Origin of the sequence: Caballeronia sp. ATUFL_F2_KS9A, from assembly GCF_023630765.1 — a bacterium.
In the GTDB taxonomy this organism is placed as follows: domain Bacteria; phylum Pseudomonadota; class Gammaproteobacteria; order Burkholderiales; family Burkholderiaceae; genus Caballeronia; species Caballeronia zhejiangensis.
Genome location: NZ_JALQEK010000048.1, coordinates 1 through 112,343 on the forward strand (window position 1 = coordinate 1; position 112,343 = coordinate 112,343).

Here is a 112,343-nt window from a genome sequence, read left to right on the forward strand (position 1 = left end):
GCGCCGGCTATCAAACAGAATGCCGAAGAGCGGCGCGTCATTACTTACGAAATCACGCCCGCCAACCCGACGCCGAAAACCCAGCCGAAGCTCACGCAGGCCACCGTCGATTCGGTCACCCTGCATGGCATCGATGAATTGCTGAAGCTCTCGGGCCAGCGCGACACGATCCTGAAATGGCTCGATGCCTTCGACGCCAACCGCAGCGCGATGCTCAAGCAGGCATTCGGCGATGCGGCCACGGCCGGCACTCTGATCTTCATGGCCGCTCAGGTCGTAGCGGAAATCAAGCGGCGCAAGGCGCGCGGCATTCCCTCGCATACCGCGCACGCCGCGCCCGGCACGATGGAAAAGCCGCACACCAAGCCTGGCGAACATCGCGAGACCACGCAGAAAGGCGCAAAGCCCAGCGACCTGCCCGCGAAGGACGGCTGTGGGTGTCCGGCAACGGCGAGCAAGAAGCCGGTCAACTATGCGATGGGCGACGAGAACCTCGAACAGACCGACTTCGCGCTCGACGGCGTGACGCCGATCGTCTGGACGCGGCGCTATCGGTCGAGCCTTTGCGCTTACGATGCGAGTCCGCTCGGGGCGCGCTGGACGAGTCCCTATCACCTGTCGATCGACGAGCACGACAGCGGCGCGCTGACCTTCTTCGATCCGGACGCGCGCGCGGTGCCGCTGCCCGCCGTCCCGCTCGGCGATTCGATCGAGGTGCCGAGCGAGCAGCTCACCATCAGCCGAGTCGATGCGCGCACTCTGCAACTCGCCTATCCCGATGGCTCGCGCGAGGTCTACGAGCAAAGCCGCACGGTGAAGACTTCGCGCTACCGGCTCGTTGCCCGCACGGGCCGCGACGGTCTCGGGCTGACGTTGAGCTACAACGACAAGGACGAACTGACCGGCATCACCGACGGCGCGGAGAACACGATTCGTATCGAGACCGTGAACGGGCGTGTGGCGGCAATCTATCGGATCGGCTTGCACGGCAGCCGCGACGAGGCGATCGCGCAGTACACGCACAGTCCAGAAGGCGATCTGATCGAGCACCGCGACGTACTTCATCACGCGCGCACGTATGTCTATCAGCATCACCTCCTTACGCGCTACACGGACTTCAACGGCAACCCGGCCAATCTCGAATGGGACGCGTTGGGCCGAAGCGCGGCAACGTCCGCGCAATCGCGCTGCGTGCGGACGTGGATCGCCAAGGACACAATCCTCGACCGTGAAATGAACGTTCACGCGCTGGCCCCGAAAGAGGACACGCGCTTCGAATATCACCGCGAGCACTGGTACACCAAAGTCACGGACGGCGAAGGCAACGCCACGATCCATCGATACGACCAGCACAACCGCATCATTCTGGTCGAGCATCCGGACGGAACCAGCGACGCGTTCAACTGGAACGAGAACAATCAACTCGTCAGCACGAAGAACGCGCTCGGTCAGGTGCAACGTTTCGAATACGACGAGCAAGGACGTGTAGCAGAGCTGCGGCGTAGCGGATGGACATAGCGGAGCGACGCTTTACGAGAGCGCTCCGAAAGCCTTCCACGTTCCGGCGTGCCTGCTGCGGTGCAGGTCCACCCGGCGACGGCTGTTCCGGCCGGGTTGCTATTGGTCATGGTGTCACCGATGACCCACGTTCCGGAGGTCGGCGGAGCCGTGCCTCGCAATACGCGCTGCCCGGGCAGCAGGTTCCCGCTGTCGAAGGACTGAAATGGCGCTACCGCTGTCGTACTGTCGATAGCGCAATTCCAAACGGCATAGCGGGCACACTGAAATCGTTGCCCGCGACATCAGCGAGTGCCACGGCCCCCGCTTGAAGATTGATAAGCCCAATCGGATATTGCGTGTCGCCTGGGTAGGTCCGCACGTTCCCCTTAATCGATAGCTTGCTGATGGTCACAGTTGCGCTCGTCGAGGAAGCGCCAACCGTGACCGCGCGCTCGTCGCTCGCGCCCGAGCTGTTGACGTTCAGAATGGCGTTACCGTCAACAACGATCGCTTGAACGGTGCATGCTGCCGCTGGCGCACACGCGACACAACCCGCAACTTCGCACTCTGCGATGGAAAGCAAGGTTGAGCGGGTCGGCTTCGCCTTCATCGGTTCGCGAGGAGATGCTCGATGTGCCCGTCGAAGCGTGCCGGGTCCGGGCCGCTGCGCGAGCCGCGCATCGCCGCCCAATCCAGAATCTGACGGACCGTACCATTTCCGTGGTAATGGTTAATTTTGCAAAGAAAGTAGGCGCCGCCCCGCACAGGGGCAGTGCCAATAGACCGACGCGAATACGGGATCCGGCGAAAACCAAAACCAAAACCAAAAAATCAAAACGAGTGATGAATCCCCGCCAGCACGATGACCTGATTCGCCGTACTCGACACCCCAGCGGTAAAGAAAGCCGCCTTCACCCCCCCAGTAGCATGCTCATAAAGCGCATTGACATAAAGCTGCGTCGACTTCGACAACATATAGATATCGCCGATTTCGAACTGCGTCCATCGTCCGCCCGCGAACGTCGTCGTCGCCGCGCCGCCCGCGATCCAGTTCCACGCGACCGGTTTAAAGGTCAACCCCGCATCGTATGACTGAAACGTATCGGACTGCCCGTTCGATTGCAGCTTCACGCGCGTATAAAGCGCATGCACGACGAACTTGCCGATCTCATACGACGCACCCGCGCCCATCTCCTCCTGCTTGTCCGCCATGTAAGTCGCCGCCGGCTGACCCTGAAACGTCGTCAGACCGGTCGTCGCGATCGCGGGCGTGCGATTGTGCTCGTTCGAATACGTGGCCGCCGCCTTGAACGGACCGTTCGCATACGTAATGCCGAAGCCGTAGTTGCGGCCCGTCGAGAAGTTCGTCGTGTTGCCGAGGCCCATCATCGCGCCCGCAGAGAAGCCATAGAAGTTCGCCGAGCGGAATTTCACCGAGTTGTCGTAGGGCACCACGCCCGTATCCGCCAATTGATCGATGTTGCCCGGATGAAACGCGTACCAGCTCGCCGCGAGATACGCGGTCGATAGCGGTCCGAGCATGTCGAAGCTGAACGGCGTCTGATGACCGAGCGTCAGCGTGCCGACGTTTTCCTGCTCGAGCCCGAGATACGCCTGCCTATTCCAAAGCGTGCCCGCCTTCGCGAAGTTGCCCGTGTTCGTGTAGAAGCCGTTCTCGAGTTGCGCGACGGTCTTGAGCCCGCCCCCCAAATCCTCGACCACGCGAAAGCCCCAGCGATCCGGCTGCATGTTGCCCTGCTCCTCCATCCACTTCGGATGGCCGCCGACGTTGTTGATATACGCGATGCCGGCATCGAGACTGCCATAGAGCGTGACCGTGCTTTGCGCGGCCGCACCGGTCGCGACCCCGGCCCCGATGAGCCCCGCTGCGATGATGTGCTTCACCCTTCGTTCTCCTGATCGTGTGGTTCGAGCGCGGGCCTCGCCCGCTTTCCTGTTCCTGCTGATCGCAGTTGTTGCCCTTCCCCAGCAAGACGTCCGCCACTCGCTTGCGTTCCATATATGGATCACCGTCCTGCCTATGGAAAGTATAGTGAGCTTTCCCGCGCCAAAAAAATAAATTTGTGATGAAGCCGGGTAGACCCTGAGACGACGCGGACACGGCGCATCTGCCGGGCAAAAGGGCTTACGGATCAATGACAAACGGGCGTTCTTACTTCATCCGCGAGCTTTGAACCGCGTCGACTTAAGTGTTTTCACCTAGATATCTACTTTTATATTTTTTCCGAGCCAGTCGACTCCTATAATCACCATACACGAACTGTTGTTCCTTTAGTGGAACACAGACGAACCAGAGGAAAGGGTGAAAGATGTCTGAACAATGGCGCTGCGCCGGGCATGCCGGCGATCTGTCGGAAGACGCACCAATCGAATTCAAGCTCGATGACGGCGCGGAAATCGGAATCTACAAAGTGGGCGACGCGCTATATGCGCTCGAGAACGTCTGCCCGCACGCATATGCGTTGCTGACGCAAGGCTTCGTCGATGGCGACACCGTCGAATGTCCGCTGCACGAAGCGGTGTTTCACATCCCCACGGGCAAATGCCTGAAAGAGCCCGGCGGCCGCGACCTGAAGACGTATTCGGTGCGCCTCGCCGGCGAGGAAATTCAGATCAAGGTGGCGTGACATGGAAAAAGTCGTGAACTTCAACCCGCATCTCAAGCCGTGGCTCGCGCCGCAGCCGAACAACGTCGCCGGCAAGGGCGTGATCGAAAAGCCGGGCGAGACTGAAAACTTCATCTGGCAGACGCGCAAGGCCGAGCCGACGCAATACGAAAACGACTTCGGCGATGCGCTCGAACGCGTCTTCGAAGCGGGCGCGCTGGAACTGGAACAGGTGGTCGCGGGCTTGAACAAGGACGGTTTCCGCACGCCGGAAGGCACCGCATGGACCGCCGACCGCCTCGCCGCCGAACTGCGCACGCTCGCCGAATAAAGAAGGAGCTTCTTCCCATGACGTCCCCTCAGCAAACAACCGCCGCCGATCCCGTTCAGGCCTATCTCGATCGCGGCTTGCGCAATTACTGGTATCCCGTGGCGCCGAGCTGGCAAGTGGCGAATGCGCCCATCGGCTTGACGCGACTCGGCGATCAGATCGTGCTCTGGCGCGACAACGAAGGCAAAGTGCATGCGCTCGAAGATCGCTGTCCGCATCGCGGTGCGCGTCTGTCGCTCGGCTGGAATCTCGGCGGCAGCGTCGCGTGCTGGTATCACGGCATCGAAGTCGATGGCAGCGGCACTGTGCAGAAAGTGCCCGCCGTGTCCGCGTGCCCGCTCGAAGGCCAGAAGTGCGTGAAGTCGTACCCCGTCGAAGAACGCGCGGGCGCGATCTTCCTCTGGTTCGGCGACGACGCCAACAAGGAACCCGCGCCGCTCGTGCTGCCCGAAGAACTCGTCGCCGAGGAATACGCGAGCTTCCTGTGCATGTCGCACTGGAAGTGCAATTACCAGTACGCGATCGACAACGTGATGGACCCGATGCACGGCGCGTATCTCCACGCGACATCGCATTCGATGGCCGAGGGCGACAAGCAGGCCGACATGCGCGTGCGCAAGACCGAAACTGGCTTGATGTTCGAGAAGGTCAATCAGCGCGACGTGAACTTCGACTGGGTGGAGCTCGGCGAAACCGGCTGCCTGTGGATGCGCCTCGCGATTCCGTACAAGAAGAAGTTCGGGCCCGGCGGCAACTTCGGGATCATCGGTTTTGCTACGCCCGTCGACAACGACAACTGCCAGGTCTACTTCTGGCGCACGCGCAAGGTCTCCGGATGGCAGCGCGATGCGTGGCGCTTCCTGTATCGCAATCGTCTCGAAGGACTGCACTGGGCCGTGCTCGAACAAGACCGCTATGTGCTCGAAAGCCTGGCGCCGAACGCACGCGATCACGAATTCCTCTATCAGCACGATGTCGGCATGACGCGCGTGCGTCGCATGTTGAAGCAGCGCGCGCAGCAACATCTCGCCGCGCTCGAAGCATTGCCGAAGAACACGGAGCACGCTCATGCGTGATGCGTCGAAAGCGCTCGACGGCCGTCGCGTGATCGTGACCGGCGGCGCTCGCGGACTCGGCGCGGCCTTCGTGCGCGCGCTCGTCGGGCAAGGCGCGCACGTCGCGTTCGGCGATGTGCTTAGCGAAGAAGGGGAAGCACTTGCGCGCGAACTGCGTGACGTGCACTTCTTCCCGCTCGATCTGAACGAACCGCGAAGCATCGCCGAATTCGTCGAACAAGGCACGAATGCGTTGGGCGGTCTCGATGCGCTCATCAACAACGCCGCGATCACCAACTCGGGCGGCAAGTCCGCCAGCGAGCTCACACCGCAAACATGGGATGCGGTGATGAACGTGAACGTGCGCGGCACTTGGCTGATGAGCGTCGCGTGCCTGCCGCATCTGAAGGATTCGGGACGCGGCGCGATCGTGAACATCGCATCCGATACGGCGCTGTGGGGCGCGCCGAAGCTGCTCGCATACGTCGCGAGCAAGGGCGCGGTGATCGCGATGACGCGCTCGCTCGCCCGCGAGTTCGGCGCGGACAACGTGACCGTCAACGCGATCGCGCCCGGCCTCACCGAAGTGGAAGCCACCGCATATGTGCCCGCCGAGCGTCACGAGTATTACCTCAAAGGCCGCGCATTGACGCGCGCGCAAGTCCCCGACGACGTGAACGGCCCCGTGCTGTTCCTGCTCTCGGATGCGGCGCGCTTCGTAACGGGCCAGTTGCTGCCGGTGAACGGCGGCTTCGTGATGAATTGATTCGCTCTATTTGATTGGAACCTGGAGAAAGCAATGGCCGATGCAGACATCGAACGCAAGTCGTGGGATCAGCCCGCCGAAGCGAGCTTCGCACAATGGATGGACACGCGCGTCGCGCGCCTCGAAACGCGCCGTTACGACTGGGACGCGCTCAAGTTCCAGGCCGACTACGACCCGAAGTATCGTCGCGCGCAGATGCGTTATGTCGGCACGGGCGGCACGGGTGTATCGAAGGACATGAACACGATTCCCGCAGGCAGCTTCACGTTTTCGACGATGGTCATTCCCGCCGGCAACATCGGGCCGAGTCATATTCATATCGACGTCGAAGAGATTTTTTTCGTGCTGCGCGGAAAGATGAAAGTCGTCTGCGAGAAGGACGGACAAACGTGGGAAGCCGTGCTCGGCGAGCGCGATCTCATTTCCGTGCCGCCGGGCGTGTATCGCACCGAGATCAACATCGGCGAGGAAGACGCGCTGATGTGCGTGATGCTCGGCGCGCCGAAACCCATCACGCCGACGTATCCGCCGGATTCGCCGCTGGCGAAGTTGAAGCGCTGAGGCTCGCATGAACATCCAGACGCTCGCGTGCTTTCCCGACACGCATATCGAAACCGCGCACGGCATCACGGGTTATCGCGAGGCAGGTGCGATGCATCGGCGCGCGCTGCCCGTCGTGCTGCTGCATGGGATCGGGTCGGGCGCGGCGTCGTGGGTCCGGCAGCTCGACGCGCTCGGTGCGAAGCGGCGTGTCATCGCATGGGACGCGCCGGGGTATGGCGAATCTAGTTGCATACGTAACGATTCGCCGCTTGCGCTCGATTACGGGCAAGCGTTGCGCGCGTGGCTCGATGCGCTCGATATCGATCGATGCGTGATCGTCGGCCATTCGCTCGGCGCGATCATCGCGGGATCATTCGCCGTGCATACGCCACAGCGCGTCGCGGGCCTGCTGCTGATATCGCCGGCTGCGGGTTATGGCGCTGCATCGAAGGAAGTGCGCGAATCGAAACGCGATGCACGTTTGAAGATGCTGATCGAACTCGGCCCGCAAGGACTCGCACGCGAGCGCAGCGCCAACATGCTTTCGCACTACGCCGACGATGAAGCGCGCGAATGTGTCCGCTGGAACATGGCGCGCATCGTCCCCGCAGGCTATGCGCAAGCGACGCATCTGCTTGCCAACGCCGATCTCGCAGCGGATATCGCGCGCTTTCACGGACGCATCGCGGTCGCCGTCGGCGCGGACGATGCGATCACGCCGCCCGACGCATGCGAGCGCATCGCGCAGGCCGCGCGGGTCAATCTGCAAGTGATGCCGCGTGCGGGCCATGCAGGCTACGTCGAATCACCCGCTGCATACACCGCATTGATCGATGCGTTTTGCGAAAGCATCGAATGCCACACGAAAGACGGAGTACCGCAATGACATCCCCTGCCACGGAAGAAGCCGACAAGGGCGAACCGACTTACATCGTGCCGGGACTCGAACGCGGATTGAAGATCCTCACCGAGTTCTCGCCGCGCGAACCGGTGCTTGGCGCGCCCGAATTGTCGCGACGCCTCGGCATTCCGCGCACGACGGTTTTCCGCCTGTTGCAGACGCTCGAATCGCTCGGCTTTCTGGAGCGCGCGGACAAGGACCGCAACTATCGGCTGGGCGTCGCCGTGCTGCGTCTCGGCTTCGAATATCTGAGCTCGCTTGAACTCACCGATCTCGGCCTGCCGATCATCGAAGCATTGCGCGACGCGACCGGTCTCACGAGCCACATTCTCATTCGCGATGGGCGCGATGTCGTGTTCGTCGCGAAAGCGCAGAGTCACGCGCCTATCTTCAGTTCGGTGAAGGTGAACGTCGGCACGCGCCTTCCCGCCCATGCGACGACGCACGGCCACGTTCTGATGGGCGATCTTTCGCTCGATGAACTTCGCGCGCTCTACCCGGAAGCGCATCTCGAACGCTTCACGACGTCCACGCCCGAAACGGTCGAAGAGCTCTTCGAGCGCGTGAAGGAAGACGCCGAACGCGGCTACGCGACAAGCCAGTCGTCGTTCGAGCGCGGCATATCGGTCGTCACCGCGCCCGTTCGCAACGACACGGGACGCATCGTCGCCGTCATCACGACGACGATTCCGCGTCCCGAGATCGACGCAGCGTTGCTCGACAGCGGTCTCGTCGACAAGGTTCGCGAAGCCGCCGATGCGCTCTCGATGCGTCTCAACTATCGCCCGGGCGCGCGTGCGTCCGCGTCGAACCGCTACATGAAATCTCTGGGGTTGCAATGATTCGAATCGATCTCTCGGACCAGGTCGCTGTCGTCACCGGCGGTTCGTCGGGCATCGGTCTCGCGACGGCGAAGTTGTTCTTGCAAGCGGGCGCATCGGTGGCCATTTGCGGGCGCGACAGCGAACGTCTGCAAGGCGCGCAGGCAACGCTCGCCGATGAATTCCCGCAAGCGCAACTGTTCGCCGCGCGTTGCGACGTGCTTGACGCGGACCAAGTGAACGCATTCGCATCGCAGGTAATGCAACGCTTCGGCCGCGTCGACATGCTCGTGAATAACGCGGGTCAGGGCCGCGTCTCCACATTCGCCGATACCACCGACGACGCCTGGCGCGACGAACTGGAACTGAAGTACTTCAGCATCATTCGTCCGACGCGCGCCTTCTTGCCGATGCTGAAAGATGCGCCTTCGTCCGCGATCGTCTGCGTGAACTCGCTGCTCGCGCTGCAACCAGAGCCGCATATGGTCGCGACTTCATCGGCGCGCGCGGGCGTGTTGAGTCTCGTGAAATCGCTTGCGACGGAACTCGCGCCGCAACGCATCCGCGTGAATTCGATTCTCATCGGCATCGTCGAATCGGGGCAATGGAAGCGTCGCTATCAGAACTATTTGGACGAGAACGCCGATAACCCCACGCGCCAAAGCTGGGAAGAATGGACCGGCGAGCTCGCGCGCAAGAAAAACATTCCGCTCGCCCGCTTCGGCTTGCCCGAAGAAGCGGCGCAGGCGCTCTTCTATCTCGCAACAACGCTGTCGTCGTACACGACCGGCAGCCATATCGATGTTTCCGGAGGCTTTGCTCGTCATGTCTGAAAAAACCACGGTCGGCGAACTGATCGCCGCGTTCCTCGAACAATGCGGCGTCCGCACGGCGTTCGGCGTGATCTCGATTCACAACATGCCGATCCTCGATGCGATCGGGCGTCGCGGCAACATCCGCTATGTCGGCGCGCGCGGCGAAGCGGGCGCCCTGAACATGGCCGACGGACTCGCGCGCGTATCCGGCGAACTCGGCGTCGCGTTCACGTCGACGGGCACGGCTGCCGGCAACGCAGCGGGCGCGATGGTCGAAGCGCTGACGGCGGGCACGGCGTTGCTGCATATCACCGGGCAGATCGAAACCGAGTATCTCGATCAGGATCTCGCGTATATCCACGAAGCGCCCGATCAGTTGTCGATGCTGCAATCCATCTCCAAGGCGGCGTTTCGCGTACGCACCGTGGACACCGCGTTGCCGACGATTCGCGAAGCCGTGCGCGTCGCGCTCACTGCGCCTGCGGGCCCGGTGAGCGTCGAGATTCCCATCGACATTCAGGCCGCTGAAATCGAATGGCCCGCCGATCTCGCCGCGCCGCACGTCGGCATGCTCACGCACGACAGTCTGCGCGTGAAGCAGCTCGCCGATGCGCTCACGAACGCGAAGCGTCCGTTGCTATGGCTCGGCGGCGGCACGCGTCATGCGCGCGGCGCGGTCGAGCGCCTCGTGAAGCTCGGCTTCGGCGTGGTGACGAGCGTGCAAGGTCGCGGCGTGCTGCCGGAAGATCATCCGGCGACGCTCGGCGCATTCAACGTGCATCCGTCCGTCGAAGCGTTCTACAAGACCTGCGATGCGCTCGTCGTCGTCGGCTCGCGTCTGCGCGGCAACGAAACGCTGAAGTACAAGCTCGCGCTGCCGCAGCCGCTTTATCGCATCGACGCCGATGCGCTCGCCGATAACCGCGGCTATCGCAACGAACTCTTCGTGCATGGCGATGCATCGCGCGTGCTCGATGAACTCGCGACGCTGCTCGAAGGCCGCATCCGCATCGATGCCGCGTTCGCGAGCGATCTCGCGGCAGCGCGCGAAACGGCCGTCGCGGAAGTGTCGAAGGGACTTGGACCGTACAAGCGTCTCGTCGATTCGCTGCAACGCGCGGTGGGCCGCGATTACAACTGGGTCCGCGACGTGACGATTTCGAACAGCACGTGGGGCAATCGCCTGCTGAAGATTTTCAATCCGCGCGCGGGCGTGCATGCGCTCGGTGGCGGCATCGGGCAAGGCATGCAGATGGCGATCGGCGCCGCGCTTTCGGGCGCGGCGAAGAAGACGGTCGCGCTCGTCGGCGATGGCGGTCTGATGGTCAATGTCGGCGAGCTCGCAACCGCCGTGCAGGAAAAGGCCAACGTCATGATCGTGCTGATGAACGATCAATGCTACGGCGTGATCCGCAACATTCAGGACGCGAACTACGGCGGACGCCGCATGTTCGTCGATCTGCATCAGCCGGATTTCGCGCAGTTCTGCGCGAGTCTCGGCCTTGCGCATCGCCGCATCACGTCGCTCGATCAGGCCGATGACATCGTGCGCGAAGGGCTCGCGATCGATGGCCCGGTGCTGGTCGAAGTGGACATGCTGTCGGTCGGCTCGTTCGCGACCGCGTTCGCCGGGCCGCCCGTCAAGAAGGAAGAGCCGAAGGAGCCGGAATATGCGTGATCCCCTCCATGCACGGCAAGCGATCGACATCGCGATGATCGGCTTCGGCGCGATCGGTTCGGCGGTGTATCGCGCGCTCGACAACGATCCGCTCGTTCGCATCTCGCATGTGATCGTGCCGGAACGCGATCGCGACAACGTGCGCGCCGTGCTCGGCGATAACGTCGATGTCGTGTCGCACGTCGATGCGCTCGCCAGTCATCCGGAATTCGCGCTCGAATGCGCGGGACATGCGGCGCTCGTCGATCATGTCGTGCCGTTGCTGAAGTCGGGCACGGATTGCGCGGTCGCATCGATCGGCGCGCTGTCGGAAGCCGGCTTGCTCGATGCCCTCGCCAATGCCGCCAATGAAGGCGCGGCCACGATCACGCTGCTCTCGGGTGCGATCGGCGGCGTCGATGCGCTCGCCGCCGCGAAGGAAGGCGGCCTGGACGACGTGCAGTACACCGGCCGCAAGCCGCCGCTCGGCTGGCTCGGCACGCCTGCTGAAACGCTCTGCGATCTGAAGTCGCTGACTGAAGAAAAGGTCATCTTCGAAGGCACTGCACGCGATGCGGCGCGTCTCTATCCGAAGAACGCGAACGTCGCGGCGACCATCGCGTTGGCGGGACTCGGGCTCGATGGCACACGCGTGCGTCTCATCGCCGATCCGGCTGTCGAGCGCAACGTGCATCGCATCGTCGCACGCGGCGCGTTCGGCGAGATGTCGCTGGAAATGTGCGGCAAGCCGTTGCCGTCGAATCCGAAGACATCGGCGTTGACTGCATTCAGCGCAATCCGTGCGTTGCGCAATCGCGCCGCGCGTTGCGTCATCTAAGGAGCTTCAGAAAGATGAATCATCCCGACACTTCGCTCGTAGCGTCCGGCGATATCTATATCGGCGGCGAGTGGCGCAAAGGGCGCGGCAATCAGTACGCGAGCATCTATCCCGCCGATCAATCCGTCAACGCGGAGATCAGCACCGCCGATGCCGACGACGCGCGCGAAGCCGTCGAGATCGCGGATCGCGCTTACAGGCAGGCCGATTGGGCCGGACTGAAGCCGCATCAGCGTGCTGCGGTTCTGCATCGCATCGCGAATCTGATCGAAGCGCGTCATGAAGCGCTCGCGCAATTGCAGCGCCGCGACAACGGCAAGCCGATCAGCGAAACGCGCGCCCTGGTCACGAGCGCGGCCAACACGTTCCGCTACTTCGCAGCGTGCCTCGAAACGCTCGAAGAAGAACTCACGCCTTCGCGCGGCGATTATCTGACGATGAGCGTGCACGAACCGCTCGGCGTCATCGCGGCAATCACGCCGTGGAATTCGCCGATCGCATCCGATGCGCAAAAGCTCGCGCCTGCGCTCGCGGCCGGCAACGCGGTCGTGCTGAAGCCCGCTGAAGTGACGCCGCTGGCATCGCTTGCGCTCGCGCGCATCTGCGAGGAAGCGGGCGTGCCGAAAGGCGTCGTGAGCGTGTTGCCCGGCAAGGGCTCGGTCATCGGCGATGCGCTCGTGCGTCATCCGCTCGTCAAGAAGGTCGCGTTCACGGGCGGCACCGAAGTCGGTCGCGGTATTGCGCGTCTTGCTGCGGAAAAGCTGATGCCGGTATCGCTCGAACTGGGCGGCAAGTCGCCGACCATCGTCTATGCCGATGCCGATCTCGATCACGCAGTGAACGGCGTGCTGTACGGCATCTTCAGTTCATCGGGCGAATCGTGCATCGCGGGATCGCGGCTCTTCGTCGAACGCAAGGTGTACGGCGAGTTCATGTCGCGTCTCGTCGATCGCGCACGCAGGCTGCGCGTCGGCGATCCCACGCGCGAAATCACGCAGATGGGTCCGCTCATCACATCGCAGCATCGCGAGAGCATCGAACGCTATGTCGCGCTCGGTCTCGAAGAAGGCGGCACGCTGTTATGCGGCGGCGAACGTCCGACGGGCGATGGCCGCGAGAAAGGCTTCTTCTATCTGCCGACGATCATCGAAGGTCTCGCGAACGATGCGCGCATGTGTCAGGAAGAAATCTTCGGCCCGGTGCTTGCCGCCCTGCCCTTCGACGACGAAGCCGCGTTGTTGCAACAAGCGAACGACAGCGTGTTCGGTCTCGCCGCCGGCATCTGGACGCGCGACTACAAGCGCGCATGGAACCTCGCGCGCGCGTTGAGCGCGGGCACGGTCTGGATCAACACGTACAAGCAGTTTTCGATTTCGACGCCTTTCGGCGGATGGAAAGACAGCGGCATGGGACGCGAGAAAGGCCGTCTCGGCCTGCGCGAATACATGCAGCAAAAGAGCCTGTACTGGGGCTTGAACGATGCCCCGCTGCCGTGGGCGAACTGAAGGAGTTGCCATGACGATCCTTGGCATTGAACGCATCACCTACGGCGTGACCGATCTCGACACCTGCCGGCGCTTTTTCGCGGACTGGGGATTGAAGGAAGTCGCGCACGATGAAGCGCGCGCGCGTTTCGAAACGCTCAACGGCTGCGAAGTGCTGCTTGCATTGGCCGACGATCCCGCGCTGCCGCCCGCATTCGAAGGCGGTCCGACGTTGCGCGAAGTGACGTGGTCCGTCGCGACGCGCGCCGAACTCGACGCATTGCGCGGACGCTTCGCGGGCCAGCCCGGTCACATCGAAACCGACGATGCGGTCGGTTGCATCGATCCGAACGGCATGGCGATTCGTGTGGAAGTGACGAAGAAGCGCGACATCGACGTGAAGGGCTCACTGTCGAACGTGTGGGGCAACGCGCAGCGCATCGATACGCCGAGCCCCGTCTATGAGCGCGCGGAACCCGTCGAAGTGGGACACGTCGTGTTCTTCACGAACTGCGTCGCGGAGCAGGAAAAGTTCTATCACGAGCTGCTCGGCTTCGAGACATCGGACCGCTATCCGGGACGCGGCGCGTTCATGCGTTGCGCGCCGCATGGCGGTCATCACGATTTGTTTCTCTTGCAACTACCCGATGGAAAACGCGGCCTGAATCACGTCGCGTTCACGGTGCGCGACATCCACGAAGTCTTCGGCGGCGGCCTGCATATCAGCCGCTGCGGATGGACCACGCAACTCGGACCGGGACGTCATCCGGTTTCGTCGGCGTACTTCTGGTACTTCAAGAATCCGGCGGGCGGTCTCATCGAGTATTACGCCGATGAAGACGTGCTCACGCCCGAATGGCAGCCGCGCGAGTTCGAGCCGGGTCCGACCGTGTTTGCGGAATGGGCCGTCGATGGAGGTCTCGACGGCAACACGCGCCGCCAGAAAGAGGCGAAGGCGCCCGAAGGCAAGTTCATGACGGAGCGGAAAAATGGCTGATCTTCAGACAGTCGTCGTGATCGGCGGCGGACAGGCGGCGGGCTGGATCGTGAAGACGTTGCGCAAGGAGGGCTTCGATGGCCGCCTCGTGATGATCGCCGACGAGATTCATCTTCCTTATGAGCGCCCGCCGTTGTCGAAGGCCGTGCTCGCGGGCGAAGCGGATATCGAAACCGTGCGTCTCGTCGATCACGATGCATTCGCCGCGTTGAACGTCGAAGCGTGGCAGCCGGAACGCGCGACGTCGATCGATCGCGACGCGCGCATCGTGCGTACCGCGAGTGGACGCGAAGTGCAGTACGACCGGCTTGTCATCGCAACGGGCGGTGCGGCGCGCCGTCTGCCGGCATCGCTCGTGAAGACTTCGCATCTTGCCTATCTGCGCACACTCGACGATGCGGTGCATATCGGCAAGCGTCTGCGCGAGAGTCATGCGAAGCGCCTGCTCGTGATCGGCGGCGGATGGATCGGCCTTGAAGTCGCGGCGACCGCGAAGAAGCTCGGCGTCGATGTGACCGTGATCGAAGGTGCGCCGCGTCTGTGCGGACGTTCGGTGCCCGCGAGCGTGTCGGACTTTCTGCTGAAGTTGCATCGCGATAACGGTGTCGATGTGCGTTTGAATGCATCGGTCGTATCGCTCGAAGACTGCGAAGGCGGCGTGCGCGCTTCGATGGCCGATGGCACGTTCATCGACGCCGGCTTTGCCGTCGCGGGCATCGGTCTCGCGCCGCACACGGCGCTCGCGGAAAGCGCGGGCATCGAAGTGAACGACGGCATCGTCGTCGATGAATTCGGCGCGACCCACGATGCACATGTGTTCGCTTGCGGCGATGTCGCCAATCATCCGAATGCGTGGCTGAAGCGCCGCGTGCGTCTCGAATCGTGGGCGAACGCGCAGAACCAGGCGATCGCGACGGCCCGCGCCGTGCTCGGCGTTCGCACGCCGTATGCGGAGATTCCGTGGTTCTGGTCGGATCAGTACGACGTGAACCTGCAGATTCTCGGCGACATTCCGCCGGGCGCGACGCCTGTCGTGCGCGGCGATCTGGACGCGCGTCGTGCATCGCTCTTCTTCTTCGAAGGCGATGTATTGCGCGGCGTCATCGCGATCAACGCGACGCGCGATCTGAAGGTCGCGAAGAAATGGATGAGCCAGGGACGCGCGGTCGATATCGCGTCGCTCGCGGATACGGCGAAGGCACTCGCATAACACATTGACGGGAGCAGGCATGAGGAGCATGAGCAACACGGCCGTTGAGCACGGCGGCACGGCCACGACAGTCGCGGACGCGAGCGCGGCCGCTCACGCGGTCACGAAGGGATCGATCATCGCGCGCATCGAACGGCTGCCCGCCAATGCGATGCAGGTGCGCGCGCGGATTCTGATCGGCGCGGCGACGTTCTTCGATGGCTTCGATGTCATCGTCATCGCGGCGACCTTGCCGCTGCTCATCCAGCGTTGGGGGCTTACGCCGGGACAGGTCGGCTTTCTGATCGCGTCGGGATCGATCGGACAATTGATCGGCGCATTCCTGTTTCCTTCGCTTGCGGAACGCTTCGGGCGCGTGCGTTCGATCGCGTGGAGCTCGGGGATCATCGGACTGACGAGCATTGCATGCGGCTTCGCGCCTTCGTTCGCCGTGTTCGTCGCGTTGCGCATCGTGCAGGGCCTCGGGCTCGGCGGCGAGTTGCCGGTGGCGGCGACGTACATCAACGAGATCACGCGCGCGCATGGACGCGGGCGCTTCGTGCTGCTGTATGAGATCGTGTTTCCGATCGGCCTGCTTGCATCGAATGCGCTCGGCGCGTGGATCGTGCCGCGATTCGGATGGGAAGCGATGTATTTCATCGGCGGCATTCCGCTCGTGCTGTTCTTCATGTTGCGCGCGCTGGTGCCGGAATCGCCGCGCTGGCTCGGTGAACGCGGCCGCATGAAGGAAGCGGGCGATGCGCTTTCCGCATTCGAAGCGACCGTCAAGCGGCCGTTGCCGCCGCTCGGCAATCTCGCCGAATTCGAAGCGATGGCGAATCGGCATCCGAAGCGGCGCCGTCTCGATCTGATCGGGCCGGCGTATCTGAAGCGCACGATCGCCGTCGCGCTGCTGTGGATGACGTGCGGCGTGCTGCAGTACGGTCTCTCGACGTGGTTGCCGACGATCTACAAGACGGTTTATCACGCGCCGCTGCAGCTTGCGCTGAATCTTGCGGTGGCGGCGTCGGTGCTGGGCGTGATCGGCTCGCTGACGTGCGCGCTGATCGTCGACAGGGTCGGGCGCAAGCCGGTCATCAACTGGTCGTTCGTGTTGTGCGCGGTGTCGCTGGTATGCGCGGGCGTGTTCGTCGCGCAGTCTGTGTATGTGGTTGCGACGTTCTGCGCGCTCGCGCTCGGCTTCATGGCTTGCGGGTTTATCACCGCTTATGTTTATACGCCGGAGTTATATCCGACGAGTATCCGCGCTTTCGGTTGTGGTCTCGGTGGCGCATGGCTCAAGATCGCGGCGATCTTCGCGCCGGCGCTCGTCGGCAAGACGCTGATGGGCGGGAACATGGACATCGCGTTCTATGCGCTCGCGGTCGTGCCGGTCGTCGCGGCGGCGGCGGTGCATTTCATGGGGATCGAGACGAAGGGGAAGGTGCTGGAGCAGTTGGAGGTTTGAGAGGATGGTTGCCCCGCTTTGCGCGGGGCTTTCTCTTTCCTGTTGAGCGGAGGCCAGAGGGGGCCTCGCTCGTTCGGAGGGTTTTCTGAGTTTTTTAGGTGGAACGTCCGGGGCGATCATGCTGCCGATTTAATCGCGGTTAGCGTCGCAAAGTATGCCTCGTCCGGCGTTTGATCCGTCAGGCTCGAGTGGGGGGCCGCTTTCGGTTGCACAGTTCGATGTATTCGCCGATGGGGCGCTTCGGACCACGCACTCGCGCGTTCCAGATCGGCGTGAACTAACGCGCCGCGTGCATCAGTTCGCCCCCGGTAACGGGACGCCAACCTTCTGCGCGGCAGCCAGCGCACCAGGTGGCAAGGGCGGCGGCGGCTGCCCGGTTGCCTTCTCGGCGAGCGTCTTCGTCACGAAGATGCGCGAGGGCAGTGTGAAGTGACGCAGCGCCAGCACGTCAAGCGGACCCGCGCCCGCTTCGGCGCGCAACTGCACCGAGAGCGAGGACCCCGCGCCCTGGTCCGGCGTCCACGACAGCAGATAGCGCGCATTATCCTGCTGCGAAACTCTCGCGCGCTCGAGCAGCCGGATGAATGCGAAGCGACCCTGCGAGTACAAACGCTTCCTCACGGTGGCGCTTGCATGCAGCATTCCACGCTTGAACATCCAGACGCCGCCCTTCATACATGCTGAATCGGCGCAACACGATGAACGCGGCAATACCCGCCGGGTACCCCCTGCGCGCGATCTCACGCAAGGCGTGAGCGCGGATCGGCAAAGCGTGACCGTGCTGGCCGCGCTCGCGCTGCCAGACGCCAACGGCAACAACTGCCGCATGGATGAGGCGGCGCTCACGCGTCCGCGCCGCGCCTACCGCGAGTTCGTCAAGGTCGTCGACACAAACGGCACCGACGAAAGCGAAATCGCCGCGGAACGTCATGCCGTGCGTCTGCTGTTCGATTTCGAGCCGCACGCCGATGACACCGTTTGCGCCATCGCACGCCTCGTCCGTTCCACGAGCGGCCAGTTCCAGCTCGACCGGCGCTACGTGCCGCCTTGCCTGTCGCTGGGCGCGCATGAGCTTCACGTCGAGCGCATCGGCCGGATCGCCGACATCCTGCTGGCGAAGAGCCTCGCCCTCGGCGCGCGGCGCAGCGAGCGCATCGAACAGGTCGCGGAATACGGCGTCGCCGACGTGCAGTTGTTCTGGCTTCTGCATTGCATCCATGCCGCGTGGCCGCAACTCCGATTCCTCGCTTCGAATCCGAACTTGCCGCCCGAGCGCTTGTACACGGTCCTCGCCGAGCTCGCCAGCGCGTTGATGACGTTCTCCACGAGCTCGCAGCTCACGGACATTCCTGCGTACGATCACGTCCGCGCCGACGAAGTCTTTGCGGACATCGAATCGATGATCCGGAACTTGCTGGATGCGATCATCCCGTCGCGTGTCGTGCCGATCGATCTCGCGCACGAGAACGCGACGACGTGGACCGGCCAGATTCTCGACACCCGTATCGCCGATGGCGCCGCCGACTGGTATCTGTCGGTCAATTCGACGCTGCCCGCGTTCGAACTCGTCGAACGCATTCCGCGGCTGTGCAAGATCGGCGCGCCGGACGAGGTCGATCACATCGTCAATTCGGCTCTGGCAGGTATCGCGTTGAAGGCCGTTCAGCGCGTGCCGGCGGCAATTCCCGTGCGCCTCGATAACCAGTACTTCGCGCTCGATGCCGCGAGTCCCGCGCACGCGCGCATGCTGGCCGCGCGTGCATGCCAGATCTATCTGCCGACATCCGTCCCGGATGTCTCGCTCGAACTCTACGCGGTGCTGCGCTCATGAACATGCTGTCCACGTCTTCCGCACACTCGAGCCTCGTCGAGCCGGCTCCGGGCGTCGCGCCGTCGGTCATGACCGGTATCCGCGATCTGCTGCGCGACACCGCGCTCTTCGTCGCGAATCTGTCGACAGGCGGCTCCTCTGCCGAGTTCGCATCGTTGCGTGCGCACTGCAAGTCGATGACCGACGAATTCAGCGCGGCGCTCCATCTCCGAGGCTATCCGGACGAAGTACGCGAGGACGCGGTGAAGGCCCAATGCGCCTTGCTCGACGAAACGGCGCTGCATCATCTCTCCGATGAAGAGAAGCCGCTGTGGTCCGCACAGCCTTTGCAGGTCGAGAGGTTCAAGCAGCACGACGGCGGCGAACGCGTCTTCGAGCGGCTGGAGTTCCGCATGCGCGAACACTCGCCGCAAGTCGATCTGCTCGAGTGTTACGCGGCGATTCTCGGACTGGGCTTTCGCGGCCGATATTCGGGCAATGGCGAGAATCAGCGTCTGGCACTCATCGATGAGTTGAGCGCGCTGATCGCGCGCCTTCGTCCCGAAAGCGAGCGCTCGCTCGTCATCGACCAGCCGGGCCGGCGCTTCGGCAACTGGCTTCGGCGCATCTCGCCGTGGGCCGTCGCCGGAATCGGCTGCGCCGTCGCGCTCGTTACGTGGTTCATCTGGCACGTCACCCTCGACATGCAGCTCGCCGCGCTGATTCCCAACGCAGTCAAGCCGTGAGCGCCATGCAGAGACTGGGTTATCCGGCGCGCACCATCGTCGTCTTCGCGGCGCTGCTCGCGCTCGCCGTGCAGTGGTTCGTGCAGCCGTTCGGCAAGGAATGGATCTGGCTTTCGACGGCAGGCATTGTGATCGTCGCGGCGGCCCTCGTCGGCTGGCGCACGCGACGCCTGTCACGCGCGCGCCGCAGCAGCATGCATGTCCTGAACGCGCTGGGTGCGGCGACCGTCGATATTCCGCTGAACCTGCGCACGCGCATGCCGCTCGTGCTCGTCATGGGCGATGCGCTCGCCTCGCTTTTCGATCACGGCTCGGGCACGCCGCGTCTCGTGCTTATCGGCGATGGCGCGATCTGGCTGCGCGTGGATCGTCCGCAGGATCTGCCCGGCATCGCACTCGCGATGCGCCAGTGGCGCGACGGCCAGGCGCCCGACGGCGTCGTGCTGAGCATTGCGCCCGCGCTCCACGCCGACGCCGATGTGCTCTCGCAAAGCCTGCGCGTGGCGCGCCAGGCGCTCGCCGATGCCTCGCGCATCGTGAGCGTGCGCTTGCCGGGTTATGTCGCGGTGTATCAGCGCCTGACACGTATCGCGTGCAGCGACGCAAACGCGGCACGCCGATGGCACTGTGTGTCGTCGGGGACGCCGCTCGTCGACGCCCGGCGCTTCGAAGCGCTGATCCGCAATGCGGAAGACGATGCCTGCCGCCATGCGGGCGATCGTTACGCGTCCGCCCATGCGGCCGCACTGGCATCCATCGTCGGCTGGACGCAGCGCATGGTGTTCGGCACGCTGACCGATCCGCGCCAGCCGGCCACGCCCTGGGCGCTCTACGGCGCAGGCTGGATCGACTGCGGGCCCGCCAGCGACGCACATAAACCGTGGGAGCAGGACGTGCAGATGCAAACGCACATCGCGCCCGCGAGCGTCGAAGCAAGCCCGGCTCCGTGGCCGTTGCCGCAATCGCTGATCGAAGCAATGCCCCGCCGCATCGTGACGTCCCCGCGCGTGGCCGCCTTCGCACATGCCATCGGCATCGTGGCACTGGCGGCAGGCGCCGCGATCCTCGGCGCGGGCCGCAACAATGCGGCGCTGCTCGAGCGCCTGCAGGCGGACATGGACCGCTACGCAGCCGTCACGCCGGAGCACGACGCCGCGCGCCGCGACGCGTTGAAGGCGCTCGTCGCCGATCGCGATGAACTGGATCGCTACGCGCGCACGGGCGTGCCGCTCAGACTGTCCTTCGGGCTCTATCGCGGCGCGCAATTGCTGCCGACGTTGAATACCGCCATCGCCAGCTATCAGCCGCCTGCGCCGCCGCCCGCCGTGGTGACGCTCGACAGCATGTCGCTCTTCGACAGCGGCAAGGCGCAACTTAAACCGGGATCGACGCGCGTGCTCGTCGAAGCCGTCGAAATGATCAAGGCGCATCCGGGCAAGCGGATCCTCGTGGCGGGCCATACGGACAACGTGGGCAATGCCGCGAGCAATCTGAAGCTGTCGAACGCGCGCGCCGCGGCTCTGCGCGACTGGCTGATCGAAGCGTCCGGCATACCGGCTACGCAGTTTGCGGTTCAGGGCTACGGCGACACACGCCCCATCGTCGCGAACGACACGCCACAAGGGCGCGCGAAGAACCGTCGCGTGGAAATCACTCTCGTACCGGACACCGCGAACGTCGCGAACTGACATCGTTAATCGAATTCCCGGAGTTCTCTCTTCGGGATCTTGTCGCTCAGGAGTTGTTTTTCTGAGCATTGCTTGGCAGTACCAAAGAGGAGTAGTAAATGGCAATTCCCGCATACATGTGGCTGAAGGATGACGGCGGCGCCGACATCAAGGGTTCCGTCACCGTGCAAGGCCGCGAAGGCAGCGTCGAGATCGTCGAGTTCGGTCATGGCGTGCATATCCCGACCGATGGCAACACCGGCAAGCTCACCGGCACGCGCGTGCACGCGCCGATCACGCTGACCAAGGAAACCGATTCGTCCACGCCGTATCTGTACAAGGCGGTGACGAGCGGCCAGACGCTGAAGTCGGTCGAGATCAAGTGGTACAAGATCGACGACGCGGGCAAGGAGAAGGAATACTTCAACACCAAGCTCGACAACGTCAAGGTCGTCGCGGTCCGTCCGAAGATGCTCGACATCAAGAACCCGGCTTTCGAGAAGCACAACCATCTCGAAGAAGTCGAACTGCGTTACGAGCAGATCACCTGGTCGTTCAAGGACGGCAACATCATCCACAAGGACACGTGGAACGAGCGCGCGTAAGCGCGTGACCCAGCGGCTCATGACAACGTGAGCCGTCGAAGCCAGCCTGCTTGCGGGCTGGCTTTTCTTCTGCAATTCATCCCCACCATACGCCCTCTTTCATTCACCTCGGCACCGACTTCATATGACAATGCGCGACTCCACTCATCTGCTTCGCCGGCTCAACCAGCACTGCGCCCGCACGCTTGAAGCGGCCGCGAGCCTGTGCCAGACGCGCCTTTCCGACGAAATCACCGTCGAGCATTGGCTGCTGAAGCTCATCGAGGCGGACGAAGGCGACATTCCCGCGATCCTGCGTCACTATGAAATCGATGTCGATGCGATCTGGAACGCACTGCTCGCCGCAATCGACCGCCTGCCGCGCAATCTGCGGGGCATGCCGTCGCTTTCCATCCAGCTCGCGAGCGTGCTTCAGGACGCGTGGCATCTCGCATCGCGCGAGGATATCGACGGTACGATCCGCTCGGCGCATCTGCTGCGCGCGCTCATCGGCGCACCGCATGTCATGCGGACGCAGGACGCGTGGCCGCTTTTTTCGCTTTCCGATGCGCAGATCGAACGGCTCGTGCCGCGTCTCGGACGCGCGTCGTGCGAGAACGCGCCCGCGCAGGAAGACGAAGGCGACGCAAGCGCACCAGTTGCAGATGCTCAAGCGCCCGTCAAGCAGGCGGCCCCGCGCTCGACCGAAGGCCAGGCGCTCGAGCGCTTCGCCATCGACCTGACGGAGAAGGCGCGTCGCGGCGAAATCGATCCGGTGTTCGGCCGCGATCGCGAGATCCAGCAGATGATCGACGTGCTCGTGCGGCGGCGCAAGAACAACCCGATCCTCGTGGGCGAGCCGGGCGTCGGCAAGACGGCGCTAGTCGAAGGGCTCACGCTGCGCATCGCCGAAGGCAGTGTGCCGTCTCTCTTGCGCGACGTGCGCATTCTCACGCTCGACCTCGGGCTGCTGCAAGCCGGTGCGGGCGTGAAAGGCGAATTCGAGCAGCGCCTGAAAAACGTGATCGATGAAGTCAAGGCATCGGCGACGCCGATCGTGCTGTTCATCGACGAAGCCCACACGCTGATCGGCGCGGGCAACTCGGCCGGCGGCTCGGACGCTGCGAACTTGCTGAAGCCTGCACTCGCGCGCGGCGAGTTGCGCACCATCGCCGCGACGACGTGGTCCGAATACAAGGAATACTTCGAGCGGGATGCGGCGCTCGAGCGGCGCTTCCAGATGGTCAAGGTGGAAGAGCCGGACGACGATGCCGCCTGTCTCATGTTGCGTGGCCTCGCGACGCGCTACGCACGGCATCACAACGTGCATATCCGCGACGAAGCGCTCGTTGCGGCAGTCAGACTGTCGCGCCGCTACATCCCCGCGCGCCAGTTGCCGGACAAGGCCGTCGATCTCATCGATACCGCCGCGGCGCGCGTGCGTATGGGTCTCGACGCGCCGCCCGCCGAACTGCAGCGCGCGCGCGCGGTCGTGGCCGCGCTGGAACTCGAAGGCGCGAGCATCGATGCCGACGAACGGGCGGGCATCGACGATACAGCCGCGCATCGCGACGCGCTCCACGCCTCACTGGCGCAAGCGAATCAGGAACTCGCGGACGTTCAGGCGCGCTACGACCGCGAACTGTCGCTGGTGCGCGCGCTGCTGGAACAACGCGGCGACGGCAAGACGAAGCCGGATGCAGATGCGTTCGCCGCAGCGAAGCACGCCCTCACGGATGCGCAAGGCAAGTCGCCGCTGATCTTCGCCGATGTCGACGCACAGGCCATCGCGCGCGTGGTCGCCGAATGGACGGGCGTGCCGGTCGGCAATCTCGTCGAAGACGAGCTGCTCAATCTGCTCACGCTCGAAGATCAACTGGCGAAGCGCGTGGTCGCGCAAGACGACGCGCTCGGCATGCTCGCGCAAAGCCTGCGCACCGCGAAGGCGGGGCTCAGGAGCGAACATGCGCCGCTCGGCGTGTTCCTGCTGACCGGACCCTCGGGCGTCGGCAAGACGGAGACGGCGCTCGCGCTCGCCGATGTGCTGTTCGGCGGCGAGGCCGCGCTCACCACGATCAACATGTCGGAGTATCAGGAAGCGCACACGGTGTCGCAGTTGAAGGGCTCGCCGCCGGGTTACGTCGGCTATGGCCGCGGCGGCGTTCTGACCGAAGCGGTGCGTCAGCGCCCATATAGCGTCGTGCTGTTGGATGAAGTCGAGAAGGCGCATCGCGACGTGCTCGACATGTTCTATCAGGTGTTCGATCGTGGCTCGATGCGTGACGGCGAAGGTCGGGAAATCGACTTCCGCAACTGCGTGATTCTGATGACGTCCAACCTCGGCTCCGAACAGATTCACGATGCGACCACGGACACGCCCGGCATCGCGCACGCCGCGTTGCTCGACGCCATCCATGATCCGCTCGTGAAGCATTTCCAGCCGGCGCTGCTCGCGCGTTTCCAGACGCTCGTGTTCCGCCCGCTCGACGTAAGCGCGCTCGGCGATATCGTGCGCCTCAAGATCGCGAAGATCGCCGATCGCCTGAAGCGTCAGCACGATGTGACGCTCGCCTGCGAGGAATCGCTGATCGCATCGCTGGCTCAAATGTGCCTGTCGCGCGATTCGGGCGCCCGCAATATCGACGCTTTCCTCGACCAGCGCATTCTGCCGACTGTCTCGCGCGAACTCCTGACGCGCATGGCGAGCGGCGCCGCACCCGCGGAGATTCGTCTCGCCTATTCAGAGGAAGGCAATCTGACGATCGAGTTCATCGATCGCGACTCGTCCGTGCCCGCAACCGCCTGAAGCGAGAAAAGATGCCAGGCCCGTCCCTATATGAAATGCTGCTCGGTCAGATCGACGGCGAACCGCTCAGCGATTTCGATGACCGCACGCTCGAAGTCCTGAGCGTGCAGCAGAACGTGCGACGCATCCTGAACACGCGCGCCGGTGCCCTCAAGCATCTGCCGGACTACGGGCTGCCCGATCTGACCAACATCTACAAGGCGCTGCCGGCTTCTTCACAGGCGCTGAAGGAGCAGATGGAAGTCGCGCTGCTGAAGTACGAGCCGCGCATCCGCGCGATCGACGTCGCGATGGTCGATACGTCCGAGCCGGGCCTGCAAGTGAGCTTCGAAATGACCTGTCATCTGAAGCGCGCGGGCCTCGTGCGCTTCGGAACGTACTTCGTGCCGCCCGGCGTTTTCCGGCTGGAGCGGCGCGTGCGCGAGGGCAGGATTTGAATCAGCTTGCGCGCGGGCTGATTCGCGCGCTACACCGAAGCCCCCCGCTCGCCGACCAACTCGCGAAGATCGTGCGCGATCCGGCCGATGACCGGCTCCCAGTCATGCAGCTTCTTCTGTCGATACAGACGCACGGCGGGATACCATTCGGTTCGCTCGCCCTGCAGTCCCCAGCGCCACTCCGGCGCGGACGGCAAGATTCCCCATGTCGGCTTGCCGAGCGCGCCAGCGAGATGCAACGGCGAAGAGTCCACCGATATCACGAGATCGAGATGATCGATGAAGCCGGCGGTATCTGCAAAGTCCGTCCACTGAGACGACACGTCGTGCGCGCGAATGCCCGACTGCCTCGTCAAACTGGCGTTCGCCTGGTTCTTCTGCAGCACGAACCATTCGATACCCTCGATCTCCGACAGCGGCTTCAATGCGCGCGCAGGCACGAAGCGGTCGATGCCGCTGAAGTTGTGCGGCCCGCTATACCAGCACAGTCCCACCTTCAGCTTGCCCGCATACGGCTGCATGAAGCTGTCCCAGCGAGCGCGGGCATCAGCTGGCGCCTCGATGTATCCGCGTCGACTGTCGGAGATGGCCGCTGCTGTCTCGTGCACGTATGCGGGCAGCAAGTAGTCGAAGACCCAGTAATCGTAATTCGCCAGTTCGTCCGGCCGCCAGCCAGATGCAACGCTTTGCGCGCCGTCGAGATCGCGAAACAGCCGGTGCAGTTCCGGCCGGCAAACGAAGTGAACCGACGCGCCCGCCGCTGTCAGCCGGCTCGCGTAACGCGCGAGCATCAGATTGTCGCCGACGCCCGCATGGTAGGCGACCAAGATACGCTTGCCTTGCAGCGATTGACCCCGCCACCATTTTGACAGATACGGGGCAATATCCGGATCAAGCGCAAGAACATACTCATCGCTCGACACCCCTTCGAGCTTGCGCCATCCCTCGCGCTCGCGTCCGAGCAGAATGAGCACGTCCCCAAGCGGACCGAAGGCATCCACTCGGTGCGGTGCAATCTCTTCGGCTCGGCTAAATGCATCCAGCGCTTCGAGATAACGGCTCTGCATGTACAGCGCTTTCCCCAACATCAGCCAGATGTCGACGTCGTCGGGAGTCTGCGCGAGCAGCGCGCCCGCACGTTCGATGACCCCGGCATAATCGGAGAGGAATCGTCCGCGAAGATGCAGCGCGCTCTTGTCGTCGGCCCGGATAAGCGCCTGCTTCGCATGGAACCGCATCAGTTCCGGTCGACCAGCGAACAGGTAAATCTGCGCGAGGGCGGAATGTGCGTCGCAGTTGTCGGGATCGAATTCGAGCGCCTCGACAAAGCACTCGATCGCGCTTTCCCGATCCCCGCATTCGTTCAGATAGATGATGCCGCGCTGTACGCGGACGATCGCGTTGTCGGGGTTCCGCGCGATCCATCGCGTACACATTTCCAGCGCGAGAAGCGGCTCACCTAATCGGATGAGGCCATTGGTGGCCTCGATCGCGTAATGAGCCTCGTGAGGTTCGATATCGAACGTCCCGTGCCACAAGGCGATTGCCTGGTCGCGTTTGCCACGCTCGATTGCAGCCTGAGCAGCGCTGGCGAGCGCCGTCGCTCGCTCCCTGATGTCATGCTCCACCATCGCTCTTCCGTCGTTCAATAAGGATGCCGGAGCGTAACAGAGCCGAGCGTCTCAACCGTAACAATGCGACGCGCGAACGCCGCTACTCATGCCACTGCCCCGCCCCTCCCGCGAACGCCGGCACGCCCATTTCCTCGCGACTGCGCGCCGCACGCGCTTCATCGGCTTCGACGGTCTTGCTCGTATCGATGAAAAGCGCCGCGACCGCACCGACCGCGAGCAATCCCGCTGAAATCGTGAACGGCACGTTATAGCTTCCTGTCTGCTGGATCAGATAACCGAACGCGACCGGCGACACCATTCCCGCGATGCCGAAGCCCGTGTTCATCATGCCGCCCGCCGTGCCCGCATACTTGCCCGCGATATCGAGCGGCAACGTCCACAGCACCGGATTCGTGATCTCGAGGAAGAAGAACGATGCCGTCAGGAACCACACCGCCATGATCGGGCTCGGCGCATTGACCATCGGCAGAAGGAAGGCGAGCGACCCGCCCATGCCCACGACGAGAATGCTGCAGCGCGCGAGCCGCAGTTTTCCCGTGATCCGGTAGATGCGGTCCGACAGCACGCCGCCGAGCGTATCGCCGATCACACCGGCAAGCAGCGGCAAAGCGGTGAACAGCGCGAGATGCTTCAGATCGAAGCCGCGCGATTCCTTCAGATACGAAGGCAGCCACGTCAGATACACCCACAGCAGCCAGCCATAGCAAAAGTCGACGAAGGTCACGAGCCACATGCGATGAATCAGCATGCGCCACGGCGTCGGCTGCTTTCTCGCGCGCGCGCATTCTCCCGCGCGATAGCCGATCTCAGCGGTTTCCTCGGGCGTCACGCGGCGGTTTTCATCGGGTGAATTGGTGAAGACGAAGAGATACAGCACCGTCCACGCAAGGCTCGCGATGCCCAGCAGAATGAATGCCTCGCGCCAGCCGCTCGCTGCGACCACGGCAAGCACGAGCGGCGGCGTCACCGCGCCGCCGAGCCGCGCGAAACTATGCGTGATGCCTTGTGCAAAGCCGCGTTCGCGCACCGGCATCCAGAATGTGAAGGCGCGCGTGGCGGTCGGAAACGCGCCGCCCTCGCCGATGCCCAACGCAAGGCGCAACAGCACGAGCATGCCGATGCTGCCCGCGAAGCCCGTCGCGAGCGTCGCCGCGCCCCATATCAACGAGAGCACGGTCAATACGAGCTTCGGGCCGAATCGATCGGCAAGCCATCCGCCGACGATCTGCATCACCGCATACGGATACGCGAACGCGGAGAACACGAGCCCGAGCTGCACGGACGTGAGGCCCATCTCCTGCCGGATCAACGGTCCTGCCACGGCGATGTTCACCCGATCGATGTACGAGATGAAGTACATCAGACACATCACGCCGAGAATGATATGGCGCGTCTTCACGCGCTGACGTTGCTTGTTCACAGTGTCTCCTTCCTTTGGTCCATCTGATGTGGAATATCGAGCCGTGTCAGCTATACGAGCTTCAGGCGCTGCACCTTGCCCGAAGGTCCGCGCGGCAATGCATCGGTGAAGCGGAATTCACGCGGCGTCTTGTAACGGCCGAGTTCGCGCAGACAGTGCGCGCGCAAGTCGGCCACATCGAGCGATGCCGCGCCGCCGTTCGGCACGATGTACGCGACGATGTCCTGGCCATACGCCGCATCGGGCACGCCGACGGCCGCTGCTTCGAGCACGCCGGGATGACGCAGCAGCGCTTCGTCGATCTCGCGCGGCGCGATGTTCTCGCCGCCCTTGATGATCAGTTCCTTCGCGCGTCCATTGATGTAGAAGAAGCCCGCCTCGTCGCGATAACCGAGATCGCCGCTGCGCAGCCATCCGTCTTCCGTGAACGCGTTGCGCGTTTCTTCCGGACGCTTGTAGTAGCCGCTCATCAATTGCTCGCCGCGCAGCACGAGCTCGCCGGTTTCGTTGGGCGCGCACTCACGTCCATCGATGTCGACGATCTTCGCTTCGCCGCCGGAAGGCAAGCCGATGCTGCCGATTCGCCTTAACGTTTCGTCATACGGATTACTGAATATCGGCGCGGCGGTCTCCGTCATGCCCATCGTTTCGATGACGCCGATGCGAAAGCGCTTCTCGAACGCCCGATGATGATCGGCCGGTAACGCTGCCGACGCGCTGCGGCAAAATTTCAGCGCCGACAGATCGCAGCCCTCAGCGCCCTCGCCGTTCAGCAGATAAGCGACGATGGTCGGCACCACGTTGATCCATGTGCATCCGAACTGCGATGCCTCGTTCCAGAACGTGCGCGCCGAGAAACGCGGCGTCATCACCGCCGATCCGCCGTGCCACAGTGGCGACAGCAGCGCGACGACGAGACCGTTGATGTGATAGAGCGGCAACGATACGAGCACGCGATCATCATCGGATAGCCGATGTTCCTCGCTGATGTTGCGCATGTTGGCAAGCAGGCTGCGATGACTCAGCAGCACGCCTTTGGGCGCGCCCGTCGTGCCCGACGTGTACATGAGCAGCGCCGTATCGCCGGGATTCATCGCGCCCGCATCGCTCGCGACGATATGCGCGCCGGGCGTTTCGTCGCGCACGAGTCCGATCGTGCGTGACGGAAGCGTCGGGATATCGGGTAAAGCCTTCGCATCGGGCGACGTACGCACCACAGCGACGTCACGGTCCATGCCTTCGCGACGCAACACGTCGATCGCTTCGACGATGGTTTCGTGCGTGTCATCGGCGACGAAGATCGCGCGCGTCTCCGAATGCTCGACGATATAGCGCACCTGCGAAGGCTGACACAACAGATTCAGCGGATTCGCCACCAGGCCGCTATACATCGCCGCCAGCAGCAGCCGCGCGGTCTGAATGCCGTTGCCCATGAAGACGGACACGACATCGCCCGCACGCAGGCCCGCAGCATGAAAACGCTCTTCCAGCGCGAGACATGCTTCGCGCAACGCGCCGAAGGTCAGCATGTCGTCCCCGACCGCGGAGAGCAGGAAGGGTTTGTCCGGCGCGCGTCCGGCGCGAGCGTCGATCAATGCGCGCAACGTGAATGCAACGACCGGCGCACGATCGGAAGGAACGATTCGATCCGCTAGCGCGCTCATCGCCCGATCCTCCTGAAGTAAACGCCGAGCAACGCGTCGACTTCCGGCACGCGCTCCGCAATCCGATACGCGATGCGCGTCACGTTCAGGTATTGCCGATAGCCGAGATTCGCCGAGAAGTTGTTGCCGCCCCAGGTGCCGCATCCCATCGACAGCGAGAACGGCAGGCCGTTGTCGAAGTTGCCGCCGGTCGCGAGGCAGTGCGCCTGATCGACGATCACGCGCGCCACCGGCAATTCAGTGCCGAGCCGGACGGCGAGGGCATCGTTCGCGCCGTGCACGCCGACCGAATGTCCCGCGCCCATGTATTCGTAGATGCCGCGCACGATGCCGATTGCGGCGTCGATGTCGCGCGCGCGATAGACCGTCAGCACGGGCGAGAGCTTTTCGCCGGAGAACGGATACTCGGCACCGTAGCCGCTCTCCTCGACCATCAAGAACTTCGGCTCGCGCGCCGCGATATCGTCGAGGCCCGCTTCGCGCGCAATGGCCGTCGCCGAGCGCGCGGTGCAGCGCGCCGAGAGCTTGCCGTCGTGCCACATCGTCGCCTGCAACCGCGCCTTCTGCGCAGCGTCGAGCAGCACGCCGCCCTGCTTCGTCAACGCATCGAGCATGCGTGCATGGATCGCGTCTTCGATCACGACGCTGTTCTCCGATGAACAACTCGTCGCGTTGTCGAACGTCTTGGACACCGCGATCTTGCGCGCTGCATCATCGGGAATCGCGCTCGCCGTGACGATCGATGCGACGTTGCCCGCGCCCACGCCGAACGCGGGCGTGCCGCTCGTATAGGCCATGCGGACGTTCGCCTGCGAGCCCGTCGCGACGACGAGATCCGCGAGCTTCATCAACGCCGCGGTCGCGGCCTTGCCGATCGGATGCGGCAACATCTGCACGAGATCGCGATCGAGACCGGCCTTCGCGAACTCCGCATGAATGAACTCGATGAGCAACGCGCACGACGAATAGCCCTTCGGTGAGGGCGCGACGATGACCGCGTTGCCGCACTTGAGCGCGTTGATGATCTTGTTGGCGGGCGTCGCGGCCGGATTCGTCGATGGCGTGATCGCCGCCACGACGCCGACCGCGCGCGCAATTTCGACGATGCCGTGTTCCTCGTCGCGCGCGATCACGCCCGTCGTCGCGACGCCGTGAAGATCGCGCAGCAGGCCGAGCGTCTTGCGATGGTTCTTGCGGAATTTGTCGTCGGCGTTGCCGAGGCCCGTATCGCGCACGGCCAGGTCCGCGAGTTGCCGGTTGCGCTGCGGCTCCATGATGGCCCACGCAGCGGCCGATGCAGCTAAGTCGAGCGTCTCCTGGCCCGCTTGTTCGAAGCGTCGTTGCGCGGCGCGCGCTCGCGTCACGAGCGCGGCAACGATGCGCTCCACATCGGGTTCTGGTTGATTCGGCGCATCGTCGTGAGGACGTGCGAGCGTCGCGCCGCTTGCCATGTGATTCATGCGATAAACCTCGGCTGTTGGAAGATTGAAGGTGCTTTCCAATCTAGTCAGCCGCGTCCGTCGCGCGGTCCCGTTTTCTGGACTAACGCGTGCAGCGATAGCGCGAGCATCGGAAATTCAGCTTTTCGGGACTTTTTAGAGTCCCGAAAACCGGTGTTTTCGACGCACAATGAAATAAAACCGAAAAGTATGCGAACGGAGACAAGCGTGACTTCGAATCAATCGAATGCCGCCGCCGTGCGCGCGTTTCGCGTGCTCGAAACGCTCGCCGAGGCGAATCGCCCGCTTTCCATGACCGAGCTCGTCGATGCATTGGGTCTGCCCAAACAGACCGTGCATCGCATCCTGGTGCAGTTGATGGACGCATGGCTCGTCACGCGCGGCGCAAGCGACAAGCTTTATGAATGCTCGGCGCGCGTGCGTACGCTCGCCATCAACGTGCTGATGCACGCGGGTCCCGCTGCGGCGCGTCATGCGCTATTGGAACAGCTCGTCATGCGCGTCGGCGAAACATGCAATCTGACGATGCTCGCGGGCAACGACGTCGTCTATGTGGATCGCGTCGAAACGGGATGGCCGCTGCGCATGCATCTGCAGCCAGGTTCGCATGTGCCGTTGCATTGCTCCGCAAGCGGCAAGCTGCTGCTGAGCTTTTTGCCGAAGGATCGGCGCGAACGCATGATCGAACGCTTGCCGTTGCGTTCGTATTCGGAGCGCACGATCACCGATCGCGACGCACTGCGCAAGGAGCTCGCATTGACACGCCGCCGCATGCTCGCCATCAACAATCAGGAGCATTTGCAGGGACTCGTTGCGATCGCGGTGCCGGTGATGCTCGATCGCAATCGCGCGTGTGCGGCGATTGCGATTCAGGCGCCGGTGGGGCGCGTGGCGCTCGATCAGTTGCTTGCGTTCGAACCCGATCTGCGCCGTGCTGCGGAAGAAACCGCGAAGACGTTCAAGGATTGAAGGCCGGTTTTCGATTCGGCAAACCGGCCTTTGCTTCACTGCTTATCGTTCGCTGGTCTGGAGATGCCGCGTCGAATGATGTTCGTCTTCGACCTCGACTTCCTTGCGGCCGCGCTTGAACACGACATACGCGACGATCAGAATGCCGAGACTCGCGACGCCCAGCCACAGCGGCTTGCGTTGATCGGGAATGAAGGCCATCGCGACGAGAATCGCCATCATCCCGAAGATCGCGAGCCACGTGAGATAGGGAAATCCCCACATGCGTACGCGCAGGTCGCTTACTTCGAAGCTCGTCATACGGCCGCGCAAGCGCAGTTGCGAAAACGCGATCAGCAGATACACGAAGATCGCCACCGTGCCATACGAATTCACGAGGAACGCGAACACCGTATCCGGCGATACATACGACATCACCACCGACACATACCCGAACACCGTGCCGAGCAGAATGGCGCGCGTCGGCACGCCGCGCTTGTTGACCTTCGCGAGTCCGAGCGGCGCATCGCCGTGACGCGTCAACGCGAACAGCATGCGCGATGCCGCATAGAGGCCCGAGTTCAGCGCGGACAGCACGGCGGTGAGGACGATCGCGTTCATCACGTTGGCTGCGGCGGGCATGCCCATTACTTCGAGCGCGCTGACATAAGGCGTCGCCATCTGATGCGAATTCCACGGCACCAGCGCGACGACGAGCGCCACCGATCCGACATAGAACACGAGCACTCGCGTGATGACGGAATTAGTTGCCTTCGCAACTGCCTTCGCAGGCTCCTTCGCTTCGGCCGCCGCGATCGTGACGATTTCCGCTCCGAAGTAGAAGCCGGTCGCCGCGACCGCGCCTGTCATCACGGGCCCGATGCCCTTCGGCATGAAGCCGCCATGGCCGAGGAACGTCGCGGCGACATCGGTCGTGTGCATCGATGCGGGCCAGAAGCCGCAGACGTACAGGCCGCCGAGAAACAGGAACACGATGATCGCGCCGACCTTGATCGACGAAAACCAGAACTCGAATTCGCCATAACTGCCGACCGAAATGAGATTGGTCAGCGTGAGCACGACGAGCAACACGAGGCTGATCATCCATGCAGGCACATCCGGTATCCAGAACTGCACGAGCTTCGCGCCCGCGACTGCTTCGAGCGCGATCACGATGACCCAGAAGTACCAGTACATCCAGCCCGTCAGGAACCCGGCGAGACGGCCCGGCCCGCGCTGCGTCTTGAACGCGAGCCGCGCATATTCGTAGAACGAGCCGACGGCGGGCATCGCGCAGGCCATCTCGCCGAGCATACGCATGACGAGAACCACGAGGCCGCCCGTGATGAGAAACGAGAGAATCGCCGCGGGTCCGGCCTGCTGGATCACCACGCCGCTCCCGACGAATAGTCCGGCGCCTATGACGCCGCCCAATGCGATCATCGTCATGTGGCGCTGCTTGAGGCCACACTTGAGATCGCTCTGCTCCGTACTCGATTGCATGTCGTCTCCTGATTTGCTTGTACCGATTCGGCGCTCGCCCGCGGGTTCGTTGCCGGCGGGTCGAGACGTTCGTTCAATGACGCTTCAAAGCGCCGGACGATCCTTTCGATACGCGTTCTTCACCGCGATCCTGCCATCGCTGAACGTGAAGACGTCCACCATGCGCGCCTCGATGCGCGAGCCGTCCGCCTTCGTGCCGCGAAAGGTCGATTCCGATACGCCGCGATTGCCGCTCACGAAGTGCTCGCCGTCATTCCACGATGCATCGGGAAAGGTTTCCCACGCAAGCGTGAAGCCCTTGCGCACTTCGTCCCGGCCCTTGAACGTGCGGCCCAGCGCATCGGGTCCGGCCACGCCGTGAAAAACGCATTCGTCCGTCATGCAGTTCATCAGCGCGTCGATGTCGTGGCGGTTCCATGCATCGTTGAACGTCTGCAAGAGGCGAATGTAATCCTGATTCGTTTGTGTGCTCATGTGTCGATGTTTTCAGTGCGTTGCGAAAGAGACCAAAATGCGTTCAGCGCTTCTCGTCCTGCGTCAGATACTTGTGATACAGAAACCGTTGGCCGACGCGGCGGAACGGCGCGAAGCCTTTCCACTTCACCATGCCCATCACGTTCGGATATTCGAGCGCGGAGTCGTAGATCGGCAGATCGTCGCGGCTGTGCTGCCACTTTCCCGCGACGCGCTCGGCCATGCGCCGCCCCGCATGCGCGGAGAACGACACGCCGTTTCCGCCATAACCGACTGCATAAAAAATGCTCTGTTGCGGATCGGGTTGTGCGACGCGCGGCATCATGTCGTGACTCACATCGACCCAGCCCCACCAGGAGTAATCGATGCGAATGCCTTTGAGCGATGGAAACTTGCGATGCAAGCCCTCGATGAGCACGTCCATATGGCGAGGGTTTGCCGCATCGGCGCCGGTGATCGCGCTGCGGCTGCCGATCTGCACGCGGTTATCCGGCAACAGCCGATAGTAGAAGCGCAGCGTGCGCGTATCGGTAATGACCTGGCGCGAGAGGAAATTGGTCGATGCGAGTTCTTCCTGCGTAAGCGGCCGCGTAACGAGCGAGTTCGAGAGTATCGGCATGATCTTCGCGGATAGCGCGCGATGCATGTCGTTGCGCGTATAGCCGCCGGTCGCGAACGCGATCGCCTTCGCGCGAATCACGCCGCGCGGCGTGCGGACATGATGCACGCCGCGAATCGTCTCGACGTTGAGGACCGGCGTGCCCGGATGCACCTTCACGCCGAGCGAGCGCGCCATACGCATATAGCCGAACGCGAGCTTCAACGGATGCACGCCGATGCCATCGGGCTCCAGCAGCGCGCCGCAATTCTCGCGATCGTCGACATACGATTGGGCGACTTCCTTCGCGCTCAGCATGCGCGCGTCGTAGCCGAATACGTCGCGCATCACTTTGCATTCGTTCGCGAGAAAGTCCATCTTGCGCGCGCGATGCGCGATGTACAGATGCCCGCCCGGCTGCGGATCGCATGTGAACTCGCCGATCAATTGCTTGAAGGTGTCGAAACCTTCGCGGATCTCGGCATCGAGCCTGAGCGCCGTCTGCTTGCCCCAGCGTTCGATCCATTGCGAGCGATAGAGGCGTCCGCTCGCGTTCTGCCCTTGCCCGCCGTTGCGGCTCGTGCAGCCCCATGCCGTGCGATTCGCATCGACGATGGTCGCGCGGATGCCATGTTCGCGCGCCAGAAAGAGCGCCGTCGAAAGGCCGGTGAATCCCGCGCCGACGATCAACACGTCGACGTCGGCATCGCCGGGCAAGGGGCCGTCGTCTTCGGGCGGCTCGCCTGCGGTCGCGACCCAGTAGGTGGGCGCGTAATCCATCGGCTGACGGCCGATGGGCGAAACGAGCGGGTCGTAGAGCGGATCGTATGGGGCGCACGCGCCACGAAAGGCCGGCGCAACGTAGTCGAGAGTAGCCACCGATGACTCCTTGGAAAGTACCCTCATACTGCACCGAACTCGACGTACCGCTTAGAGCCACGCCGAAACCATCGTTAGTGCCAGGATGCCGCCGCCGCTGGCCCCTGCGATTGGTCGCGTCTGGCACTACGACGCGCGCTTTTTGTCTGCTCATACTGGGCCGAATCCCTTCTCTCTCGCACCGAATGTCTCGGGAGGCCAATGATCATGCGGAGTGACCCATGCCGAAGCGCTCTCAGGCATCGAAGGGCAAGCATTCATGCCTTCGAGTCATCTTCCCGCCGATCTGCGCAGCCTTGCCTTTCGCTCCGATGAGCGTTTCGATCGCCGCTTGCCCAAGGCCACGTGCGCGTCGATCGGCGATCGCCTCTTGCGCGCGAAGAGCATCGCGCGGCTCGTGATGGAACGTGTGCCGAGATTCACGTCGTCGGCAAGCGCTGGCAAGTCATGCCATGCCGCGATGTCGACGAAACCGCCATCGTCTTCATCGGCCTGTTCGAAACCGACGACATACATCGCGCGTTAAGTCGTGCCTCTGCGCCGCGCACCGAGCCATGCGGCGAGCTTCGCGAATAGCGTCATGTCCGGCGCAACGCTCAGATCCACTGCGAAGTGATGCCGATAGTACGTGCTCAAATCGAGGCCGACGCCAAGGCCGAGCACTTCCACAGCGCGCGATGCTTCGTGCTTCTCGACGACCTCTCTCAAGTGCTGATCGAGATAGTTCGGATCGTTGGCTTGCGCGGTCGCGCTGTCCATCGGGCTTCCATCGGAGATGACAACGAGGATGCGGCGCGCTTCGTCACGCGCGATGAGCCGCGAGCATGCCCAATCCACCGCTTCGCCGTCGATACCTTCGCGGAACAGATCGGCCTTGAATAGCGCCGCGATATCGCGTCGCCCGGCACGCCAGCCTGCATCCCCTTCCTTGAAAATCATGTTGCAGGCTTCGTTGAGCCGGCCCGGATACTTCGGCCGGCCCTTCGCGAGCCAGTCGAGCTTCGCGCCCCCGCCATTCCATGCGCCGGTCGTGAAGCCGAGCACTTCCGTCGTGACGCCCGCCATGCCAAGCGCTCGCACGAGCACGTCGATCATCACCGTGACCGGCTCGATGCTCGCCTTCATCGAGCCCGAGCAGTCGATGAGAAAGCCCACCGCACAGTCCGCGTGCGGACGTTCGCGCTCGCGTCTGAAGACACGCCGCTCATCCGGCGATGCCACCACTTGCGCGAGCCGCCGGCCGTCGATGCGCCCGTCTTCCTCGCCGAACGACCAGCCATCGCGACGCGGCACGGTGATCGATGCCTGCAGCATGCGCGCGAGACGCGGCACGTTGATATGCCGCGCGGCAATCAGAGCGTCCAGCCGCTCGCGATATTCGCGCAACAACGCGGCCCGGATCAGCATCGATGGGCGAACGGTCTTGTCGTAACGCGTGGTGAAGATGCGATACGCCTCGCCCGTCGCCTCGCGCGCGCTGCTGTCGCCACTCGCAGCGAGCGCCAGCCGTTCGAGTTCGCCATGTTCGTCGTCGGTATCGAACCAGGTGCCGAGCATGGTGCGCGCGGCATCTTCTTCTTCGTCGTCGGATGAATCGCTCTCGACGAACGTGTGCCGCACTTCCTGCACCATTTCGCCTATCGTTCGCGCGATTTCCAGCGCATGGACCGCATACGCGCGCTGGTCGTGACGATGGCGGCGCATGCCCGCAAGCGCATTGCCGAGCGATGGCGCGAGCGCCGCACGGGTCGCTTCGATGAGCCCTTCGGTTTCTTCGAGCACCGCGCGGCCCGAAAGACGCGACTGCGCCATTTGCGCGGCCGTGTAAATCAACAAGCCGATTTCGCTGTCGAGCAAGCCCGATTCGTAGCACGCGAGCGACCACGCATCGAAGCGATGCCGCACATTGCGCTTCACGCCTTCCATGCCGGAAGGCACGCGCGTTTCGCAGCGCAACTGTTCGAGCATGTCGAAGACCATGCGCGCGACGGGTTCACCGGGAGCGAGTTCGCGATGCAGCGCGGCATCCGAATGCGCGATGCGCAACGCGGACGCATCGGCCGCGCCGCGCGTCGAATCGGCGTCATCTTCCTCTCTGTGCTCGCCGCGCAAATGTGGCGCATGCAACGGCACCGGCCGCAGATGCCGATACAACTTGCCACCGCGGTAATGCAATGCGTCGTCGCCGGTCAGGGCTCGCACGGTGGCCGCGCACAGCGCATCGCGTCGCGCGCGTTCGCGCGAGTCGTTCATCGCGCCGACTCGTCGTGCCACTGCGATGGCGTATCGAGCTCCTCGCCGAACGCGCGCTGAAAATATTCCGCGACGATCGGCCGTTCCGCTTCATCGCATTTGTTCAGGAAAGTGAGACGCAGCGCGAGCTTCGTATCGCGGAAAACTTCGCGGTTTTCCGCCCAGCTAATGACGGTGCGCGGCGACATCAGCGTCGAAAGATCACCCGCCGCGAAGCCGCGCCGCGTGAGGCCCGCCATGCTCACCATCGAATCGACGAGCGCGCGGCCCGCGTCGTCATCGAGCTGCGGCACGCGCGCGAGCACGATGCGGGCCTCTTCCTCGCGCGACAGATAGTTGAGCGTCGCGACGACGTTCCAGCGATCGATCTGCGCGTGATTCAACATCTGCGTGCCGTGATACATGCCGTTCAGGTTTCCGAGGCCGATCGTGTTGGTCGTCGCGAACAGCCGAAAAAAACGATGCGGCTGGATCACGCGGTTCTGGTCGAGCAGCGTAAAACTGCCGTCGCGTTCCAGAATTCGTTGAATCACGAACATCACGTCGGGACGGCCGGCGTCGTATTCGTCGAACACGAGCGCAACCGGCCGTTGCAGCGCCCAAGGTACGATGCCTTCCTGAAACTCGGTGATCTGCACGTCGTCGCGCACGACGATCGCGTCCTTGCCGACGAGATCGAGTCGGCTCACGTGGCCATCGAGATTGACGCGCATGCAAGGCCAGTTGAGCCGTGCCGCCACCTGTTCGATGTGAGTCGACTTGCCGGTGCCGTGCAGCCCCTGCACCATCACGCGCCGGTTGAATGCGAAGCCGGCGAGAATCGCCAGCGTGACCTCGGGATTGAAGCGGTACGCCTCGTCGATTTCCGGAACGTGCGGATCGCGCGTGCTGAACGCAGGAACGTCCAGATCGGTGTCGATTCCGAAAAGCGAGCGCACGGACACCTTCCGATCCGGCTCGTCCATCCATGTGTCGCGCATCATGAGGCTTCGTCTCCCGTAGCAGAGACTCCAGCATAGCAACTATTCTTTTTCGGAACAATTCATTTCGTTTATTTTTATCCGAACGGCGTATGAGGCGGCGATCGGCACCTCATTTAAAATAATGTCGACAAATTGATATGGAAATCATGCCGATGGACAAGCCCGACACGCCCACGCTGCGCGCCTTCGCGCTGCTGGAATATCTGGTCCAGGCGGGCAACCCCGTGTCGCTGACGGACATGGCCGACGACATGGGTATGCCGAAGCCTTCGCTGCATCGCATGCTCGCGTCGCTCGAAGCGGGCGGACTCGTGATTCGCGAGCCCGGCGACCGAAACGCGTATGTCGTCGGCCCGCGTCTCGCGCAACTCGGTCTCAACGTGATGACGCACGCGGGCGCACGGCGTTTGCGTCATGCGATCCTCACCCGGCTCGTCTCCGATCTCGGCGAGACCTGCAATCTGACGATGCTGCATGAAAACGAAGTGCTGTATCTGGATCGCGTGGAAGCGCCGTGGCCGCTCAGGCTCGACCTCAAGCCCGGCTCGCATGTACCCGTCTGGTGCAGCGCGAGCGGCAAGCTGCTACTCGCGCTGCAACCGCGCGAGGAACGCAATGCGCTCGTGCGCGCGATGAAACTCGAGCGCTACACCGCAAACACGATCACCGACACGGAAATGCTGGAAGCGGAATTGGACCGCATCGCGAAGAAGGGCGTGGCGATCGACAACGAGGAGTTCGTGCAGGGCATCGTGTGCGCGGCCGCGCCCATCGCCGACGCGCACGGCACATGTATCGCGGCGATCGCCGTTCACGCGCCTGTGTCGCGCACGCCGCTCTCGCGCGCGCTGGAAATGGTGCCGCGTCTGAAGGAAGCCGCGGTGGAGTTGGGCAAGACATTCTGAAGGCCCGTTCCGGATCAGCCGTATAAAAAAACGCAACCGAGCGTTCTGAAAATCGTGGCGTCGCCGCCGCTTCCCGGCGTAAAGTAGTCGTAATCCGAAACCAACCGTTCCGTTTCCGATTCATGCGCGACGTCACACATCTCGATCCTTCCGAACACGCCGGCGATGAAGCACGGACGCTTCGCCCGCTTGCCGTGCTCGAACAACTGGCGGCCGCCGGCCACGCCTACACGCTGTCGCAACTGGCGGCGCGCGTACGCATTCCCAAGGCGACATTGCTCCGGCTGATCGATTCGCTCGAAGCGCAGGGCTATGTCACGCACATGCCCGACTCGCGCGGCACCGATCGCGGCATCGCGCTCGGGCCGCGCGCCGCCCAGCTTGCACTCGCCACGCTCGCCAACAATTCGTTCACGCGCGCATGCCGGTCGATCCTGCGCTCGCTCGTCGACGTGATCGGCGAAAGCTGCAATCTCACCGCGCTCGACGGCGATACCGTCCTTTACATCGAGCGCGTCGAAACGGCCGAGCCGCTGCGCTTGCACATGCAGGCCGGCATGCGCGTGCCGCTGCATTGCACGGCGAGCGGCAAGCTGTTTCTTTCGCAGATGCCGCTGGCCGAGCGCCGCCAGATTCTCGGACGCCTCACGCTCACCAAGAAGACGCATCGCACGCTGACTGACCGGTCGCTGCTCGAAGCCGAGCTCGACCGGCTCGCGGCGCGCGGGATCGGCATCGATAACGAGGAGTTCGTGCTCGGCATGGTCGCGGTCGCGGTGCCCATCACCGACCCCTCCACCGGGCGCGCGCTCGCGTGCCTCGCCGCGCATGCGCCGACCGCGCGCGCGAATCTGAACGATCTGCTGCAGGCGGTTCCGCAGTTGCGCGAAACCGCCGTGAAGCTCGCAACGCTCATCGATACGTCCGACGGACTGACGCTCATGACGCGTCAACGCCCCGCCGCACGCTGACTCCGCTTTTCGCCGAACTTCCCGCCGAACTTCCCGCCGAAGCCCGCCGCACGGGCATCGGCGGCGATTCGCCCTTCTTTTGAACGACTACATTCCGATTTTTTTAGAGACGAATCATTCCATTTATTCGAAAAACAGGTTGACCACGGAATCGGCCTGTCCTACGATGTCTTCACGATACGAATTCCGGAACCGAACGTTCCGTTTTATTTCACCCGGAGACATTCATGAGCGAGCACGACCAAGCACGTCCGTCCAAGACCACCCTCGCCGCCACCGGCGCGGCGCCCAGCGGTCCGCAGGCGATGACCCCGTCCGAAGCATTCGTCGAAACGCTCGCCGCCAATGGCGTGACCGAGATGTTCGGCATCATGGGTTCGGCATTCATGGACGCGATGGACATCTTCGCGCCCGCCGGCATCCGTCTCATTCCGGTCGTGCACGAGCAGGGCGCGGGTCATATGGCCGACGGCTATTCGCGCGTGTCCGGTCGTCACGGCGTCGTCATTGGTCAGAATGGTCCGGGCATCAGCAATGCGGTGACGGCCATCGCTGCGGCGTACTGGGCGCACAGCCCGGTCGTGATCGTCACGCCGGAAGCCGGCACGATGGGCATCGGCCTCGGCGGTTTCCAGGAAGCGAAGCAACTGCCGATGTTCCAGGAATTCACGAAGTATCAGGGCCACGTCACGCATCCGGCGCGGATGGCCGAATTCACCGCGCGCTGCTTCGATCGCGCGATGTCCGAAATGGGACCGACGCAGCTCAATATTCCGCGCGACTATTTTTACGGCCAGGTGAAGGTCGAGATTCCGAAGCCGCAGCGTCTCGATCGCGGCCCCGGTGGCGACCAGAGCCTGAACGAAGCGGCCGATCTGCTCGCGCAAGCGAAATTTCCCGTCATCATCTCGGGCGGCGGCGTGGTGATGTCCGATGCCATCGAAGAGTGCAAGGCGCTCGCCGAACGTCTGGGCGCGCCGGTCGTCAACAGCTATCTGCATAACGACTCGTTCCCGGCGAATCATCCGTTGTGGTGCGGCCCGCTCGGTTATCAAGGCTCGAAGGCGGCGATGAAGCTGCTCAGTCAGGCCGATGTCGTCATCGCGCTCGGTTCGCGCCTCGGACCGTTCGGCACGCTGCCGCAGCACGGTCTCGACTACTGGCCGAAGGAAGCGAAGGTCATCCAGATCGATGCGGATCACAAGATGCTCGGCCTCGTGAAGAAGATTTCCGTCGGCATTTGCGGCGATGCGAAGGCGACTGCCATCGCGCTCACGCAACGTCTCGCGGACCGCAAGCTCGATTGCGATGCGACGAAGGATGCCCGCGCGAAAACCATCGCTTCTGAAAAAGCCGCGTGGGAGAAGGAGCTCGACGAGTGGACGCACGAGCGCGATCCGTACAGCCTCGACATGATCGAAGAGCAGAAGGGCGAGAAGCCCTTCAGCGGCGGCCAATATCTGCATCCGCGTCAGGTGTTGCGCGAACTCGAAAAGGCGATGCCGGAAGACGTGATGGTCTCGACGGACATCGGCAACATCAACTCGGTTGCAAACAGCTATCTGCGCTTCAACAAACCGCGCAGCTTCTTCGCGGCGATGAGCTGGGGTAATTGCGGCTATGCGTTCCCGACGATCATCGGCGCGAAGGTCGCGGCGCCGCATCGTCCGGCCGTGTCGTATGCGGGCGATGGCGCCTGGGGCATGAGCCTGATGGAGACCATGACATGCGTGCGCCACAACATTCCGGTGACGGCCGTCGTCTTCCATAACCGTCAATGGGGCGCGGAGAAAAAGAATCAGGTGGACTTCTATAACCGCCGCTTCGTCGCGGGCGAGCTCGACAATCAAAGCTTCGCCGAGATCGCGAAGGCGATGGGCGCGGAAGGCATCGTCGTCGACAAGCTGGAGGATGTGGGCCCGGCGCTGAAGAAGGCCATCGATCTGCAGATGAATCATGGCAAGACGACCATCATCGAAATCATGTGCACGCGTGAGCTCGGCGATCCGTTCCGCCGCGATGCGCTCTCGAAGCCGGTACGCATGCTGGACAAGTACAAGGACTACGTCTAAGTCCTGCCTCACGCCGCTGCGCGCCCGCGCAGCGGCGCTTTCCGACCGACCATCGAGAGCCCGCCATGAAAGCCATGCATCGCATCATCGATCAGGCTCGCGACCTGCCGATGCGCGTCGTCCTCTCCGAAGCCGAAGACACGCGCGTCCTTCAGGCGGCGCAACGCGCGCACAGGGAAGGTATCGCGCGCATCGTGCTCGCGGGTGCGAAAGCGCGCGCGTATCAGGTCGCGGATGGCGCGGGCATCGATCTCGAAGGCATCGAGGTGATCGATCCTTCTCAATCATCGCTTGGCGAACGCTTTGCGGAAGAGCTTTTCGCGTTGCGCGAGAAAAAGGGCATGACGCCCGATCAGGCGCGCGCCGCCGTGCGCGATCCGCTGTGCTTCGCGAACCTCATGGTGCGTATGGGCGAGGCCGACGGCTCGGTGTCCGGCGCGGTCAACACGACGGCGGATGTCGTGCGTAACGCGATTCAGATCATCGGCGTTCGGCCTTCATTCAAGCTCGTTTCCAGCTTCTTTCTGATGATGCTCTGCGAGCCCTTTCATACGATGAAAGGCGGCCTCGTCTTTTCCGATTGCGCGCTCGTCGTCGAGCCGAATGCGGAGCAACTCGCCGAAATCGCGATGGCCGCGGCCGACAGCGCACGCAGTCTGCTGATGGAAGACCCGCGCGTCGCGATGCTGTCGTTTTCGACGAGCGGCAGCGCGCATCATGCGGCCGTCGACAAGGTCATCGAAGCGACGCGGCGCGTGAAGGAAGCGCGCCCCGGCCTCGCCATCGATGGCGACGTGCAGCTCGACGCCGCGATCGTCGCCGAAATCGCGATGCGCAAGGTGCATCACTCGCAGATCGAAGGACACGCCAACACGCTGATCTTCCCGAGTCTGGAAGCGGGCAACATCGGCTACAAGCTCGCGGAGCGCATCGGCGGTGCGAAGGCTATCGGCCCGTTGTTGCAAGGGCTGGCGAAGCCCGCCAACGATCTGTCGCGCGGCTGCAGCGCGGACGATATCTTTCACGTAATCGCCGCGACTTGCGTGCAGGCGCAGGCAGCGCGGCATCACCCGGCGTGAGCGCGCAACATGGACACGCGAGCCGATACGGAAGCCTTCGCTCACCCTGAATCGACGGATAGCGCGCCGCTCGCCGAAAGCGCCGCGCGCAACGAAACGCCTACGCTGCGCGCATTCAGCGTGCTCGAACATCTGGTCGCGGCGAAGGGCGCGCTGTCGCTCGCGGAGTTGGCGAACATCATCGAGCAACCGAAGGCATCGCTGCATCGCATGTTGCAATCGCTCGAAGCGGGCGGCTTCGTCGCGCGCGAGCCGGGCCAGAAGAACGCTTACGTGATCGGCCCGCGCCTCGAACGGCTCGGCGTCGACGTGATGATGCACAGCGGCGCGCGGCGCCAGCGTCATGCGATTCTGGAGCGTCTCGTCGCCGATCTCGGCGAAACGTGCAACCTGAGCACGCTGCACGACACGCAAGTGCTTTATCTCGACCGCTGCGAATCGCCGTGGGCGCTGCGACTGGAGCTCAAGCCCGGATCGCATGTTCCCGCGCATTGCAGCGCGAGCGGCAAGCTGCTTCTTTCGATGATGCCGCGCGACGAACGCAGCGCGCTCGTTCGCGCGATGCGGCTCGAACGCTTCACGCCCAACACGCTCGACGATCCGAACCTGCTCGAAGCGGAACTGGATCGCATCGCGAACAAGGGCATCGCCGTCGATAACGAAGAGTTCGTGTTGGGCATCGCCTGCGTCGCCGTGCCGGTTTTCGACTCGCGCGGCAAGTGCATCGCGGCCATCGCCGTGCATGGGCCGGTCTCGCGCATGGCGCTGTCCCGTGCGCTGACGTTCGTGCCGCGCCTGCAGGAAGCCGCCGCCGAGCTCACGGCCACTTCCTGACGCGCCGCAGCATCGTTACTTCGGATAGCGAATCAATAAATCGCGGCTCAGGGACAACCCCAATCCCCCTTCCGCTTCTGAATCGGAATTCGCACTTTCCGTTTCACTTTCGCGAGCTTCCGCGCTTTTCTCTTGGCTTCCTTGCCCGCTTCTTCCACATTGAACGAAACGCAAACGAAACGATTCGTTCCAAAAGAAGACCTCAGGAGACAGGTGTCATGCAGCAGGAAGTCGATTACGTCATCGTCGGTGCCGGCTCGGCAGGTTGCGTGCTCGCCAACCGTCTGAGCGCCGATCCGTCCAACACCGTGCTGCTGCTCGAAGCGGGCGGGCCCGATGCGAGCCCGTGGATTCATATCCCCGTCGGCTACTTCAAGACCATGCACGATCCCGAGCTCGACTGGTGCTATCGCACGGAACCGGACGATGCCGTCGCAGGACGCAGCATCGACTGGCCGCGCGGCAAGGTGCTGGGCGGCTGCAGTTCGCTCAACGGGCTGCTCTATGTGCGCGGTCAGCGCGAGGACTACGATCGCTGGGCCGAACTCGGCAACGCGGGATGGAGTTACAAGGACGTGCTGCCCTACTTCAGGAAATCGGAAGATCAGGAGCACGGCGCGAGCGAATATCACGGCGCGGGCGGGCCGTTGAAAGTATCGGATTTGCGCTTGCGCCGTCCGATCGCCGATCACTTCATCGCGGCGGCGCAGGAAATCGGCATCCCGTTCAACGAGGATTACAACGGCGCGACGCAAGAAGGCGTCGGCTATTTTCAGCAGACGGCCTACAAGGGCTTTCGTTGGAGCACCGCGAAGGGCTTTCTCAAGCCGGTGCGCGACCGGCGCAATCTTATCGTCGAGACGCGGGCGCAAACGCGCAGGGTGCTGTTCAACGGCAAGGAAGCGGTCGGCATCGAGTACATGCATGAAGGCGTCGTGAAGAAAGTACGCGCGCGTGTCGAAGTGATTCTCGCGGCTGGCGCGATCGGCTCGCCGCAGATTCTGCAGAACTCGGGCGTCGGGCCTTCGAGCGTGTTGAACGGCGCAGGCGTGCAAGTGAGGCACGAACTGCCGGGCGTGGGCCGGAATCTGCAGGATCATCTGCAAGTGCGGCTTGTGTTCAAGACGCGCGAGCGGACGTTGAACGACGAGGTCAACAATCCGCTGAAGAAAGCGCTCATCGGCTTGCAATACGTTATCTCGCGCACCGGGCCACTGACGCTCGCGGCGAGCCAGGTTGCGATCTTCACGCGTTCGTCGCCGGATGTCGCGCGTCCCGACATCCAGTTTCACATGCAACCACTTTCCGCCGACAAGCCCGGACAAGGCGCGCATCCGTTCTCGGCGTTCACGTCTTCGGTGTGTCAGTTGCGGCCGTACAGCCGCGGCAGCGTCGAGATTCGCTCGAACGATCCGCTGCAATATCCCGCGATTCATGCGAATTATCTTTCCGACGAACGCGATCATCCCGTCGTGATCGGCGGCATCAAGGTGGCGCGACGCATCGCGGCGGCGCCTTCGCTCGCGAAGCACATCGTGTCGGAGTTCATTCCTGGTTCGGAGTATCGAACCGATGCCGATCTGCTCGACGTCGCGCGCAAGTTCAGTCAGTCGATCTATCACCCGGCGGGCACCTGCAAGATGGGCAACGATGCATCCGCGGTCGTCGATGAGCGCCTGAAGGTGCGCGGCATCGGACGACTGCGTGTGGTCGATGCGTCGATCATGCCGGAGCTCGTATCGGGCAACACGAATGCGCCTGTCATCATGATCGCGGAGAAGGCGTCCGACATGATTCTCGAAGACCAGCGCTATCAGCACGTCACGCATGTGGAAGACGTAACCCAGGTCGTTGCGGAAAAGCCCATGGCCCATGCAGGCCAAAGAGACTGAGCACAAGTCTCGAACCCATCACGGAGACAAACCATGAACGCACTGCCCCGAACCGATGGCAAACAGATGAGAAAGGTCGTCGTCGCAAGTCTGATCGGCGCGACGATCGAGTGGTACGACTTCTTTCTATACGGCGTGGTCGCCGGCATCGTCTTCAACAAGCTCTATTTTCCAGGCAGCGATCCGCTCATCTCGACGATGCTCGCTTACGGCACCTTCGCCGTCGGCTTTCTCAGCCGGCCGCTGGGCGGCGTGATCTTCGGGCACTTCGGCGATCGCGTCGGCAGAAAGAGCATGCTCGTGATGACGCTGACGATCATGGGCGTCGCGACAGTGTTGATCGGCATGGTGCCGACGTATGCGCAGATCGGCATATGGGCGCCATCGCTGCTGCTGTTTCTGCGCGTGCTGCAAGGCATCGGTCTCGGCGGCGAATGGGGCGGCGCCGTGCTGATGGCGTTCGAATACGCACCCGAGAACAAGCGCGGCTTCTATGCGAGCATTCCGCAGATCGGCCTCGCGCTCGGCTTGTGTCTGTCGTCGGGCGTCGTCGCGGGGCTCTCGCTCATGCTGACCGACGCGCAGTTCCTCGCATGGGGCTGGCGTATCGCGTTCTTCCTGTCGTTCGCGCTTGTGCTCATCGGCATGTATATCCGCCTGAACGTGATGGAAACGCCGGAGTTCGCCCGCATCCAGAAGACGGGCAGCGAAGCGCGCATGCCGATCGTCGATGTCATCACGAAGTATCCCGGCAATACGCTTGCGGGCATGGGCGCACGCTTCATCGATGGCGTGTTCTTCAACGTGTTCGGCGTGTTTTCGATTTCTTATCTCACCGGCACGCTGCATCTGCAACGCACGGACGCGCTGCTCGGCGTAATGGTCGCCGCGTTCGTGATGATCTTCACGATTCCGTTCTTCGGACGGCTGTCGGATCGCGTTGGGCGTGCGCGCATTTACTTCTGGGGATCGCTTGCGACCGGGCTTTCCGCGTTCCTCGGCTTCTGGCTCATGAAGAATAGCGGCGGCAATACGATGCTCGCGTGGCTCGCGGTCGTGATTCCGCTCGGCGTGGTTTATGCATCGATCTATGGTCCGGAAGCCGCGCTCTTCTCCGAACTCTTCGACGCGAAAGTGCGCTACTCGGGCATCTCGTTCGTGTATCAGTTCTCGGGGATCTTCGCGAGCGGCATCAGCCCGATCATCGCGACGTGGCTCTTGCAACGCAACGGCGGCGATCCGTGGATGATCGCGGGATACTGCCTCGCAGCGGGCATCGTCAGTGCGATGTCGGCGGCGTGGGTCGGGTTGCGGCAGAGAAGGGAGATGGCGTTTTCGGTGCGGGGCGCGAGTTGACTTGCAGCTCAGAAGAAGAGACTCATCAAAAACTTCACCGGCCTGAACGACACCGGCTCGGCGTGCTCGTCGAGCGAGAGCCGGGCGAAATAGACGGCGTATGCGGACACTTCGCGCCAAATCGAATATGCGTCCATCGCCCTGACTTCACGCGGAAACGCATCCGGCAAGACCGTTGCGCCAAGGCTCTCGAACGCGAGCTGCGCTCGTGGAAGGTGGAAATAGCGAGCAAAGACCCGCACGATGACACTTCAAGGCGGTCTCGAGCCGCGCCGCGAGAATGGGCTTTGGCGTGCCGTCATCTTGGAGCGCATTTCGGAAGACCACGGCGACGTCGGCGCGTTCGAAAGGCACGGTGATACGTCGCAGGCAGATCAGCACCATGCGAATCATGGAGGCGCGCATCACGCGGGACTCCCCGCAACGCCAACCTGCCGCCTCAACCATTCGACATCGACGTGCTGCAGATAGCTTCTGATGTTTCCCCACACCGGATGAAATCCATAGCCGCCATGCAGCAACTCATCTTCGGCCTGTTGCCTGGTCCACCCTTGATACACCACGCGATACAGCGCCGATACCAGCCCCGTGCGATCCGCGCCATGCTGACAGTGAATGAGGATCGGACCATCCCGGTCGACATCGCGCAGCGCCTTGAGCGCGGCGATCATGTCCTCGTCCTTGATGTTCCATGTGTTGATACGGATGCGCTGCAGCGCGATGCCGCTGCCTTCGAGAACATCCTCATCGGAATGAAACGAACGGAAGCTGACGATCTTGCGGATACCCAGTGCGCGCAGTTGCACGATATCGGCCGCCGATATCTGCGCGCTCCGATAAAGCGAAGGCGTGATGCGATGAAGATTGTCGACGCCTGCGTACACGATCGGTTCGGCCCAGTTCAGCGGGCGTTCGACCGTCATGGATGCAGACGTGGCCGGAGCGGGCGCTGCCGCCATCTTCGACTGCAGGACGTATGCCGCAGCGATGAAGCCCGCGCCGTAAAACAAAATGCGGAAGACTTTATTCATGCGACGACCGCCCCGTGCCAGGCTCACGCGACAGATGAAACAACACGAGCGCTGCAATGCTCATGGTCCAGTAATCGGTTGGTGCGAACCCGATCCAGTGCTTGTGCCAGGGCACATGAAGCGCATCGAAGCGATCGATGCCGAACGCGGGATTGAGAACGAACCAGAGAAAGTCTTCGATCAGCCAGAACGTCATGACGCATGCGACGATGCGCGCCTCGATGCGCCATGACCATCGAGCGAAAAAGATCACGGGCAGATGAAAGAACAACGCGACGAATGGAAAGACCCACGCGTGATACCCCGTCATCGGTCTGCCGCCCCAGAAGATGTCGAGCAACCAGTGATGTTCGATGCGCCATGTCGGCAAGCTCGCGGCCCAACCTGCGTTGCCTTCGATCTGTATTTCGACGTTGGCGAACAAGAAGCCCAGCAGCGCGACCCAGCCGACGAGCGCGAGCGTGCGCCCGCCAGGCACGAGGGCACGTGCGTTCATGCCGCCACCTTTGTATCCGGATTGCCGAGCGCATCGCACACCGTATCCAGAACGAAACGTGCTGCATACGGACGCGAGAGCGGCGCGATTCGCTCGCGCATCGCATCGAGCCGGGCCGGATCGTCGAGCAGCGCGCGAACGCGATACTCCAGCGCCACTGCATCGACGGCTTTCAGCGCGACGCCGTGTTCGAGCAGGTAATCCGCATTGCGCTCTTCCTGCCCCGGGATCGGCGAGGTGACGATCATCGGCAGTTTCATTGCGAGGCACTCGGACGTGGTCAGCCCGCCAGGCTTCGTGATGACGAGATCGGAACACGCCATCAGGCGCTCGACGTTGGGCGTGAAGCCGGAAACGTGCAAACGTGCTGGATGGAACGCGCACAGTTTTCGCAACGCGGCGCGCATCGCTTCGTTGCGACCCGCCAAAGCGATCAACTGAAAATCGCCGTCCATGTTCAGCAGACGTTCGGCGAGTGCGTCGAGCGCGCCAAGACCTTCGCCGCCGGACATCATCAACAGAGTCATGCGCGCAGGGTCGAGGCCGCATTGCGCCGCGCACGCCGCGCGGTCGAGAGGCTCGCTGAAGGCGGGCATGACAGGTATCCCGCCGATGTGAACCGATGCCGATGAAACGCCGCGGTTCGTCATGCGCCAGGCGACTTCGTCGTTTGCGGCGAAATATCCCTGCATGCCCGGCACGACCCACATGCGATGAAGATCGAAGTCCGTGACTTGCACCCACACCGGCGTATGAACGTTGCCGAGACGACGTTCACGCGAAAGCAACTCGGCAGGCAGGAAATGCGTGCAAATGATCGCATCGGCGCGATGCCGCTCGATCTCCGTTATCAGCGCGCGGCAGTTGAGCCGCTCGACCGCGCGTCGAAGACGTTCGCCGAATGATCGTGGCGAAGCGCTGTCCGTCTTCTGATAGAGATAACTCCAGAGGGCCGGCTGGCGAGCGACCAGTTTGATGTAGAACTCTGCGTAAAGCGCCTTGAAACTTGCGGGAACGAAGTCCATGACATCGAGATGCACGGCTTCGACACTTGCGGGATGAGTCTTTGCATACGCGCACAGCGCCTCTGCTGCGCGAACGTGGCCGGCGCCCGCGCTCACGCTTAGAACAAGAACCTTGGGCATACTTATCGGAAAGCTCGATGGGGTGACTGTTCGATTCGGCTTGGAGATTACGCTAGCGCGCCGCCGATATCGTCAATAGAACCAACTTACGAAGTCGTCATCCGTGAGAAAACGCAGGCGATTCTATTCAATCGTCGCGCCGCATCCGCTATCCGGGATCATTTTTTACTTCAGCGTCATCGCGCGAACGGATTCGCGGCTAACAGCTCGTCTGCCTTCGGGCTATTTTTCAACTGGCGCGACAGGCAAGCCCCACGTAATATCGACACATCCAATAAACGTTCCACAAGGAGACATGCATGCCCATCCGTCCTACCGCGATGCTTTGGGCGCAGCTCTTCGAGCGCTCGCGGGTCTCGGGGATGAGCCTGCAAAACCAGATCCGCCAGATGATCGTCAATGCGATTCTGAGCGGTCATATCGCGCCCGATTCCGCCTTGCCTTCGAGCCGCGAACTCGCCGATCAGCTCAACGTGTCGCGCAACACCGTCGTGCTCGCGTATCAGCAACTCGTCGAGGAAGGCTATCTCGTCTCGCGCGAGCGCAGCGGCCATTTCGTGAATCCTGCGACCGACGAGTTGCAACGCGGCTTCACCGCAGCGGGCGTCGCGGAAACATCGAGCATCGAGACGCAGCAAGGTCATCCCGACTGGAGCGCGCGCATCCGGCACGCGCCGTCGCATCAACGCAATATCGTCAAGCCGTCGAACTGGCAGAGTTACGAATATCCCTTTATTTACGGGCAATTCGACACCGAACTCTTCCCGACGAGCGACTGGCGCGAGAGCTGCATGCACGGCTTGTCGGTGATGGAGATCCGCAACTGGGCGCCCGATCTCATCGAACGCGACGACGAAACGCTCGTCGAACAAATACGCACGCGCGTGCTGCCGCGTCGCGGTGTCTTCGCGATGCCCGAAGAGATCGTCGTCACGAACGGCTGCCAGCAGGCGCTCTATCTCATCGGCGCGTTGTTGTGCGGCACGCAGACGAAAGTCGGCATGGAGAACCCCGGCTATCCCGATGCGCGCAACATCTTCCAGCATCACAACGCGCAAATCGTGCCGCTCGAAGTGGACGGAGACGGCGCCGTCATCGACGATGAAAGCGTGATCGCGCCTTGCGATTACGTGTATGTCACGCCGAGCCATCAATGTCCGACGACCGTCACGATGCCCATCGAGCGGCGACGCAAGTTGCTCGACCTGTCGGTGAAGCATGATTTCATCGTCGTGGAGGATGACTACGAGAGCGAGAACACGTTCTCGGGCACGCCGCATCCCGCGTTGAAGAGCCTCGATACGGCAGAGCGCGTCGTCTATATCGGTTCGCTGTCGAAGACGCTCGCGCCAGGACTGCGGCTCGGTTATATCGTCGCGCCGCGCGAGCTGATACGCGAGCTGCGCGCGCTGCGCCGTCTGATGATTCGTCATCCGGCCGCGTACATCCAGCGCGCATTCGCGACCTTTCTCGCGCTCGGTCATCACGACACGCTATTGCGCAAGCTCGGGCGCGTCTACAAGGAACGCGCCGAAGTGCTGATGGATGCGCTCGCCACGCATCTGCCGGAATTGCGCGCATCGAACGTGACGGGCGGCGCTTCGTGCTGGGTCGAAGGTCCGCCGTGGCTCGACGCGACGCGTCTCGCGAAAGACGCGCAAGCGCTCGGCGTGCTCATCGAACCGGGCAGCGTGTTCTTCGCCGATCCCGCCGATGGTCAGCGATGCTTCCGCATGGGTTTTTCAGCGATACGCGCGGAGCTGATCGAGCCGGGCGTGCGGGCGCTCGCCCAAGTCGTGCAGCAGCGGCGCCCCTGAACGTGCGCGTCTATTTCCACGGCGCCATCGCGTGAAAGACGCCATCGCGACGCACGAGCGCATGAAACAGCGCCGCCGCGAGATGCACGACGATCAGCGCGAAGAAGCACAACGCGAGGAACCGATGCGCGTTCCAGAGCAGCGTGTGCAACGAATTGCTATGCGGCAAAAGTGACGGCAGGCGATAGCCGCCTATCACGACCGGATAATCCGCCGCCGACAACATGCCATAGCCGAGCAATGGCAGCGCGATCATCAACGCATAGAACGCATAGTGCGATAGATGCGCGGCGAGCTTCATCGGCTCGGGCATGTTCGCGGGCAGCGGCGGCGCACCGCGCGCGATTCGCACGGCGAGACGGATCAGCGCGAGCACGAGTATCGCGATGCCGAGCGGCTTGTGTATCGACACGAGCGTCAGATAGTCCGGCCTCACCGTCGACACCATGCCGACGCCGATGAACAGCATCGACAGAATGCAGATCGCCATGATCCAGTGCAGGGCGCGTTGCAGCGGCGAGAACCGCTCGTTGATCGCGTTCATTGCTGCGCTCCTTGCGAAGGCGTGTGCGGATAGGCCTTGTCCTCGGCGGTGCGTCGATTGAACGATACGGAATAGGCAGCCGAGCGCGCGGCAGGAAACGGATCGTCCGATACGCGCATGCCCGAGGGCAGCACGGTCGGATCGAAGTTGAGATCGCGGCAAGGACCGTCCGGCTCCGGCTCGATGGCTTTCACGACGAGCGTGCCCACTTCGACCGTATGCCGGTCTTCCGGCCACGCCTTGCTCGGGTCCGCGGTCGGATCGCCGGGATTCGCGACGGTGACGACCATCGCCCAGCGTTGCGGCGCGCCTTGCACGCGCTGCGTGATCTCGGCATCGAGAAAATTCGCGCCCTTCTGCTTCAATTCGTCCGGCGTCAGCGTCTCGGGCTTCGCGGCGGGAACGAAGGACCAGCGCACCGTCTGATCCTGTCCCTCCGCGTTCGTGAAGACGAAGCTGTTGAGGCTGTTGTAACGCTCGTCCGCATACGATGCCGTCCACGGCGCACTGCCGGCCCACGCGCCGAACGCAGCGATCTCCGGGTGCGCGGCGGCGAACTTCTGCATCGACTCGGGATCGCTCTTGTTCGCGAGCGCGCGTTGCAGGTCGAAAAAGGCCTGCGGTGTCGCAACGGTGAAGAACGGCGCATCGATCATCGCGGAGCGCCACTCGCTGCCGTCGGGCATCACGATGCGCAGGCTCAGGCCGCGCACGCGCGCCATCGCATCCGATGCTTTCGGGTCCGGCGTCGCGAGATTGAAGCGCCCCGTGACGGGATACGTACCCGGCATGAACATCCTGGCTTTGGAGATTGCCGCGCCCGAGCCGTTGGATTCGAAATCGCCGCTGAAGCAGATGCCCTTCGCATGATTGCGTCTGAAGCCCGGCACCGCGCCGCCCGGTGGCGCGAGGCTGCCCACGATCTTCGCCGGTGTGAGGCGATTCGGCGTGAGCCAGCCCGCCGTGTAGGCGAAGGCCGCGACCAGCACGGCGACGATGGCCGCGATGAGGATCAGCGCGGGAAGAGGCGAACGCGGGGAAGCGGATTTGTCAGGCATCGTAGTCTCTCGATCAACGATTCTGTTGCACGGTAATCTAGCAGCGTGACGGAAATCGTGCCAGCAACGCGCAAAATTCGCAGATACCCCCGCTTCGCATCGTCTCCTGGTTCGAAAAAGGAAGTTATGGCCTGCCGATAGCCGCTCGCGACAACTTCGCGTTCATCGCAAGTCGAGCCATTGCTTCAATGCGGGATGGCTTTTGATCGAGTCTTCGAGCAATCCGGTTCTCAATGTCCTGCCTTCGGTGTTCATGTGGAGGTCGGTGTTCAGAAACAGTTTGCGGTTGAAGAGAAGCTGGTTCCGGTCGTCGAGCACGGTTCCGAGCGGAGAAATGGCGCTGGCGAATTGCTTCGATGCCTCTTCGACCCGATCCGCGCGCGTCGTGCTCGTCTGCACATAGGGCGTATTGGCGAAGTAGACCGACACGCCCTTGTCGTGCATCGCATGGACGAATCGCTTCAGCACGAGAAAGCTATCCGGACAGATTTCCGTTTCCTGTTCCGCCGATTCCGGACGTCCCGTGTAATTCGAGCCATCGATCTGCTGCATGTTGCCCAGGCCGTCGAGGTGATACGCGGAATAGGCGAATGATGTCGGCGGCGGCGCATCGATGAATCTCGTCACGATTTCCTGATCGTGAAATGCGCGAAGCCTGTCTTCGATGGATTTCGGAAACCATGTCTCGCGAATTCGAGCCTGCGCGAGTTCGAAGATGAGTCCAGGACCCATCGATGTAATTGCGTCCAGCCGCCGGAATATCGACCACGTCCGCCAGCGGTCGTGATCCCAGGCGATGGCGTTTCGCGCTCTCCAGGTGGCATTCTCCTTGTTGGCATCGTCGCAATAGTATTCGCGCTCCAGTGCGAGAATCACGGTGTCGTCGTTCTCGGCGACGGACGTCACTTCGCCAAGGATTTCATCGAGCGCGAGTCCCGCGTGAAATCCGTAATTCAAAACCGGAATGCCGAGATCCTTGCTCAGTTGCGTCGTGTCCACGCTGAAAAGCACGTTCGATCCGGCCGCTACGATCAGCTTTCGCTGTCCCTTGTAATGCTGCGCGATGCTCCGCTTCACGACCGTCATTTCCCGTACCCAATACTCGCCGGCAATTGGCGCGGGCGCGAGCATCAATGCCGCCGAGAACCAGGCGATCGCGATAATGGCCAGCGACGTCGCGAAGATTTTCAAGTACGTCATGGTCAGAACTCGAAATAGAGAAACTCCGATGGACCCGCTGATCCAATAGCCAGAACCACGACGAAAAAGAGCAACGCCGAAAGACTTGCGGCCAATAACGTGGCGTCGACCCGGCGGGGCAATATCCGGTTCCGGACGCGCGTGAATGAAAGTTCAGCCGACCTGTAGCGCTCCAGCAAACGCTGCAGATTCGGGAATCCCCACACGAGAACGAAGCCGAACAGCAGCGTGACGAACACCATCGACGGAATGCCGACGGATGGCAGAAAGCCGTCGAAACGCAGCTTCGAACGGAGAACGGGAACGATATGCCGTTCCAAAGACGCGGGTAGCGAAACACCGTGAAAACCCGCCATGCCCGCGAGCATGTTCCAGGCGGTCTGAAAGTTCTCGGCCCTGAAGAAAACCCATCCCACGACGACGGCTGAAAAGGTCAGCGCTACGCCTGCGATTCGCGCGAACCGGCTCGAACCATCTATTCCCAGACGCGGAGACACGGCGCGCCAGCCGTGATTCACGATCAGATACGCGCCATGCAATCCGCCCCACGCGATGAACGTCCATCCGGCGCCGTGCCACAAGCCGCCCAATAGCATCGTTATCATCAGATTGACGTAGCGGCGCAGCGGGCCGCCGTGTTTGCTTCCGCCGAGCGGTATATACAGGTAATCCCGCAGAAACGCGGATAGCGTCATGTGCCAGCGCCGCCAGAAGTCGATGATGCTGGCCGCCTTATAGGGCGAATCGAAATTGATCGGAAGTTTGACGTTGAAGAGCAGTGAGATGCCCACGGCCATATCGCAATAGCCGGAAAAGTCGAAATACAACTGGAGCGTGTACGCGAGCGCGCCCGTCCAGGCTTCGAAGAAAGTCAGCGGCACGCCCGCACTCGCCGCGCTGAAAAGGGGCACGGCGCCTTTGGCTAGCGTGTCTGCAATCAGAACTTTCTTCGCGAGCCCCAGCACGAAAACCGTCAATCCGGCGGATATGTTCTCCGGATTCATCCGGAAGGTTTTCGGATTGCCGAACTGCGGCATCATCTGACTGTGATGCAGCACCGGTCCTGCGATCAGATGCGGGAAATACGTGACGAACAGTAAGTAGTTGACGAAGTTGTATTCGCGCGCGATGCCGCGATAGACATCGACGAGAAAGGCGATCTGCGTGAACGTAAAGAACGAGATTCCCAACGGCAGAATGATGTCGAGCGCCGCAAGATTCATCCCCAGCAGATGATTCGATGAATCGATGAGAAAGTTGGCGTATTTATAGTAGCCGAGCAGACCCAGATCGATTGTTATGGCGCCGATAAGAATCAGCTTCGGATGGCCGCTTTTCCTTTCGCTTTTCCTTTCGCTTTCCCTGCCGATCCACCACGCGGCGGCATAGTTGAACAGGATGGAACCGAGCAAGAGCACGACAAAGCGTGGCGTCCATATTGCATAAAACCAAAGCGACGCCAGCCCGAGCCAGAGCGCAGCGAGCCGATGGCTATAACGCCCGAGCAGAAACGCGCCGACGAAAACCACGGGAAGAAACGCGAAGATGAACGAATAGGAATTGAAAAGCATGCTCGAGACTCCGCGGCAAACGGCGTCCGGGCGTGCATCACCGCGGATGCGTCGTCGTTCGTTGTCGGTCGAACAGGATGCTAGATGCTGACTGGGACGGCGGGCGGCGCTTGGCCGATGTCACCATCGCTTTGGCTGACGGAAAGGGGCACGCCGAAGCCCGGCGCGCTCGCGTTCAATGAGGAATGCGTCGAACTAGCCCGCTTTCAGCACACGCAGGGCCACCGCGCCCGCCGCCTCGCCTTCGGCCACCTGCTTCGCCTCGCGCATCGACAGATAGCGCAAACAGCACACGCGCAGAAACGACGCGAAGTTGGTCGGCGCTTCGCCGCGCAGCGCGATCAGTTCGTCGTAGAGCTTGACGGCGAACTGGCTCGTCGTGAGATTTTCGCGCCCGGCGATTTCGTGCAGCACGTCCCAGAAGAGATTTTCGAGCCGGACGGTAGTGATCACACCATGAATGCGCAGCGAACGCGTGCGCGATTCATAAAGGATCGGATCGGCGTTGATGTACACCCGACACATGACGTTGATCTCCAGGAAACGGGCCGCCATGCTCGTCGCACGACGGCCGACCGAACAAACTACTCCGCTACGCGATCATCGGCAATCACGTCAAACCCTGCGCTGCTTCATCTGGCCGGCGATGTAGTCGGCCTGACGGATCGCCAGCGTGACGATGGTGAGCGTCGGGTTTTCCGCCGCGCCCGTCGTGAACTGGCTGCCATCGGAGATGAACAGGTTCGCCACTTCGTGCGTCTGGCCATGCGAATTGCAGACGCCGTCGGCGGCTTTCGCGCTCATGCGCGCGGTGCCGAGATTGTGCGTCGACGGATACGGCGGCACGAGATACGTCGCCTTCGCGCCCGCCGCTTCGTACACCGCGCTGCCCTGCTTGTACGCGTGCTGGCGCATCGCTTCGTCATTCGGATGATCGTCGAAGTGGACGTTCGGCACCGGCAACCCGTACTGATCCTTCACGTCGGTGTTGAGCGTGATGCGGTTCTGTTCGCGCGGCATGTCCTCGCCGACGATCCACATGCCCGCCGTGTACTGATACTGATCCATCGCCGCCGCGAAGTTCGGCCCCCACGAGCCGGGATCGAGAAACGCCGCATAGAAGGGCAGCCCGAGCGAAAGCGTCTCCATGTGATAGCCGCCCGCGAAGCCGCGCTTCGGATCGAACACGGATTCATCCTCGATGATGCCGGCCATCGTCGTGCCCTTGAACATCTCGACCTTGTCGTTGAACACGCCGTAGACCGAGCCTGTCGTGTGCCGCATGTAGTTGCGGCCGACCTGGCCCGAGCCGTTCGCGAGGCCATCGGGGAACTTGCTCGACTGCGAGTTGAGCAGGAGCCGCGGCGTCTCGATCGCATTGCCCGCCACCGCGACGACGCGCGCCCTCTGCCGTTGCAGCTTGCCGTCCTTGTCGTAATAGACGACGCCCGTCGCCTTGCCGCGCGCATCGTGCTCGATCTTCACGACATGCGATTGCGGGCGCAATTCCATGCGGCCCGTCGCCTGCGCGCGCGGCAGTTCGGTATAGAGCGTCGACCACTTCGCGCCCATGCGGCAGCCCTGAAAGCAGAAGCCGCGCTGAAAGCAGTGCGTGCGATCGTCGCGGACCGTGCTGTTGATCGCCATATGGCCGGTGTTGCACTCCTTGTAGCCGAGCTTCGCCGCGCCCGCCGACATCACTTTGAAGTTGTTGTTGCCCGGCAGGCCCGGATTGCCGTTCGTGCGCGTGACGCCCATCTTCTTCTCGGCGCGGTCGTAGTAGGGATCGAGCTCCGCGCGCGTCACCGGCCAGTCGAGCAGATTGGCGCCCTGCACGTCGCCGTAAGTCGTCTTGGCCTTGAACTCGTGCGGCTGAATGCGCAGGCTCGCGCCCGCCCAGTGGACCGTCGTGCCGCCCACGGTCTTGCAGATCCACGCGGGCAGGTTGGGGAAATCTTTCGCGACGCGCCAGTTGCCCGATGTCGTGCGATTGTCGAGCCATGAAAGCTGCTTGAACGCGCTCCACTCTTCCGTCGCGAAATCGCCTTGCGTGTGCATCGCGCCTGCTTCGAGCACGACCACGTCGACGCCCTTCTGCGCGAGTTCGTTGGCGAGCGTCCCGCCGCCCGCGCCCGATCCGATGATCACCACGACGTGATCGTCGTTGTGCCTGAACTGCACCTTGTTGTCCGTGTACATGTCTGTCTCCGTTTTCCATCGGATCGCTCGAATGGGTTAGCTGTCTTTCGGAATCGGACCGCTGTTCGCGAGAGGCGGATCGGGCAGCCATGACAGGTTGTTGAAACCCTGATAGAGATAGCCGCCATCGCCCTTCGATGCGCCATAGCCGAAGTGCTGATACGCCAGCGCGTTGCTGTACAGGGACACGACGGCCGTGCTGCGTACGGTGTTGAAGAACGGCGTGCCCGCGAGCGCGGCGACGTCCTGCGCCTTGTCGTTCGCGCCGCGCCTCGTCCAGTCGGAGCCGGCTTTGGCGTCGAGCTGCGCGACGCCGTCGGCGAGTTGCTGGCGCACGGCGGGATCGGCTTTCGCCTTGGCGTCGAGATCCTTGACGACGAGCGCGTAGACGGCGTCATCGAGTGTTGCGTGCGGATAGATCTGTCGCGTGACTTGCAGCAGCACTTCGCCCTGATGCGTGTCGAGCCCCTGCATTTCGAGCGCCCAGACGCGGCTCGGCGCGAGGCTCGCGAAGATCGAGGTCGCCGCGATGGTGCCGACCAGCACGCCGGTGCCGCGCAGAAATTCGCGTCGCGTCAGTGCGATGTTCGGTGGCGCGGCGATGTCGTCGTGGTCGTGATGCTCTTCACCGTCGTGCGCGCGCCGCTGCGCGACGATCGGGATGATCGTGTCTCGCATGTCTCTCTCCTTGTGGGGCACTGCAACAGCTTATTTATGTGTGTGGTCCCGCGTGATGCCGCTGACTATCTGACTATTCGTAATGTCCATGCCGTTCGAGAACTTCGATCTTGTAGCCGTCCGGATCCTGAATGAAGAAGTAACGCGCGATGAGCGAGCCGTCGTCGTTCTTGAATTCGCGCACGTCGTTGGGTGAAAGACCGAGGCCGATCAGACGCTCGCGCTCCGCCTTCGCATCCGGCACGCTCACGGCGACGTGGCCGTAGCCGTCGCCATGTGTGTATGGCTCGGCGCGTCCCTTGTTCCAGGTGAGTTCGAGCTCGGCGTTGGTTTCGTCGTTGCGCAGATAGGCGAGCGTGAAGTCCGGAAAGTCCAGCCGGTGCGCGACGCCGAGATCGAAAGCCTTCTCGTAGAAATCGAGCGAGCGTTGCAGGTCCTGCACGCGAATCATCGTGTGAATGAGCTTTGACATGAGCGCCTCCCCCTTTTTAGTGAAGTTTAGGAAGCCGCGCGCGCAAAGGGTAATGGCCGGTTAAATCGGGCGTAGGCGTTTGCCCGGGGCTTGCGCATTGGCTCGACGCCACATGATCGCAAACGAACATTTGATCGATGAAACGAAACTATTTGTCGCAATTGAGATAAATTTCGGTCGCCGAGAGTAGGATTGAACCGGCTTTTCGATGCCGAACGTTCGAATTCGATCATCGCGATAGCCGAACAGAAAGGGCACGGCGCGCCGCCGCTCATCGCCCGTCGAGAACAACGGAGACTCAATCTTGAAAACAGTCATCGGCTTGCGCTGGTGGATCATCGCGCTCGTCTGCGCGGGCACGATCGTCAACTATCTTTCGCGCAACGCGCTCGGCGTCATGGCCGCCGAGCTGAAAACGCTCATGAACATGAGCACGCAGCAGTATTCCTATGTCGTCGCCGCGTTTCAGGTCGGCTATACGATCATGCAGCCGGTGTGCGGACTCATCATCGATGTAATCGGGCTGCGGCTCGGCTTCGCGCTGTTCGCGTGCCTCTGGTCCGCGACCGGCATGGCGCACGCGCTCGCCGGCGGCTGGGTGTCGCTCGCGGCGCTGCGCGGACTCATGGGCCTCTCGGAAGCCGTCGCGATTCCGGCGGGGATGAAGGTCGTCGCAGAATGGTTTCCGAATCGCGAGAAGTCGGTCGCGGTCGGCTACTTCAACGCCGGCACGTCGCTCGGCTCGCTGTTCGCGCCGCCGCTCGTCGTCTTTCTTTCGCTGCGCTACGGATGGCAAAGCGCGTTCGTCGTGACCGGCGCGATGGGCTTCGTCTGGGCCGCGTTCTGGTACTGGCTGTATCGCGGGCCGCGCGAGCATCCGAAGATCGGCGAGCAGGAGAAGAACGCGATCATCGAAGGGCAAACGCCCGTGACGAACCGCCCGGGCGAGCAACGCCGCATCCGCGAAGTGCTCGGCACGCGCCGCTTCTGGGCCATCGCGCAGGCGCGCTTTTTCGCCGAACCCGCGTGGCAAACCTTCAGCTTCTGGATTCCGCTCTATCTCGCGACCGAGCGTCACATGGATCTCAAGCAGATCGCCATGTTCGCGTGGCTGCCGTTTCTCGCCGCCGATCTCGGCGGGCTGTTCGGCGGCTATCTTTCGCCGTTTCTGATGAAGCGTTTCCGCGTGCCGCTCATCGCGTCGCGCATCGCGGGCGTCGTGCTCGGCGCGTTCATGATGATCGGGCCCGCGTGCATCGGGCTCGTCGCGTCGCCGTATGAAGCCATCGCGCTGTTCTGCGTCGGCGGCTTCGCGCATCAGATGATCTCGGCGCTCGTCAACACGCTCGCCGCCGATGTCTTCGAGCCCGGCGAAGTCGGCACCGCCGCGGGCTTCGCGGGCATGGCGGCGTGGATCGGCGGACTGGGCTTTTCGCTCGTCGTCGGCGCGCTCGCGGATTCGGTGGGCTTCACGCCGCTCTTCGCCGCGCTCGGCGCGTTCGACCTGATCGGCGCGGCGCTGCTCGTCGTGCTGATGCGCGGCGTGACGAGCGACGCGAATCCGCCCGGCGCGGCGCATCGGGCCGCCTGAGATCGAATGAACGGGAGACACATCATGGCCAACTTGAAGAATCGTCCGCGTTTCGCGATTTCGGAGCGAACGGACAACCGCGTCGCGCTGAGTTCGACCGATGGCGCGCGCATCGAACTGTTCGTCCTCGCCGATGACATCATCCGCGTGCTGGTCTTGCCGCACGGCGAACTGCGCGGGCCGCGCACCTGGGCGATCGCGCCCGGACAGGACGACGTGCCGCTCGAAGGACGCGACCGCTACGATACGAGCGGCTTCGCGAGCGCACCGTTCACGATGTCGGACGATGAGCAACACGTCGTCATCGAGACAGCGATGATCCGCTTGACGATTGCGCTCGACGGCGGCTTCTGCTCGTGGCAAATCGTGCGCGACCGCCAGTGGCATCACGTCATGAACGATCGCAAGACGCAGGCGTACAACTTCGGCTGGTGGGACGAGCGCGTGTATCACTACATCGCGCGCAAGCCGGGCGAAATGTACGTGGGACTCGGCGAACGCGCGGGTTCGCTCGACCGCGCGAATCAAAGCTACGAGATGCGCAACGTCGATGCGATGGGCTACAACGCCCGCACGACCGATCCGCTCTACAAGCACATTCCGTTCTACGTGACGTGGCAGCCGGAGACATCGACGGGCTTCGGTCTCTTCTACGACACGCTCGCCGATTGCCGCTTCGACATGGGCCGCGAGCTCGACAACTATCACGGGCACTATCGGCACTTCATCGCGGAGCACGGCGATCTCGACTATTACTTCATCGCGTCGCCCGACACGCCGCTTCACGCCGTGCGCCGCTTTACATGGCTGACGGGTCGTCCCGCGTGGATGCCGAAGTGGGGCCTCGGCTACTCCGGCTCGACGATGAGCTACACCGACGCCCCCGACGCGCAAAAGCGCATGGCCGAATTCATCGACCGATGCCGCGAGCACGACATCCTGTGCGATTCGTTCCATCTTTCGTCGGGCTATACGTCGATTGGCGGCAAGCGCTACGTGTTCAACTGGAATCGCGACAAGTTTCCCGATATCGACGGTTTCGTGACGAGCTATCTGCGCGAAGGCGTGCGGCTGTGTCCGAACATCAAGCCGTGTCTGCTGCGGGATCACCCGCTGTTCGATTCCGTCGCCGATGCCGGTCTCCTGATCGAAACGCGCGACGGCGAACCGGCGTGGGTGCAGTTCTGGGACGAAGTCGGCGCGTATCTCGACTTCACGAATCCGCGGACCATCGACTGGTGGAAAGCGCGCGTGAAGGAAAGCCTGCTCGCGCACGGCATCGCCGCGACGTGGAACGACAACAACGAGTTCGAAATCTGGAGCGCGGATGCAATCGCGCGCGGCTTCGGCGAGCCGTTTCCGGCGCGCGAGGCCAAGGTCCTGCAGACGCAACTGATGATGCGCGCCTCGCGCGACGCGCAGCGCGAACATGCGCCCGGCGTGCGGCCGTTTCTCGTATCGCGCTCGGGCGGCGTCGGCATGCATCGATATGTGCAGACGTGGTCGGGCGACAACTACACGTCGTGGGACACGCTGCGCTTCAATCTCAAGATGAGCCTCGGTCTCGCGATGTCTGGCGTGTCGAACAGCGGGCATGACATCGGCGGCTTCGCGGGGCCCGCGCCCGATCCTGAACTGCTGTCGCGCTGGGTCGCGTTCGGCATCTTTCTGCCGCGCTTTTCCATCCACTCATGGAACGACGACGGCACCGTCAACGAGCCTTGGATGTATCCGCAAACTACCCATCTCATCGCCGGTCTCATCAAGCTGCGTTACCGGCTGATTCCGTACCTGTACCAACTGCTCTGGCGATCGCATCGCGCGTACGAACCGGTGCTCCGTCCGATGTTCGCCGAATTCCCCGACGATCCGCTCTGCCTCGAAGACGGCGACGACATGATGCTCGGCTCGTCGCTGCTCGTCGCGCCGGTCGTCGAGGCGGCGCAAAGCGAGCGACGCATCCATCTGCCGAAGGGCGCGCGCTGGTCGTCCTACTGGAGCGGCGAAGTCTTCGACGGCGGCCAAACGGTCACGCTGCCCGCGCCGCACGATCGCCCCGTCATGCTGATCCGCGAAGGCCATGTGATTCCGCTGAACATCGCGGAGCAGCACTTCGCGCGTCCCGCCGATGAACGCGCGTTCATCGCGTTGCCTTGCGCGGGCGTCGGCGTCGCGCGCGGCGATTGCATCGAAGACGACGGCGAAACCGAAGCGTGGCGCGACGGCGTGCACGGGCGCTGGCGCGTCGTCATCGAAAGCGATGCGCGAAGCCTGCGCATCGCGATAGAACGCCACGGCGCGATGCCGCGCGTGCAGAACGAAGTCCGCGTGAGCGTGCCCGCATCGGATACGCGCGTCGCGACCTGCGCGACGGGCGAGCTGGCCGGCGAGCGCATCGCGGACGGCTGGCGTCATATCACGCTGCGTCTTGCAGACTGAGCCTCAACACTTCACGGGAAAGTAATCAGCAATGAAGTCCTTGAATCGCGCACGGACGCGCGCAGGCGTCCTCACGTCCATTTCTCTCGCCGTCGCCCTGTTCAGCGGCACGGCGACGGCCCAAAGCAGCGTCACGCTCTACGGCGTCGTCGATAACGCGTTCGCGTATGTCAGCAACCAGCGCGGGCAGTCCAACGTCTACATGAGCCAGGGCAATCTGCAGGCGAGCAAGTTCGGGCTTCTCGGCGCGGAAGACCTCGGCGGCGGCACGAAGGCGATCTTCCGGCTCGAAAGCGGCTTCAATTCGCTGACGGGCGCGCAAGCCAGCGCAAACGCGATGTTCAATCGTCAAGCCTATGCGGGCTTGAGCCACAAGCGTTACGGCACGCTGACGCTCGGCCGCCAGTACACGCCTTACTTCAGCATGGTCGGCGCGCTCGGACCGACGGGCGTGCTGACCGGCGCGACCGGCGCGCATCCCGGCGACGTCGATGCCCTCGACACCACGCTGCGCTTCAACAACGCGGTCACGTATGCGTCGCCGGTGATCGCGGGTCTCGCGTTCAGCGTTCAATACGCGCTCGGCGGCGCGCCGGGCAGCATCGCGAGCGGCAGCAACTTCAGTGCCGCGCTTCGCTACGACTACAAGCCTTTCGCGATCGCGGCGGGCTACGTGAAGCTGAAAGACATCGCGACCAGCCCGGCGCTCGGGAGCTTCGCGATCAACTCGCCGGTGAACAACGGCTACGCGAGCGCACAAAGCGCGCAACTGATCGCGGCGGCGGCGCGCTACACGTACAACGATCTGATGCTCGGCCTCAACTATTCCAACGTGCACTATGCGCCGGGCTCGCGCTCGCTTTTCGCCGATGAAGCCGTGTCCAACAGCTACGGCGCCATCGCCACTTACCGGTTCACACCCGCGGTGAATGTCGCGGCGGGCTACAGCTACACGCGCGCGAGCAGGGCCAACGGCATCGGCGATGCGGCGCAGTATCACCAGATTTCGTTCGAGGAAACGTACAGCCTGTCGGCGCGCACTACGTTTTATGCGCTGCAGGCGTGTCAGCACGCGCGGGGTCAGTCGCTCATCGCGTCGGGCGGAACGGGCGGCGTGGCGATTGCGAATGCCGTGGCGGTCGTCGGCGATTCGCAGAACGCGTCGCCTTCGTCGGGACCGTCGCAGTTCGTCGCGATGGTCGGCATCCGGCACGCGTTCTGATCGACGCGCCGCTACGACAGCATCCAGGTTCGCGCGAACGCATCGAAACGCGCGATTTCCTCCGCTTGCCATTGCGCGCCGTGCCCGAGTTCTTCGGCCATGATTCTGGCGACTTCGGGCGCGGCATCGCGGGCGGCGGCGGCATCGAGAAACAACGCGCGATTGCGCCGCGCGAGCACATCCTCGACACAGCGCGCGAGTTCGGCCCGCGCCGCGAAGCGCGTCTGCGCCTCGGTCAGGCCGCTCGCCTTCACCAGAACGTTTTGCGCGCCCGGCAGACGATCGATGATTGCCCCATCGGAACCGTAGTAGCCGTGTTGCTCCGCCGTCGATCCATGCAGCGGCAACGACGCCGTTCGGCACGGCGCAGCGCTCAGCAGTTGCTTCGAGACGGCGAGATCGATCACCTGCTGCGCCATCAGACGGTACGTGGTCCACTTGCCGCCCGTCACGGTGATCATGCCGGTCGCGTTCATTTCGATGGTATGTTCGCGCGACAACGACGCGGTCGATGCCGCGCCGTCACACTTCACGAGCGGACGCAGCCCCGCCCATACGCTCAGGACATCGTCGCGCGTCGGCTTGACGGACAGATAATCGGCAGCCGTCGCGAGAATGAAATCGATGTCCTCGTCGCTCGCGCGCGGATCGAGCGGCAAGTCGTGACGCGGCGTGTCGGTCGTACCGACTATCGCGTGACCGTGCCACGGCACGATGAACAGCACGCGCCCGTCCTGCGTCTTGGGCACGAGGATCGCGCTATCGCTGCGCAGGAAGCGGCCGGGCAAGGTCAGATGCACGCCCTGGCTCGGCGCGACGATCGGGCGCGCGCCGGGCTCGGCCATCGCGCGGATCGAATCGACCCAGACGCCCGTCGCATTGACGACGCAGCGCGCGTTCACCGCGAACCGGTCGCCGCTTTCGACGTCCTCCACCTCCAGCCGATGACGCCCCGCCGCGCGATCGAACTGCACGCCGCGCACCGCCGCATTGTTCAGCGCGACGCCACCGAGATCGAAGAGCGTGCGCATCAGCGTAATGGCGAGACGCGCGTCGTCGAACTGGCCGTCGAAATAAAGCGTGCCGCCGCGCAGCGCGTGACCGTGCAGCGATTCGGCGAGCATCGGCGATTTCGCGCGGGTTTCGGCGAGATCCAGGCTGCGGCTCGCGCGCAGGTTGAGCGAGCCCGCGAGCCAGTCGTAGATCTTGAGGCCCGCGCCGTACGTCAGCTTGTCGCCGAGCCGGTACGCGGGAACGATGAAACCGAGCGCGTGCACGAGATGCGACGCATTGCGCGCGAGCAGTCCGCGCTCTCGCAACGCTTCGCGAACGAGCGGGATGTTGCCCTGCGCGAGATAGCGCACGCCGCCGTGCACGAGCTTGGTGGCCTTGCTCGATGTGCCCTTCGCGAAGTCGCGCGCTTCGAGCAGCAAGGTCCGATAACCGCGCGACGCCGCATCGACGGCCGTGCCGAGACCGCTCGCGCCGCCGCCGATCACGACGACATCGAAGAACGGCGTCTGATCTGTTTCGCGCAAGAGCGCCGCGCGTCCGGATGGCATGTTCGTTTTCATGTCAGACCGTGGAAAGCGGTTCTTCGGCGGGATGTTCCCAGGCGCGGGCGCGATCGATCGCGCGATGCCAGCGCTCGATGTGCATCGCGCGTTCCGCCGACGCCATCGCGGGTTCGAACCGGCGCGCGGGCGGCCACGCGCTCGCGATTTCGTCGCGGCTCGACCAGAAGCCCGATCCGAGTCCGGCGAGGCAGGCCGCGCCGAGCGCGGTCGATTCCGTGACGCTCGGGCGCACGACGGGACGGCCGAGCAGATCGGCCTGAATCTGCATCAGCAGGTCGCTCTGCGACGCGCCGCCGTCCGCGCGCAGCTCGCTCACGGCGATGCCGGCATCGGCTTCCATCGCGTCGAGGACATCGACCGTCTGGAACGCGATGGCTTCGAGCGCGGCCCGCGCGATATGCGCGCGATTCGTCCCGCGCGTCATGCCGAGCAGCGTGCCGCGCGCGTAGGGATCCCAATACGGCGCGCCCAGACCCGCGAATGCGGGCGCGAGCACGACGCCTTCGCTCGAGGAACATTGCGCGGCGAGCGCGCTGATTTCCGCCGCGCTTTCGATGAACCCGAGACCGTCGCGCAGCCACTGGACGATCGCGCCGCCCATGAAAACCGCGCCTTCCAGCGCGTAGGTGCGCTGCCCGCCGAATTCCCAGCCGATCGTGGTCAACAGCCGATGCCGCGATGCGACCGGCTGCGCGCCTGTGTTCATCAGCATGAAAAGGCCGGTGCCGTAGGTATTCTTGACGAGGCCCGGCTCGACGCAGCCCTGCCCGAAGGTCGCGGCCTGCTGGTCGCCGGCGACGCCTGTGATCGGAATCGGCGCGCCGAACAACGCGGCGTCGGTATGGGCGATCGCTCCGCTCGATGCCACGACTTCGGGAAGCACGGCGCGCGGGATATCGAAGAGCGCCAGCAGCCCGTCGTCCCATGCGCCTGCGCGGATGTCGAAGAGCGCGGTGCGCGCGGCATTCGATACATCGGTTACGTGGCGGCGGCCTGCGCTCAGTTGCCAGAGGAGCCAGCTATCGACGGTGCCGAACGCCAATTCGCCGCGGCACGCGCGCGCGCGCAGGCCGGGCGCGCTGTCGAGCAGCCACGCGAGCTTGGTCGCGGAAAAGTATGGATCGATGCGCAAGCCCGTCTTTTCTTCGATGAGCGATTCCGCGCCGGATTCGATCAGACGGGCGCAATGCGCGGCGGTGCGGCGGTCCTGCCAGACGATCGCGGGTCCGACGGGCGCGCCCGTTTGCCGGTCCCAGAGCAGCGTGGTTTCGCGCTGATTGGCGATGCCGATGGCGGCGATATCCGAAGCCCGCGCGCCGGCCTTCTGCATCGCTTCGTGCGCGACGGCGAGTTGCGACTGCCAGATGTCGGCGGGATCGTGCTCGACCCGCCCCGGCTGCGGATAATGCTGCGCGAACTCCCGCTGCGCGCTCGCTATCACGCTGCCCGAATGGGCGAACAGCATCGCGCGGGAACTGGTCGTGCCCTGGTCGAGGGCAAGGATAAAACGTCGCTGGCTCATGCGGCCACTCCAGACAGCCGGTTCGGAGAATGTTCGAATACGAATCTGAATATTCGTTTTCAACCATCGTAGCATCGCGTGGCGTCGACGGAAAGATGGCGGACGCACTGTTCGAGCGCATGTGAACCGGCAATTTCAGAGCCGGCGTTGGTCGGCGGCGGCTTTCGTCGTACACTGCGCGCATCCGATAATTTTCATTTTTTTGCGATTCCGAGCAGCTTTCGATGACATCCGACCAAGCACTGAACGGCAGGCAGCGCGCGCTGCTGGATCGCGTCGCCCGAGACGGCTTCGCGACCATCGAAGACCTCGCGGCGCAATTCGACGTCACACCGCAGACGATCCGGCGCGACGTCAACTGGCTGTCCGATCGGAACCTGCTGCGCCGATATCACGGCGGCGCGAGCGCGCTGACGAGCTCCGAGAACGCCGCGTACACGGCGCGTCAGCAGATGTTTCTCGACGAGAAGCGTCGCATCGCGAGGCGGGTCGCGGCGGAGATTCCGAATCACGCGACGCTCTTCATCAATCTCGGCACGACGACCGAGGAAGTGGCGCGCGCGCTGCGCCAGCATACGGGCCTGCGCGTCATCACGAATAACCTGAACGTGGCGAACATTCTCGCGGACGAGTCCGACGCGGACCTGATGGTCGCGGGCGGCAAAGTGCGCGCGCGCGACAAGGGCGTCGTGGGCGAGCAGGCCGTCGACTTCATCCGGATGTTCAAGGTGGACTTCGGGATCATCGGCATTTCGAGCATCGAGGAAGACGGCACGCTTCGGGACTTCGACATCGCGGAAGTGCGCGTGGCGCAGGCGATCATCGAGCAGTCGCGCACGGTGTTTCTCGTTGCGGATCATTCGAAGTTCGGCCGCGCCGCGCTCGTGAAACTCGGGCATCTCAGCCAGATCGACGCGCTCTTCACCGACGCCCCGCCGCCCGAATGGATCGCGGAAAGTCTCGCCGATGTCGCCGTGCATGTCGCGGATTAAGGCGACGCGATCGGCGAACCGTCCTTGTCGTCCGCAGCGTCGCGGACACTACAATCGGGTACTTTGACAGCATCCGCTTACAAGCACGGGGACGCGAACATGGCGCAAGCGCCGCACATCGGCCGGAAGGAAGACCGCAGCACGCACAACGAACGCCGCTGGCTCACGACCGGCGGTCCGATTCTCTTTTTGCTGCTCTGGTCCGCCGGCTTTCCGATTGCGAAAACCGGCCTGCATTACGCGTCGCCGCTGACGTTTCTCGCAATACGCTTCGCATTGAGCGTCGGCCTGCTGCTCGCGGTATGCGCCGTGAAGCGTCCGCAATGGCCGCGCAACGCGCGCGCGTGGCTGCATCTCGGCGTCGTCGGCTTTCTCGTGCAGGTGATGTACTTCGGACTGAGTTATCTGTCGATGACCGCGGGCATCGCGACGTCCGTGCTCGCGCTGATCGTGTCGTTGCAGCCGATTCTCGTCGGCGTGCTCGCGCCGAAGTTCGTCGGCGAACGCATCGGCGTGCGCAGATGGATCGGCTTGCTGCTCGGGCTCGCGGGCGCGGCCGGCGTGATCGTCGCGCGCGGGCCGCTGCATGCGGAATCGCTCGGTCCGGTGCTGATGGCGATCGGCGCGCTCGTCGGCATCACGGCCGCGATGCTCTATGAAAAGCGCTTGGGGACCGCGCAAGATCCGGTGACATCGAATCTCGTGCAATACAGCGTCGGCTTCGTGTTTTGCGCGCCGATGGCCTTGCTCTTCGAGCACACGCAAGTGCAATGGACGCCGGCATTCATCGCGACGCTCGCGTATCTCGTCGTCGGCAATTCGCTGATCGCGATCACGCTGCTGCTCGCGATGACGCGTGCGGGCAAGGTCTCGCAAGTCGCGTCGCTGTTCTTCTTCGTGCCGCCGGCAGCCGCCGTGCTGTCGTACTTCTTTCTCGGCGAAGTGCTGCCGAGGACCGCATGGTATGCGATGGGCGTCGCCGTGCTCGGCGTCGCCATCGCCACATGGAAGCCGCGCAGATAGCGGCTAGTGCGAATGCTTCGGCACTTCCGCGCCACGGCATCCGACGAGAAAGTCGAAGTCGCAACCTTCATCGGCCTGAAGAACGTGCTCGACGTACAGCTTGCGATAACCCGTTTTATCCTCGGGAATCTCGCTCTTCGCCGCGTTCCACGCATCGAGGCGCGCGCGGATTTCATCGTCGCCGATGTCGATGCGTAGCACGCCGTTGTCGCAATCGAGCTCGATCCAGTCGCCATCGCGCACGATCGCAAGCGGCCCGCCCGCGCGTGCCTCGGGCGCGACGTGCAGCACGACGGTGCCATACGCGGTGCCGCTCATGCGCGCATCCGACACGCGCACCATGTCCGTCACGCCTTGCGCGAGCAGCTTCGGCGGCAAGCCCATGTTGCCGACTTCCGCCATGCCCGGATAACCCTTCGGCCCGCAATTCTTCATGACGAGCACGGAGTCCGCCGTGACATCGAGATCGGGATCGGCGATACGGTGCTTGTAGTCGTCGAAGTTCTCGAACACGACCGCGCGCCCGCGATGCTTCAGCAACGCAGCCGTCGCCGCCGACGGCTTCAGCACCGCGCCATTCGGCGCGAGATTGCCGCGCAGCACGCACAATCCGCCATCGGCGACGAGCGGCTTGTCGAGCGGGCGAATCACTTCGTCGTTGTAGAGCGGCGCTTCCTTCACGTTCTCCCACAGCGTGTGGCCGTTCGCGGTGAGCGCATCCGGATGCGGAATCAGGTTCGCTTCGCCGAGACGCCGCAAGACGGCGGGCAAGCCCCCGGCGTAGTAGAACTCTTCCATCAGGAAGCGGCCCGAAGGCTGCAAATCGACGAGCGTGGGCGTGCCGCGACCGATGCGTGTCCAGTCGTCGAGTTCGAGCTTCACGCCGATGCGCCCCGCGATCGCCTTCAAATGAATCGCCGCATTCGTCGATCCGCCGATCGCCGCGTTCGCACGAATCGCGTTTTCGAAGGCCTCGCGCGTGAGCAGCTTGGACAGACGCAAATCCTCGAGCGCCATTTCGACGATACGCATGCCCGACAGATGCGCGAGCACATAGCGACGCGAATCGACCGCCGGAATCGCGGCGTTGTGCGGCAGCGTGACGCCGAGCGCTTCGGCCATGCACGCCATCGTCGATGCAGTGCCCATCGTGTTGCAGGTGCCCGTCGAGCGCGACATGCCCGCTTCCGCCGACATGAACTCGTGAATCGAAATCTTGCCCGCCTTCACCTGCTCGCTGAGTTGCCATACGACCGTGCCCGAGCCGATGTCGCGTCCTTCGTGCTTGCCGTTCAACATCGGTCCGCCCGAGACGACGATCGCGGGCACGTCGCAGCTCGCCGCGCCCATCAGCAACGCGGGCGTCGTCTTGTCACAGCCGACGAGCAGCACGACCGCATCGACGGGATTGCCGCGTATCGCTTCCTCGACGTCCATGCTCGCGAGATTGCGCGTGAACATCGCGGTGGGACGCAAATTCGATTCGCCGTTGGAGAACACCGGAAACTCGACGGGGAACCCGCCCGCTTCGAACACGCCGCGCTTCACGTGCTCGGCGAGCTTGCGGAAGTGCGAATTGCACGGCGTTAGTTCGGACCACGTATTACATATGCCGATGATCGGCTTGCCCGCGAACTCGTGGTCCGGAATGCCCTGGTTTTTCATCCAGCTCCGGTACATGAACCCGTTCTTGTCGGCGGTGCCGAACCACGCGGCCGAACGGAGCTTGGCTTTTGGGGCGCTCATGGCTTTGATCACTTGATGGGAAAGACCTATAAATAGCATGACTATATCGATGGGGCGTACCGGGAAAACGCTAATCGCCACGTCAAAACACTCTGCATATAGTTTGTCTATTGAAGTCAGCGCGCGGGCTTCGTCGTCCCAATTACTAGTTCAAAACGCCGCGCTCTCGAATCGCCCTCTCGCACTGTTCGCACGGTCATCCGCAACGCTTCGTTCTTTCATCGATGAAAGCCGCGTGTGTATGACGTGCCGTGAAACCCAGTATCTGACAGCGATCGACGATGAGTCGACCCATCGACCAACGAAGAAGAGACCGGAGGAACACATGGCGCAGAATCGGGATGACGACGCAAACGACAGCAAGCTCATCAGCGCGGGCCGGCGCGGCATCATGCAGGGCGCGGGACTCGGCGCGGCGCTGTCGCTCCTGGGCGGCGTGACCGGTGGCGGCGGTTTGATCTCGTCCGCGCAGGCGGCCGAAGCGGCGTTTCCGCAGCACAAGAAATGGAAGATCGTGTTCGTCAATCATGTGACGACGAACCCGTTCTTCGTGCCGACGCAATACGGCATTCAGGATGCGTGCTCCATGTTCGGCATGGACTATCAGTGGACCGGCTCGGCCACGTCCGACGCGGGCGAAATGGTGCGCGCGGTGAATTCTGCGATCGCTGCGAAAGCCGATGCGATCGCCGTGCCGATCGTCGATCCGAACGCATTCGACAAGCCCATTCAGGCCGCGCTCGACGCCGGCATTCCCGTATTCGCTTACAACGCCGATGCGCCGCGCGGCAAGACGAATCCGCGGCTCGCTTACATCGGACAGGATCTGTATCTGTCGGGATATCAGATGGGCGAGCGAATCGCCAGCATGATCGACAGCGGCATGGTCGCGCTTTTCATCGCGACGCCGGGACAGTTGAACATTCAGCCGCGTCTCGACGGCGCGAGCGATGCGATCAAGAAATCCGGCAAGAAGATCGACATTCAGACCGTTGCGACGGGCGCGACCGTCAACGAAGAACTGTCGAAGATCAAGTCGTTCTATCTCGGGCATCAGGACCTGAAAGGCATGTTCGCAGTCGATGCCGGCAGCACGCAAGGCGTCGCGCAAGTGATGAAGGAATCGAACCTGCCGTCGAAGGGCGTGCATGGCGGCGGCTTCGATCTGTTGCCGCAGACGATCCAGCTCATCCACGAAGGCTTCCTCGATTTCACCATCGACCAGCAGCCGTATGTGCAGGGCTTCTACACGGTGATGGAAGCGTTCGTGTTCCTCGCGTCGGGCGGGCTCGTCGGGCCGGCGAACATCAATACCGGTCTCAAGTTCGTGACGAAGGATACGGTCGAGCCGTATCTCAACACGTCGACGCGTTATGAAGGCAAGACCACCAAGCCGCAAATCGTGCCGATGAAAGGGGCCATCAAGTCCTGATGAACACAGTGAACGAACCCCGTAAAGCAACGACGCCCGCGCGGATCGCCAGTCCGCGCGGTGCGTGGGCGTCGCATTGGGCGCCGGAGTTGCGCATCCTCCTCGTGGCCGTGCTGCTCGCGGCTTACTTCCAGTTCATCAACCACGACTTCCTGTTTAGCAACGCGAGCCTCGTCAACCTTTCGCAGTATGTCGCGCCGGTCGCGATCATCGCGTTCGGCGAGATCATGCTGATGATCGGCGGCGACATCGATCTGTCGGCGGGCATGGTCTTCGCATTCGCGCCGTTCATGATGGTGTTCGCGAACGAAGCGGGCGCGCCGATGTGGCTCGCGGTGATCGCGGGGCTCATCGCCGCGGCGATCATCGGCTTCGTGAACGGCGCGGTGACGGTCTTTCTGCGCCTGCCTTCGTTCGTGACGACGCTCGGCACGCTCTTTCTCATCAACGGCATCACGCTGACCGTCTCGCGGGGCACGCCCGCCGCGACGCCGGGCTCGCCGGAATTCGCCGCCGTGATGGGCGCGTGGGGCTATAGCGAGATCATCTGGACCGTTGCGATTGCGTTCGTCATGCATGTGCTGTTGCGGCATACGCGCTGGGGTCTGCACACGCAGGCGGCGGGCGCGAATCCGCTCGGCGCGAGCGAAGCGGGCATTCATGTGAACCGGCTGCGGCTCGGCAATTTCGTGCTCGCGGCGGTGCTCGCCGGATTCACGGGCATTCTCGAAAGCTTTCGCATCACGTCGATCGATCCGCAAGCGGGCGGCAATCAGATCATGTTCCTCGCCGTGGCCGCTGCCGTGATCGGCGGGACGCCCTTGACGGGCGGCTCGGGCACGATTGTCGGCGGACTGCTCGGCGCGGCGGTGCTCGGCATTCTGAGCGATGGCTTCACGCTCATCGGCATCAACGCGTTCACGTTCAACATCATTCTCGGCGCCGCGATTCTCGCCGCGATGATCTTCAATATCCACATCGGCCGCATTCGCCGCAAGGGAGCACGGTGATGGCAGACCCGCAAGCAGCAGCCGCCACCGATCTCGCGCTGCGCGGCGACAAGCTCGTCAAACGCTTCGGCGCGGTGACGGCGCTCGACGGCGTGTCGCTTACGCTCGGCCGTGGCGAGATTCTCGGCATTCTCGGCGACAACGGCGCGGGCAAGTCGACGCTCGTGAAGATTCTCACGGGCTTTCATCAGCAGACGAGCGGCACGCTGCATGTGCACGGCGAGGAAACGCTGCTGAAGTCCGTCGATCATGCGCGCGCGCTCGGCATCGAATGCGTGTATCAGGACCTTGCGCTCGCGAATTCGCTGTCGATTTATCACAACATGTTCCTCAATCGCGAGATCGTGCGGCGCGGTCCGTTCAGGCTCGTCGACCACAAGCAGATGCGCGAGCGCGCGGCGCAATGTCTCGAGGATATCGGCGTACATGTGCCTTCGGTCGATCTGCCGGTCGAGCGTCTGTCGGGCGGTCAGCGTCAGGCGATCGCGGTCGCGCGCGCGGTGCATTCGAACGCGAAAATCCTGTTGCTCGACGAGCCGCTCGCCGCGATGGGCGCGCGCGAGGCCGCGCTCATCATCGATCTCGTGATGCGTTTGAAGGAAAAGGGCGGCCTCTCGATCATCATGATCATGCACAACTATGCGCAGACGCTGGACATCGCGGATCGCATCATGTTGATGCAGCGCGGCCGCGTGACTTACGAGCAGCGCAGCGCGAACACATCGGTCGCGGAACTGATGGACATCGTGAGACGGGAATATCGGGCGATGCGCGCGACGACCGCTCAATAGCCGTTTCGAGCTGCGCGTCATGGATTACCGCAACCCCAAGCAACGCAAGAGCATGCACGGACGCATCGTGCAGGAGCTCGGCATGCAGATCGTCAGCGGGCGCATTGCGCCGGGCGAGCGTCTGCCCGCCGAGCCCACGCTCTGCGAAAGCTACGGCGTGAGCCGTCCCGTGCTGCGCGAAGCGACGCGCGTGCTCGTCGCGAAGGGGCTCGTCGTATCGAAGCCGCGCGTGGGCAGCGTCGTGCGCGCGCGCGACGAATGGCACATGCTCGACCCGGACGTGCTCGTCTGGACCATCAGCCATCTTCCCGAAGGCGAGTTCTTCCGCTCGCTGATGACAGTCCGCCAGATCATCGAACCGGCCGCCGCCGCGCTCGCGGCCATCTCCGCGACGGATGACGACATCGCGCGCATCGGCGCTGCGTATGAGCGCATGGAAGGTGCGCAGACCGCCGCCGATCTGCTCGTTCCGGACCTCGAGTTTCATCGCTCGATCATGGCGGCGACGCACAACGACATGCTCGCGTATATCGGCAACATGCTGTCGCTCGCGCTCAGCGAGTCGATCAAGCTCACGAGCCGCCACCCGAATACGCACGCGCTGTCACTACCGCGTCACAAGGCGATCTTCACCGCGATCGCGAACCGCGATGCGCTCGCGGCGCGTCAGGCGAGCGTCGTGCAGCTCGACAACGCACGCGCCGACGCCACGTCCATCCTCGGCGGCGCGGCGCTCGAACCGGACCGTCCCCTCTCCGGGTAAGTTTTCCCGATCTTTCGCGTCGTAACGTTTGCATCGGACGAAATTCATTCAAGTCCCGTTCATCCCTGCCGTAAACCCTATTGAGACCGGCTTCGACGCGGTCTCCTCTTCGCCCCACGTGTCCGGCAGCGCCCTCTTCCGGACGGCTCACCGGGGTTAATCGACAAGCATTCCACCGTTCCTGCGTCCGACGCGGGACGAAGGTCCGTTACCGGTCCGTCCGCGTTCGTCCGGACGACTCGCGCAACGTACGCCTACTTCGTGGAGATGGATGTCAGCCACTTAGTAATCCGTATTGAAATGACGAACTTCGCTCCGGCCTTCCGCTTCATCCGATTCAAGTCTATTGCGCTCGTTGCAGCGGTGAGCGTGTTGGTCGCCGCATGCGGCGGCGGCGGTGGCGGCAGCAGCGACAACGCATCATCGAGTAGCGCCGCGCAGAGCGGCAGCGCGTCGGCTTCTTCCGCGAGCGTGACGGGATCGGATACATCGCCATCGGGCACGGGGACGACCAAGCTCACGACGAGCCCGCCCGCCACCGCGAGCGACACCTCCGACGACACCGCGTCGAGCGGCACATCTTCGCCCACGGCCAGCGCGCCCGCTCCCGCGTCGAGCACGGATAGCACGAGCACCGATAACGCGAGCACCGGCAACACAGGCACCACGACGCCGACGCCGACGCCGTCCGCGCGACTCTTCTACGGCGTGAACGGTCACAACAATGAAGGCGGCGCCTACGATATCTCCAGCCCCGCGCTGCAGCTTTCGCAATTGCAGGATCTCGGCGCGAAGCTGTATCGCAACGAGGTCTATAGCCAGGGCACCGCGAACAAGCTCGCGGGCATCGCCGACATCATGGCGGCAGGCGGCGTGACCGTGTACCCGGTGATCCTGATGGATATCGCCACGTTCATCAACGAAACCGACGGCTACAACGCCGGTTTCGCGCTCGGCCAACAGACGGCGAGTTCGCGCCGCTATGCGTACTACGAGGTCACGAACGAGATGGAATCGGCGCTGCTGCTCGGCAATGTCGATGGCGTGCTTCCGTCGCAATACGATGCCGTCAAGTTCAGGATCCTGCGCGGCGTCATTCGCGGGATGATCGCGGGCATCAAGTCGGTCGATACGTCGGGGAAGATCATTCTGGGCGGCGGCACCTGGCTGCACTACGGCTTCGCGCAAATGCTCGCGGCCGGCACGGAGCCGGATGGCAGCACGGGGCATGAGGTCGTGAATTGGGACATCACCGCGTGGCACTGGTATTCGGACATGAACGACATCACCAACGCGTGCGGCGGCACGGGCTGTCACAACGTGCTCGCGGCGCTTCAGGCGCTCGGCAAGCCGATCTGGATCAACGAGGCCGGCGTGCGCCCGAATTTCGGCACCGATCAGCAGATCGCGGCATATCTCGTCGGCAACAAGATGTTGGCGCAGTTCGTCGCGCTCGCATCGACCTACGGCATCGAATCGGTTCAGACGTACCAACTCTATGACGATCCGGCGGGTCTTCCGGGCGGCGGCGCATACGGCTTGCTCGAGAACGACGGCCACACGCAGAAGGACGCCTATGCCGCGTACAAGAACTTCGTCGCGGCGCATCCTATGTGATGCTTTCGCCTTCGATCAGCACGCGGCCATTGTCGATGCGGATGGGTATGTGCCTGAGGCTCGCGCCAAGGCATGGACCATCGACGCACACGCCGTCTTCGAAGCGAAACATCGCGCTGTGATGCGCGCACATCAGCAGCGCGCCTTCATAGGTCCAGAACGCGTCGGGCTCGTAGTTGAGCGGTATCGAGAAATGCGGGCAAACGTTGCGATACGCCCACGCATCGCCGCCGCGTCGCAGAACGAGAACCGATGGCGCGGCTTCGAAGCCGCCGCCATCGGGAATGTCGTCGAGCGCGCAAAGAACGTTCACGCGGGCTCCTTCACGAGCAGCGTGAAATCGCGCGCCACCTCGTAACCGCCCTCCTTCGCCACATACTCGATGACGAGCGAGCGCTTCACGCCGAACACTGCATCGGAGTTCACATACGGATCGTCGGACGAGTAGAGCGCGGTTGTCAGCGGCTCGTAGCCGGGTGCGTCGATACGAAAATGGATGTGCGCGGGACGCATCGGATGACGTCCCGTAGCGACGAGCATCTGGCCGACGGGACCATCGGTCGGAATCGGATAGCTCGTCGGCTTGATCGAATGGAACGCGTACGCGCCGTCGGCATTCGTGCGAAAGCGCCCGCGCAGATTGCCTTCCGGCTGATCCGGGTCTTGCCCTTCGTACATGCCGTTCGGCGCGGTTTGCCAGACTTCGATCAGCGCATCGGCGACGGGCTTGCCGTTCACGTCGCCGACCGTGCCATGAAAGAACACCGGCTCGCCATCGCTTTGCGCGATGTTCGCGCCGAACGCCGATTCCTTCACGCCATCGCGATAGAACGGGCCGAGCAGACTGCTCTCGGTCGCGGCTTCATCGTGATGCTGATTGATGTCGTCGAGCACGATGGAAAGCCCCAGCGTATCCGACAGCAGAATGAACTCCTGCCGGATGCCGTCGCACTTCTTGCCCGTCGCCGTGAGGAACTCGATGCCGCGTCGCCATTCGTCGTGCGTGAGGTTCACTTCGCGCGCGAACGCATGCAGATGACGCACCAGCGCGACGACGATCTCCTTCGTGCGCGCATCGGCGCATTGGCCGAAGGCGTCGGCGACGGATTGCGTGAGGTGTTCGTTCATGGTCGTCGTCCTTCGTAGGCCGCTTCGATCAGCGCACGCAGCGGCGCGCGTTCGACCGGACGCGGATTCCAGTACGGGCTTTTCAACGCGATATCGACGGCGATGTCGATATCGCTCTCCTTCATGCCGATGTCCTTGAGCGCGGTCGGCGCGCCGTTCGTTCGTGCGAGTTCGAATGTGCCTTGCGCGGCATCGTCGGCGTCCAATGCGCGAGCGATGCGCTTCATCGCGCCGGGCGCGGCATCGCGGTTATAGGCGAGCGCGTGCGGCAGCACGATGGTATGCGTTTCCGCGTGCGGCAGATTGAACGTACCGCCGAGCGTATGACACAGCTTGTGATGCAACGACATGCCTACGCTTCCGAGCACCGCGCCGCACAGCCAAGCGCCGTAGAGACAATCGCTGCGCGCATTCATATCCTCAGGATTCCGGACGACCTTGCCGATGCCTTGCGCGAGCGCGCGAATGCCTTCTTCGGCCATCAGGCTCACGATGGGATTCGCGTCCTGCGCGTACAGTCCTTCGGCAGCGTGCGCGATCGCGTTGATGCCGCTCGTCACTGAAAGCGACGCAGGCAGCGAGACCGTGAGTTGCGGATCGTAGATCACGGTTTTCGGCAGCACGCGCATGTCGCGGCCGGTCCTCTTCGAGCCGGCTTCGGTGAGGCCGTAGATCGGCGTCATTTCCGAGCCTGCGTAAGTGGTCGGCACGGCGAGTATCGGCAATGACGATGTCAACGCGATCGCCTTGCCGAGACCGGTCGTCGAGCCGCCGCCGATGGCGATCGCGCAATCCGCGCCGATGCGCTCCGCATACTCCCGCGCCGCGCGCGCCGTTTCGACGGGAACGTGCATCACCGCTTCGGCGAACACGCCCGCCGCGCGATGTCCGATGCGTTCGGCGAGCGCTTCGGCCTGATCGCGTTGCGGAGGCGTCGAGAGAATGAGCGCGCGCCTTGCGCCCAGACGTTCGATCTCGCGTTCGACGTGTTCGATGCTTCCCGCACCGAACACGACGCGCGACGGCATGCCCTGATAAACGAACGATTGCATGATTTCGGGTGCGCTCAACGTGGATAGTAAGGCGGAATATTGGCGTCGACATTCACCCACACCGACTTTGCCTGAGTATATTCGCGCATCACTTCGAAGCCCATCTCGCGTCCGTATCCGCTCGCGCCGACGCCGCCGAAAGGCGATCCCGGACTCACGCGCTTGTAGCAGTTGATCCACACCATGCCGCTCTTCAGTTGCCGCGCGAAGAGATGCGCGCGTTGCAGATCGCGCGTCCAGAGTCCCGCGCCCAGGCCGTATTCGGTGCCGTTGGCAATCGCCAGTCCTTCTTCATCCGATTTGAACGTGCTGACGGTGACGAACGGGCCGAACACTTCCTCCTGCGCGACGCGATCGGTCGGCTTCGCCTGCACGATGGTCGGTTCGACATAGCAGCCTTTCGCGAGCCCCGCGGCGTCCGGCGACTTGCCGCCCGCGAGCACGCGACCGCCCTGCTCCCGCGCGACATCGACATACGAAAGCACGCGATCGCGATGCATCTGCGATGTGAGCGGACCCATTTCCGTAGACGGATCGAGCGGATCGCCGATGCGGATCGAGCGCGCGAGCGACGTGAAGCGTTCGAGCAAGTCATCGGCGATGGATTCGTGCACGATCAGCCGCGACGCCGCAATGCACGCCTGCCCTTGATTATGAAAGATGCCGAACGCGGAACCTTGCACGACAGCATCGAGATTCGCGTCGCCGAACACGACGTTCGCCCCTTTGCCGCCGAGTTCGAGCTGCACTTTCTTCAGATTGCCGCTCGATGCCTGCACGATCTTGCGGCCCACCGCCGTCGATCCGGTGAACGCCACCTTGCCGATCTCGGGATGCTCCGCGATGTATTGACCCGCGACGTGACCGAGACCCGGCAGCACGTTCACGACGCCCGCCGGAAAGCCGACCTCGGCCATCAACTGCGCGATCGCGAGGCTCGACAAGGGCGTGAGTTCGGCGGGCTTCATCACGACGCAATTGCCCGCCGCGAGCGCGGGCGCCATCTTCCAGCTCGTGAACATCAGCGGAAAATTCCACGGCACCACTTGTCCGACGATGCCGACCGGTTCGCGCGTCAGATAGTTGAGAAAGCCGGCTTCGACAGGAATCACCGAGCCTTCGAACTTGTCGGCCATGCCGCCGAAATAACGAAACGTCGCGGCCGTGCGCGGCACGTCGAGATTGCGCGTATCGCGAATCGGATGGCCGGTGTCCATCGATTCGAGGCGCGCGAGTTCATCGGCGTTCGCTTCGATCGCGTCGGCGAGTTTCAGGAGCAGGCGTCCGCGATCCGCCGCCGCCATCGCGCTCCACGCCGGGAATGCCTTTTTTGCGGCTTGAACCGCGCGATCGACATCCTCGCGGCCGGCCATCGAGACTTGCGCGATCTCGCTGTTGTCGTGCGGATTCAGTGTCGCGAGCGTTTCGCCGGACAGGGCGGCCACGAAGCGGCCGTCGATGAAGAGTTGCGTTTGCATGTCTTGCTCGTGTCGAAGATTGAAGACGAAGCGTTCCCCGCGACGCCTTTTTCAAGGCATCGTTCTTGTCGAAGGGAAACCGTAGGCGGCTTAGAACGCGACCGGATACGGCGGCAGTTCGCCGCTTTCGTAGCGCCTCGGCAGATCGGGCGTCGCGTTCTCCCAGACGAGAAGCATCGAGCGTTTCTGCGAATAACCCTTGTGGCGGATGTCGGCGGGCATCGCGGCGATATCGCCGGCGTTCATCGTGATGCGCGCGCGCGGCTCGCCGGTGTCCTTGTCGGCCACATCCCAGATGATCTGATCCGACAGTTGCAGGAACCACTCGACGCGATCGTTGCCGTGAAAAACCGGCAGCACGAATTCCTCGGTCGTCGGGCAAAAGAGGCTTTGCTTGCACACGGACGTGACCGATGGATTCCACGTCACGTCCGAACGCGACAGATACTTGAAGAGGCTGAACGCGTGCAATTGCCCTTCGAATTCAGGCTCCGCATGAATCTCCGGCTCGTCTTGCGATACATCCGCGAACTGGCGATTCACCGGGAAGTCGTCGCGCAACGGCGAATCGCCTTCGAGGCCCGGCATGCGCTTCGTCGCGATGCGCGTGCGGTCGATCGCCGCGATGTTGTCGCCGTGCTTGGCGCCGAATGCCGAGCCGGTTTCCTCGGGAGCCGCGAACGGATCGAAGCCTTCGTTCACCCAGTCCTTCAGGATTGCCTTGAACGTCGCCATGATGATCGGCGTTTCGAATTGCTGCGTGTAATCGACGCCCGCTTCGCGGAAGCTCGCGTTGTACGCGCCGGCATACAAGTCGACCTTGCCGTAGTGATTGCGCGTGCCGATCACTTCATCGAAATTGACCCAGCCGTAGAAGAAACCCCACGCGACGTCGCGCATCATCGCGCGCAGGAAGTCGTCGGCGTGCATCTGATGCGAGCGCGTCTGTCCTTCTGCCGGCCACTTCACGGTGACGAAATACGCGTCGCGGCTGAACTCGAAATCGCCGAGCTTGAACGTGCGATAGCCGGTGGACGCATCGGGGTCGGTGGCGACGACGCTTTGCAGAAAAATGGCTTGATCCATGATGTTTTTGCTCCGAAAGATGAGAGTTCGCGGCGGCGTTACTGGATGCAGATGTCGGCCCATTTCTCGACCGATTCCGCGCCGGCAATCGTCTGCACGAGCAGCACGCCGGTCTTTCTCGCTTCGAAGCGATACGCCGCGCCCGCAGGCAGCAGCGCCTGATGTCCGCGACGCAAGCGCACGAAGCCCATCTTCTGGCCGGAGGGTTCGCCTTCGAGTTTCACCGAGCCTTCGATATCGGCGCTTACGAGCGCGCCATCTGAAGGCTTGATGAAGTGCACGTCGATCTCGCCATCGAGCGCGACGACGAATTCATCGTGCGATGCCGTGAACCACGCCGACACGCCTTCCGCGCGCAGCGTTTCGATCACGTACTTGAGGTTCTTGCCGACGACCACTTTTTCGTACGGCGCGGATTGGCTCGCCACGTCGAACACGTTGGACATCACGTAATGCGATGCCTGTCCCTTGATGATTTCGATATTGCCTTTGCGATAGTTATCGAGGCTGCCGAGTCGGGTCTGTTGCATGTCTGTCTCCATGTCCGCGGTCACGTTCGCGGTGTCGCGCTGGAATCAAGATTAGGGCGGCGAGCGCTGCGAGGCAATGAATCGAGGTTCGCGTTTGCCGAACGATGCGTGCTCGATCGCAGCCCTAGGGAAAGTACTTACTTTTGCGCGTTTTTATCCGCGAGCCACGGATAGCGCTGCGTGTCCGCGCTTTCGTAATCCGGGTCGAGATAGATGAAGCAGCGCTGGATCTTGAAGTCGCGGATCTCGAAGACATCGATCCAGCGGCCCGCGTGCGTGACGCCCGCGCGCCAGTCGACGCCGCTTTGCGTCGTGCCGTAACTCGTGCCTTCGATGACCACCGTATCGCCCTGCTGGATCACGTTCAGATACGCGAGATCGTGCTTGAACTTCGCGACGATCGAGCCGAGGTCCGCGAAGAGTTGTTCAAAGGCCGCGCGGCCTGTCGCGATGCCCCATTTGGGGAAATAGACTTCGGCGTGATCGTCGAAGAGATCGAAGAATGCTGCGCCGCGATCGAGCCTGCGCAGATATTCGAGCGCGATGGTCTTGCGCTGTTCGTCGCTCATGGTGATGGGGTTCATGCTTTAGTCTCCTGATGTCGGATTCAATGCAGCGTGCGCAGATACGCGATGATTTTTTGCCGCCGTGCTTCGTCGCCTTCGAAATAGGTCATCGCGTTGCCGGGCGCGACGGCTTGCGTGTCGGTGAGCCACGCGTCGAGCAGCTTGTCGTCCCAGACCTTGCCCGACGCGGCCGCCTTCATGCCCGCCGAATACTTGAATCCGGGCTCCGATGCCATCGGCTTGCCGACGATGCCGAAGAGATTCGGCCCTTGTCCGTTGGGTTCGCCCTTGCCGAAGGTGTGGCACACGGCGCAGTTGTTCGTCGTGAGTTTCTTGCCGATCGCGACGCTGTCCTGCTGCGCATGTGCCGCAGAACTGGCGAGCGCGAATATCGCAATTAAGTTAGCCATCCGAATCATGATTGACCTCCATTGGCTGATTGCGCCGCGCGATACGCGAACGCGATGATCGGTCCGAGCGTGCCGCCGCCCGCCCAGTAAGCACGCGCGGACGCCGACGCCACGCAATTGCCCACGCCGTACAAACCCTTGATCGGCTCGCCGCGCGTATCGAGCACTTGCCCATGCGAATTGGTCTTCGGACCGCCTTTGGTATCGAGATTGCCTGCGACGATGAGCGCCGCGTAATACGGTCCTTTGGCCGAGAGCGGATACATCGTCTCGTTCTTCTGATCGGCTTTCTTCGATACGGGTCCGTTGAAAAGCTTCTCGACGATGCGCTCGCCGCGATGGAAGTCCTGATCCACGCCCGTCTTCGCGAAGCCGTTGAAACGCTTGATCGTCGCGTCGAGACTGCGCACGAAGTCGTCGCTCAACGTGGCGCTACCGAGCGCGCTCTGGTACTTCGCCATGCGTTCGCGAATCGCGCCCGCCAGTTCCGCAAGCGTGTTGCCGCGCAGTACGTGCCGGTCGTTCGATCCCTTGGGAACGATGAGGCTGCCGTAGTCATCGCTTGCGCAATGCTCCTGCGCCTGCTGATCCCAGATGGAAACGAGCGTGAGATTCGGATACTCGCCCTTCGCGCCGTCCCATTCGGAGAACGCCGCACAGACCTCGTTGTATGCGAGCTTCTCGTTCACGACGCGCTTGCCGTACTTGTTCACGTAGAGCATCGAATCGCCCGTGGGCGTGAAGATGCCGGACAGCGAGCCATCCTTCGCGATGGCCTTGTCGAGCGAGATCGGCGCCATCCACGAGTAGTTCATGTTGCGCAACTGCACGTCGAGCGCGCTGGAAATCCGCACGAAATCGCCTTCGTTGGTTGGCGCTGCACAACCGCCATACACCGCGCCGTGCAGGAAGTTCTTGCGCAACTCGGGATCGTGCGTGAAGCCGCCGGTCGCGAAGATCACCGCCTTCTTTGCGCGCACGCGAAAGAGCGTGCCCTCTTCCGTCAGCGATTCGACGCCGATCACCGCGCCCGTTTCATCGACGAGCACTTTCTGCACGCGATAACCCGTCTTGATGTCGATGCCGTCTCGGCGTGCTGCCGCGCTCATCGTGCGGATCGCGACGCGGCCGCCGTCCGACATGCTCGGCAAGCCGTCTTTAGGAAACAGCACGCGGCCGCGCGGCGCCTTGTCTTCGGGCAACTCGGCCCAGTAATCCGGCACCGCGCCTTCATGCCGATACGGCAGCGCGCCCTTGCTCGCGAGCAACTCCGCCGCCGGCGATGCGCTGTCGTAGATCGCCTCGCACATCTCGTACTCCCAGTCGGACAGACCGAGCTTCGGCAACGACGGATCGTATTGCTCGGGCCGCGACAGACGCGCGACATAGCGCATGTAATCAGGCTTCGGATCGGCGATGCCCGCGCGGCGCATCGGCTGGTTGTTCGGCACCCAGTACCAGAACGCGGCCTTCGCGGCCGTGCCGCCGACGCTGCCTGCCTTCTCGAGAATCACCACGCGGTTTCCCAGCCAGCGCGAGAACAGCGCGCACGGCAATCCGCCGCCACCGCCGCCGCACACGACCACGTCATACTCCGCGTCGAACTTGACATCGCTCGCCGCGCGCGCCGTGAGCGATACCGCGCCGAACGCGGCCGCCGCCGTTCCTGCGCCAGCGGCCTTGATGAAGCTGCGTCGCGATGCGGCAGAAAGCTTGTTCGTCTCACTCATGTTTGTCTCCATCGTTTGAATGTGCTCACCAGTAGTGCCACGCCTGCACGAGAATTCCGTTGGTGAGCGTGGTGTTGCGGCCCGAAACCGAGTGTTGGTATTGGATCGAAAGCTGGTCGTACATCTTCTGGTGCAGGAACGGCAGGCTATTCGGCTTGAACTGGAACAGCACGCCCAGTCCCACGGTCGTTTCGCGGCTCGCGCTGTTGGAAAGCGGCATCCCCGCCGTCTGATTGAAGGTGCCCCCGCTCGTCTGATAGTCGAGGCCGACGAAAGGAATCGCGAAGGGGTTGTCGGGCGGCGAGATGCTGTAGCCGACACGCAAATTCAGATGGAACGTGTTGCCCGGGCTCAGATCGTCCTGACCCGAGCGCAGCGTGCGTCCGCGCAGAATGCCGCCGAGCAGGAGGTCTACGTTCAGGTGTCCGTACCAGTCGTCATAGAAGACTGACGGCCAGAACGACCACGTATTCGTCGATACCGCGTTCTGCCCGACGGGCACTTGTACATAGGTCTGAAAGCCGAGCGTCGTCGCGGGCGCGGGGTTGTACCAGACGAGCCCGCCGACGAGCGGATCGCCAATGCCGCTTGCCGAGAATTGCGAGCCCTGCGTGCGGATCGCGGGCACCGTGATGCTCGCGTTGAAGCCGACATGCGGCAGCGACGGCACTTTCCAGTAGTGGATCAACGTCGATAGCCCGACGAAGGTGTTCGTGCCCGGACCCGCGACCTGATTGCCGTGTGAATCGAATGCGCGGCTGTCGTGATTCCATTCGAGGTTCTGGCCGAAGGAATCATAAGTGCCTTCGAAGTCGCTGCTGAACTGCCACGTTTGCGGACGGTCCGTCGCGAAGGGAATGCCCGACGCGTGGGCCATCGTGCAGGTTGCGCCAAGCATGGCGAGCGCGCATGCGTGACGTCGTCGTATCTTTGATTTCGGGTGCCGCATTTGCATCGTCGTCTCCGGTCGTTCGTGTCGTATGAGCGAACGTTACGAAGGCGCGGCGTATCGGTCTTTCAGGTTTCGGAAATTACAGATTCCGGCGGATGCGGGTTTACACCACGCACAAAGCACGCACGCGGCGTTCGCAAACGGCGACCCATCGCGCGTGCAAGAGCTCTGCGCTCGCATCTATACTCGCGTGGACAGCGGCATCGAAAGCCGCGAGAAAAGGAGACGTAACGATGAGCGCCATTGCAGCGCCCGCTCGCATCGACCGCTTCAGCAAGCTCGCGGGCGTTCCGGGACTCGAATACTGCATCTCGGGCCCGCGACCTTATTCGCTGGAATTGAGCAATTCGTCAGACATGATCTGCCTGCTGCTCGGCACGATCGTCTCCGATACGCGTTACGACGACGGCCCCGCCGCGCCCTTCACGTTTCGCGCGGAAACGGCCGCGTATCATCCGCGCGGCGGCAGCATGCGTATCGACGCGCACGATGTGCGGCATGGCTTCATCGCGTTTCGATATGCCGATGCGTTCGTGGACCGCATCGCCGATCGCAACGCGGAACCGTTGCGTCGCGCGGGCAGCCGCAGCAATCTCGACGCCGATCCGATCCGTCATCTCGTGCGCTATGCGCGTCAGAAAGCGCATGACGGATCGGGCAAGATCGATCCGTGGGAACTGCAGTGCGTCGCTACGCTCGCGTGGATCGAAACGACGCGTCATCTCGAACGCGCCGCGCGCGAACGTAAATCGGCGCTGACGGACGCTACATTCGCAACGCTCGCAGCTTATGTCGCCGACAACATCGATCAGAACCTGTCCTGCGCGGATATCGCCGCCGAGCTCGATCTGCCCGTGCGCGCGGTCTTCGATGGCGTGAAGGCGCGTACCGGTTATTCGCTCTATCGCTATGTGCTGGAGAAGCGCATCGGCGCCGCTGCGCGCATGTTGCGCGCGGACGATGCGCCGCTTGTCGATATCGCCGCCGCGTGCGGATTTTCGTCGCAGCAACACATGACGGCGCTCTTTTCGAAACGGCTCGGAACCACGCCACTGCGCTATAGAAAAGCCGCGGGATAAGCCAGGAGGAAGCATGGACCTCTTCATGTCGATGGAGGCCTTCGTTCGCGCAGCCGAAGCGCAGAGTTTCGCGAGCGCGGCGCGGCAGCTCGGCGTGGCGAAATCGGTTGTCACGTCGCGTGTGAAGCAACTCGAGGAGCACTTCGGCGTCGCGCTGTTTCATCGCTCGACGCGTGCCGTGCGGCTTTCGGAAGTCGGCGAATCCTACTATCAGGATTGCCTGCTGCTCGTGTCGAAAGTGAACGAGCTGTCGGGACGCGCGATTCCCGAAACGCAATCGCTCTGTGGCACGCTCAACGTTCATGTCTTGCCCGGCTTCGCGCTCGGACACTTTTCGCAGGCGCTGATCGCGTTTCGCGAGGCGCATCCGCGCATCGAGTTCGTCGTGACGGTGAACGATCGCGTGATCGATCCCGTGCAGGAAGGCTTCGATCTCGCTCTGCAGATTTATCCGCCCGCGTCGAACCTGCTCGTCGAGCGCAAGCTCTTTCCGGTGCGCGGCGTATTGTGCGCGACGCCCGCGTATCTCAAGGAAGAGCCTGCGATCGAGACGCCGCTCGATTTGCTGCGTCACGATTTCGCGCGTTACGCGCACTATCCGTGGGGCGACAACTGGCCGCTCATGAAGGGCAACGAGTGCTATGAGATCGCGCTCAACGCGGTGCTTAAAACCAATAGCGTGCATCTGCTGCTCGAGTTCGCGCGCGCGGGCGCGGGCGTCGTCTATCTGCCGACGATGGTCGCCGCGAGCGATCTGCTCGAACGCCGTCTCGTGCGCGTGCTGCCCGATTACGCTGCGCCGCCGTTGTGGCTGTCCGCGGTGTATCCGACTTCGCATCGTTCGACGACCAAGGTGAAAGCGTTCGTCGACTTCCTGCGCGAGCGCTATCTGAGCGAGCCGCAATGGGACAAGGCACTCGGCATTTCGCCGCCCGATGACGAAGAGCGCAACGTCGACGAAGAACTCGGCGACGTGTGATCGCAACTAGAGCACGTAGAGCCACGCGAGCAAGGTGACGATCGAAAAGAGCGTGGTCATCGAGATGACCGCGCCGACCACGCCCTTCTCGACGTCGTATTCCGAAGCAAGCACGTATGTGCTTTTCGCGGTCGGAACGGCGGCGCACACGACCGCGGCGATGGTCGCGTCGTGACCAAGTCTTGTCGCGAGGCACAGCGCGTACACGACGAGCGGCACGACCGCGAGCTTGAGCGCGGTCAACAGCGCGTAGAGATTGACGCGTCCGCGCAACTCGTCGAGCGTGAGATCGAGACCGATCGCGAAGAGCGCGCATGGCGTCAGTGCTTCGCCGAGTATCGTGAGAAACGATGCGACAGGAACCGGCAGCGTCAATCCGACGACGGACCACAGCAGTCCGCAAATCGTCGCGAGAATGACGGGATTGGTCGCGATCTGCCGAACGAGCGCGGTGACATCGATCTTGCGCGATGCATCCATCCGGCCGATCTCGACCAGCACGACAAGCACAGGAAACATGATCGCGCCGACGAACACCGTCGCGACCGCCGCCGCGAGCACGCCGGGCTTGCCGTAGAGCGTCTTCAGTATCGGCAGTGCGACGAAGCCGGTGTTGGTCATCGCGACGGCAGCGGCGAGCATCGCAGCGGATGCGAGACTCGCGCCGCGCACGATGCGCGCGACGAGCAACACGGCGGCGAAGCAGATCATCGAGCCGCCGCCGAACGCCGCGAGAAAGCGCCATTCGAGCAGCGAGCGAAGCGACTCGTCGGCGATGGTCAGAAAGACCAGCGCGGGCATCGCGACGTAATATGCGAAGCGCATCAGGGAAGGCGCGAGCGCATGCGGCATGTAGCCCGACACGCGCGCCACCCATCCGGTGAGAATGATGGCAAAGATCGGAAGGATCATGCCGGCAAGATGCATGGCGGACTCCGATATCGATGCAGCGCCCGGCGCGAGCGCTCGCTGCTGAAATGGGCATCATTATCGGAGAAAAACGTCGCGCGACGTGCGATCTTGCGCAGCCGCGCGACGCTCGTCCGCTAGCGTGCGGCCAGCAACGCTCTCGCTTCCTCGCTCGACAGCACGCCTCGCTCCTCGCGATTCGCGGCGCTCGCCGCGTAGACATCCTTGCGTGCGTGCGTGATGCCGAGCGGCGCGAAGCCGTTGGCCGGATTGAACGCGAGCCGTTCGATACGCGCTTCGTCGTCGACGGATGGCGGTGCATCGATTTCGAGTTCGCCGATGGTCACTACGTCCGACTTCCACGCGATGGATGCATCGTTGACGGGCGTCGTTTGTTCATCGACGAAGAATTGCACGCCGAGTTGCCACTTGACCGGACCTTGCTCCAGACGATTGCAGATATCGGCGCGCAGATAGTTGTCGCCATGACGCTCGGCGTTCGTCCCCGAGGACGTCGACGGATGCGGATGCAGCGAATACTTGATCGCCGCCTGCCCCAGTTGCACGACCGATCCCCAGTAATGCTCCGTCGCCAGGCTGTCGACGTGATGCACTCTGGTTTCCTTGAAAAGGATCGCCAGAATGCGCGCGCCCTCGACGGGCCCGAGTCTTGCCATCATCATCTCGCGCAAGCCCTGCGCGATCCCGCTCACCGTGCCTTCCGCAAGCAACGCGACGATGATATCGGCGACCGCCATGAACTGAGCGGCGTCGCGCGCATGTGAGCGACCGCCTTCGTTGGTCATCAGCAGATCGGTTTCGGCGCCCTCTTCCGTGAAGAACTTGAGCGCGATGCCGCGAACGTCCGGCGACGTGTCCGGCTGCGGACACGGCTGTCCGTTGGAGATGCGGCATGCGGCGCGATACGTCGCCGGGTGCTTCGCGAAGGGGCCGAATCGCGCGGCATCCGGAATATCATCAGCTATCCGAAGCAGTCCGAAAGCGCCGAGCAATGACTTCTGATGTTGCGCTCGATCGACCTGTCCGTTCAGCCCCGTGTGTTTGCTCGCGGCCAGCTTCGTCTGCTGCGCGCCGATCGCCGTGACGAGCATCGCGAGCGTGGCGGCGTCATCGAGCTTGTCGGTCCAGCCGGCGCCGTCGCCGGCGGATTGAGGGGAGTTCACGATCAACCTCCGTTCGCGCCTGGAGTGATAGCGCGCTGTTTAAGTGTAGGTGCGTCAGCTGACTCGTCTGACTCACGCGCCGGCACCGCGCCTGCCGCAATGCTGCCGTCGGCGCGCGCCGCGAAGTAGCGATAGATCGCGTCGATGTGATTCTCGATCAGCGCGTTGCCGCGATAGGCCGGCATACCCAACGGCGGATTGCCGTCGAGAATCGCGGCGATGAAGCGCTCGCGGCTCTGCGTGCGCGCAAAGCCGACGATCGACGGCGCGGCGAGTCCTTCAAGATCCTTGCCATGGCAGCGCGCGCAGTCGGCGACGCGCACGGCCCGCCATGCATCGATCAGCGAGTTGTCGGCTGCGGCCGCTGCGTGAGCATGGGCGACCAGCCAAACGCCGACGATGCCGGCAAGCGCTGCGCGAATCAATGATTGCGTCCTGAGATTCGGCCGACGTACTTCCATCCCTGATCGCGTATCCATACGTAAGTGAAGCCCGTTGGACCGTCGATGAACACGGTCATCGGCCGCTCGCCCGCCGACGCTTCCTTTTGCGGTTCCGTCGACGCCTGCGTGATGCGCGCTTCCGTCGGCTTCAGGTTCGCATCGCGATCGTCGAGGCGCCAGCCGTCGTCATCGGCGTAAATGAGGCGTGACGTTCCGCCCGTTGGCGTCTGAACCGTGAACGCGAGCGGATCGGCGTCGGTCGCGGCAGTCGCGGCGAAGGTGCTGGCGCACGTGAGCATCGTGATCGCGAGGAACGTCGCACGCTTTGTCTGATGGGATCTCATTTCGGATACCTCCTTACGGGCCGCGCGGTCGCGGCTGTCCAGATGGGCTTATGCATAGAGAACGAACGTGGCCTCGACGAATGTGAAGCCCGGAGATCCGCGTGGCTGACTATTTGATTTCGCTGCGGACAAGAGTCTGTCGTGTGGAAGCATCGCCACGCGGGGCCGATCAGCGGCCGTCTTTTGATGGGCTCAACTATCGACCGAACGATCGTCTGGAAAAACCATGCATCGGGAGGGATTCAGCCCCGCCATTGGGGGACTGCGAAATGGAACGAGGATCGAATTCGTCGAAGGCGTCCCCGCCGCCTTCGCACATTGCTACTGGCCGCTATAGATGTTGCAGCTCAGGCCCGGCGTGCAGAGTTGCATCGTGCTGCCCGTCCAGGCATCGCGCGATGCGCTGCCGGACTTGCTCGTCGACATCGCTCCGCCATAGCTGGAATCGTTCGTTGCCGTGCTGCCGTCTTGCGCATTCTGCTGCGCGGTGCTGCCTTGGGCCGGCGCCATCTGCATGTTCTGCGTTTGCGCGACGGCGCTCATCGCGAAGACGCTTGCGGCCGATGCGGCCAATAGAAGAGTTGCTCTCATCGCCATCACCTTCTTGAGTCAAGAAACCGATTGAGGACTGCAAGCCTGCGACGAACTCGCGGGCACGCATGCTGGGACCCGGTTTCGAGCGCGAAACGCCGCGCCTTCCGGGCTTCTGATCGAACTTGAGGATGGGGCTTGTAAGCCCCGAAAGCGCGTGGCGGGTAGCACGCACTCCTACCCTATACCGCGGATCGGAAAAGTAAATTCCCGATCCGCGGTTTCCTTGGCCGGCGCGCATGGCAGCATCTGCGCGAACGCGCTTGCTTAAGCAGATTGCGATATCGCGGCATGCATCGAGCTTTCAATCGCGTGGCGTTTCGAAGACGATGCACGGTTTTGCTATATTGGATTTCCCGCCCGGGATTTTCGACGATGCGTGTCGGCCGACCTGTCAAACCTCTGCCTCATCCGAATTGCGGTTACTGCGGCGCGCCCGCGACCCTGACGCGCGCGGGCGACGAGGCCTATCCGTATCGCGAAGACCACGGCCCGCTCTGGTTGTGCGCCGATTGTCAGGCGTGGATCGGCATCTTTCCACGCAGCACGCGTAACGTCCCGCTCGGCCGTCTCGCCGATGCCCGCTTGCGCGATCTCAAAGTGAAACTGCACGCCGTTCTCGAACCGCTCGTGCAGGCGAAGGTCCGGCGCGACGGCTGCAATGTTTTCGAGGCGCGCTCCAAGGGCATGAAGTGGCTCGCGCAGGCGATCGGCGTCGAGCCGGAGAAATGCAGCATCCACACGCTGGACGCCGATCAATGCGAGCGCGCGATCGCCGTCGTCGAACATTTTGAACAGGAACGCGCCCGGCACCCTTCAGATTCGACGATCGATGAACGTTAACCTGAAAAGGTCAACGTTCATCGGTCCTCGCATGTCACGCACTATTCCTTTTCAGCGCTCGCCGCAAGCGACGCGCGCGCGGCTCAGCAAAGCGCAGCTGCTTCCCATCCCGCGCGCAGTGGCGGACGAGCTTGCACTCGTGGCGCATATGTCGCTGACGGCGTTGCGCTCGGGTTCGTCGGACGTCGCGCCGGCGCAGCATGTCACCGAGGCGATCTATCTCGCCAAGTTCCTCGCCGAAGCGGGACACGGCGATTTCTCGCACGAAGAACTGCTGCTCGCGGATCAGTCGATGGCCGCCGTCTTCGACATTGGACGCACGTCCGGTTCGTGGATCCTCGCGCCCGAGGACTTCGAGCGGATCGCGGCGATCGTGTCGCTCTACGATCATCAGTTGCGGCGCGCGTCGCTCGCGGCCTTGTCGGTTGCGAGCGAACGGCTCGAACGCTTCAAGGCCGGCGAGCCGTATCAGTCGACGCAAGCCCGCAAGTCGGCGCGCGTTTGACGCTCGCGTTCGCCGTCAAAAGGCGGTACGCAAGCCGATCATCACGCTGCGGCCGCCTTCCGGCGCGATGTCCCGCACGACCGAGCTCGCGTAGCGCACTTCCTGATTAGTCAGGTTCTGGCCGCGCAGAAAGGCGAGCCAGTTCGTCGCGCCGACGCGAAATTTGTACGTCAGGATGACGCCGAGCGTGGTGTAGCTCGCGGTCGGCAGTTCGTTTTCCGGCACGCGATGCTGCGCCCACGCGTGAACCAGTTCGGTTCTCGCGCCGTACGGCCCATACGCGTAGTCGAGCGCGAGCGTCGCGCGCAGCGGCGAGATGCGTGGCAATGCCTCGCCGGTATCGATGTTGCGCGCGTGCGTGTAGTCCGCGACGATTTCGACATCGAGACGTTGCGCGCCCTTGTCGAAGACGCGCCAGGTTCCGTCCAGTTCGACGCCGTAGAACTCCGCGCGCACGCCGCGATAGACGGCTTCGTTGAGCGCATCGTCGGTGCCGGGCGCGACGGGTTCATCGTCGTCGTTGACGAGCCGGCCGGTGTTGAATTCCGTCAGATAGTTGCGAAAGCGGCTGTAGAAGACGCCCGCGCTCGCCTTGTTCGCGCCGCTCGCGAAGCGCATCGACAAATCGGTCGAGATCGCTTTTTCTTTTTGCGCGTCAGGGTTGCCGATCAGATATTGGCCGGTCGCATCGTGCGGACCGTTCGAGTAAAGCTCGTAGTACGTGGGCGCGCGTTCCGTGTACGCGACATTGCCGGCGAGGCTCCACGCCGAGTTCAGCTTGAACAGCGCGCCGGCCGAGACGCTGCCTGCGTTGAAATCGCGCTTCGGGGAATCGGCGAATTTTTCGTTTCCACCCGACGTCGGATCGATGTTCACGTGTTCGTAGCGTGCGCCGATGCTCAACTTCAGCGCATCCGTGACCGTCCACTCTTCCAGACCGAAAAGCGCCGCGTTCGTCGTCTGCGATGTCGGCACGAGCGCTTCATCGCCGAGCGCGGAGAACGTGTTCTGGCCGAGTTGCACGCCGATCGCGCCATCGAGCGGACCGATCTTCTGGTGCCGCGCCTCGATGCGCGCCTCGTATCCGTGATTGCGGAAAATCGTGCCGGTCTCGCCGTCGTCGATCTCCTTGTGCTCGTAGTCGGTGTAGGCGAAGTCGAGCTTCAACCGGCTGAAGGGGCCTTGCAGATTGCGTATCTCCGACGACGCCGCGATGTGATCCTGATGCATGCGAAGACGCACATCGTCCTCGGCGACCGAGCCATAGTTCGCCTCGTATCCGTTGTAGCTGATGCCCGCGTAACCGTCCGTCCACGTGTAGGACGAGCCGACGGCGCCGCCGTGCCAGCGGCCGTCACTGTTCGGGATGCTGCCGTAGGGTTGCGCGACATCGGGGCCGTCGAGCGCGCGTTGACCATCCGAGTGCGCGAATCCGGGGATGCGCTCGTTACTCGTCTCGCGATCGAAGGCATCGACGTGGAAGGCGAATCGGCCATTTCCGCCTTCGACTTGCGCGGCGCCGGCGCGGGCATCGTTGGCGCCGCCGTAGCTGGCATCGACTTGTCCCGACACGCCTTTGATCGGGTCGCGCGGGATGCGGTTGTCGATCGTATTCACTACTCCGCCGATCGCGTTCCCGCCGTAGAGCAACGCCGCCGGCCCACGCACGATTTCCACCCGTTCCACTGAGAGCGATTCTTGGGGCACGGCGTGGTCGTAGGACAACGACGATGCGTCGTAAGCCGCGACGCCGTTCTGCAGCAAGCGGATTCGGTCCCCGTCCATGCCGCGGATGATCGGCCTTCCGACCATCGGACCGTAGGTTGTCGTCGAAACTCCGGGCAGTCCGTTCAGGGTTTCGCCGAGGGAGTCGGCGCGTCGCAGTGTGAGGGCAGTGCCGTCGAGGACGCTTGTCGGGGATGCCAAGGCGTTTGAGCCTAGCGGGTTCGCGGTTACGAAGATCGGTTGGAGCGATGTGTCATTTATCGGTTGAGATTGGGCGCTGGCCGCAGTTGTGATTAGGAGCGCCGTCCAAGGCAGGACGTTGAGGGCGCGGGCGGGCATTAATGTTGGGTTTGGACTGAACACGGTCGCTCGATGTGATGTTATAACGTTTCCGCTGTGAACGGCGAGATGATATAACGTATCGCGTGATTTGGCTCGGTCGGATTATGGTGATTTTCAATGGTCGACGACTTGAACTTTACGGATTATGTAGTGTTTGATACAGACGGCGAGTTGCGGGTGTCTTTCGGGCGTTCAGATTTGGCGAGCGGGCTGCTTCGCGATGATACGGACTGTTCGGTGGACCTCTTTTCGTGAAACAAGTTGAGTTTGTTTATCTAACCAATTGATTTTTAATTGATTTTTTGAATGCTATTGCGGTTCGCTTTGTTCCACGCACGAGTAGCGGTTTCGATACCCGTCACGTTGGCGCATTGGTCTTTGGCTAGCCACGAATGATCGGCCGGCCGCACCCGAGCACCGATTTTGTTCGCCTTGCGATGGTCCTGAGCCACCGTTGAGTCAGTCCGCGGACATTCGTTATCCATGCACGCTAAATACAAGGGATGGCGTGGCGAATGGACCAGTTTGGATAGCGTCGCATGGTCCGCTCTTGTCTCTGGCGGCAACGACAAAGAATCACCACTCCTCCTCGACCTTCGCCATTCACTTCAGCTAATGGCAATCAGGCGCCAAGGCGGGTTGCAGGTTTAGCAGCGGTAACGGCGTCGGCGCGCCTCATTGGGCGAGACAGGGACGTACTCAGCGTTTTTCATTTTCGAGTGCCGTCGAGCACTTCCGCTTTCCGCGGTCGCAAGCAGAAGGTCGCGGTCCGTCGGCTTGGGGTGTGAATGAAGATGGCGGTGTTCGCGAATAGACGCGAGGAGCACAGGTGCGGGCAGAGCATTCCTCCACGCGTACCGATTGCCGGAGATTCGTCGTCGTATGCTGTCCAATCGATGTACTCACTGCGTGAGTTTTGATGTTCTCGTCTCCCACTGAGTGTCCGAATTCGGACACTCAGCGTGCAACCGCTTCCGCTGGTGAGAAGCGAAGTGATCGGTGGCCTCGAGTCCCGAACACGGCTGAGCAGCGTCGCGCCTTCCGGATTCGGATCGCTCGTTACGGTCGCGCTGTCGGAGCGGAAGGCATTTTTCGGCTGGTGCGCTCCGTCATGCGATCGAGGCCCGCTAGCGAAAGCCTCGCCTGCAGCCCACGGCGGGCAGGCCGGCCATACATGTCCGAATTCGGACACTAAGGTCGCTGGCAACGATGGTCTCGCATCCTGCCTACGCCGTCGAACCAGGGCATGTGTCCGAATTCGGACACCAAGGCCGTTGGCAACAATGGTCGCGCATCGTGCCTACGCGCTCGAACCCGGACATGTGTCCGAATTCGGACACATGCCACTCTCGCCCTTGATCTTTCGTCACGCGAAACTTGGTTTGTCGCCCATAAAGAAACCCGCCGAGGCGGGTTCAAAAAAATCACTCAGACCGAATCGAGAACATCTTCCCTATGTGTTCTCTAAGTTGACTTTCCTGCTCCTCTGTCATCACTCCGGCTTTGAACTTGAAGGTCAGTCCCTTGACATCCTTCGTGATGCTCCCGGCTTGGACCTTTCCGGCGAAGATCTTCAGGATGCTCCGCCCACCGGCATCCGTCGCCGATTCTCCACGGCTGGCCTGTGCATTCAAACTCGGCGCAACCTTCGTCTGAACCAGGTCGCCCGACAGCACCATCGGCCATAATTCTTGCAGCACCTTGAGTCCATGTTCGCCCGTCTTCTTCAGTGCGTTCGCGATATCCTGAGCCGACGATGCTCCGAGCACGGACGGGTTCAAATCCAGATCCCGCTTCACGAAGTCCGGGAGCGCATCATATGCAAGAAACCGATACAGGTCGCTACGAGTAATGCCCATAGCTTCCGCGAGCCGCGTTCGGTTCGGAAATTCCGCTTCCGCACGACGAATCGCGATGGCGATTTCATAATCAGACAGATCATCGCGCGTCACGTTTTCCATCAACGCCAAAGCCGCCATGTCCTGATCCGTGCAGTCGATCACAACTGCGCGAACAGTCGCCTTGTTGATCAGCTTATGCGCGCGCCAGCGTCGTTCGCCCGCAACGAGTTGGAACGATTCTCCGACTCGTCGAACCGTTACCGCCTGCAACAGCCCAACCTCACCGATCGACCGCGCCAACTCGGAAAGCTTGCCTTCGTTGAATTGACGACGCGGTTGCCATGGATTCGGCACGATCGCATCGACCGAGATTTCTGTGTCGACACCTCGGGCTTCGAGTTCCTGGATCCGAAGCTGTGCAGCAGCTAGCGCACTCGTGATTCCCGGCATCGTCTGCGGGCCACGAGTCGTCTTATCCTTTTTGTTCTCGCCTTTGAAATCCGCGGGCTTCGGCAGGTTGGCCGTCTTGGCCATGAGTTGTTCTCGGATGTTATTACTCATGCCGACTCCCTCCACGATTTGACGAACATATCATCCAGCCATTTGGCATATTGCATCATGGGCTGCCGCACTCGCTGAAGCGACTTCGCCGTTGAATGCGTGCTGACCACGTCGAGTGCCGTCGAGAAGGAAAGCGCGCCTCCGCTCATGACCGAGCTGGCCGGAATCTCGAACGGGTCGAGCCAGCGCCCGTATGCGCTTTGCGCCCATTGCCGAACAACCGGCGCGGACGACGTCTTGCCGTAATCCACCTTCGACAACAAAATAGAGATGAAGTCGTAGACCTTATCCTCCTCGTAAGGAAGGAAGTCTTCGGCAACATCCGAGAAGAGTCGCCAGAACGCGAGCGAACTAATGAAGTCGAGATTCTCGGGAATCATCGGCATGACGAGCGCGTCGGCGGCGAGCAGCGCGTTCAAATTCATATACGACAGCGACGGTGACGTATCGATCAGGATGTAGTCATACTGCGAGCGCAATGGCTCGAGACCCTCGCGCAAAACCGCCCAGAATCGGTAGCCCTGAATGGTCTTCTGGCGAGCCGGCAGCAAGAACTCCGCTCCATATAAGAATGTATGGCCGGGGATGATGTCGAGGCCATCCCAATACGTCGATTGCACGCTCGCGCCGAGACCGCCCTCTACGTTTTGATCGTAGATATAGGGCAGCACGGTGTCGTCGCCGGAGATTTCCTTTTCGGCATAGAGACCGCACAGTTCCGAAGCCGAAGCTTGCGGATCGAGGTCGATGAGCAATACCTTGCGGCCAAGAAGCGTCAGCGCCTGTGCGAGGCAAACCGTCGTTGTGGTTTTAGCCGAGCCGCCCTTCAACTGAGCCGTTGTCAGCACCTTGCCTCTGAACGTGCCGTTGCTGTCGTCGAGACGGGTCTGGTAGATATCGGAAGCCATCTTCACCCAGACGCGCACTTCAGGCAGAGTAAATGTCCGGCTGCGGCCGCTGCCGTTCAGCGTGCCTGTCGGAAGCCCGCCTTCGCCTTTCGTGACCAGATATTGAATCTGCTGCCGAGTCAGATTGCACATCTCGGCCAGTTCGCTAATCGTATAGAACGGCGCGAGCTTACGCGGACGCGGCGCCAGAATCTGTTCACGAAGGTTATCCGAGAAGGGTTCCAGGTTATCCGCGAACTCAGCAACTTCGCGGAGCGTAACCTTCCGGTCTTCCATAGGTAGCGTGCCTACGTTTGCCATTCTGCGCTTTCTCCAAGTATTGACGTCGAAGCGCAGAATACACGAATACGCGTAAACAAGGTTGTATTGCGTCGAGTTTTAACCGATCGGCCAGCGGTGTATATCCAACCCCTTGATTTTTCGTTCTTTTCTAAATAAGCCGCTCGGTGCCCTGAATTGAGTAGACGGCGAAGAACGAGTTGAATCCTTAGCATCGTGAAATCACTGCGGCGTCCGCACAAAAACCACCCCGGTGGCGGTTTTTGTGCGGTTCGCTCTCATCCGCTTTTCTATATAAGATTCAACGACTTAACGAAATTCATTCGCCGCAGCGAGCGTAAACTCAGTCGATGTCAGTTCAGTCTTTTTGTAAACCTAGACTCACCCACCAACAAACAGCGCCACCCATTTCCCTTAAAAATCAACATGCAACCCTGTGGATAGAGGTGCTTTTTGTGACGCCTAGGGCGCTTTTTGTGCGGACGGCGCCGCAAATTGGGCCGCACGAGGCGGAAATTGTGGCGACCGGGGTGGAAATTGTGATCCGCTTCAGCGAGCGGGGCGATTTTTGTGCGGATAACGTGAAGCAGCAGCGGGGTGGTTTTTGTGTTGACACCCCTCGCTCGCCTGATAGAGTGCCGGGGATCGAAGCCGAATCGGAAGCATGGAAAACCAAGACCTCACTGTCACACCGCAGCAGTTGGCGCTGGACATCTACGAAGACATGTCCGCGCAGGGATCGGCGATCTGCGAGTCGACGAGGGACATCGGTTTCCTGCGCAACAACATCTTCACGCGGGTCGGCGGATTGGGCATCGCCGCGCGGCGCGTGCTCGATGCGGCGTACTTCATCGTTGCGACGAAGGCGCCCGAAGAACTCATCGACGACAAGGTCTATACGTTCACGGCCGACGTCAACTACTTCAAGTGGTTGATGCGCTACGACAGCCGCAACCACAGTCATCTGATCGCGCAGATGCGAGCCGCGGCCCGGGCGCGCGTCGAAATCATGACCGCGCCGTCGATCGAGGAACTGACCGAGAAGGACTCGTGGGGCACCATCAGTTTGCTGGGTGACTGCTACATCGAGCGCAACGTCGTGTGCGTCCTGCTTGCCGGGCGGGTCATCAAATATCTGATCAGCCCGTACAAGGCGCATTGGCTGAGCCTGCGCGCATCGACGGCTTTTTCGCTTTCGCTCGCCCGCGCGATTTACGACCGCCTCATTCCGTGCGAAGGCCACGGCGTGACCGAGTGGTTCGCATTCGAAGACGTGCTCGAATGGCCCGGCAAGGTCGGCGAATCGCGCAAGGAAGTGAAGGAATTCAAGAAGCGGTTCCTCGAGCCCGCCATCGACCAGCTCAACGAAGTCTCCGATTTCGATGTCAGCTGGGAGCCCAATGCCGATCGCGTTCCGGCGGACAAGCTGAAAATCCGTTTCCGCTTCACGAAGAAGCAGGGCGCCGACGCGGCGCGCGCCGGCATTCAGGATTCGATGTATCTGCTTCTGCACAACGAATTCGCTTTCGATACCCCCGACTTCGAGCGCCTCGCGAAGCGGCGCGACGTGTGGACCGACGAGCGGCTCGAACAGGCGATCGAATACACGCGATACAAGCTCAACGAAGGCAAGGTGACGGTCAGCCCGCGCGGCTATCTGTTCAAGGCGCTGGAAGGGAATTACCGCATCGGCGAAGCGGACCGGAAGATGGCGTCGATCAAGGCGAAGCAACTCGAGGACGACAAGAAGGACCGCCGTTCGCGCGATACGGCGCAGGCGCATCTTGAAGCCAGCATTCAGGTTCAGAACGATACGGCCAAAGCCAAGATGAGCGAGGAGATCCGCGCCGGCCGCGAGTACTTCGAATCCGTCGATGCGCCGGCACGCAAGGAACTGTGTCACTCGTTCGTGAGCCAGCTGATTCCGCAGCGGCTCATCGAGAAGCAGGGCGTTTCACGCGAGAGCCTGAGCGCCGACAACATTCTCACCGTCAATCGCGTGGTCGCCGACGCCTTCTGCTCGCATGTCTACGCGAAGATGAAGAAGGCGCGTGCGGGCAACCGAATCTGATCTGCGCGAAGGGTCGAGAATTTCTCAGGCATCCTGTCTATTCAGCAAGGTTTTCTGACAGCCCGCGAGCACCGCGCCGGCAGCCAGCACGAGCGCCGAATAAACCAGTCCGCGAGTGAGCCCGGCGCTGTCCGACACCCGTCCGATCACGACCGGACCGACGATCTGCCCCAGCGCGAACACGATCGTGAACGCGTTGATCCCACGCGGCCACTGATTCGCCGGCAGATTGTGCCGCACGAAAGCCGTCGTCGATGCCACCGCCGATAAAAACGTCGCGCCGAACAACGTACCCGAGACGAACGCCGCCAGCGGATGCGCGAACATCGCGGGAATGAGCGTTGCGGCGGCGAGCAGTCCGTTGAGGATCGCGAGCGCCTGACCGCCGCGCATGCGATCGAGCAGCCCGGACCACATCCGCGCCGATACGACCGTCGCCACGCCCAGCAGGATATAAAAGCCGATCACGACCGCCGCGCTCATGCCTGCGTTGCGAAGCAGGGCGACGATGAACGTCATGTAGCCGATATAGCCGATACCGAAGCACCCGTATCCGGCGAGCGCGAGCGCGAAACGCCGCCGCCGAACCGGCGCGCCCGCGGCGCTGTCCGTACCTTGACGCGTCGCCGAAACAGGCTGCGCGGATTCGATACGCCGCGCGGCCCAGACGGCGGCGCCGGAACACGCCGCGCAACCCGCGGCGAGCGCGAACCACGCGACGCGCCAGCCGTGCGCGACCGGCAGGACCGTCAGCGGAACGAGTATCGACGAGATCACGATGCCCCAGCCCGTGCCGCCGTAATACAAGCCGATGACGAGTCCGGCGTCGCGCGGCGACATCGATGCGAGCCGTGCCGCCAGCACGCCGCCGCTCACGAAGACGAGCGCGCTGCCGATTCCCGTCGCGACGCGTAACGTGAGCAGGGCGTCGGTATCGGTCGTCGTGCCGCTCGCCGCCATCAGGACGACGGTGAGCGCGCAGCCCGCGACGAACAGCGTGCGCGACGGCGCGCGCATCGACAATCGTGAGAACGCGAGTGCGCCGAGCAGGTAGCCGAACGCATTCGCCGTATTCATCGCGCCAGCCTGGGCGAAGTTCCACGCGAGGTCGAGCCGCATCGGCGGAAGCAGCAGCGCGTAGGAGAAGCGCGCGAGCCCGAGCGCGATGGCGCTGCCGAGCGATAGCGCCATCGCGAGCAGAAGCGCCTGTCTGCGAAGTTCCCCGTTTGCATCGTCACGCTGTATCACGCTCTTTTCGTCCTGTTGTCGATACGCGGCCTATGGTATCGCGGACCGGTCATATTGCTTACACAAGCCGTGGCTAAGCTTCGCAGCGCTGTATCGATCTGCGACCGAAGCCGGAGAAACCGATGTCCACTGTTGCATGCCGTCACGCGCTCGTGGCGTGTCTCGTCGTTTGCGCCAGTGCAATCGTTTGCGGTTGCGGCGAGCGGGACACGGAATCATCGGCCTCCGCCGGGCTCACGCGCGACGTATCGTCCGAAACATCCGCGACATCCGGCCCATCCGCGACGAGCGAGCTTCAGAATTGGGCGAAACAGGCCACAGGAGGCGCATCCGATGAAGCGGCGCAGCCCGCGATAGCGCGAGCCGCGTCGGAACCGCTCGCGACACCGGTGATTCACACGGTTGACTGACCCATCCATTTACTTCCCGCAAAACGAATGAAAAACACGAACCGTCGTGACTTTCTGCGCGCGGCCGCCCAGGCGGCAGGCGCGACCGCCGCACTTAACGTGATGCCGCTCGGCATTCGCCAGGCGCTCGCGATTCCCGCGAACAACCGTCATGGATCGATCGAGGACATCGAGCACATCGTCGTGCTGATGCAGGAGAACCGCTCGTTCGATCACTACTTCGGCACCATGCGCGGCGTGCGCGGCTTCGGCGACAAGACCGCCGTGACGCTGCCCAACGGCAAGCCGGTGTTCAATCAGCCGATCGCGTCCGGTGCGGGCGAAGTGCTGCCGTTCCACCCGGACGCCGCCAATCTCGGCCTGCAGTTCCTGCAGGATTTGCCGCACGGATGGACGGACGGGAAGGGCGCGTTCCACGACGGCCGCTATGACCAATGGGTGCCGTTCAAGGGCACGACGACGATGGCGTATCTGCAGCGCGACGACATCCCGTTCCACTATCAGCTCGCCGACGCCTTCACGATCTGCGACGCGTATCACTGCTCGACGAACACATCGACCGATCCGAACCGCTACTACATGTGGACGGGCTATGTCGGCAACGACGGCACCGGCGGCGGCCCGGTCGTCGATAACGCGGAAGCCGGCTACGGCTGGTCCACGTTCCCCGAAGTGCTGGAGCGCGCGGGCATCTCGTGGAAGATCTATCAGGACATCGGCACGGGGCTCGACGCGAAGAATTCGTGGGGCTGGACCGACGACGCGTACATCGGCAACTATGGCGACAATTCGCTGCTGTACTTCAAGCAGTATCAGAATGCGCAGCCCGGCAGTCCGCTGTATGAAAAGGCGCGTCGCGGCACGAACGCGGTCGCCGGCGGCGACTACTTTTCGATCCTGAAGCGCGATGTGGCGGCGGGCACGCTGCCGCAAGTCTCGTGGATCGTCGCGCCCGAGGCGTTTTCCGAGCACCCGAACTGGCCCGCGAACTACGGCGCCTGGTATATCGATCAGGTGTTGCAGGTGCTGACGTCGAATCCGGATTTGTGGAGCAAAACGGCGCTGCTCATCAACTACGACGAAAACGACGGCTTCTTCGATCACCTCGTCCCGCCGTTTCCGCCGACGTCGAGCGCGAACGGTCTTTCGACGGTCGATACCAGCGCGGAGATCTTTCCGGGCAGCGCGAAATACGCGAGCGGCCCCTACGGCCTGGGCGCGCGCGTGCCGATGCTCGTCGTGTCGCCTTGGTCCAAAGGCGGCTGGGTATGCTCCGAAACCTTCGACCATACCTCGGTGATCCGCTTCATCCAGAAACGCTTCGGGCGCGCGCACAACCTCGCCGAGCCGAACATCTCGCCGTGGCGTCGCGCGATTTGCGGCGATCTGACGTCCGCGTTCGACTTCCGCAATCCGAATAGCGCGATGCCGACGCTGCCGGCGACGAGCGGCTACGTTCCGCCCGACAAGCAGCGCCATCCCGACTATGTGCCTGTCCCGCCCGCCGCGCAGGCGCTGCCGAAGCAGGAGTCCGGCGTGCGCGCCGCGCGCGCGTTGCCGTACGAGCTTTTCGTGCGCGCGCGCCCGGATGCGTCGAAGGACGCCGTCTCGTTCGACTTCGTCAACACCGGACGCGCGGGCGCGGTCTTTCTGCTGTATCGCAATGCGAGCGCGGATGCGCCCCGCACCTATACGGTCGAAGCGCGCAAGCGTCTCGCGGACAGCGTCGCGGCGAACGCGGACGGCAGCTTCGATTTCGTCGTGCACGGCCCGAACGGCTTTCTGCGGCGGATCGCGGGCAAGGCGAGCGCGCAGTCGCACTGGTGGTCGCGCGAGCAGGCCGCGCCGGATGTCGCCGAAGGCTACGACGTCGCCAACGGCAACCTGCAACTGCGGCTCGCGAACCGCGGAACCGCGGCATGCACCTTCAGCGTGAAGAATGCCTACGATCCGTCGAAGACGGTCACGCGGCGCGTGCGGGGCGGCGACACGGAGCAGCTCTACGTCGATCTGCGCGACGCGCACGGCTGGTATGACATCGAAATCACGGTCGACACCGATTCCGCGTTCCTGCGCCGTCTCGCCGGTCACGTCGAAACCGGGCGCGACAGCATGAGCGATCCGGCGTTCGGCGCCTGACGCGATCGCGTCGAGCATTGCCGGCCGCGCGCATCGACTCGCGCGGCCGCGTCGACTTTTCCTCCGCCATCCGCCAGTCCAGCGGAACTCCGCAGCTCGAGTCCACTCCCAAAGTCTCGCAAAGGCGGGCATTTTTTGCCGGCCAGCCTCGTCGTGCAGCGCACATACGTGGGACATCACGCATTGCGAAGCGCGACAAAGCCTGTGAAGATCGAACGTGCACGTCGATTCACGCTCAGGTTCGACGCGACGGTGAAATCAAAATGGCACGCCGCGCGCCGTATCGCAGCATCGATCCAATAACGAATTGGGGTGCAACACGGAGACGGGGATGAGAGAACGAGCAACCGTGCTGCTGGTTCGTCGCCAGTCAGTGCTGCTGGTCCGGGAGCGTGGCGGACCGTGGCTTCTGCCGGGCGGAGCGGTGGCATACGACGAATTGACGATTGTTGCAGCGATCCGAGCGCTGCACGAAGACACCGGCGTCGAGGCGAGCGCTGCGGCGTTTCTGTTTCAGCAGGCGTCGGCGCATCATCTGCATCATGTTTTTCGCATTGCGATACCGGACGAGGTGCATCTGCGGCCGAAAGCCGGCGCGCGATTCCATGAGTTGCTGTGGATCGATGCGCCTCAACTCGCGCAAGTCAGTGCGACGCCTGGCACACGCGCGATCCTGACCCGCGCGATGGGCGGCAGCCGGGAGCCGGCGCGGCACGCGTGGAAAAACGGCGACGCCGATGCGGCGATGACGGCCGGCGCCGGCAGGCGCGGGCGCTGAATCGGGTCGCCGATCGGTCGCATCGAGGCTTTTTCGTCTGCGCAAATCGCGAAGGCACCTGTTTCGCCACGAAATGAATACTTTTCCGGCGAACTTATGCCTATGCTAGCGTTGGGACGGTTGCCAGGCGCACCGGCGAGTATCGTCGGACGCGAGCGGCAGCTTGAGCAACGGAAGCATTCGCCCTTTGACTGGCGGAGGAAACCATGAAGCTCGTCAGCCTATTCGCCGGAACCGTCGGGTTCGTGGCGGTGGTCGGCCTTTCCTTATTGGCGGTAGCGGACATTCTCTTGACAACGTCCGACAAACCCGCGGAAAAAGAGGGGCTCGCGTGAAACGCGCTTTCTTACTTGCTGAAATGATCGGTTAATCGTCGGTCAAATAGGCGAGACGACTGGCGGCAAATCGGGAATATCGACGCGCGCATTCGAATGACGCGCCGTTGTCTTTCGAAATCCGCATCTCGACGTGTAATACGCTCTGCATCGGTCTCCGAATAAATCGCGCCGGCCTTCGCGTCGCAGCGGTCGATGCGCGTCCCCGGCCCGCGCCGCACTATGCCGTTCGTCCGCCCGCGCGGCGGCGCTGCCCGGCGAGCGGTCCACGGAAAAGATGCGCTTTCACCCTTTTGTTCAGGGATTTGCGCGGGCCGCATCCGTCCGAAAATCATCCACATAGGTCCGTCACGCGGAAATTGGCCGATTTCCGATGTGATATAATCCGCGAATAAATCAAAATTTCATTCGGCCAAAACTTTCAGCGGCAGGTTTTATCTAATGCTTGATTCAACGCGTACGAGCGCGGAGGAAGCATGTCTGTAGGCGGTGTTATAGGCGCAATTGTTTTTTTCGCAATAATCGGCCTCGCTTTGCTGGCCGTGTTCGAAATTATCTTTTCGCCTTCTTCCAAACATAAGGCAGATGAAATGAGCAAGCCGGCTCATAAGCGGCCTACGTGGTATCGCAGGCGCGAGGTCGCCGTGCGCCGCGACGAGCCTTGATCCGCGACAAAATTTCCTGATCCGCCAACAAGTTAGGTCTCCCTCCGTATCGGCCCGTGCCCAGCACCCGGCGCGCCGGCCATCGCACTGCGCAGCCATTCCGGCACAGCCGTTCAAAATCCCTCGCATTATTTAGCTGTCGCAACTGTGTGCGATAGCGCACCGCAGTCACGTTCCCCAGACTCTAGTCTTTCTTCGCCGGCATCATCATGAAATGTAGGTTCATCATTTCGAAAGCGCCGGAACACAACACATATAAAAGACAGTTAAGCGCTTAGCTAAAGATTTCAATTCTATCGACTGGCGAATCCGCTGCTGTCTGAGGGAAAAGAAAATGGCGCAACCCGCATATCCTTCCGTGCTTGAATGGTGGACGCGCATCGAGAAGCGGCTCTACGGCGACCCCGAAGAGACACCGCGACGCGCTCACGTTCGTGCTCCAATCACCGTCCTGTACGACGGCCACGAGAACATCGAGGCGCTGTGGAAAGCGCTGCTTCAGTGCCGAGCGCCACATATCCAGGCCGTCTGGAAGTCCCCCGACTCCGGCGAAATGCGACTGCTCGCCGAGTCGTATGTCGCGATACCGGAGAAGCTTTTCTTCCTGAAGTCGTTGCAGACGAGCCTGCAGCGCGTCGCCGTTCTCGTCGACCGGGCGCAGAAGCGGCTCGACGCGAACCCGCCGCTGCGCGATCTTCCGCTCGTCAAGCCGAAGGCTCGGCCCGCGCGTCTGTCGGGTTTCACTTCGGCGTGCTTCGCGCTGCGCCATCTCGGCCGCAAAGTGCTGAATCAGCCGCTCAAGCTGCTGGTTCAGCGCGGACACTGGGTCCTGGCGTATCGGCGCACCGATGCCCCGTCCGCGGACGGCGACGAAAGCCGCAACTGGGTGACGCTTCCCGGCATGACGTCGCAGTTCCATGCCGATCCGTTCCTCTGGCGCGGCAAGAACGGCGACTATCACCTGTTCTTCGAAAGCCTGCCCTACGACACGAATCGCGGCACGATCAGCCATATCGCGTTCGATCCGGCCACGCAGACTTGGCAAGAGACGCCGCGCGTCGTGCTCGACAAGAACTATCACCTGTCGTATCCGTTCCTCTTCGAGCATGAGGGCGAGGTCTTCATGATTCCGGAGACCTGTGGCAACCGCACGATCGAGATGTACCGCGCGGCGTCGTTCCCGACGGAATGGGTGCTGCACAAGGTGATCATGCGCGATGTCGTCGCCGCCGATACGACGCTCCATCACGACGGCAAGACATGGTGGATGTTCACGAGCATGACGGAGGACGGCGGATCGAACTGGGACGAACTGTCGATTTTCTATTCCGACAGCCCGTTCGGCGAATGGACCGCGCATCCGATGAACCCGGTCGTTTCCGACTGCCGCCTCGCGCGCATGGCGGGCAACCTGTTCAAGGACGGCCAGAACCGCCTGATTCGCCCCGCGCAGAATTGCGAGCGCGAATACGGCGCGGCGCTGACGTTCCGCGAGATCACCGAGCTCACGACGACGACCTATGCCGAGCGCACGGTGTCGGTTCGCACGCCGCCGCGCGGTCATCAGGGGTTGCATACGTGGAATGCGGTCGGCGGGATCACGGTCATCGATCTCAAGACGCAGCTTCGCAAATGGAATCCGTGGCGCGGTGCGATGAGGCGCGCCTGACGCCCGCAGGACGCGCGCGGACAGGAGAACCGGCGTGTGGCACGTCGCACAGTGCGTGCCACCGCGCCGGCTTACATTGATGACTCGCCGGAGCGTGCCCCGGCGAGGCAGCCCATCGTCATAAAACACACCCGTCAGTACAAGCATTGCCGCCAGCGACGCGCGCGTCGGTTGCCTGGAGACGGGCCCATCGTAGAAAAACGGCAGCCGGGACCATGAAGCTTCTCCATGTCATCGTTGCGCTCAATGCGGACGGCGCTGAACGTATGCTTCAGCGCCTCATCGAGTCGCACATCGAAGATCCGCGATTTCGTCACGTCGTCTGCTCGCTGACGACCACCGGCAAGATTGGCGAAGAACTCGCCGCGCGCGGCATCGACGTTCATAGCCTCGGCATGAAATCCCCGCTCGGCTTTCCGCGCGCGTTGATGCGCCTCGTGAAACTGATCCGCGAAGAACGCCCCGACATCATTCAGACGTGGATGTATCACGCCGACTTTCTCGGCGGGCTCGCCGGACGGATCGCGGCGCACAAGCGCATCGTCTGGGGCGTGCGCACCACCGATGTCCGATCGGGCGGCTCGCGCGTGACCGTGCTGCTGCGCAAGATTTGCGCGTGGCTGTCGTACTACGTGCCGCAGACGATCGTCTGCGCGGCCGAGGCGTCGCGCCGCGCGCATGTGTCGGTCGGCTACGACGCGAGCCGCATGATGGTCGTGCCGAACGGCTTCGACGTCGCGCGCCTGTGCGCCACGCCGGAGCAACGCAGCGCGATCCGCGAGCAATGCGGATTCGGCGAGCGCGACGTCGTCGTCGGCGTGCTCGGACGCTTTCATCCGGTGAAGGATCACCAGAATTTCGTGCGCGCGGCGGGCATGTTGGCCGCGCGTCATCCCGATGTGCGCTTCATGCTCGTCGGCCGCGATCTCGACGCGAACAATGGCGAGCTCGCGGACTGGATCGCGCAGACGGGGTTCGCATCGCGCTTCGTGCTGCTCGGCGAGCGGCGCGACGTGCCCGCGTGCCTGTCGGCGATGGATGTGTTCTGCCTGTCGTCGCGCACCGAAGGATTTCCGAATGTCGTCGGCGAAGCGATGGCGATGGCGCTTCCGTGCGTCGTCACCGACGTGGGCGACGCGGCCATGCTCGTCGCGAATACGGGCGTGGTCGTCGAGAAGGAAAACAGCGACGCGCTTGCGGCGGGACTCGATCGCATCGTCGACATGAAACCCGACGAGCGCCTTCGTCTCGGTCAGATGGCGAAAGCGCGCATCCACGCCGAATTCACGATGATGCGCGCGCGCGAGCGTTTCGAAGATATCTACCTGCGGCTCGTCGAAGAGAAATGAGCATCGCATAAGCGCGGCCTATGGCCGGATCGTAAGGAGAACCAATATGTGCGGTATCGTCGGCTTTCTGGGTGGACGCGGCTTCGGCGCGGGCGACTCGAAGACAACGGTGCGGAAGATGGCGCTCGCCATCGCCTATCGCGGCCCCGACGACGCGGGCGACTGGACCGATGATCTGCGCGGCATCGCGCTGGGTCATCGGCGGCTGGCGATCATCGATCTGTCGTCGGCGGGACATCAGCCGATGGCGTCGGGCAGCGGGCGATATGTCATCGCGTTCAATGGGGAGATCTACAACCATCTCGATCTGCGCGACGAGCTCGAAGACACGCAACGCGCACCCGCGTGGCGCGGCAGCTCCGACACCGAGACGCTCGTCGCCGGCTTCGATGCGTGGGGCATCCAGGCGACGATAGAGCGCGCGGTCGGCATGTTCGCGTTCGCGGTGTGGGACCGGCAGGAATGCCAGCTCACGCTCGCGCGCGACCGGCTCGGCGAAAAGCCGCTCTACTACGGCTGGCAAGGGCAGGGCGAGGAAGCCGCGTTCCTGTTCGGCTCCGAGCTCAAAGGGCTGCGCGAGCATCCCGCGTTCGAGAACAACATCGATCGCGGCGCGTTGACGCTGCAAATCCGCCACGGCTGCGTGCCGTCGCCGTATTCCATTTTCGAGGGCATCCGCAAGCTCGAACCGGGCAAGATGCTCACCGTCTCGCTCGAACGGCGCGAGCCGCGCGTGTGGTCGTACTGGTCGGGCGTCGATGCGGCGGTCAACGGATCCGCACGCGGTTTCGCGGGCAGCGCCGAAGACGCCGTCGATGAACTCGAGCATCTGCTCACGGACGCGATCCGACAGCAGATGCTTTCCGACGTGCCGCTCGGCGCGTTTCTGTCGGGCGGCGTTGATTCGTCCACGATCGTCGCGCTGATGCAGAAGCAGTCGTCGCGTCCGGTGAAGACCTTCACCATCGGCTTCAACGAAAGCGATTTCGACGAAGCCAAGCTCGCGAAGGCCGTCTCCAGGCATCTCGGCACGGAGCACACCGAGATGTACGTGACGGCGCGCCAGGCGCTCGATGTGATCCCGCGTCTGCCGGAGCTATACGACGAACCGTTCGCTGATTCGTCGCAGGTGCCGACGTTCCTCGTCTCGCAACTCGCGCGGCAGCACGTCACGGTCTCGCTGTCCGGCGATGCCGGCGACGAGCTTTTCTGCGGCTATCAGCGTTACAAGACCGCGCCGGGCATGTGGGACAAGATGACGATGATGCCGGCGCCGTTGCGCAAGCTGGCGGCATCGGGCATAGCCGGAATCTCGCCGAAGCGCTGGAACAGCATGGCGGGCCTGATGGAGCCGATTCTGCCGTCGTCGCTGCGCGGCGTGAAGGTCGGCGACAAGCTGCACAAGGGCGCCGAACTGCTGTCGTGCCAGTCGCGCGACGAGGTGTATCTGCATCTCATGTCGCAATGGAACGACCCCGCCGCGCTCGTGATCGGCGGATACCAGCCGCCCACGCTGATGACCGGCAATGCGCCGGCCTTCACCGGCCTCGACGACGTGCAGCGCATGATGGCGCTCGACATGATTACCTATCTACCCGACGACATTCTCACGAAAGTCGATCGCGCCGCGATGGGCGTGTCGCTCGAAACGCGCGTGCCGTTCCTCGATCATCGCGTCGTGGAGTTCGCGTGGCGTCTGCCGCAATCGATGAAAGTGCGCGACGGACAGACCAAATGGGCGCTGCGCCAGGTGCTCTATCGCCATGTGCCGCGCGCGATGATCGAGCGGCCCAAGCAGGGCTTCGGCGTGCCGATCACGCACTGGCTGCGCGGCGAGCTGCGCGACTGGGCGGAGGCCTTGCTCGATGCGTCGCGGCTGCGTCGCGAGGGCTTCTTCGACGCCGCCACGGTGCGCGCGAAATGGCAGCAGCATCTGTCGGGCGAGCAGAACTGGCATCGTCAGTTGTGGAACGTGCTGATGTTCCAGCAGTGGCTCGAGCACCAGCAGGCATCGTCGATCCCGCTCTTCGCGTCGCACACGGCGGATCTCGCGAGCGTCGCAAGCTGATACCGAATGCGCCGCGCTCGACGCGGTTCGAATGACGAAGGCCTTGATCGGAAGCGATCAAGGCCTTTTTTTATGCGTCGATTGCACGCGCCTCACTGCTCAGGCTTCAGTGCATCGCTGCTTCACCGCTTGACTGCATCGCTAAAACTAAAAGGCCCCGGTCGATTGAACTGCACCCCAAAAGTTGGACACCCGTTCAACGATTTGGGGTGTTTTTTCATGAGCAAGTACAGCGCACGACTC

Annotated in this window: 97 protein-coding genes; 51 read left to right on the top strand and 46 right to left on the bottom strand. The window is 62.9% G+C overall.

Annotated features, from left to right (window positions below; all coding sequences use genetic code 11):
* On the top strand, positions 1-1,518 hold a 1,518-nt coding region (locus NCS67_RS27715; RefSeq protein ID WP_250437491.1), incomplete at its 5' end, for an RHS repeat domain-containing protein.
* Between the two features lie 813 nt (positions 1,519-2,331).
* Here the strand turns inward: NCS67_RS27715 and NCS67_RS27720 are convergent.
* Complete coding sequence (locus tag NCS67_RS27720; protein ID WP_008345987.1) at positions 2,332-3,405, bottom strand: porin; 1,074 nt, start codon at positions 3,403-3,405, stop codon at positions 2,332-2,334.
* A gap of 425 nt (positions 3,406-3,830) precedes the next feature.
* Between NCS67_RS27720 and NCS67_RS27725 the strand changes: the two genes are divergently transcribed.
* Genes NCS67_RS27725 through NCS67_RS27790 form a run of 14 tightly spaced genes read left to right on the top strand, consistent with a single transcriptional unit; the run spans position 3,831 to position 16,992 of the window.
* Entirely contained in the window at positions 3,831-4,148 is a 318-nt protein-coding gene (locus NCS67_RS27725) for a non-heme iron oxygenase ferredoxin subunit (protein ID WP_008345991.1), read from the top strand.
* Between the two features lies 1 nt (position 4,149).
* Positions 4,150-4,458, top strand: coding sequence for a recombinase-like helix-turn-helix domain-containing protein (locus tag NCS67_RS27730; RefSeq protein ID WP_175980345.1), 309 nt, complete (start codon positions 4,150-4,152; stop codon positions 4,456-4,458).
* Between the two features lie 17 nt (positions 4,459-4,475).
* Positions 4,476-5,534 carry an aromatic ring-hydroxylating dioxygenase subunit alpha gene (locus tag NCS67_RS27735; RefSeq protein ID WP_008345995.1) on the top strand — a complete coding sequence of 353 codons (1,059 nt, stop codon included), beginning with the start codon at positions 4,476-4,478 and terminating at the stop codon, positions 5,532-5,534.
* Positions 5,527-6,279: an SDR family oxidoreductase gene (locus NCS67_RS27740; protein ID WP_008345996.1), complete on the top strand. Its 753-nt coding sequence runs from the start codon at positions 5,527-5,529 to the stop codon at positions 6,277-6,279. Before NCS67_RS27735 ends, NCS67_RS27740 begins: the two co-directional genes overlap by 8 nt.
* A 33-nt stretch (positions 6,280-6,312) precedes the next feature.
* The gene (locus NCS67_RS27745) at positions 6,313-6,840 is read left to right on the top strand and encodes a cupin domain-containing protein (RefSeq protein WP_008345999.1); all 528 of its coding nucleotides are present in this window, start codon (positions 6,313-6,315) and stop codon (positions 6,838-6,840) included.
* A 7-nt stretch (positions 6,841-6,847) separates the two neighbouring features.
* On the top strand, positions 6,848-7,708 hold the full coding sequence (locus NCS67_RS27750; protein ID WP_250437492.1) for an alpha/beta fold hydrolase: 861 nt from the start codon (positions 6,848-6,850) through the stop codon (positions 7,706-7,708).
* A complete protein-coding gene (locus NCS67_RS27755; protein ID WP_250437493.1) occupies positions 7,705-8,565 on the top strand; it encodes an IclR family transcriptional regulator in 861 nt (286 codons plus the stop codon). The genes NCS67_RS27750 and NCS67_RS27755 overlap by 4 nt, the downstream gene beginning before the upstream one ends.
* On the top strand, positions 8,562-9,377 hold the full coding sequence (locus NCS67_RS27760; RefSeq protein ID WP_250437495.1) for an SDR family oxidoreductase: 816 nt from the start codon (positions 8,562-8,564) through the stop codon (positions 9,375-9,377). The genes NCS67_RS27755 and NCS67_RS27760 overlap by 4 nt, the downstream gene beginning before the upstream one ends.
* Positions 9,370-11,037, top strand: a complete 1,668-nt coding sequence (locus NCS67_RS27765; protein ID WP_008346007.1) for a thiamine pyrophosphate-binding protein — start codon at positions 9,370-9,372, stop codon at positions 11,035-11,037. The genes NCS67_RS27760 and NCS67_RS27765 overlap by 8 nt, the downstream gene beginning before the upstream one ends.
* Complete coding sequence (locus NCS67_RS27770; protein ID WP_008346008.1) at positions 11,030-11,854, top strand: aspartate dehydrogenase; 825 nt, start codon at positions 11,030-11,032, stop codon at positions 11,852-11,854. The genes NCS67_RS27765 and NCS67_RS27770 overlap by 8 nt, the downstream gene beginning before the upstream one ends.
* A 14-nt stretch (positions 11,855-11,868) precedes the next feature.
* Positions 11,869-13,359 (top strand): aldehyde dehydrogenase, encoded by a 1,491-nt coding sequence (locus NCS67_RS27775; RefSeq protein ID WP_250437496.1) that lies wholly within the window; start codon positions 11,869-11,871, stop codon positions 13,357-13,359.
* A 10-nt stretch (positions 13,360-13,369) separates the two neighbouring features.
* The gene (locus NCS67_RS27780) at positions 13,370-14,335 is read left to right on the top strand and encodes a VOC family protein (protein ID WP_008346011.1); all 966 of its coding nucleotides are present in this window, start codon (positions 13,370-13,372) and stop codon (positions 14,333-14,335) included.
* Positions 14,328-15,545 carry an NAD(P)/FAD-dependent oxidoreductase gene (locus tag NCS67_RS27785; protein ID WP_250437497.1) on the top strand — a complete coding sequence of 406 codons (1,218 nt, stop codon included), beginning with the start codon at positions 14,328-14,330 and terminating at the stop codon, positions 15,543-15,545. Before NCS67_RS27780 ends, NCS67_RS27785 begins: the two co-directional genes overlap by 8 nt.
* A 28-nt stretch (positions 15,546-15,573) precedes the next feature.
* Positions 15,574-16,992 carry an MFS transporter gene (locus NCS67_RS27790; protein WP_250437498.1) on the top strand — a complete coding sequence of 473 codons (1,419 nt, stop codon included), beginning with the start codon at positions 15,574-15,576 and terminating at the stop codon, positions 16,990-16,992.
* Positions 16,993-17,286: 294 nt separating this feature from the next.
* Here NCS67_RS27790 and NCS67_RS27795 read toward each other — a convergent pair whose 3' ends face one another.
* The gene (locus tag NCS67_RS27795; protein WP_502801879.1) at positions 17,287-17,649 is read right to left on the bottom strand and encodes a hypothetical protein; all 363 of its coding nucleotides are present in this window, start codon (positions 17,647-17,649) and stop codon (positions 17,287-17,289) included.
* A 16-nt stretch (positions 17,650-17,665) separates the two neighbouring features.
* Between NCS67_RS27795 and tssK the strand changes: the two genes are divergently transcribed.
* The 6 genes from tssK to tssE all read left to right on the top strand — a co-directional run bounded on the left by tssK (position 17,666) and on the right by tssE (position 25,042).
* Positions 17,666-18,823, top strand: coding sequence for a type VI secretion system baseplate subunit TssK (gene tssK, locus NCS67_RS27800; protein WP_250437540.1), 1,158 nt, complete (start codon positions 17,666-17,668; stop codon positions 18,821-18,823).
* Positions 18,820-19,548, top strand: a complete 729-nt coding sequence (gene icmH, locus NCS67_RS27805; RefSeq protein ID WP_175980335.1) for a type IVB secretion system protein IcmH/DotU — start codon at positions 18,820-18,822, stop codon at positions 19,546-19,548. Before tssK ends, icmH begins: the two co-directional genes overlap by 4 nt.
* A 5-nt stretch (positions 19,549-19,553) precedes the next feature.
* Positions 19,554-21,236 (top strand): OmpA family protein, encoded by a 1,683-nt coding sequence (locus NCS67_RS27810; protein WP_250437541.1) that lies wholly within the window; start codon positions 19,554-19,556, stop codon positions 21,234-21,236.
* 98 nt (positions 21,237-21,334) lie between these two features.
* Positions 21,335-21,820: an Hcp family type VI secretion system effector gene (locus NCS67_RS27815; protein WP_008346030.1), complete on the top strand. Its 486-nt coding sequence runs from the start codon at positions 21,335-21,337 to the stop codon at positions 21,818-21,820.
* A gap of 124 nt (positions 21,821-21,944) precedes the next feature.
* Positions 21,945-24,605 (top strand): type VI secretion system ATPase TssH, encoded by a 2,661-nt coding sequence (gene tssH / locus NCS67_RS27820; protein WP_250437499.1) that lies wholly within the window; start codon positions 21,945-21,947, stop codon positions 24,603-24,605.
* 11 nt (positions 24,606-24,616) lie between these two features.
* On the top strand, positions 24,617-25,042 hold the full coding sequence (tssE, locus tag NCS67_RS27825; protein ID WP_033536886.1) for a type VI secretion system baseplate subunit TssE: 426 nt from the start codon (positions 24,617-24,619) through the stop codon (positions 25,040-25,042).
* Between the two features lie 29 nt (positions 25,043-25,071).
* Here the strand turns inward: tssE and NCS67_RS27830 are convergent, their stop codons facing one another.
* The 4 genes from NCS67_RS27830 to sauS form a co-directional block, all read right to left on the bottom strand.
* Entirely contained in the window at positions 25,072-26,673 is a 1,602-nt protein-coding gene (locus NCS67_RS27830) for a tetratricopeptide repeat protein (RefSeq protein ID WP_250437500.1), read from the bottom strand.
* 82 nt (positions 26,674-26,755) lie between these two features.
* Positions 26,756-28,096 (bottom strand): MFS transporter, encoded by a 1,341-nt coding sequence (locus tag NCS67_RS27835; protein ID WP_008346035.1) that lies wholly within the window; start codon positions 28,094-28,096, stop codon positions 26,756-26,758.
* A gap of 50 nt (positions 28,097-28,146) precedes the next feature.
* Positions 28,147-29,760, bottom strand: coding sequence for an AMP-binding protein (locus NCS67_RS27840; RefSeq protein WP_250437501.1), 1,614 nt, complete (start codon positions 29,758-29,760; stop codon positions 28,147-28,149).
* On the bottom strand, positions 29,757-31,220 hold the full coding sequence (gene sauS, locus NCS67_RS27845) for an acylating sulfoacetaldehyde dehydrogenase (RefSeq protein ID WP_250437502.1): 1,464 nt from the start codon (positions 31,218-31,220) through the stop codon (positions 29,757-29,759). Before sauS ends, NCS67_RS27840 begins: the two co-directional genes overlap by 4 nt.
* Before the next feature lie 189 nt (positions 31,221-31,409).
* Here sauS and NCS67_RS27850 point away from each other — a divergent pair, with 189 nt between their 5' ends.
* Entirely contained in the window at positions 31,410-32,189 is a 780-nt protein-coding gene (locus NCS67_RS27850; RefSeq protein ID WP_175980328.1) for an IclR family transcriptional regulator, read from the top strand.
* 42 nt (positions 32,190-32,231) lie between these two features.
* Here NCS67_RS27850 and NCS67_RS27855 read toward each other — a convergent pair whose 3' ends face one another.
* The 5 genes from NCS67_RS27855 to NCS67_RS27875 form a co-directional block, all read right to left on the bottom strand.
* Complete coding sequence (locus NCS67_RS27855) at positions 32,232-33,671, bottom strand: amino acid permease (RefSeq protein WP_008346042.1); 1,440 nt, start codon at positions 33,669-33,671, stop codon at positions 32,232-32,234.
* An 84-nt stretch (positions 33,672-33,755) separates the two neighbouring features.
* Positions 33,756-34,145 carry a nuclear transport factor 2 family protein gene (locus NCS67_RS27860; protein ID WP_250437504.1) on the bottom strand — a complete coding sequence of 130 codons (390 nt, stop codon included), beginning with the start codon at positions 34,143-34,145 and terminating at the stop codon, positions 33,756-33,758.
* A 43-nt stretch (positions 34,146-34,188) separates the two neighbouring features.
* Positions 34,189-35,622, bottom strand: coding sequence for an NAD(P)/FAD-dependent oxidoreductase (locus NCS67_RS27865; protein ID WP_008346045.1), 1,434 nt, complete (start codon positions 35,620-35,622; stop codon positions 34,189-34,191).
* A gap of 522 nt (positions 35,623-36,144) precedes the next feature.
* The gene (locus NCS67_RS27870; RefSeq protein ID WP_250437505.1) at positions 36,145-37,875 is read right to left on the bottom strand and encodes a cobaltochelatase CobT-related protein; all 1,731 of its coding nucleotides are present in this window, start codon (positions 37,873-37,875) and stop codon (positions 36,145-36,147) included.
* Entirely contained in the window at positions 37,872-38,858 is a 987-nt protein-coding gene (locus NCS67_RS27875; protein WP_008346051.1) for an AAA family ATPase, read from the bottom strand. Before NCS67_RS27875 ends, NCS67_RS27870 begins: the two co-directional genes overlap by 4 nt.
* Positions 38,859-39,010: 152 nt before the next feature.
* Between NCS67_RS27875 and NCS67_RS27880 the strand changes: the two genes are divergently transcribed.
* The 7 genes from NCS67_RS27880 to NCS67_RS27910 all read left to right on the top strand — a co-directional run bounded on the left by NCS67_RS27880 (position 39,011) and on the right by NCS67_RS27910 (position 47,967).
* Positions 39,011-39,763, top strand: a complete 753-nt coding sequence (locus tag NCS67_RS27880) for an IclR family transcriptional regulator (RefSeq protein ID WP_008346053.1) — start codon at positions 39,011-39,013, stop codon at positions 39,761-39,763.
* A gap of 122 nt (positions 39,764-39,885) precedes the next feature.
* Positions 39,886-40,734, top strand: a complete 849-nt coding sequence (locus tag NCS67_RS27885) for an IclR family transcriptional regulator (protein ID WP_250437506.1) — start codon at positions 39,886-39,888, stop codon at positions 40,732-40,734.
* A 305-nt stretch (positions 40,735-41,039) separates the two neighbouring features.
* Positions 41,040-42,806 carry a sulfoacetaldehyde acetyltransferase gene (gene xsc / locus NCS67_RS27890; protein ID WP_051078970.1) on the top strand — a complete coding sequence of 589 codons (1,767 nt, stop codon included), beginning with the start codon at positions 41,040-41,042 and terminating at the stop codon, positions 42,804-42,806.
* Between the two features lie 65 nt (positions 42,807-42,871).
* Positions 42,872-43,885: a phosphate acetyltransferase gene (pta, locus tag NCS67_RS27895; RefSeq protein ID WP_250437507.1), complete on the top strand. Its 1,014-nt coding sequence runs from the start codon at positions 42,872-42,874 to the stop codon at positions 43,883-43,885.
* Positions 43,886-43,894: 9 nt separating this feature from the next.
* Positions 43,895-44,719: an IclR family transcriptional regulator gene (locus NCS67_RS27900; RefSeq protein ID WP_250437508.1), complete on the top strand. Its 825-nt coding sequence runs from the start codon at positions 43,895-43,897 to the stop codon at positions 44,717-44,719.
* 218 nt (positions 44,720-44,937) lie between these two features.
* Positions 44,938-46,611 (top strand): GMC family oxidoreductase, encoded by a 1,674-nt coding sequence (locus NCS67_RS27905; protein WP_250437510.1) that lies wholly within the window; start codon positions 44,938-44,940, stop codon positions 46,609-46,611.
* Positions 46,612-46,653: 42 nt separating this feature from the next.
* Entirely contained in the window at positions 46,654-47,967 is a 1,314-nt protein-coding gene (locus NCS67_RS27910; protein ID WP_372492603.1) for an MFS transporter, read from the top strand.
* An 8-nt stretch (positions 47,968-47,975) separates the two neighbouring features.
* On the opposite strand, the gene NCS67_RS27915 is transcribed toward NCS67_RS27910, so the two are convergent.
* From NCS67_RS27915 to NCS67_RS27930, 4 genes are all read right to left on the bottom strand, one after another.
* Positions 47,976-48,209, bottom strand: coding sequence for a hypothetical protein (locus NCS67_RS27915; protein ID WP_250437512.1), 234 nt, complete (start codon positions 48,207-48,209; stop codon positions 47,976-47,978).
* 162 nt (positions 48,210-48,371) lie between these two features.
* The gene (locus tag NCS67_RS27920; RefSeq protein ID WP_250437514.1) at positions 48,372-48,998 is read right to left on the bottom strand and encodes a dual specificity protein phosphatase family protein; all 627 of its coding nucleotides are present in this window, start codon (positions 48,996-48,998) and stop codon (positions 48,372-48,374) included.
* Positions 48,991-49,494: a hypothetical protein gene (locus NCS67_RS27925; protein ID WP_250437516.1), complete on the bottom strand. Its 504-nt coding sequence runs from the start codon at positions 49,492-49,494 to the stop codon at positions 48,991-48,993. The genes NCS67_RS27920 and NCS67_RS27925 overlap by 8 nt, the downstream gene beginning before the upstream one ends.
* Positions 49,491-50,639, bottom strand: coding sequence for an MGDG synthase family glycosyltransferase (locus NCS67_RS27930; protein ID WP_250437517.1), 1,149 nt, complete (start codon positions 50,637-50,639; stop codon positions 49,491-49,493). The genes NCS67_RS27925 and NCS67_RS27930 overlap by 4 nt, the downstream gene beginning before the upstream one ends.
* A gap of 299 nt (positions 50,640-50,938) precedes the next feature.
* Here NCS67_RS27930 and pdxR point away from each other — a divergent pair, with 299 nt between their 5' ends.
* Positions 50,939-52,456, top strand: coding sequence for a MocR-like pyridoxine biosynthesis transcription factor PdxR (pdxR, locus tag NCS67_RS27935; RefSeq protein WP_175980320.1), 1,518 nt, complete (start codon positions 50,939-50,941; stop codon positions 52,454-52,456).
* 10 nt (positions 52,457-52,466) lie between these two features.
* Here the strand turns inward: pdxR and NCS67_RS27940 are convergent, their stop codons facing one another.
* The 8 genes from NCS67_RS27940 to NCS67_RS27975 all read right to left on the bottom strand — a co-directional run bounded on the left by NCS67_RS27940 (position 52,467) and on the right by NCS67_RS27975 (position 60,178).
* The gene (locus NCS67_RS27940; RefSeq protein WP_008346072.1) at positions 52,467-53,000 is read right to left on the bottom strand and encodes a cytochrome b; all 534 of its coding nucleotides are present in this window, start codon (positions 52,998-53,000) and stop codon (positions 52,467-52,469) included.
* Entirely contained in the window at positions 52,997-54,058 is a 1,062-nt protein-coding gene (locus tag NCS67_RS27945; RefSeq protein ID WP_250437518.1) for a catalase family peroxidase, read from the bottom strand. Before NCS67_RS27945 ends, NCS67_RS27940 begins: the two co-directional genes overlap by 4 nt.
* Before the next feature lie 162 nt (positions 54,059-54,220).
* Complete coding sequence (locus NCS67_RS27950) at positions 54,221-55,258, bottom strand: hypothetical protein (RefSeq protein ID WP_008346076.1); 1,038 nt, start codon at positions 55,256-55,258, stop codon at positions 54,221-54,223.
* Between the two features lie 2 nt (positions 55,259-55,260).
* Positions 55,261-56,829, bottom strand: coding sequence for an MBOAT family O-acyltransferase (locus NCS67_RS27955; RefSeq protein ID WP_250437520.1), 1,569 nt, complete (start codon positions 56,827-56,829; stop codon positions 55,261-55,263).
* A gap of 195 nt (positions 56,830-57,024) precedes the next feature.
* Positions 57,025-57,354 (bottom strand): ribbon-helix-helix domain-containing protein, encoded by a 330-nt coding sequence (locus tag NCS67_RS27960; protein WP_250437542.1) that lies wholly within the window; start codon positions 57,352-57,354, stop codon positions 57,025-57,027.
* 90 nt (positions 57,355-57,444) lie between these two features.
* On the bottom strand, positions 57,445-59,028 hold the full coding sequence (locus tag NCS67_RS27965) for a GMC family oxidoreductase (RefSeq protein ID WP_008346081.1): 1,584 nt from the start codon (positions 59,026-59,028) through the stop codon (positions 57,445-57,447).
* 36 nt (positions 59,029-59,064) lie between these two features.
* The gene (locus NCS67_RS27970; RefSeq protein ID WP_008346083.1) at positions 59,065-59,706 is read right to left on the bottom strand and encodes a twin-arginine translocation signal domain-containing protein; all 642 of its coding nucleotides are present in this window, start codon (positions 59,704-59,706) and stop codon (positions 59,065-59,067) included.
* Between the two features lie 73 nt (positions 59,707-59,779).
* Positions 59,780-60,178: a VOC family protein gene (locus NCS67_RS27975; protein ID WP_008346085.1), complete on the bottom strand. Its 399-nt coding sequence runs from the start codon at positions 60,176-60,178 to the stop codon at positions 59,780-59,782.
* A gap of 304 nt (positions 60,179-60,482) precedes the next feature.
* Here NCS67_RS27975 and NCS67_RS27980 point away from each other — a divergent pair, with 304 nt between their 5' ends.
* Genes NCS67_RS27980 through NCS67_RS27990 form a run of 3 tightly spaced genes read left to right on the top strand, consistent with a single transcriptional unit; the run spans position 60,483 to position 65,430 of the window.
* Positions 60,483-61,769: an MFS transporter gene (locus tag NCS67_RS27980; protein ID WP_008346087.1), complete on the top strand. Its 1,287-nt coding sequence runs from the start codon at positions 60,483-60,485 to the stop codon at positions 61,767-61,769.
* 24 nt (positions 61,770-61,793) lie between these two features.
* Positions 61,794-64,208 carry a glycoside hydrolase family 31 protein gene (locus tag NCS67_RS27985; protein ID WP_250437521.1) on the top strand — a complete coding sequence of 805 codons (2,415 nt, stop codon included), beginning with the start codon at positions 61,794-61,796 and terminating at the stop codon, positions 64,206-64,208.
* A gap of 31 nt (positions 64,209-64,239) precedes the next feature.
* On the top strand, positions 64,240-65,430 hold the full coding sequence (locus tag NCS67_RS27990; protein ID WP_250437523.1) for a porin: 1,191 nt from the start codon (positions 64,240-64,242) through the stop codon (positions 65,428-65,430).
* An 11-nt stretch (positions 65,431-65,441) separates the two neighbouring features.
* Here NCS67_RS27990 and NCS67_RS27995 read toward each other — a convergent pair whose 3' ends face one another.
* Together NCS67_RS27995 and glpK are read right to left on the bottom strand one after the other, a co-directional pair.
* Positions 65,442-67,004, bottom strand: a complete 1,563-nt coding sequence (locus tag NCS67_RS27995) for a glycerol-3-phosphate dehydrogenase/oxidase (protein ID WP_502801880.1) — start codon at positions 67,002-67,004, stop codon at positions 65,442-65,444.
* A gap of 1 nt (position 67,005) precedes the next feature.
* Entirely contained in the window at positions 67,006-68,529 is a 1,524-nt protein-coding gene (gene glpK / locus NCS67_RS28000) for a glycerol kinase GlpK (protein WP_175980313.1), read from the bottom strand.
* A gap of 224 nt (positions 68,530-68,753) precedes the next feature.
* On the opposite strand from glpK, the gene NCS67_RS28005 reads away from it, so the two are divergent.
* Together NCS67_RS28005 and NCS67_RS28010 are read left to right on the top strand one after the other, a co-directional pair.
* Entirely contained in the window at positions 68,754-69,521 is a 768-nt protein-coding gene (locus NCS67_RS28005) for a DeoR/GlpR family DNA-binding transcription regulator (RefSeq protein ID WP_008346095.1), read from the top strand.
* A gap of 99 nt (positions 69,522-69,620) precedes the next feature.
* The gene (locus NCS67_RS28010) at positions 69,621-70,544 is read left to right on the top strand and encodes a DMT family transporter (RefSeq protein WP_008346096.1); all 924 of its coding nucleotides are present in this window, start codon (positions 69,621-69,623) and stop codon (positions 70,542-70,544) included.
* Between the two features lie 3 nt (positions 70,545-70,547).
* Here NCS67_RS28010 and NCS67_RS28015 read toward each other — a convergent pair whose 3' ends face one another.
* Positions 70,548-72,290 carry an IlvD/Edd family dehydratase gene (locus NCS67_RS28015; protein ID WP_008346097.1) on the bottom strand — a complete coding sequence of 581 codons (1,743 nt, stop codon included), beginning with the start codon at positions 72,288-72,290 and terminating at the stop codon, positions 70,548-70,550.
* A gap of 325 nt (positions 72,291-72,615) precedes the next feature.
* On the opposite strand from NCS67_RS28015, the gene NCS67_RS28020 reads away from it, so the two are divergent.
* The 4 genes from NCS67_RS28020 to NCS67_RS28035 are packed head-to-tail and all read left to right on the top strand — an operon-like array spanning position 72,616 to position 76,286.
* Positions 72,616-73,722 (top strand): sugar ABC transporter substrate-binding protein, encoded by a 1,107-nt coding sequence (locus tag NCS67_RS28020; RefSeq protein ID WP_008346098.1) that lies wholly within the window; start codon positions 72,616-72,618, stop codon positions 73,720-73,722.
* Complete coding sequence (locus tag NCS67_RS28025; RefSeq protein WP_008346099.1) at positions 73,722-74,732, top strand: ABC transporter permease; 1,011 nt, start codon at positions 73,722-73,724, stop codon at positions 74,730-74,732. Before NCS67_RS28020 ends, NCS67_RS28025 begins: the two co-directional genes overlap by 1 nt.
* The gene (locus NCS67_RS28030; RefSeq protein ID WP_008346100.1) at positions 74,732-75,523 is read left to right on the top strand and encodes an ATP-binding cassette domain-containing protein; all 792 of its coding nucleotides are present in this window, start codon (positions 74,732-74,734) and stop codon (positions 75,521-75,523) included. Before NCS67_RS28025 ends, NCS67_RS28030 begins: the two co-directional genes overlap by 1 nt.
* Before the next feature lie 19 nt (positions 75,524-75,542).
* A complete protein-coding gene (locus NCS67_RS28035; RefSeq protein WP_008346102.1) occupies positions 75,543-76,286 on the top strand; it encodes a FadR/GntR family transcriptional regulator in 744 nt (247 codons plus the stop codon).
* 254 nt (positions 76,287-76,540) lie between these two features.
* Here the strand turns inward: NCS67_RS28035 and NCS67_RS32065 are convergent, their stop codons facing one another.
* Positions 76,541-76,954, bottom strand: a complete 414-nt coding sequence (locus tag NCS67_RS32065; RefSeq protein ID WP_350029144.1) for a hypothetical protein — start codon at positions 76,952-76,954, stop codon at positions 76,541-76,543.
* Between the two features lie 40 nt (positions 76,955-76,994).
* Here NCS67_RS32065 and NCS67_RS28040 point away from each other — a divergent pair, with 40 nt between their 5' ends.
* Positions 76,995-77,903, top strand: a complete 909-nt coding sequence (locus NCS67_RS28040; protein ID WP_175980308.1) for a lipopolysaccharide biosynthesis protein — start codon at positions 76,995-76,997, stop codon at positions 77,901-77,903.
* On the opposite strand, the gene NCS67_RS28045 is transcribed toward NCS67_RS28040, so the two are convergent.
* The 10 genes from NCS67_RS28045 to NCS67_RS28090 form a co-directional block, all read right to left on the bottom strand.
* Positions 77,896-78,216, bottom strand: coding sequence for a Rieske (2Fe-2S) protein (locus tag NCS67_RS28045; protein WP_008346109.1), 321 nt, complete (start codon positions 78,214-78,216; stop codon positions 77,896-77,898). The two genes, NCS67_RS28040 and NCS67_RS28045, sit on opposite strands and share 8 nt — an antisense overlap.
* On the bottom strand, positions 78,213-79,031 hold the full coding sequence (locus NCS67_RS28050) for an intradiol ring-cleavage dioxygenase (RefSeq protein ID WP_175980306.1): 819 nt from the start codon (positions 79,029-79,031) through the stop codon (positions 78,213-78,215). Before NCS67_RS28050 ends, NCS67_RS28045 begins: the two co-directional genes overlap by 4 nt.
* Positions 79,028-80,083, bottom strand: coding sequence for a maleylacetate reductase (locus tag NCS67_RS28055; RefSeq protein ID WP_250437526.1), 1,056 nt, complete (start codon positions 80,081-80,083; stop codon positions 79,028-79,030). Before NCS67_RS28055 ends, NCS67_RS28050 begins: the two co-directional genes overlap by 4 nt.
* 14 nt (positions 80,084-80,097) lie before the next feature.
* Positions 80,098-81,561 (bottom strand): aldehyde dehydrogenase family protein, encoded by a 1,464-nt coding sequence (locus NCS67_RS28060; protein WP_175980304.1) that lies wholly within the window; start codon positions 81,559-81,561, stop codon positions 80,098-80,100.
* A gap of 90 nt (positions 81,562-81,651) precedes the next feature.
* The gene (locus NCS67_RS28065; RefSeq protein ID WP_250437527.1) at positions 81,652-82,647 is read right to left on the bottom strand and encodes a hydroxyquinol 1,2-dioxygenase; all 996 of its coding nucleotides are present in this window, start codon (positions 82,645-82,647) and stop codon (positions 81,652-81,654) included.
* A gap of 38 nt (positions 82,648-82,685) precedes the next feature.
* Positions 82,686-83,177: a cupin domain-containing protein gene (locus tag NCS67_RS28070; protein WP_033536925.1), complete on the bottom strand. Its 492-nt coding sequence runs from the start codon at positions 83,175-83,177 to the stop codon at positions 82,686-82,688.
* 137 nt (positions 83,178-83,314) lie between these two features.
* A complete protein-coding gene (locus NCS67_RS28075; RefSeq protein ID WP_008346123.1) occupies positions 83,315-83,761 on the bottom strand; it encodes a nuclear transport factor 2 family protein in 447 nt (148 codons plus the stop codon).
* A gap of 23 nt (positions 83,762-83,784) precedes the next feature.
* Positions 83,785-84,153 carry a c-type cytochrome gene (locus tag NCS67_RS28080; RefSeq protein WP_241814150.1) on the bottom strand — a complete coding sequence of 123 codons (369 nt, stop codon included), beginning with the start codon at positions 84,151-84,153 and terminating at the stop codon, positions 83,785-83,787.
* A 5-nt stretch (positions 84,154-84,158) separates the two neighbouring features.
* Positions 84,159-85,883 carry an FAD-dependent oxidoreductase gene (locus NCS67_RS28085; protein WP_250437528.1) on the bottom strand — a complete coding sequence of 575 codons (1,725 nt, stop codon included), beginning with the start codon at positions 85,881-85,883 and terminating at the stop codon, positions 84,159-84,161.
* Between the two features lie 25 nt (positions 85,884-85,908).
* Positions 85,909-86,781 (bottom strand): transporter, encoded by an 873-nt coding sequence (locus NCS67_RS28090; RefSeq protein WP_250437529.1) that lies wholly within the window; start codon positions 86,779-86,781, stop codon positions 85,909-85,911.
* A gap of 287 nt (positions 86,782-87,068) precedes the next feature.
* On the opposite strand from NCS67_RS28090, the gene NCS67_RS28095 reads away from it, so the two are divergent.
* Positions 87,069-87,914: a helix-turn-helix domain-containing protein gene (locus NCS67_RS28095; protein WP_250437530.1), complete on the top strand. Its 846-nt coding sequence runs from the start codon at positions 87,069-87,071 to the stop codon at positions 87,912-87,914.
* 13 nt (positions 87,915-87,927) lie between these two features.
* A complete protein-coding gene (locus NCS67_RS28100) occupies positions 87,928-88,893 on the top strand; it encodes a LysR family transcriptional regulator (RefSeq protein WP_008346131.1) in 966 nt (321 codons plus the stop codon).
* Positions 88,894-88,899: 6 nt separating this feature from the next.
* Here NCS67_RS28100 and NCS67_RS28105 read toward each other — a convergent pair whose 3' ends face one another.
* The 5 genes from NCS67_RS28105 to NCS67_RS28125 form a co-directional block, all read right to left on the bottom strand.
* The gene (locus tag NCS67_RS28105) at positions 88,900-89,820 is read right to left on the bottom strand and encodes an AEC family transporter (protein ID WP_250437531.1); all 921 of its coding nucleotides are present in this window, start codon (positions 89,818-89,820) and stop codon (positions 88,900-88,902) included.
* A 119-nt stretch (positions 89,821-89,939) separates the two neighbouring features.
* Positions 89,940-90,986, bottom strand: coding sequence for a catalase (locus tag NCS67_RS28110; RefSeq protein WP_250437532.1), 1,047 nt, complete (start codon positions 90,984-90,986; stop codon positions 89,940-89,942).
* Positions 90,987-90,988: 2 nt separating this feature from the next.
* The gene (locus NCS67_RS28115; RefSeq protein ID WP_250437533.1) at positions 90,989-91,411 is read right to left on the bottom strand and encodes a c-type cytochrome; all 423 of its coding nucleotides are present in this window, start codon (positions 91,409-91,411) and stop codon (positions 90,989-90,991) included.
* Entirely contained in the window at positions 91,408-91,773 is a 366-nt protein-coding gene (locus tag NCS67_RS28120) for a hypothetical protein (RefSeq protein ID WP_008346140.1), read from the bottom strand. Before NCS67_RS28120 ends, NCS67_RS28115 begins: the two co-directional genes overlap by 4 nt.
* 321 nt (positions 91,774-92,094) lie before the next feature.
* Positions 92,095-92,364: a hypothetical protein gene (locus NCS67_RS28125; RefSeq protein ID WP_239295284.1), complete on the bottom strand. Its 270-nt coding sequence runs from the start codon at positions 92,362-92,364 to the stop codon at positions 92,095-92,097.
* A gap of 375 nt (positions 92,365-92,739) precedes the next feature.
* On the opposite strand from NCS67_RS28125, the gene NCS67_RS28130 reads away from it, so the two are divergent.
* Both NCS67_RS28130 and NCS67_RS28135 read left to right on the top strand, forming a co-directional pair.
* Positions 92,740-93,207, top strand: a complete 468-nt coding sequence (locus NCS67_RS28130) for a zinc-finger-containing protein (protein ID WP_250437534.1) — start codon at positions 92,740-92,742, stop codon at positions 93,205-93,207.
* A 31-nt stretch (positions 93,208-93,238) separates the two neighbouring features.
* Positions 93,239-93,712: a hypothetical protein gene (locus tag NCS67_RS28135; RefSeq protein ID WP_008346145.1), complete on the top strand. Its 474-nt coding sequence runs from the start codon at positions 93,239-93,241 to the stop codon at positions 93,710-93,712.
* 15 nt (positions 93,713-93,727) lie between these two features.
* Here the strand turns inward: NCS67_RS28135 and NCS67_RS28140 are convergent, their stop codons facing one another.
* From NCS67_RS28140 to NCS67_RS28150, 3 genes are all read right to left on the bottom strand, one after another.
* Positions 93,728-95,776, bottom strand: a complete 2,049-nt coding sequence (locus NCS67_RS28140; RefSeq protein ID WP_250437535.1) for a TonB-dependent receptor — start codon at positions 95,774-95,776, stop codon at positions 93,728-93,730.
* 1,427 nt (positions 95,777-97,203) lie between these two features.
* A complete protein-coding gene (locus NCS67_RS28145) occupies positions 97,204-98,181 on the bottom strand; it encodes a ParB/RepB/Spo0J family partition protein (RefSeq protein ID WP_034470099.1) in 978 nt (325 codons plus the stop codon).
* Positions 98,178-99,389 carry a ParA family protein gene (locus NCS67_RS28150; protein ID WP_033536892.1) on the bottom strand — a complete coding sequence of 404 codons (1,212 nt, stop codon included), beginning with the start codon at positions 99,387-99,389 and terminating at the stop codon, positions 98,178-98,180. Before NCS67_RS28150 ends, NCS67_RS28145 begins: the two co-directional genes overlap by 4 nt.
* Before the next feature lie 643 nt (positions 99,390-100,032).
* On the opposite strand from NCS67_RS28150, the gene NCS67_RS28155 reads away from it, so the two are divergent.
* Positions 100,033-101,439, top strand: coding sequence for a replication initiation protein (locus NCS67_RS28155; RefSeq protein WP_008346150.1), 1,407 nt, complete (start codon positions 100,033-100,035; stop codon positions 101,437-101,439).
* A 24-nt stretch (positions 101,440-101,463) separates the two neighbouring features.
* On the opposite strand, the gene NCS67_RS28160 is transcribed toward NCS67_RS28155, so the two are convergent.
* Positions 101,464-102,630: a YbfB/YjiJ family MFS transporter gene (locus tag NCS67_RS28160; protein WP_250437543.1), complete on the bottom strand. Its 1,167-nt coding sequence runs from the start codon at positions 102,628-102,630 to the stop codon at positions 101,464-101,466.
* Positions 102,631-103,124: 494 nt separating this feature from the next.
* Here NCS67_RS28160 and NCS67_RS28165 point away from each other — a divergent pair, with 494 nt between their 5' ends.
* The 6 genes from NCS67_RS28165 (at position 103,125) to asnB (ending at position 112,100) form a co-directional block, all read left to right on the top strand.
* Positions 103,125-105,236 (top strand): phosphocholine-specific phospholipase C, encoded by a 2,112-nt coding sequence (locus NCS67_RS28165; protein WP_250437536.1) that lies wholly within the window; start codon positions 103,125-103,127, stop codon positions 105,234-105,236.
* Between the two features lie 331 nt (positions 105,237-105,567).
* Positions 105,568-106,014: an NUDIX domain-containing protein gene (locus NCS67_RS28170; RefSeq protein WP_051078963.1), complete on the top strand. Its 447-nt coding sequence runs from the start codon at positions 105,568-105,570 to the stop codon at positions 106,012-106,014.
* A gap of 206 nt (positions 106,015-106,220) precedes the next feature.
* Complete coding sequence (locus NCS67_RS31955) at positions 106,221-106,349, top strand: hypothetical protein (RefSeq protein ID WP_275446092.1); 129 nt, start codon at positions 106,221-106,223, stop codon at positions 106,347-106,349.
* Between the two features lie 999 nt (positions 106,350-107,348).
* The gene (locus NCS67_RS28175; protein WP_250437537.1) at positions 107,349-108,683 is read left to right on the top strand and encodes a glucosamine inositolphosphorylceramide transferase family protein; all 1,335 of its coding nucleotides are present in this window, start codon (positions 107,349-107,351) and stop codon (positions 108,681-108,683) included.
* A gap of 215 nt (positions 108,684-108,898) precedes the next feature.
* The gene (locus NCS67_RS28180; protein ID WP_250437538.1) at positions 108,899-110,032 is read left to right on the top strand and encodes a glycosyltransferase family 4 protein; all 1,134 of its coding nucleotides are present in this window, start codon (positions 108,899-108,901) and stop codon (positions 110,030-110,032) included.
* A gap of 46 nt (positions 110,033-110,078) precedes the next feature.
* On the top strand, positions 110,079-112,100 hold the full coding sequence (asnB, locus tag NCS67_RS28185; protein WP_250437539.1) for an asparagine synthase (glutamine-hydrolyzing): 2,022 nt from the start codon (positions 110,079-110,081) through the stop codon (positions 112,098-112,100).
* The last annotated feature ends 243 nt before the right edge of the window (positions 112,101-112,343 follow it).

Excerpts from the sequence above, each read along its gene's own strand:
- NCS67_RS27990 (WP_250437523.1), top strand. The coding sequence starts at position 64,240 with ATGAAGTCCTTGAATCGCGCACGGACGCGCGCAGGCGTCCTCACGTCC.
- NCS67_RS28135 (WP_008346145.1), top strand. The coding sequence starts at position 93,239 with ATGTCACGCACTATTCCTTTTCAGCGCTCGCCGCAAGCGACGCGCGCG.
- NCS67_RS28070 (WP_033536925.1), bottom strand. The coding sequence starts at position 83,177 with ATGCAACAGACCCGACTCGGCAGCCTCGATAACTATCGCAAAGGCAAT.
- asnB (WP_250437539.1), top strand. The coding sequence starts at position 110,079 with ATGTGCGGTATCGTCGGCTTTCTGGGTGGACGCGGCTTCGGCGCGGGC.
- NCS67_RS27735 (WP_008345995.1), top strand. The coding sequence starts at position 4,476 with ATGACGTCCCCTCAGCAAACAACCGCCGCCGATCCCGTTCAGGCCTAT.
- NCS67_RS28035 (WP_008346102.1), top strand. The coding sequence starts at position 75,543 with ATGGATTACCGCAACCCCAAGCAACGCAAGAGCATGCACGGACGCATC.
- NCS67_RS27945 (WP_250437518.1), bottom strand. The coding sequence starts at position 54,058 with ATGCCTGACAAATCCGCTTCCCCGCGTTCGCCTCTTCCCGCGCTGATC.
- NCS67_RS28015 (WP_008346097.1), bottom strand. The coding sequence starts at position 72,290 with ATGAGCGCCCCAAAAGCCAAGCTCCGTTCGGCCGCGTGGTTCGGCACC.
- NCS67_RS27855 (WP_008346042.1), bottom strand. The coding sequence starts at position 33,671 with ATGCAATCGAGTACGGAGCAGAGCGATCTCAAGTGTGGCCTCAAGCAG.
- NCS67_RS27925 (WP_250437516.1), bottom strand. The coding sequence starts at position 49,494 with ATGAACGCACGTGCCCTCGTGCCTGGCGGGCGCACGCTCGCGCTCGTC.
- NCS67_RS27875 (WP_008346051.1), bottom strand. The coding sequence starts at position 38,858 with ATGATGCGCGACACATGGATGGACGAGCCGGATCGGAAGGTGTCCGTG.
- icmH (WP_175980335.1), top strand. The coding sequence starts at position 18,820 with ATGAACATGCTGTCCACGTCTTCCGCACACTCGAGCCTCGTCGAGCCG.
- NCS67_RS27750 (WP_250437492.1), top strand. The coding sequence starts at position 6,848 with ATGAACATCCAGACGCTCGCGTGCTTTCCCGACACGCATATCGAAACC.
- NCS67_RS28120 (WP_008346140.1), bottom strand. The coding sequence starts at position 91,773 with ATGAGATCCCATCAGACAAAGCGTGCGACGTTCCTCGCGATCACGATG.
- NCS67_RS28025 (WP_008346099.1), top strand. The coding sequence starts at position 73,722 with ATGAACACAGTGAACGAACCCCGTAAAGCAACGACGCCCGCGCGGATC.
- NCS67_RS28020 (WP_008346098.1), top strand. The coding sequence starts at position 72,616 with ATGGCGCAGAATCGGGATGACGACGCAAACGACAGCAAGCTCATCAGC.
- NCS67_RS27810 (WP_250437541.1), top strand. The coding sequence starts at position 19,554 with ATGCAGAGACTGGGTTATCCGGCGCGCACCATCGTCGTCTTCGCGGCG.
- NCS67_RS27830 (WP_250437500.1), bottom strand. The coding sequence starts at position 26,673 with ATGGTGGAGCATGACATCAGGGAGCGAGCGACGGCGCTCGCCAGCGCT.
- NCS67_RS28160 (WP_250437543.1), bottom strand. The coding sequence starts at position 102,630 with ATGGCGCTATCGCTCGGCAGCGCCATCGCGCTCGGGCTCGCGCGCTTC.
- NCS67_RS28145 (WP_034470099.1), bottom strand. The coding sequence starts at position 98,181 with ATGAGTAATAACATCCGAGAACAACTCATGGCCAAGACGGCCAACCTG.
- NCS67_RS27900 (WP_250437508.1), top strand. The coding sequence starts at position 43,895 with ATGGACACGCGAGCCGATACGGAAGCCTTCGCTCACCCTGAATCGACG.
- NCS67_RS28155 (WP_008346150.1), top strand. The coding sequence starts at position 100,033 with ATGGAAAACCAAGACCTCACTGTCACACCGCAGCAGTTGGCGCTGGAC.
- NCS67_RS27760 (WP_250437495.1), top strand. The coding sequence starts at position 8,562 with ATGATTCGAATCGATCTCTCGGACCAGGTCGCTGTCGTCACCGGCGGT.
- tssE (WP_033536886.1), top strand. The coding sequence starts at position 24,617 with ATGCCAGGCCCGTCCCTATATGAAATGCTGCTCGGTCAGATCGACGGC.
- NCS67_RS27770 (WP_008346008.1), top strand. The coding sequence starts at position 11,030 with ATGCGTGATCCCCTCCATGCACGGCAAGCGATCGACATCGCGATGATC.
- NCS67_RS27755 (WP_250437493.1), top strand. The coding sequence starts at position 7,705 with ATGACATCCCCTGCCACGGAAGAAGCCGACAAGGGCGAACCGACTTAC.
- tssH (WP_250437499.1), top strand. The coding sequence starts at position 21,945 with ATGACAATGCGCGACTCCACTCATCTGCTTCGCCGGCTCAACCAGCAC.
- NCS67_RS27740 (WP_008345996.1), top strand. The coding sequence starts at position 5,527 with ATGCGTGATGCGTCGAAAGCGCTCGACGGCCGTCGCGTGATCGTGACC.
- NCS67_RS27850 (WP_175980328.1), top strand. The coding sequence starts at position 31,410 with ATGCGAACGGAGACAAGCGTGACTTCGAATCAATCGAATGCCGCCGCC.
- NCS67_RS27730 (WP_175980345.1), top strand. The coding sequence starts at position 4,150 with ATGGAAAAAGTCGTGAACTTCAACCCGCATCTCAAGCCGTGGCTCGCG.
- NCS67_RS27780 (WP_008346011.1), top strand. The coding sequence starts at position 13,370 with ATGACGATCCTTGGCATTGAACGCATCACCTACGGCGTGACCGATCTC.
- NCS67_RS28150 (WP_033536892.1), bottom strand. The coding sequence starts at position 99,389 with ATGGCAAACGTAGGCACGCTACCTATGGAAGACCGGAAGGTTACGCTC.
- NCS67_RS28165 (WP_250437536.1), top strand. The coding sequence starts at position 103,125 with ATGAAAAACACGAACCGTCGTGACTTTCTGCGCGCGGCCGCCCAGGCG.
- NCS67_RS27880 (WP_008346053.1), top strand. The coding sequence starts at position 39,011 with ATGGACAAGCCCGACACGCCCACGCTGCGCGCCTTCGCGCTGCTGGAA.
- xsc (WP_051078970.1), top strand. The coding sequence starts at position 41,040 with ATGACCCCGTCCGAAGCATTCGTCGAAACGCTCGCCGCCAATGGCGTG.
- NCS67_RS28100 (WP_008346131.1), top strand. The coding sequence starts at position 87,928 with ATGGACCTCTTCATGTCGATGGAGGCCTTCGTTCGCGCAGCCGAAGCG.
- glpK (WP_175980313.1), bottom strand. The coding sequence starts at position 68,529 with ATGAGCCAGCGACGTTTTATCCTTGCCCTCGACCAGGGCACGACCAGT.
- NCS67_RS27985 (WP_250437521.1), top strand. The coding sequence starts at position 61,794 with ATGGCCAACTTGAAGAATCGTCCGCGTTTCGCGATTTCGGAGCGAACG.
- NCS67_RS27940 (WP_008346072.1), bottom strand. The coding sequence starts at position 53,000 with ATGAACGCGATCAACGAGCGGTTCTCGCCGCTGCAACGCGCCCTGCAC.
- NCS67_RS28055 (WP_250437526.1), bottom strand. The coding sequence starts at position 80,083 with ATGCAATCGTTCGTTTATCAGGGCATGCCGTCGCGCGTCGTGTTCGGT.
- NCS67_RS27795 (WP_502801879.1), bottom strand. The coding sequence starts at position 17,649 with ATGTTCAAGCGTGGAATGCTGCATGCAAGCGCCACCGTGAGGAAGCGT.
- NCS67_RS27920 (WP_250437514.1), bottom strand. The coding sequence starts at position 48,998 with ATGAATAAAGTCTTCCGCATTTTGTTTTACGGCGCGGGCTTCATCGCT.
- NCS67_RS28105 (WP_250437531.1), bottom strand. The coding sequence starts at position 89,820 with ATGCATCTTGCCGGCATGATCCTTCCGATCTTTGCCATCATTCTCACC.
- NCS67_RS27840 (WP_250437501.1), bottom strand. The coding sequence starts at position 29,760 with ATGAGCGCGCTAGCGGATCGAATCGTTCCTTCCGATCGTGCGCCGGTC.
- NCS67_RS27955 (WP_250437520.1), bottom strand. The coding sequence starts at position 56,829 with ATGCTTTTCAATTCCTATTCGTTCATCTTCGCGTTTCTTCCCGTGGTT.
- NCS67_RS28010 (WP_008346096.1), top strand. The coding sequence starts at position 69,621 with ATGGCGCAAGCGCCGCACATCGGCCGGAAGGAAGACCGCAGCACGCAC.
- NCS67_RS27860 (WP_250437504.1), bottom strand. The coding sequence starts at position 34,145 with ATGAGCACACAAACGAATCAGGATTACATTCGCCTCTTGCAGACGTTC.
- NCS67_RS28060 (WP_175980304.1), bottom strand. The coding sequence starts at position 81,561 with ATGCAAACGCAACTCTTCATCGACGGCCGCTTCGTGGCCGCCCTGTCC.
- NCS67_RS27970 (WP_008346083.1), bottom strand. The coding sequence starts at position 59,706 with ATGCGAGACACGATCATCCCGATCGTCGCGCAGCGGCGCGCGCACGAC.
- NCS67_RS28065 (WP_250437527.1), bottom strand. The coding sequence starts at position 82,647 with ATGGATCAAGCCATTTTTCTGCAAAGCGTCGTCGCCACCGACCCCGAT.
- NCS67_RS28005 (WP_008346095.1), top strand. The coding sequence starts at position 68,754 with ATGACATCCGACCAAGCACTGAACGGCAGGCAGCGCGCGCTGCTGGAT.
- NCS67_RS27960 (WP_250437542.1), bottom strand. The coding sequence starts at position 57,354 with ATGTGTCGGGTGTACATCAACGCCGATCCGATCCTTTATGAATCGCGC.
- NCS67_RS27815 (WP_008346030.1), top strand. The coding sequence starts at position 21,335 with ATGGCAATTCCCGCATACATGTGGCTGAAGGATGACGGCGGCGCCGAC.
- NCS67_RS27965 (WP_008346081.1), bottom strand. The coding sequence starts at position 59,028 with ATGTACACGGACAACAAGGTGCAGTTCAGGCACAACGACGATCACGTC.
- NCS67_RS31955 (WP_275446092.1), top strand. The coding sequence starts at position 106,221 with ATGAAGCTCGTCAGCCTATTCGCCGGAACCGTCGGGTTCGTGGCGGTG.
- pdxR (WP_175980320.1), top strand. The coding sequence starts at position 50,939 with ATGCCCATCCGTCCTACCGCGATGCTTTGGGCGCAGCTCTTCGAGCGC.
- NCS67_RS27745 (WP_008345999.1), top strand. The coding sequence starts at position 6,313 with ATGGCCGATGCAGACATCGAACGCAAGTCGTGGGATCAGCCCGCCGAA.
- NCS67_RS28085 (WP_250437528.1), bottom strand. The coding sequence starts at position 85,883 with ATGAGTGAGACGAACAAGCTTTCTGCCGCATCGCGACGCAGCTTCATC.
- sauS (WP_250437502.1), bottom strand. The coding sequence starts at position 31,220 with ATGAATCACATGGCAAGCGGCGCGACGCTCGCACGTCCTCACGACGAT.
- NCS67_RS28090 (WP_250437529.1), bottom strand. The coding sequence starts at position 86,781 with ATGCTTGGCGCAACCTGCACGATGGCCCACGCGTCGGGCATTCCCTTC.
- NCS67_RS27905 (WP_250437510.1), top strand. The coding sequence starts at position 44,938 with ATGCAGCAGGAAGTCGATTACGTCATCGTCGGTGCCGGCTCGGCAGGT.
- pta (WP_250437507.1), top strand. The coding sequence starts at position 42,872 with ATGAAAGCCATGCATCGCATCATCGATCAGGCTCGCGACCTGCCGATG.
- NCS67_RS27950 (WP_008346076.1), bottom strand. The coding sequence starts at position 55,258 with ATGACGTACTTGAAAATCTTCGCGACGTCGCTGGCCATTATCGCGATC.
- NCS67_RS28125 (WP_239295284.1), bottom strand. The coding sequence starts at position 92,364 with ATGAGAGCAACTCTTCTATTGGCCGCATCGGCCGCAAGCGTCTTCGCG.
- NCS67_RS28170 (WP_051078963.1), top strand. The coding sequence starts at position 105,568 with ATGAGAGAACGAGCAACCGTGCTGCTGGTTCGTCGCCAGTCAGTGCTG.
- NCS67_RS28180 (WP_250437538.1), top strand. The coding sequence starts at position 108,899 with ATGAAGCTTCTCCATGTCATCGTTGCGCTCAATGCGGACGGCGCTGAA.
- NCS67_RS27995 (WP_502801880.1), bottom strand. The coding sequence starts at position 67,004 with ATGAAAACGAACATGCCATCCGGACGCGCGGCGCTCTTGCGCGAAACA.
- NCS67_RS27870 (WP_250437505.1), bottom strand. The coding sequence starts at position 37,875 with ATGAACGACTCGCGCGAACGCGCGCGACGCGATGCGCTGTGCGCGGCC.
- NCS67_RS28030 (WP_008346100.1), top strand. The coding sequence starts at position 74,732 with ATGGCAGACCCGCAAGCAGCAGCCGCCACCGATCTCGCGCTGCGCGGC.
- NCS67_RS28080 (WP_241814150.1), bottom strand. The coding sequence starts at position 84,153 with ATGGCTAACTTAATTGCGATATTCGCGCTCGCCAGTTCTGCGGCACAT.
- NCS67_RS28075 (WP_008346123.1), bottom strand. The coding sequence starts at position 83,761 with ATGAACCCCATCACCATGAGCGACGAACAGCGCAAGACCATCGCGCTC.
- NCS67_RS28130 (WP_250437534.1), top strand. The coding sequence starts at position 92,740 with ATGCGTGTCGGCCGACCTGTCAAACCTCTGCCTCATCCGAATTGCGGT.
- NCS67_RS28095 (WP_250437530.1), top strand. The coding sequence starts at position 87,069 with ATGAGCGCCATTGCAGCGCCCGCTCGCATCGACCGCTTCAGCAAGCTC.
- NCS67_RS27975 (WP_008346085.1), bottom strand. The coding sequence starts at position 60,178 with ATGTCAAAGCTCATTCACACGATGATTCGCGTGCAGGACCTGCAACGC.
- NCS67_RS27725 (WP_008345991.1), top strand. The coding sequence starts at position 3,831 with ATGTCTGAACAATGGCGCTGCGCCGGGCATGCCGGCGATCTGTCGGAA.
- NCS67_RS28140 (WP_250437535.1), bottom strand. The coding sequence starts at position 95,776 with ATGCCCGCCCGCGCCCTCAACGTCCTGCCTTGGACGGCGCTCCTAATC.
- NCS67_RS27775 (WP_250437496.1), top strand. The coding sequence starts at position 11,869 with ATGAATCATCCCGACACTTCGCTCGTAGCGTCCGGCGATATCTATATC.
- NCS67_RS27785 (WP_250437497.1), top strand. The coding sequence starts at position 14,328 with ATGGCTGATCTTCAGACAGTCGTCGTGATCGGCGGCGGACAGGCGGCG.
- NCS67_RS28050 (WP_175980306.1), bottom strand. The coding sequence starts at position 79,031 with ATGAACGAACACCTCACGCAATCCGTCGCCGACGCCTTCGGCCAATGC.
- NCS67_RS27885 (WP_250437506.1), top strand. The coding sequence starts at position 39,886 with ATGCGCGACGTCACACATCTCGATCCTTCCGAACACGCCGGCGATGAA.
- NCS67_RS28175 (WP_250437537.1), top strand. The coding sequence starts at position 107,349 with ATGGCGCAACCCGCATATCCTTCCGTGCTTGAATGGTGGACGCGCATC.
- NCS67_RS27765 (WP_008346007.1), top strand. The coding sequence starts at position 9,370 with ATGTCTGAAAAAACCACGGTCGGCGAACTGATCGCCGCGTTCCTCGAA.
- NCS67_RS27790 (WP_250437498.1), top strand. The coding sequence starts at position 15,574 with ATGAGCAACACGGCCGTTGAGCACGGCGGCACGGCCACGACAGTCGCG.
- NCS67_RS27930 (WP_250437517.1), bottom strand. The coding sequence starts at position 50,639 with ATGCCCAAGGTTCTTGTTCTAAGCGTGAGCGCGGGCGCCGGCCACGTT.